This window comes from Staphylococcus sp. LKG3-1 (assembly GCF_048568385.1).
In the GTDB taxonomy this organism is placed as follows: Bacteria; Bacillota; Bacilli; order Staphylococcales; family Staphylococcaceae; genus Staphylococcus; species Staphylococcus saprophyticus.
In genome coordinates, this window is the sequence record NZ_CP183796.1 from 634,386 (window position 1) to 749,728 (window position 115,343).

A 115,343-nucleotide genomic window follows, 5' to 3' on the forward strand; every position below is an offset into this window, starting at 1 on the left:
TGGTGGTCGCTCATCGTTGCTACTTGTGGTAAATGTGAAATACATATAACTTGAATATAAGTAGCTAAGTCTTTCATTTTTTCTGCCATTTTTTGTGCAGCTTGACCAGAAACGCCAGAATCAACCTCATCAAATAATATTGCTGTTTGACCTCTTGTTTTGACAAAAATGGTTTTAAGCGCCAACATAATTCTAGATAATTCGCCTCCAGATGCGATTTTGTTTAAACTTTTAAGTGGCTCACCTTTATTAGGACTAATTAAAAATTCAACAAATTCAATACCTTCACGATTTGGAACATCTAGTGGTTTGAATGAAATTTCTAAGTTAGCATCTTTCATTTGTAAGTTTTGAATTTCTTCTACAATATGATTTCTTAATGTTTGTGCAACACTACGTCGCTCTTTAGATAATTGTTCACCTAAATTAATTACTTTATCGTATAACGTATCAATTTCTTGTCTTAATTGAGAGGTACTTTCTTCATAATTCTCAATTTTATCAATTTCATTAGCCAGTTTACTTTGATAAGTAATAAGTTCACTAATATCCTTGCCATATTTTCTTTTCAAATCGTTGAGTACATTCATTCTAGACTCTAGTTCATTTAAATATTGTTCATCAAACTCTGTATTCGTTAATTCATCATATAACTGATGTTTAGCGTCTTCTAAGGTGTAATAAAATTGATCCACCTCTTCTTTCAATGAATCATATTTTTCAGGTAATATATGACTAATTGATTGTAATTGATTACTTAATTCATATAATCGATCTGTTATTGCATGTTCATCAGTTAATGTGAGGTGTGCATTATTTAATGCTAAGTTTAGGTTTTCAGAATTTTGTATACGTTTAATATCAGTTTCGAGTTGCTTAACTTCACCTTCAACCAAATTTGCTTCTTGTAATTCTTCATGTTGAAATTTCAACAAATCTAAACGTTGTAATAAAGCCTGGTCCGCAGACTCTAAATCTTCTAGTTCTTTCTTTTTGGCTTTGTACTGGTCAAAAGTAGCCACATACGAATTTAGTAATTTCTTATATTTGTCTTCAGCATAATTATCAAGAAGTTGCAGATGATATTTTTGTTTTAATAGTGTCTGTGTTTCGTGCTGACCGTGAATATCTAGTAATTCTTGCATAATCTTACGTAAATCTTGTAGAGTTACGATTTGATTATTAACTCTGCACATACTCTTGCCAGTACTGAAAATTTCTCTTTTTACTAGAAGAAAATCTTCGTCGATATCAATATCTAGAGCTTCTAATATAGAAATTGCTTCCTTGCTCTCATCAATATCAAAAATACCTTCAATAATGGCTTTTTTTGCACCATGTCGTACATAGTTAGATGAAGCACGCATGCCAATTAATTGACCAATTGCATCAATTATAATTGATTTACCAGCACCTGTTTCACCACTTAGGACAGTTAATCCATCACCAAAATGAACTTCGAGTTCATCAATAATTGCAAATTGTTTTATAGATAGCGTTTGGAGCATCCTTTTAACACTTCCTTATACTTATAATAAATTAAAGATGCGTTTTTTAATCTTCTCGCTTGCAGCATCATCTCGACAAATAATTAAACAAGTATCGTCACCACAAATTGTACCTAATACCTCTTCCCAATCGATTTGGTCTAATATTGCACCAATAGATTGCGCATTACCTGGTAGTGTTTTTAATACTAATAAATTACCGGTTCCATCAATATTTACAAATGAGTCAATTAAATAACGACCCAATTTTTCTAAAGGATGATATTTTCTATCATTTGGTAAACTATAAACATATTGCCCCGCTGGCGTGGGAACTTTTATAAGTTGTAGTTCTTTAATGTCTCTAGAAACGGTCGCTTGGGTAACATTTAATTCATATTCATTTAATCGCTTTACTAATTCATCTTGTGTTTCAATTTTTTCATTTGAAATTATTTCTCTTATTTTTATATGTCTTACCGATTTTTTAGCCATATATAGCACCTCTATAAACGAATATTTATACATTGATTTTACCACAAGCCATAGCATTCGACTACTAAAGACGGTTTGTAATTTTACTTACTTAAATGGATATTCCGTTGTAATTATAGTCTTGACAATACTTTTTCAGTGATTCTAAATATGAAGCATTTCAATCATGACTTATATCATATTATGCGTATGCTGAATATTTATTGAATAGTACAAAACTAAATAAAACAAGGAAATAAAAAAACGGAGACCGTTATTTTTCATTGTGATCAATATAATTCGGAGTCAGCGACATTACGATAATCACATTATTGATTATTACTATAAATTAAAAAGCAGCCTCATGAGAAAACTCATAAGACTGCCATGGTAGCTTGTATGAATCGCTTGTTAAAAACAATTCATTATTTAGTTACCAATAATAAGCAATATGACTATCAAATGTCCCCACATTAAAATAATCATAATTACAAATATAGATTAACACCTTATTTAAAAATATTAAATCATAAGGTTTATTTAGTATACTTAATTTACTATATAACCAGTTGACTAATCGTAGGAAAGAGTCCGAAACATCCATTTTTGTCCCAGACTCTTAAATAAACACATTTGATTTTATGATTCACGATTATTAAAAAGTTCTATAATATAAACTAAATTGTCAGTATTATATTGTTTTGGTAATTGATTTAAACATTTGTAAGCTTTGTCAGTATGATGTTTCAATTTGTCTTCAGCTCCTTGTTGGCCTAAAAGTGAAACATAGGTACTTTTATCATTTTCAATATCACTACCGACAGCTTTACCAAGTTTTGCTTCATCACCATAAATATCTAATAAATCATCTTTGATTTGGAACATTAATCCCAAATGTTCACTATATGATTCTAAAGCATTGGAAACTTCATTTTCTGGTTCAGCAATATCGACTGCTGCCATGACTGCAAATTTTAATAGTGCACCTGTTTTTGCATTATGAATTTTCTCTAAAGTGTCTAGATCAATATTTGTTTCTGCACCTTCGCTTTGCATATCAAGCGTTTGGCCACCTACCATACCCAGATGGCCGCTAGCAAAGGATAAACGTTTGATTAATTTAACTTTAGCAACATCATTAAGTGAATCATCGTTTACAATCATATCAAATGCTTTAGTTAGTAACGCATCACCTGCTAGTATCGCTTTCCACTCTCCAAATACTTTATGATTTGTTAATTTACCTCTACGATAATCATCATTATCCATTGGTGGTAAATCATCATGTATTAATGAATATGTGTGTATCATTTCTAGTGCAAGTGCTGATGAAAATCCTTTTTTATACTGATGTGTTAACATTTCTAAAGTTAACAGTAATAATACAGGTCTTATGCGTTTACCACCTGCTTCTAGTGAATAACGCATACTTTCTTCTAGATTAGTATTTAGTTTTGAATTTGGAATTGTTTCAGATAACAATTGATTAACTTCTTCAGTTAAATGTTCCATTTTTTTATTCATCATCACTATCTACCTTCTCAGTATCGTCATTATTGTCAGTATTTTCATCAGACATCAATTCATTTACTTTTTTCTCAGCATCTTTTAATGTTTCATCACAAGTAGCCGATAATTTCATACCACGTTGATATAGGTTTAAAGATTCTTCTAAAGAAACATTTTCATTGTCTAATTTTTGAACGATTGTTTCTAGTTCTTTCATCATTTCTTCAAAACTTTGTGTATTACTATTACTCATCATTACACCTTACTTTCTTTACTTGTGCATCAACAACGCCATCTTTCATTGTTAACACAATATTATCATTTTCAGCCAAGTCTTTCGTACTGGTAATAACTTTATCATCCTTATTTACGATTGTATAACCACGCAACATAGTATTAGTAGGACTTAAATTATTAAGATTTTCTAGTTTTCTAGCAAGATTGTTTTTTTGATTATCAAGTAAATTATGCATGACTTTACTTAATTCAACACGTTTTTGATTATTTGTTAATTGGTCTCTTTTAATACGTTGTTTAAACGTTTTTAAATTGAAATTGTTAAAGAGTAACTGTAATTGTTGTTGCTGATTTTTAATTTTCAAATTCAAAGACAACTTAAGTTGTTTCTCAAGATCATCACGTTTTTGTATTTGTTGATCATAAAGTAGTGAAGGCGTTTGGAATTTATAATAAGATGCAACATGTTCCAAATGTTTTCGTTGTTGCTGCATATATTGTTTGATAAATCGAGTCAATGATAAATTAGCTTGCTGTAAATATTGACGTAATTCATATTGGTCCGGCGTAGCCATTACTGCTGCTTGAGTTGGTGTTGCTGCTCTTACATCTGCCACAAAATCACTTAATGTAAAATCAGTTTCATGTCCTACTGCGGAAATAATCGGTGTTTGACAATTATAGATGGCTTTAACGACATCTTCTTCATTGAAATTCCATAAATCCTCGATAGAGCCTCCGCCACGACCGATAATAATTGTATCAACATTCAAAGCATCAGCTTGATTAATTTTTTCAATAATGTCGCTTTTAGCTTGTTCTCCTTGAACAAGTGTATTGATCTGAACTTGTTCTGCTAATGGATACCTACTATTAATAGTCGTATGAATATCTCGTATTGCAGCGCCAGTTCCGGCTGTTAGCACAGCTATTTTTTGGGGGAATTTAGGTATCACTTTCTTATGACTTTGATCAAAAAAGCCTTCTTTAGTTAATTTCTTTTTTAACTGCTCTAATTTTTGATAAAGATTACCTATTCCATCCATATGCATTTTATTAACGTATATTTGATAATTACCACGACGTTCATAGACAGAAACACGTGCTTCTAATAGCACTTCGTCCCCTTCTTTAGGTTCAAAATCAATTTTTGATGCATTTCCTTTAAACATCATTGCACTGATGACACTGTTTTTATCTTTTACATTAAAATACAGATGTCCACTACTATGCTTTTTAAAATTAGATAATTCGCCTTTAATCAATACGGATTGTAAATGAGGATCTTGATCAAATTTATATTTAATATATTTAGTTAACGAAGTTACACTTAAATATTCTGACATGTTATATCACTCTTCTATTCAATATTGCTCAATACACCGTTTATAAATTTGTAATGATCATCATCACTGAATTGTTTTGCTAATTCAACAGCTTCATTGATAATTACTTTTTGTGGTGTTGAACTATGTAACATTTCAAATGTAGACATTCTTAAGATAATTCGATCAGATTTTAACAATCGTGCTAAAGTCCAGTCCTTTAAATGAGGTTGGATTTTTTCATCTAGCACAACTTCGTGATCTTTAACGCCAGTTACTAACCAACTGATGAATTCGAATTCTAAATCTGGATTATCATCTTTAATAAAACTGATTGCTTCTTCAATTGTTAAATCGCTATTTTTCATTTCAAGTTGAAATAGAGTTTGAAAGGCTTGCGTTCTGGATTCTTTTCGACTCATTATAAACTCCTTCAAGCATAGTATTATAGTAAACCATTAACGAAAAGAGATGCTTAAAATAGAAGCAATCGCTTTTCGCAAAATGAATTTAAAGTAAATTTGCTTTTATAATTTTAATTTATTGGTTCTATATGTGTAATATGAATATTGATTTGACTAGGTTCAATTGTTGTCATCGTCGTTAACGAATTATAAATAGCTTGTTGAATTTTTTTAGCAGTTTCCGATATATTGATACCATACGCTAATGAACAATATACATCGATATAGATGCCTTCATCATTTGTATCTACTTTAACACCGCGACTAAGCTGTTTTTTGCTAATGTTTTCAATGCTGCCTTTTTTTAATTCTTTAAAATGCCCTTGTATACCTTTTACTTCTGAAGTGGCAATACTAGCTATGACTGTTAATACCTCGGGTGCTATTTCTATTTTACCTAATTGGGAATGTGAGGTTTCTGAAACTTTGACCATGTCAATTACCTCCTATTTAGATTGATCATCCATAATATTATGTGTTTCTAAAAACTTCGTATTAAATACGCCGCTTCTAAAAATATCATTATTTAGTAAACGAATATGGAATGGGATTGTTGTATCAATGCCAAGAACAAGATACTCACCTAGTGCGCGTAAACCTGTCATAATTGCTTCTTCTCGTGTTGGTTCATGAACAATGAGTTTCGCTACCATAGAATCATAATAAGGTGGAATCGTATAATTAGTATAACAAGCTGATTCAATTCTCACACCAAAACCGCCTGGAGCTAAATATTGAGTGATTTGACCTGGAGAAGGCATGAAATTTTTATATGGATTTTCAGCATTGATTCTGAATTCCATTGCATGTCCCTCGATTTTAATATCTTTTTGTTTGAAAGGAAGTTTTTCACCCATTGCAACCTTCAATTGTAGTTTAACTAAGTCTACACCCGTAACCATCTCTGTAACTGGATGTTCAACTTGAATTCGCGTGTTCATTTCCATAAAATAAAAGTCATTCGTATCTAAGTCATAAATGAATTCTATCGTCCCAGCATTTTCATAATTTACGGCTTTTGCTGCTCTGACTGCTGCATTTCCCATTTCTTGGCGTTTTTCTTCGGTAAGTATCGGTGAAGGAGCTTCCTCAACTAATTTTTGCATTCTTCGTTGAATTGTACAGTCACGCTCACCTAAATGTACAACATTACCAAAGCTATCACCCATAATTTGTATTTCAATATGACGGAAATTTTCAATGAATTTTTCTAGATATAAGCCATTATTGCCAAATGCAGTTTCTGCTTCTTGTTGTGTCATTTTAAAACCAGTTTCAAGTTCTTTTTCGTCACGTGCCACTCTAATCCCTTTACCACCGCCACCAGCAGTTGCTTTAATGATTACTGGATAGCCAATTTCAGTAGCGATTTTTTTAGCTTCATTGATATCTTGAACTAACCCCTCGCTACCAGGAACTACAGGTACTTCTGCACGTTTCATTTCTTCTTTAGCTACATCTTTAATCCCCATTTTTTGAATTGAGTCATAGCTAGGTCCAATAAATTTTAACTGGCATGCTTCACATAATTCTGCGAAATCTCCATTTTCTGCTAAAAACCCGTACCCTGGATGAACACCGTCGCATCCAGTAGAAGTTGCTATTGATAAAATGTTTGGGATGTTTAAGTAAGAATCTTTAGATTGAGTTGGGCCAACGCAATATGCTTCATCAGCAATTTGAGTATGTAGTGCGTCTTTATCTCCTTCAGAGTATATTGCCACTGTTTGCAATCCAAGTTCATGACATGCACGAATGATTCTTACTGCAATTTCTCCTCTATTTGCTATTAAAATTTTATTCATTATTTCACCTTAAATAACGGTTGGCCATACTCTACCATTTGACCGTCTTCTACTAAAATTTCTGCAATTTCCCCAGTTACTTCGGCTTGAATTTCATTAAACAATTTCATCGCTTCTAATATACAGACAGTTGATTCGTTTGTAACAGAATCACCAACTTGTACGTAAGCACTTTCTTCTGGTGATGGCGATTTATAAAATGTACCTACCATTGGCGCATTAATAGTTTGTAGGTTATCGTCAGTTGTACTTGCATCGCTAGTAGTTTCTTCTGTACTACCTGTAGCTACTGGATTTGATGCTACACCTTGTTGCGGCGCTAATTGTTGCATCGGTTGTTGTGAAATTTGTGGTGTAATGATTTCAGTTTCTTTTTCTTTTTTTAAATTAACAACATTGCCCTTGTCTTCTATATTAATTTCAGTCAAACTTGATTGATCAAGAATTTCAATTAATTCTTTAATTTCTTTAAAATTCATAAATACTGACTCCTTCAGATTGTTTTCATTTACCTAGTTTATTTTACTTTAGAGATATGCTCAATTCAAGCATATACATACTCTCTATATTAAACTGATTCACTTTTGTAGTGTTCCATATAACTATACCTTATTTCAAAAGTAAACTATTAGTGCAATTTTAAATAATATTATTTGATTCTATCTATTTTAACACAATAAAAACCTTTCCAAAGTATAGCGCATTGGAAAGGTTTTTTTAAATGTAATTTCGATAAGTAAATACAAAATTAAACTATTATGCTCTTGAGATGTAACTACCGTCACCAGTATTAATCACAAGTACATCGCCTTCATTTACAAATAAAGGTACATTTAACGTATACCCTGTTTCTACTGTTGCTGATTTAGTTGCACCATTTGCAGTATCACCTTTGATACCAGGTTCTGTTTCAGTTACAGTAAGTTCAACTGTTTTAGGTAATTCAACACCTAATGTTTCATTTTCATAAGACTGAATTTGAACTTCCATGTTAGCTTTTAAGAAGTTAAGTTCATATTCTAAATAGTCAGCTGGTAATTCTGTTTGTTCAAACGTTTGATTATCCATGAAAACATGTGTATCACCATCTGCATATAAATACTGCATACGACGGTTTTCAATTAAAGCAGTTTCTACTTTCTCTCCGCCTCTAAATGTTTTCTCCTGGATTGCACCCGTTCTTAGATTACGTAACTTAGAACGTACAAAAGCAGAACCTTTGCCTGGTTTTACGTGTTGGAAATCTAATACTTTCCAAATACCATTATCTACTGATATTGTTAAGCCTGTTTTAAAATCATTAACCGAAATCATTCAGTTTCCTCCTCGATTATAAGGTCTTCTATAAAATAATAAGGTTTTTAGTGCATTTAGTAAAGCGTTCACAGCCATTTTCTTTAATTAAAATGTCATCTTCTATACGAACGCCACCTAGACCATCTATATAAATGCCAGGTTCAATTGTAACACAATTATTGACGTCTAATTCAGTTTCAGATTTTCTAGAAAGATTGGGACCTTCGTGAACATCTAACCCTATACCGTGACCTAACGAATGTCCAAAGGCATCTCCATACCCTTTTTCCGTAATGTAATCTCTTGCTACTGAATCTAGAGCTTTACCTGTAATGCCTTTTTTAGCTGCTTCTATTCCTTTTAAGTTCGCTTCTAAAACAATATTGTAGATTTCTTTAAGTTGTGGGTCTGGCTCACCGATTGCAAATGTTCGTGTAATGTCCGAACTATAGCCCTTGTAATAAGCACCAAAATCTAAGGTGATCATTTCACCATGATTAATTACTTTATCGCTAGCTACACCATGTGGTAAAGCTCCTCTTACGCCTGAAGCAACTATGGTATCAAACGATGTCCCTTCTGCGCCTAATTCTAACATTTTACTTTCTAACTTTGCTTTTAGTTGCTGTTCCGTCATACCAGCTTTTGCAACAGTTAATATATACTCAAATGTTTCATCAACAATGTCTGAAGCTTTTTGTATTAGCTGAATTTCTGCTTCATCTTTTACTTCACGAATTTTTTCAATTACACCACTAATACTAATTAAACTAATGTAGGCTTTACTCAATTGTAAGTAAGTATCATAACTAACTAGATTACCTTCAAATCCGACATTTTGCACACTTAAGTTTTCAAGTTGTTGCTTTATTTCATCAATTAAGGAACCTTGTTGTTTGATGATTTTAAAATCTGGTGCTTGCGCAGTGGCTTGCTCTATGTATCTAAAGTCAGTAATTAATAAATTTTGTTCTTTCGTTATTATTAATGCACCACTTGTACCTGTGAAACCGGATAAATATCTTCTGTTAAAATCTGATAATATAACTGCTGCTTCTAAATGTTTTGTTTCTAAGGCAGAATTTAATTTTTCAATTCTAGTCATCTTTCTTCCTCCTATTCAATAAATTTGTACATTTTCCATTTATACATTAAAATGATAGCATAATTATTATATAAATTTATAGTTTTTGAATTAGGAGCGTATTATGAAGAAAAAAATTGTAGCTATTTTAGGTGCTTCATGTTTGTTAGTTGGTTGTGGTAGTCAAAATTTAGGGCCACTAGAAGAAAAGACCACGCAACTTCGCGATGAAAATCATAAGTTGAAAAGTAACATTCAGGATTTAAAACAACAAATTAGTAAAGAAAAAAGTAACATCACAGCTTTGGAAAAAGATAAAAAAAACATAGCTACAGCTAAAAATAACAATAAGAAAGTTACAAACTTAAAAGCATCTTCTACATATTATCAAGACATTGCTAAATCTATTAAACAGTACGATGAAATTGAAAGTGATGTCACGAAAAATAAAGGTGATAAAAAAATTCAAGAAAAACTTACCGATATCACTAATAAAATTGATACAGCCTTTACTACGTACAAAAACGATATAAATAAAGAAAAAATGAGTAGTGATGACAAGGAAAAAAATAAAGACATTACTAAACTTAATAAAAAATTAAGTGATGCAATGAGTGATATTAGAGAAGGTTACAATGGCAAAGATAAGAAAAAAATTCAAAAGGGACAAAATGCTTTATCAACTATAAGTATCAATAATAGTCAAAGTTAGAATCACATAGGAGTGTTTTAAGTGAAACAAGCGATATTTTATATTGTCATCGCTGTGGCAGTAGTTGGATTAATTCTTAATTTAGATGCATTTATTTTTAGTTTTGTAAGAATGGCAATTAGCTTAGCGATATTTGCTGGAATTATTTACGCAATTTATTATTTCTTCTTTTTGACAGAAGACCAACGTAAATATAAGCGTGCGCAACGTAAATATAAAAGACAAAATAGAAAGAAAAAATAAGTGCTATTTTAAAAGCGCAACGACATTGAATGTCGTTGCGCTTTTTAATACTTTTTCATTTATTTTCTATAATTCCATTCATCCGATTTATACTTTTCAATTAAGGTATTTATTTCTTCTTTTTGGTTTTGATTAAGCTCTAGTGGTTTGAAATTGATGTCTAAGCCTTTTTTAAATCCAATTTCAAAAGCTTCTTCCATCTCTTCTAGTGTAATATATCGATCTGAAATATCATTAATGGCGACTGCTTTGTCTACAAAGGCTTGTTTCATTTTATCTTTTAAACGCTCATTTTTGAATATAAACATATCAAATAGATCGTCAATGTCCACATCTTGCAATAACGAACCGTGTTGTAAAATAACGCCTTTTTGTCTAACTTGGGCGCTACCTGCTATTTTTCTACCTTCTACTACTAATTCATACCAGCTCGGAGCATCGAAACATACAGCACTTCTTGGTTGTTTGAGTTTAGCTCTTTCTTCTTTCGAGCGAGGAATGGCAAATGAAGCATCAAAACCTAAATGCTTAAACCCTTCTAACAATCCCTCAGAAATTACTCTATAAGCCTCTGTAACCGTCGAGGGCATGTCTGGATGTGATTCTGGAACAATGACACTATAAGTTAATTCTTTGTCATGTAGCACACCTCTACCGCCTGTTTGACGTCTGACAAGTCCATATCCTTTTTCTTCAACTTTATCGATATCAATTTCTTTTGTAAGCCTTTGAAAGTAACCAATAGATAATGTTGCAGGATCCCAAGTATAAAATCTAATGACAGGATCTATTTCCCCTCTGGAAACAAAATTCAGTAAGGCTTCATCCATTGCCATATTAAAATAAGGATCTTTACTCCCAGTATTGATAAAATTCCATGTTTCTGTCACATTCAAAACTCCAATCGCTAAATTAAATTGTGATAACATATATTTTGTGTTATCGTTTTCAATAATTGTATAAGTTTGTCAGTCTTTCTTATTAATCAAAAGCAAAAATATTTTGATAAATTGGGCTAACAGTCTTATAATATATAATATCGGTTAATTAGGGAGGATGCAAGATGAGTAATTTTTGGTTTATAGCGTTAGCAGTTTTAATAATTATTATCGCTTACATGCTAATCAATTATCTTCTTAATAAAAGAGCAGTCACAGAATTAAACCAAAATGAATTCCATAATGGTTTGCGTAAAGCTCAAGTTATTGATGTAAGAGAAAAAGTAGATTATGATTACGGCCACATCAATGGTGCGCGTAACATACCAATTACTATGTTTAAACAAAGATATCAAGGTTTGAGAACAGATCAACCTATTTATCTGTGCGATGCTAATGGCATTGCCAGTTATCGTGCCGCTAGAACTTTAAAGAAAAATGGGTATAAAGATGTTTATATGCTTAAAGGCGGATACAAAAAATGGACTGGTAAAATCAAATCTAAAAAGTAGTTTAAATATTTCATTTAATAATAAGCGAGTAACTATATTTCATGTATAGTTACTCGTTTTTTATTAAAATAGACAAAAATAAATCCGGATAATTAATTATCCGGATTTATTTAATATAATACTTATTCTTTTTCAAAACGAAGATTTTCAAATTTTAAAACAGGTTGTCTAGCTGCTTTAGTTTCATCTAATCTATCTATGATTGTTGTATGTGGTGCTTCTAAGACTTTATCTGGATCTTCTTTTGCTTCATTTGCAATTTCAATCATTTTATCACAGAAATAATCAAGGGTTTCTTTAGATTCTGTTTCAGTTGGTTCAATCATCATACCTTCCTCAACATTAAGTGGGAAGTAAATTGTTGGTGGATGAACACCGAAATCAAGTAATCGTTTAGCCATATCTAACGTTCTGACACCGTGTTCTTTTTGTTTTGAACCACTTAATACAAATTCATGTTTACAATATTGTGGATAAGGTATTTCGAAATGATCCTTCAATCGAGCTTTAATATAATTTGCATTTAATACAGCTGCCTCAGAAACTTCTTCAAGTCCTTTATTCCCCATCGTACGAATATAAGTATAAGCTCTTAGATAGATACCAAAATTACCGTAAAAAGGTTTTACGCGTCCTATAGAATTTTCGATATCATTATCATATTTATATACATCGTCTTCTTTGACTACCATTGGTTTTGGTAAGAAACTAGCTAATTCTTTTTTCACACCGACTGGTCCAGAACCTGGTCCACCGCCACCATGAGGCCCAGTAAATGTTTTGTGCAAGTTAAGATGTACCGCATCAAACCCCATGTCTCCTGGTCTTACTTTGTCCATAATGGCATTTAAATTCGCACCATCATAATATAATAATCCGCCAGCTTCATGAACAATATTTCTTATATCCATAATATTTTTTTCAAATATACCTAATGTATTAGGATTTGTAAGCATAATTGCTGCAGTGTTTTCATTTACAACTCTTTTTAAGTCGTCAATATCAACTTCACCGCGTTCGTTCGATTTAACTGTAACCGCTTTGAAACCAGCAAATGCTGCAGAAGCTGGGTTAGTACCATGTGCGGAGTCAGGTACAATAACTTCATCACGATGTCCTTCACCATTTTTTTGATGGAATGCCTTGAATATCATCAATGCAGTCCATTCACCATGCGCACCGGCAGCTGGTTGCAACGTTACTTCATTCATACCGGTTATTTCTTTAAGTTCTTCCTGTAAACTATGAATTATTTCTAAAGAACCTTGAACTTGTGATTCATCTTGCAGTGGATGTGACTCGGCGAATCCTGGTATTCTTGCTATTTTTTCATTGATTTTTGGATTGTATTTCATTGTACATGAACCTAAAGGATAAAATCCTGAATCAACACCGAAGTTTTTATTTGAAAGCTCAGTATAATGACGTACTAAATCTAATTCAGCGACTTCAGGTAGTTCTGCTTTATTTTTTCTTATAAATTTGTCGTCTAATAATTTTTCTACTGCACCGTTATCTATTTCTTTTTTGGGTAACGAATATGCATAACGACCTTTTTTAGAACGTTCAAATATTAATGGACTAGATTTACTTACTACCATTTAATTCACCTGCTTTCTTAACAAATGTATCTATCTCATCTTTAGTTCTTAATTCTGTCACTGCTACTAACATTTGATTTTCATAATCCTTTGAGACTTCACTTAAATCAAAACCGCCAATAATATCTTGTTGTAGTAATGCATCATTAATATCTTTTACAGGTTTATTAAACTTCACGACAAATTCATTAAATGATGTGCCATTTGAAACTTCTAAACCAGCTTCTTTAAATTGTGCTTTTGCATAATTAGCATTTTCAAAGTTTTGTACTGAAATGTCATAAATACCTTGTTTACCTAATGCGGACATGCAAATTGAAGAAGCTAATGCATTTAATGCTTGGTTTGAACAAATGTTTGAAGTGGCTTTATCTCGACGAATATGTTGTTCACGTGCCTGTAGCGTTAAAACGAAACCACGATTTCCATCTCCATCTTCAGTCTGTCCAACCAAACGTCCCGGTATTTTTCTCATTAATTTTTTCGTTGTTGCAAAGAAACCACAATGCGGACCACCAAATTGCGCTGGTATACCAAATGGTTGTGTGTCTCCTACAACAATATCCGCTCCAAAACTACCTGGCGGTGTCAATAAACCTAAAGCAAGTGGATTGGCATAAACAATAAACAGTGCCTTTTTGTCTTCAATAAATGAATGTATTTTTTCTAAATCCTCAATAGATCCATAAAAGTTTGGATACTGCACAGCAACTGCCGCTGTATCATCGTCAATTGCATTTTCTAATTTTTCTAAATCTGTAATTGTACCATCAAGGTCTACTTCTACAACTTCAAATTCTTCTCGAGTTTTAACGTAAGTTTTTAATACTTGCAAAGCTTGATAATGTAGTCCTTTTGAAACAACTATTTTATTTTTACGCGTTTGATTAAATGCTAAAATACATGCTTCTGCGAAACTTGTAATACCATCATACATAGATGAGTTTGCAATATACATATCTGTTAATTCGCAAATTAATGTTTGGAATTCAAAGATAGCTTGTAATTCACCTTGCGAAATTTCTGGTTGGTATGGAGTATAAGCAGTATAAAATTCAGAACGAGAAATCATTGCATCTACAACTGCTGGTGCGTAATGATCATAAACACCTGCGCCTAAAAATGAACTATGTGTTTCTTTAGTTACATTTTTGCTTGCAATTCTGCTTAAGCGTTTTGTCAATGTCGTTTCAGCTTCACCATCTGGTATGGCCAACTCTCTATTTAATAAAATATCCTTTGGAACATCTCCAAATAATTCACTTATAGAGCTTGCTCCGATTGTATCCAACATTTCTTTTTTATCTTGTTCAGTTAATGGAATATAACGATGACTCACAGTAACACCCCTTTGATTTATTTACTAATCTGATTTTTTTTAACAATTTTAGCTTTAACTTGTCTTTTTCTAACCTGTACAACAACCTCTTTTCCCATTTCAAAAGCATCTCGATTGATTAGGGCTAGTCCAATTGATTTACCAGTTAAAGGTGATTGCGTACCTGAAGTAATTTCTCCAATTTGATTACCGTCTAAATCATATACTTCATACCCTGTTCTTGGAATACCTTTGTCGATCATTTCTAATCCTACTGTTCTTCGTTTAGAACCATTCTCTTTTTGATCTTTTAGTACTGATTTACCAATAAAATCGGCTTCTATTAATGGTTTTGCAGCAAATGCTATACCCGCTTCATATGGTGTGATTGTTTCGCTTAAATCTTGACCGTGTAATGGCAGTCCAGCTTCTAATCTTAATGTGTCTCTAGCACCTAAACCGCATGGTGTCACATCATTTTTTAGAATTTCATCCCACAAATATGGTGCATCGTCTGCATTACAGTATATTTCAAATCCATCTTCACCTGTATATCCAGACTGTGACAGTATTACATTTTTACCAAAGAATTCAACGTTTTGTTCAAATTCAAATGGTTTCATTTCAGATACATCAATATTTACATGTTGTTGGACTAAATCACGTGCTTTTGGTCCTTGTATAGCTAGTTGGCCATATTCAGTTGATACATTAATAACTTCAGCATCAAATGCTTTAGCTTTTTCGCACATCCACTCAAAATCTTTTTCAGTATTTCCAGCGTTAACAACTAAAAGATAAACATTTTCTTCTAATTTATAAGTAATTAAATCATCAATGATGCCACCTTGTTCATTACATAAAGCTGTATACTGCGCTTTATGCGTTGTTACATTGTCTGTATCATTTGAAAGCAAATATTGTACTAAATTAGAAGCATCTGAACCTTTTATGATAATTTCTCCCATATGACTTACGTCAAATAAACCTATTTCAGTTCTAACTGCATTATGTTCTTCTTTAATACTAGAAAATTGGACTGGCATTGCCCATCCACCAAATTCTACTATTTTAGCCCCACTATCTACAAAAGTTTGATATAGTGGTGTTTTTTTAAGTTCATTGGACATGAAGAAACCTCCTAAAAATTATATAATAAAAAAACAGGGTAGCCTAAACTACCCTGTTGTAATATTCCAGGAATGCGTTACAGTATTATCCTTTTGCCTGAGAGTTTCGTAAAAACTTGCACCTTCGGCGATGGACTAAAGTTAAGTTATATTAAGTATAACTACCATTCTCTCTAATACTGATCATTCGCAAACAATCGCTTCCATGATATCATTTTGTAAATCTGAAAGAGATTGACTACTATTTACTTTTATGAATGCGATTTCATTATATCTTGAAACCCTAGATGAATACAAGCTTTTTAATTCAAATAACGATTTATTATTTGCATTTGGTCTATTGCTGTCATTTTTAATTCTTTTGTAAAGAATTTCTATATCACAATCTAACCAGATTACTTTTGGCTGTTCTTTTAATATTCGGAATGATTCATCGCCTTCTATTATACCACCACCGGTTGAAATGATATCATAACGTTGAACACATTCTTGTAGATATTCATTTTCTAATTTTCTAAATCCTTGCTCACCAATGGCTTCGAAAATTTCAGGGATAGATTTATTTTCCTGTATTGCTATATGTTCATCTAAGTCAATATAGGAGAGTTGATTATTACTTGCTAGAAATTGACCCAAAGTTGTCTTACCTGTTCCCATAAATCCAATAAGTATGAGTGGTTCTATTTTATTATTCAAAACTAACTTCCTTTTTTATGTATGTGTTTATTTGATCTTTATAATACGATTCAATATTATCTAATGTTTTTAATTGTAATCCAATTTGAAATGTATAAATCGTAATTAAAGATAAATATAGCATAAATATGACTAGCATAAAAGGATACATATAAGCAGGATTGATTAGAAAACAATTTTCTTTTCATAATAAATACCTTTCTCAAAAATTTTAAAATTAATTACTACAGATTTATCATTAATAATTTTGAACTTTGCACTAACAACATTATGCAATGTAGTAATGTTTCCTTTTCCATCTAACGTTTTAATTAATTTGTTATTTTTAAATTCATAAATGATGTTTCTCTGTTTATTTCTAATTACAATATGGTTTTCATCGGATTGATTTTTAAGAACATAAGCATTTTCTTTAATTAAATCTTGTGTCAAATCTCTTGAGAAAAATGCCAAGTCTACTTCTTGAGCATTCATAATTTGCTCATTGATGGTGCCTGTCGTTCTAATTAATGTGGGTAATATTGAAAAAATGAGTATAGTTATAAAAAGTGCAAACAAGACTTCTATATATGTAAAAGCTCTAAATTTATTTGAAGAAACATTTTTCATATGTTTCTCCCTTTTTGAAAATACAAATTTTGTCGTTACTCATTTTAACTCTATAATCTTCAATCATAATTCCACTTTTCAATTCCTGTCTTTTATAGTGGTAAAGTGAATTAAGTAATATTCTAGTTAGATCTATTTCATGGCTTTTGTGTTGAATATCCAACTTTAATTGCAATATCATAGGTATAAATAAGATACAAATCAGTGTGATAATTGAAAAAGATAAAAGACTATCTATCAATAACGAGGCATTAACATTAAATTTTCTCATATCTAATACGTCCTTTTTCAATATGAAATATGATTTTATAAAGATTTTTATTCGTTTTTAGGTAGACACTTCCAAATTTGTTTGTTTCTCCTTTTTTGTTAAACGTTATAAATTTCAAATTTGTTCTTGGATGTATAAAGCTATTTAAAGGGAGTATTATTGCTTTGGCGCTTTTATTAGAGGGGAATTGTTCATTAATAATAATTTTATTAGAGTAATCATTAAAGACCAGTGTAATTGATTGGTTATCTTTAATCGCTTTAGATTTAATATAGTTGAATTGCATAATTAAATTATTAATTTTACGCTGTTCTATTTTGTTATTATTAGTATCGAAAGCACTGATATTAGATAGTTGGAAATATAAGAGTAAACTAATAATACAGACCACAAAAAGCATTTCTATATAAGTAAATGCGCTTTTAATTTGCAACAGCTTCACCATTGTTAATAGTGATGGCTGCACCAGATTTACATGACTTTTGATTTTCTTTAATGTATCCTTCTGTAACTAAGTCTTCTATAGACGATGGCTTTTTATTAAACTTTAAAGCATACGCTTCAATTTGGCTATCAATCATTTTAAGTTGTGCCTCACATCCAGTATTTTGCAAGTGAGACGACTGTTTAGCTATATTGGGTATAATTAATATTAATAATAAGCTAATTATCAATAATACAAGTAACATTTCTATTAATGTAAAAGCTTTTCTATTAATTTTTAGTTTTTTCATAATTGATTTAACTTCCTCTATTCGTAATTATTTAATCGTTTGCATTAAATCAAACATAGGCAACATAATAACTAGATATAATGACACTATTAATATAGCAATTAAAAAGAAAACAATAGGTTGTATGAACTTTATGATTAAATGAATCAACTGTTCTATTTGAGACAGTATCATTTCACTATATAGTTTCATTTCTATCTCTAGCCTTCCTTTTTTCTCACCTTCTTCAACAAAAATAATCAAATTTTTTTCAAAACACTGTAAATGCTTTAATACTTCACTTAAATTTAATCCTTGTTGTATCCCTTTTGAAATTTCATTTGCTAAAAATATTAAATATTCATCTTGCTGTTTAGCGTATATTTCAACAATCTTTTGTAAAGTTATACCATTTTTATAGAATAAAGATAATTCAGAAGCTAAGCAAAATGTTTTATAATACTTGAAAAATTTCGAAATAATGGGTATTGATAAGAGGATTTTATGCTTTATTTCTATAGATGACTTTCTATATATGATGAAAATACCTAAAATGATTAGTATAAAAATTATTGAACTATATAGGAGATACGATGGGAGGTTTGTGATGAATAAAGATAGATAGAGTTGTAATGGGGAAATACTTACATCCATACTACTATATAAATTTTGAAACTCGGGGATGATTGTACGGTTTAAAATAATTAACATTATCAAAAAAACGATAAGTAACAACGCGGGGTATTGTATTGTTTTTAAAAAGCGTTGCTTCGATTTATAGTTTTTTACTAAATATTCATAAGCGTGTGGCAAAGTAATAGTTAAATCTCCAAATATTTCTGCAAAATTTATTAACGTTAAGATGGATTTAGGATAATTTAGTAACCTTAATATTTTTGCGCAGCCAGCACCATTATTTAATTCTGCTTCAATTTGCAACTTTAATTGGCGATTTTTAATGTTTGTATATTGAATTAAAAAAAGAAATGCTTCACTTAGCGTATAACCGCGGTCTAACAAATCTTTTAATTTTATCAATAACGTTATTTTGTCTTTTTCTGATAAATTGAAAATATTTTTAAATTTAAATATAGCGCTCCATAGTTTCCTCACAAATAACACCTGCTTTGGCTAATTGAGTTAATTGAGTAGACAAATTAGAAAATGAACTAGGCAATGTATAGTCATTGTCTATTAAATGATTTATTTGTGCTTTAGTAAGTTGTTCATATACAAGTTTTCTTTGATTATTATAAGTCGTAATTAGTCTTTGGTTTAAAACGGTTAATAAAGCTTGTTTCATTTCTTGCATCGTTAGTCCCATTTCTTTAAGCCTTAATAATGCGCCTTTACAGTTATTAGCGTGAATTGTTGTTAATACTAAATGACCACTTAGACTCGCATGCATTACTTGTTTAGCTATTATGGCATCTCTAATTTCACCAATCAAAATAATGTCAGGATCACATCTTAAAATCGCTTTAAAAGTATTTGCATAATTGATACCTGCTTTTTCATTAATCGATACTTGTGTAATTCCAGATACTAGCTGCTCCACTGGATCTTCAACTGTTATGATATTTAAATCTAACCGCTCTTTTGCATGCATGACCATTTGATACATTAAAGTGCTTTTTCCGGAACCAGTGGGTCCACTTAATAATATAAGCCCCTGTTTTTTATTCATTAATTTATATAATGTACCTAAATTACTTGTATCACTTCCTTTTTGAAAATACTGTGGAACAATTCTGATAACACAACTTTCTATTCCCAGAGATAAAGGTAGCGTGGATATTCTTAAAAAGTAAATTTGCTTGAATTTGTAAGTATATCTACCACTTTGAGCAACATTATGTTTAGACACATCTAAACCAGCTTGATATTTCATATAGGTTAATAATTTCAAATAAATATGTTGCTGTATGGATTCAATTGGTGCAAGCGTATCTTGAACTCTGAATTTAATATATATTTTGTCATTTGAAGGAATAAAGTGCACATCAGTGGCCTTTGTACTAATCGCTTTTTTAAGTATATTATTAAATAAAAGTTTCAAAAAATCCACCTCCTACTTATATACACGTAAGAGATGGATAAATTACTTCTAATCTACTTATAAAGTTTGCGTTAAATTGAAAGCTATTCACCCATGCAAATATGGGTTAAGTTGTTCATCTTCAACAGTTGTATATGGTCCATGTCCAGGGAATAATGGTAGGTCCTCTTCAAGCGTAAATAATTTATCAAGTATCGAATCTACTAAAGTTTCATGATCTCCTTTATATAAATCCGTTCTACCGATACCTTGTTTAAACAAGGTGTCTCCTACAACTGCAAAATCTTTAAATACAAAAGTTAAACTACCTGGTGAATGACCTGGCGTATGCAGGACATTGAACTCAAAGTTAGCAATATTTGTCTGGCCTTCAGTTAATGATTGTGGTGTGACTGAACTAATAACTTGTGGAAGGCCATATTGTTTGAATTTTTCTGAACCGTTTTTTTGAGTATCTGTTAAAAAATCAAATTCTGCTTTATGCATGTACACGGGTACTTGATACTTTTCTACAATAGCATCTAATGCACCTATATGGTCAAAATGTGCATGCGTTAATAAAATTGCAGATAATGGCTTATTAATTTGATTTAATTTTTTAATAATCAAGTCGCTATCACTTGCAGGATCAACTAAAAGTACATTTGTCTCATTTTCTATAAAATAAGCATTTGTATCGACCAATCCTAAAGTTAAACTTGATATTTTCATTATGCTTGCCCTCCATTATTCAAATGGTTTTCCACAGATTTTAGTTTATCATTCATTTTACGTGATTTATCTCTTCTATCATCAATTCTAATATTTGTACAAACACGATCTAATCCTTTGTCAAAAGGTAACTCATGAATTGCTTGCACAACTTCGAATAAATCTTTCAAGTCACCTTCAATTAAAGTATTCATAGGTGTCAGTTGATAATCTATTTTCCCTTGATTTTTATACTCTTTTAATTTCGTTTGTATTTCAGCAATATATTTACTTACACTTGGCCCTTCTGTACCAACTGGTATAACGACTACATCTACAATTGCCATTATTTTGCACCTTCCTTTTCAATTACATAAGTATATATTAAACCTGCAGCACCTGTAATGCCTGCATCATTGCCAAGTTGCGCTTGTACGATTTCAGTATCTTTCTGTGCTGGAGTGAAAGTTAAATTATGATATTCCGTTTTAATGTTTTCAATCAAAATAAGTCCCGCAGTTGACATACCACCACCTAAAACAATGTATTTAGGGTTACTCGTTACACTTAAAATACTACATAAATAAGCAATATAATTAGCAACGCGTTCTGTGATAAATATGCAGAATTGATCTCCTGCTTTCGCCGCATCAAAAACAGCTTTTGCAGTTACATTATTTTCTTTTATTAATTGAAGTATAGATGACTTAAAAGTTAATTTTGGATAATAAAAGTTAACAAGATTAACTACGCCTGTAGCAGATGCAACTGTTTCAATACAACCCGATTTACCACAATTACATTTAAAACGTTGGTCATGGTCTACTCGGAAATGACCAATTTCAGCTCCTGAACCATTGTGTCCATGTATGATTTCACCATTCGAAATAATACCTCCGCCAAGTCCTGTGCCAAGTGTAATTGCAACTACATCATCAGCACCATTACCTGCACCTTTATGTTTCTCTCCTAGTGCAGCTACGTTAGCGTCATTATCAACATAAACTGGACAATCAACAAATTGTTTGAAAATATTCCTAACATTTACTGGTTCCGTCCAATATAAATTGACTGCACCGTTAACTTCACCCGTTTCAAAATTAACAGGACCAGGAACTCCTATACCAACACCGATAACATCAGAAAAAGTATAATCAGATTGATCAATATATGCGACAAAAGTATCATAAATATTTTTCAACAATTGATAACCCGTTGTATCTGATGTATCCGTGTTAATTGACCATTTTGAAATACGATTTAAATTTTCATCAAAACAACCTAATTTACAAGTTGTACCACCTATATCTGCTGCTAGTATGATTTTATTCATATATTACTTACTCCTTCTCTGACTAATGATTAATCTACATTTTAAATATTCATCTTTTGATATAAGATTATAATCATATAAAGATTTTATCTCTTGTTCCATCATTTCATACATATCCGCTTTATCTTTAAAGTATATAATAAAGCCGAATTTTTTTAAAAGTTGCTGAACATCGTAAAATGAATTAATTTTCTGAATCACTATTATCGCTCAATTCTTTATTTAAATTAATATAGTCTCTATTATTTGGATCAGCTTTTAATGCATTTTTGATATACTTTTTAGCTTTATCATTATTATCCAATGATCTATTTGCAATTGCGAGTTGGTAATTTAAGATACCTGAATTAGGGAAATATCGTAAGCCACGTTCCCAAGATGCGATGCCCTCAGCTTTAGAATTTTGTGTTGTTTTAATCAATCCACTTAAATAATATGTTTCATCATCTGCATAGCTTTTATTGATTGTACGTTGAACCATATTTTTCGCTTCATCATAATTACCTTGTTTCATTTCTTTAGTAATAATGCTGTTATAGATATTATCTTCCTTAATGGTGAAAATTCTAACCTGAGCAGCTAAAAATAAAACAAGAATAGTAATTAAAATAATCCAAAAACGTGTTTTATTCGTTTTGAAATAATATCCCATTAATGTAATCAATAATCCGCCAATAAATCCACCAATATGGGCCACGATATTTATATTTTGCATAAATAAAGATAAACCAATCATAATGACAAGTACAATTAATAATTGACCGATAAGCTTACGATTAAATTGTTTGCCTATATACATAAATGTGAAAATTGCACCAATAAGGCCAAAAATCGCACCGCTAGCACCTACCGAAACGGTATCAGTATTAAAAGATAAAGAAGCAAAGTTACCAAATAAACCAGCTACCAAATAGATAACGAACATACGCCAATGACCTACAATTGATTCAACTATTTTACCAAATATGAATAAACTCAACATATTCATTAATATATGTTCAAAATTATAATGTAAAAATATAGATGTTATTAAACGATACCATTCACCATGAACAACATTAAAATGCACTAATCCACCAACATCTAAAAGCTTTAAATCTGAGGAACGATTTAAAAACAATACCATAAATAACCAAATCACAACATTTAATATGATTAAAGCATAGGTCACTGGTGAAAACTTCAACATGTGTTTTTCAATTGGATTCGTATTTAAAGCACGCTGTTTATAATACCCTTTTGTTTGCTTTGTATTTCTTTTATATAATTGTTTGATAAAGACATTAGGGAGCAAGCGTTCCATATGATCTACTTCTCTAATTATCTTGACCTTAAATTTTACTGGATGATTTTCATTTAAATTTTCATCTGTAAAATGCTTATCAGTAAAAATAAACAATTCATAATTATTAGATTCAAAACCTAGAAAAGTACTGATATCTTGCTGATTTTCTTGGATTCTGCTTTTATCAAATCTCACTTCTTGGGTTGAATTTGCTCCATATTTGAAAATAACGATACTACGCTTACGTTGATTCGCTAACCAAACTTCGTTAGTTTCTTGATTTTTATGTACAACATGATAATTTAGATATTTAATCCAAGTGTAAATACACTTCCAATAATGCTTTTCTGTAATCATTTTCCCCTCCATTATGTTGTTGTCGCTATGATTAGTTTTTCTACAGGTTGATCATGTGTTTCAACTTTAAAGTCACTTAATTGAAAATCATAAATTAAACTCATCGTTAGTTGATTATATGTACTGATAAATTTATCAAAGTAACCGCCACCATAACCAATTCTATAGCCACTATCATTAAAAGCTACCCCAGGAACAACTAATAAATCTAATTCATTGGATATTTCAGTCTTTGTATTTACATGATTTATCCCTTTAGCATCTTTACCAATATGCTTTAAATCGTCAATATGTTTAAAAGACATTTCACGCAATTGGTAATTTGTTTCAGGTACAAATACTTGTTTACCATCGTCTAGCATCTGTTGAATCAAAGTATATGTATTAACTTCGTGTGGCATGGATAATACAATACCTATACGAGAAGCAGTGCGGTATTCATCGGTATTAAAAAATTGATTAGCTAAAAACTGATCTGCTCGTTGTTTTTCCTGTTTGTTTAACATAAAAGATTTCATTAATTCAATATGTTTTTTTCTCAATAATTTTTTATCCATTTTGTACACCTTCCCGTAATTCATACTTTTATTATTATAACGTTAATGAATTATAATGTCATTAAACTGCAATTTGAATCACAATTTTTTTATAAGATTTAAGTTATGAAAATTTAAAATGTTAATTATAAATTGATTTATTCACTCATTTTAATAAACCACATAAAAATAACCAGATTCTATTAGAATCTGGTTTAAATAATATTAATTATTTTGTTTCACGGTGCATAGTGTGCTTATTATCACGTGCACAGTGTTTTTTCATTTCTATACGTTCAGGATTAGTACGTTTATTTTTTGTAGTGATGTAGTTTCTTTCTCCACATTCTGTACAAGCTAGAGTTACGTTTACGCGCATGCTAATTCCTCCTTACCTTTTCAAAATACGACTAATTAATCATACCATTTAGTTATAAAATTGAAAAGTATTATTTTTCAATAAAGGCGACTATACCAGTATTTTCAATAAAATTGATGCTAAAATATTAATCTTTTGACTTTTCTTTGAAATAGTAATTAATAACATCTCGTCCTAAATCGCCACCATTTAACCATGGCTCAGGTACTGGTTGGTTTGTATATACAATAGAAAATGCAAGCTGTGGATTTTTGATTGGCGCATAACCAATGTAAGTTGAATTAACTCTTGGTTCGCCATCTTGAAATACTTCCGCAGTTCCAGTTTTACCAGCTGATGGCACTTCTGTATCTTTGAAACTTTGATAACCAGTTCCATCTTTTTCGTTAAATGCCATTTTGAATCCTTCTTGTACTTCATTCACTTCATTTTGTGTATTATTAACTTTATTCAACACTTGACCTTTCACTTTTTCTTTAACTGGCCCAAGCGTTTCTTTGTTAGTCGCTTTTCTAATTTCTAAACCAACATGTGGTTGAACTCTATAACCATTATTACCGATTGTTGAAACGTATTGAGATAATTGCATAGGAGTGTAGGTATCATATTGTCCTATGGCTAAATCAAGGTAATTACCAGGATTGTCTGTTAATGGCTCAATTTGTCCGTTTGTTTCATTTGGTAAATCAATACCTGTTTTCACTCCTAAACCAACCTGATTTAAACCTTTACGCAATTTTTGTCCAGCGCTCGTAATATCGGTTGGTAATGACATATTCGGAGTATAAGGTGATCCGGCTAATTTTAATGCTGTTTTGAACATATAAACGTTTGATGAATGCATGAGTGCTTCTTTATCGTCAATTCTTACTTTACCATCTTGGTTGAAATAAGAATGTTTTGTTAAACCACCAGCGAATTTAAGCGGCTCATCAATCATTTCTTCTCCAACTTTAATTGCATTATTTTGATAGCCAGCAAGTAGCGTGCCGCCTTTTACTGAGGAACCAACTGCATATTGAGAAGTAAATGTTCCAATATCATAATCTGTTAAATCACCATTTTTATCTATTTGCTTACCTGCCATTGCTAAGATATCACCATTATTTGGGTTTTGCACAACAATTAATGCATTGTCCATATCTTTAGCGCCTTCACTACGCAATTTTGAGATTTGCTTTTCTAAATATTCTTCAGTTTTCTTCTGTAAATCTACATCAATACTTAATACAAGATCATCGCCACGTGAACCTGGATTAATTACTTTAGAGTCTATAACTTCACCTGATTTATCAGTGGTATATTTCATTTCTTTTTTCTTACCTTTTAAAATATCATCATATTGATATTCTAAATATGATTTACCTACACGATCGTTTCGAGAATACCCTTTGGCTAAATACTGCTCAGTCAATTCTTTTGGAATACCTTCTTCAGTCGTAGAAACGTCACCGAAAATGCCTCTTAACGTATCACCATATGGATATTTTCTATCCCAATCCATAGTCGTATTTACACCCGGCATATCAGATAATTTTTGTGAAACGGCTGCATACTCTTCATCACTTACATCTTCATTTTTAATTGTTTGTGGATCAAGTGCAGAACCAGACATCATTTCTCTATAAATAGCAAGGATTTGTAAATCTTTATCATTTAGTGAGTTGATTTGATTTTTACCTACTTTTTTATATAAAGCATCATCATATTCATCTTGGGTAATATTACCGTCATCTAACAATACTTGCTCGTTTTTCATTAAATTTTTAGCTTTATTTGGATGAAGTTGTATCCAATAATCTTGTTTATCACGATCAGTAATTTTATCTGTATCCATTTTAATAAGTTTTGATAATTTTTCAGCAGTTTTCAATACTTCTGATTGTGAAGTTTTTCTTCCTCTTGCATATGTAATCGCTTTTTTAGAAGCATTGTCGACAAGGACTTTGCCATTCCTATCTAGAATACGACCTCTAGGAACAGCTTCGTTGACTGTCAGGTTTTCACTATTTTTAATAAGTTGCTTATAATGAGAACCTTGTGCAATTTGTAAATATCCTAATCTTAAAACAATTATCGCAAAAATGAATACAATGATTCCAAATATAAAGCTAATTCTTTTATTCATCGTATTTCTAATTTTTTCATCATTTGATTTTTCTTTTAATCTTTTTAGCAAAACAGCATACCTCTATTCAATAGTTCTCACTACAAATGATATATGAAATCAGTCAATATTTCTATTATTTTAGTTAAAAAAAATGACGACCTTTGAAAAGGCCGTCATAATAGTCCGCGCAATTATTTTGCAGCGTTATATAAATCGTCAACTTTTTCCCAATTAACAACATTCCAGAAAGCACTAATATAGTCTGGACGTTTATTTTGGTATTTAAGGTAATATGCGTGTTCCCAAACATCTAATCCTAAGATTGGTGTTTTACCTTCAGTTAATGGGTTATCTTGGTTAGGTGTTGTAACGATTTCTAAGTTACCGTTATTCACAACTAGCCATGCCCAACCTGAACCGAAACGAGCTGCTGCTTTGTCAGCAAATTCTTCTTTAAATGCATCTAAAGAGCCCCATTGTTCTTTAATTTTATCAACAACAGTACCTTTTTCTTCTGAGTTTGGAGTTAATAATTCCCAGAATAGTGAGTGGTTTAAGTGTCCACCACCATTATTTCGAACAGCTGTTTGAATATTTTCTGGAACACTGTCTAAGTTTGCAACAATTTCTTCGATTGATTTAGATTCTAAATCAGTTCCTTCTACTGCTGCATTTAATTTAGTTACATAAGTGTTATGGTGTTTGTCATGGTGAATTTCCATTGTTTGTTTATCAATGTGTGGTTCCAATGCATCAAAACCATAAGGTAAATTTGGTAATTCAAAAGCCATAAATAATCATCCTCCTAATTAATCTTTAAATAAAGCATAACAATTATTAATGATGACAACAATTAATATGCTTAAACATTAATTGTAATGTCATAATATAGTATTTGTTATCTTTAGTTACTTTATTAGTATATCTCAAAAACAGCTTATTTAAACATGTTTAGCAAACAATTTTAAAAATTCACTTTAATTCATACTAATGACCTATGTTTAAAAAGAGATAAGCTTGTAGAAAGAATGAATTTTTCACGTTTTACAATAAATCAATTACTCATATATTATGCTTTTTGGCACGATTCGCATATGCCATAAACTTCTAATTTATGTGTGTGAATATCTACTTTTGGTAAAAATGCTTTAATTTGATCAATTGGACAAAAATCTATTACTTTTGTATCGCCACAGGATTCACAAATAAAGTGATGGTGATGATGATCAGTACATGCAATTCTGAATTTCATTTCTCCATCTAGTTCAGTACCTTCTACAATACCTAAATCTTTAAATAAATGTAAGTTTCTATAAATTGTATCGAATGAAATGCCAGGGTAATTTTTGTCCATTTTTTGTTGTATTATTTTTGCATTGATGTATTTATCTTCTTCTACAAAAATATCAATCATTTCACGTCTTTTATTTGTATATTTGTGTCCATGATTTTTAATAATGCCAATAGCTTCTTCAGTCTTCATCTTTAGCAACTCCTTTAATCGATTTTACTTTTAATCTTTGATACATCATCGTTATTGCTAAAATAAGTACAAGTAGTACTACTATTACTCCGCCAGGAGATATATTCATATAAAATGCTAGAACAAGTCCAGCGATAACAGAAAACTCTCCAATAATCACGCTCAATATAATTAATTGTTTAAATCCTTTAGTTATTCGCATTGAAACTGCTACTGGTAACGTAATTAAAGCACTTACCAATAATATGCCTACAACACGCATAGAAGCAGAAATTACCATTGCAACGATAATTATAAATAAAAATTGTATCCATTTTGGAATTCCAATTACTTTACTATATTCCTCATCGAACGATAATATAAATAGTTCTTTATAAAATGAGAAAATAAATATGAGTACGATAACTACAATCACGATAATAGTTGATAAATCACTTAATGTAACAGCACTGATTGAACCAAATAATAGCCCAACTATTTCTTGGTTAAATCCATCAGCGAGTGATATAAAGATAGCACTTAATGCAATACCTGCGCTCATGATGATAGGAATCGCAATTTCCTGATAATTACTATAAGATGTTCTTAAATTCTCTATAAGTAAAGCGCCTATAATAGCAAATAAAATACCAAACCACATTGGGTTAATAAATACAAATGCAGGTATCACCGTTATAATGAACATGCCAAAAGAAATACCTCCCAGTGTAACATGACTGAGTGCATCGGCAATGAGTGACAATCTTCTAACAACGATAAAAGCACCAATAAGTGGTGCAATGAAACCAATTAATATACCACTGATAAGTGAATATCTCATAAAATCAAAATTCAGTAGGGCTTCTATCATGATGAACAACACTCCCTACTATGTTGATGATCAACAAATTGTATTGGATGACCATAAATTTTTGAAATTTCTACATCGTCTAGAGATTTAAATGCTTCTGTTGTTCCATGGAAATGTAAATGTTTATTGAGACATGCAACCTCTGTAGCTGTATCGGCAACCACACCAATATCATGCGTTACTAGTATAATTGTTACGCCTTCATTTTTGAGTCTTTCCAACGTTTCATAAAATTCACTAACATGTTTTGCATCAATACCACTTGTCGGTTCATCTAAAATTAATACCGAAGGCTCACTTATAAGTGCTCTAGCTATTAACACGCGTTGTTGTTGTCCTCCGGATAATTCAGCAATGTTTTTATCTATTAAATGCTCTATATTCAGTCTTTTTAATACAATTTCTACTTTTCTCTCATCTTTTTTATTGAACCATTGAAACAGTCTTTTACGTTTAGTTAGACCACTTATCACAACTTCTTTAACACTTGCAGGGAACCCCGCTTTAAAGGCTTGTGCTTTTTGTGAGACGTAACTTATTTTTAACAATGATTGTTTGCCATTATAATCTTTTCCATCCACATATATTTGACCTTTTTGGATGGGTAATAACCCTAGGATAATTTTCAATAGTGTTGATTTTCCAGCACCATTGGGTCCTACAATTGCAACAAACTCTCCTCGATTAATTTTTATATTTATATTTTCAAGTACTTGTTTGTTATCAAAATAATAATCAATATTTTTTAATTCGAATACTGGTGTAGTCATGTTTTCACCTCATTCCATACTATACAACGTCCAATCCAATATGTAAATAGTAATGTTTCCGAATTAACAAAAAAAGAGTAAGCACAAGTACCCTATTTTATATCTAGGATACTTACGCTTACTCAATTCAATATATTAATTTAATTTTAAACAAACATTATTGTTGTAATATTTTATTTTTTAAATCTTCATCAAATTTTTGCTGTTTTAACATTTCAATTTCTAATTTATATGGTGGTTTTTTATTTTTTTTATCTTCACCTACATAAGGTGTTTCTAATATCTTAGGTATATCTTTAAATGTATCATGATGTACGACATAATTTAATGCATCAAAGCCAATATATCCAAAACCGATATTTTCGTGTCTATCTTTATGTGCACCAATATCATTTTTACTATCATTGACGTGTACTACTTTAATTCTATCTACACCGATAATTTTATCAAATTCATTTAGTACACCATCAAAATCTTCTTTAACATTATAGCCAGCATCATGTGTATGACATGTGTCGAAACAAACCGATAAACGATCATTATGGTTTACACCATCTATAATTCTTGCTAGCTCTTCAAAGTTTCTACCTACTTCAGAACCTTTTCCAGCCATCGTTTCTAATGCAATTCTTACATTATTATCGTTCGTTAAAACTTCGTTTAAACCTTCTATAATTTTTTTAATACCAGCATCTGTACCTTCTCCTACATGAGAGCCTGGGTGTAAAACAATATCTTGTGCACCAAGTGCTTGTGTTCTTTCGATTTCACTTTGAAGAAACTCTACCCCCAATTCAAAGACATGGGGTTTAACAGTATTTGCGATATTTATAATATAAGGTGCGTGAACAACAATATTGGAAAGACCATGTGCTTTCATTATCTCATGACCTTTTTCAATATTTAATTCTTCGATAGGTTTTCTTCTAGTATTTTGAGGTGCACCCGTGTAAATCATAAAAGTAGATTCGCCAAATTTATGTGCTTCTTCAGCTGAACCTTCTAACATTTTTTTACCATTCATAGATACATGTGATCCTACTAACATAAAATTCACCTATCCTTTTCTATTTTTTCTATCTTGACGACTTTTCTGTTTACTAAATTGTTTACGTTCCTTACGTTTTAAATCATCTAAATCTCTTTTGAATTTTTTCTTATAGCCTGGCTTTACTTTTTTCTTATTCGTTTTAACTTTATATTTCAATTGATTTGTTAAGTGATCGTCTTTATTTTTACGCGTTTGTCGCATATTATGCGCTTTTATTGGTTTTAATTCATCGTCTTTGATATCTACATTTTCGAATTTATAACCTCTTTGCTCAATTAATGCAATATTATGCTCTTCATCAGGACTGTACAATGTAATTGCTACACCTTTGTATTGACCACGTCCTGTACGTCCAACTCTATGTGTAAAGAAATCAATATCATTAGGCACATCGAAGTTAATTACATGGCTTACACCGTCAATATCTATACCACGTGAAGCTAAATCACTTGCAATCACAAATTGGAATTCTAAATTTCTAATTCTTTTCATTTGTTGTTTACGTTCTCTAGGTGTAAGACCACCGTGAATCATCCCTAATTTTAAACCAGCAGCATTTAATTGTTTTGCTAATTCATCTGCACTATCTCTACTGTTACAGAATATAATACATAAATATGGATTTAATATATCGATCAGTTTTAGTGTTTTTTCTATTTTTGCTTCACCTTTTGTAGGTATTAAATAAAATTCGATATTTTTCTTATTTTTTTCTGTGTTTTCAATTTCTACAAATTCTGGATTTTCTAGATATTTATTTAAAAATGGGTGCAATGACTTAGGAATAGTTGCACTAAATACTGCAATATGTGCATTTTCATCTAGTCTTGTTGCTACGTAATCCACTTCATCTATTAGTCCTAAATCAATCATTAAATCTGCTTCATCAATCACCAAATAAGAAGCTAAGTGTACATGTAAATCCCCATGTTTAGCTAAATCGTTAATTCGAGTTGGTGTGCCTATGATAAGTTGCGGTTGGTTCTTAACTCGGCTACGATCTTTTTCGATATCTGTGCCGCCAATGAAGAGTTTTACAGATACGTCTTCTTTGAATCTTGTTAAATGACTTGCTACATCAAATAGTTGTTGTGCTAGTTCACGTGTTGGTGCAACAACTATTGCTTGTGGTTCTTTATAGTCTGTATCGATTGAATTTAATAATGGTAATAAAAACGCATGTGATTTTCCTGTGCCTGTTTGTGATTGACCAATTAAATTCACTTGTTTAATTATCTTTGGTATGACACGTGTCTGTATTTCAGTTGGTTGATTAAAATTCAAATCTTTCACAGCATCTATAAGACCTGCTTCTAAATTAAATTTTTCAAATGGGTGATTTGCCATGTCTTGGCCTCCTTAAATCTTCATCTTGTCTATTATAAAGCAAAACACTATAATTTTGAACTAAATTATTGATTTGGAATCTGACTTTGAACCTTTAAGTAGTCTTTGTAGAGAAATACGCACCTTATCAAAATAATTTCGCAGAACAATCTTACTTTTTACTCTACAGCATTTAAAATGGTTGAGATACTTATTTATATCTCAACCACTTATTAACTTATTTAGTGTATCTACCATAAAAAAGTATCCCTAATAATTCATATAGTATTTTACTATTTGTTGTTTCTATTGATTCAGGCATATTTTGGTTTAAGATAACCTATAAATTTTTAAAATTTTAATTATAGATAGTTGAAGGGATCTGTATTAAGTTTTGACGCTATAATTTTAAAATCTTCTGTTTCATTATTTAACCAATCTACTAATAACTCACATAAACCTTCTTTCATTACATATTCGCTGTAATGATTAATATCTAATAGATTCATACCTGCGATTTTTGCATCTAAAGCATCATGGTGTTTTATGTCTCCTGTTACAAATATATCTGCACCTTTATTTATAGCGTCAAATTCAAATCCAATACCTGAACCACCAATAATTGCTACTGTTTTAATGTCTGCATCTAAATTACCTGTAAATCTAACACTAGGCATTTTCAAATTCGTTTTCACATGGTTTACAAATGCCATTGTATTCATCGTTTCTTCCAATTCACCAAGCATTCCCAAGCCATAATTTGCTTCTTTTTGTAATTCTATAAAATCAAATACAGGTGTTTCATATGGATGGTGTTGCATTATAAGTTGTTGAGCTAGTTGTTTCTGATTATAATCAATCATAAATTCTAATTTATATTCTTCAACAGATGAAATTTGGTCTAATTCACCAATGTGCGGATTGGCACCCTCAATCGGTTTGAATTGTCCATTTCCTGGGGTTTCAAAGAAACAATATTGATAATCCCCTTCTTCTGCTAATCCTGCTTCACTTAATTTATTTTTAAAGTCTATTAAATTTTCTTTAGGAATAAAGACTTGAACTTTATAATAGGAGCGTAACTCAGGATTTAAAATACGTTGATGATTTAACTTAAGTTTATTGGCAAGCATTGCATTAACGCCTTTAGGGTAAACATCTAAATTTGTATGTAGTGCAATGACATTTATATCATGTTTAATTAATTTTCTTAAAATTGCACCATAACCATCATCTTGTGTTATTTGTTTGATTCCTTTGAAAATAAGTGGATGGTGGCAAATAATGGTATTACAGTGATTTTTTAATGCGTCATCTACTACTTCTTCCGTACAATCAAGTGCAGTCATAATGCCTGAAATCGTTGCGTTTTTATTGCCAATTAACAATCCTACATTATCCCAAGATTCAGCAGAAGCAAATGGAACATGCTTATTAATGATATTCAGTAAATTTTCTATGTTCATTTAAATCACCTCATTAATTAAATTAATATCCTTATCAATTTCTCTTAAACGTTCTGTATGTACATTTGGATTCAAATTACTTTTTATTTTTAACAATGCGTCATGTTCGCGTTTCCATTTTTTATAAAATAATGGGGTTTTATTTTGGAGTAATTTTGGGCCAAATTTTATTTCTTGTTCAGTCATAGGTTCACAATGATTATTATAATCAGCAACAAGTATTTCATAGATGTGACCTTTTTCTTCCAAAATTTCTTCTGCGATTATAGTGTAGTTTAACTTTAATAGTTGCTCACGTATTGCGCTAGATTGAATATTACTTTGTAATATCAGTCTAGGTTTGTTTTCTAATTTTTCAGTGCCTTCATTTAATATTTTAGCGATTAATGGACCACCCATGCCACAAATTGATACAGAAGTGACATGGTCTTCGGGTCTTATAACAGTTAAGCCATCTCCGAGCCTAACATCAATTTCATGACTCAGTTTATAATCTCGTACATTGCGAATAGACGCATCAAATGGTCCTTTAATCACTTCCCCAGCAATTGCAAAATCAATTAAATGATTTTCAATGGCATAAATTGGTAGGTATGCGTGATCTGATCCAATGTCAGCTAAACAATTACCTTGAATAAAAGTACTTACTTTTTTTAATCTCTGATTTAATGGAATCATATTGTTACTCCTCTGATATATGTAAAAAAGGAGCGGGATTGAAATCTAAAAATGTAATTAGATTTCGTATGCCCGCCCCCTACAAAGATAAATTGATTTCAAAATACTTAGCGTGAGTGAATTTAGAAATCAGTCAGTCATTGCTTTAACAATTTATACACAATAACGTGTGGTTTCCAATTTATGTTTATATTACTTGTTAGTCCATAAAGTCTTTTAGACGTTTACTTCTGCTTGGGTGTCTTAGTTTTCTAAGCGCTTTTGCTTCTATTTGACGAATACGTTCTCTAGTAACGCCAAATACTTTACCTACTTCTTCTAATGTGCGCGTACGTCCATCATCCAAACCAAAACGTAAGCGTAGTACATTTTCTTCACGGTCCGTCAATGTGTCTAAGACATCTTCTAATTGTTCTTTTAACAATTCATAGGCCGCATGATCAGAAGGACTTTGAGCCTCTTGGTCCTCAATAAAATCACCTAAATGACTATCATCTTCTTCACCAATTGGTGTTTCAAGTGATACAGGTTCTTGAGCAATTTTTAAGATTTCTCTTACTTTTTCTGGTGGTAAATCCATTTCTTCCCCTATTTCTTCAGGTGCAGGATCTCTACCTAAATCTTGTAATAATTGTCTTTGAACACGAATTAATTTGTTAATTGTTTCTACCATGTGTACTGGTATACGAATTGTACGTGCTTGGTCAGCAATCGCACGAGTGATTGCTTGACGAATCCACCAAGTTGCATAAGTTGAAAATTTAAATCCTTTATTAAAATCGAACTTTTCTACTGCTTTGATTAAACCCATATTACCTTCTTGAATAAGGTCAAGGAAAAGCATGCCACGACCTACATATCTTTTAGCAATACTTACTACAAGTCGTAAATTGGCTTCAGCTAATCGAGATTTCGCAACTTCATCGCCCTGCTCAATTTTTTTCGCCAATTCAATTTCTTCTTGAGCGTTTAATAAATTTACTCGTCCGATTTCTTTTAAATACATACGCACTGGATCATTTATTTTTACGCCTGGAGGTGCACTTAAATCATTTGGATTTAATTTAAAATCTTTATCTGAACTATCTTTTTCATTAACTAAACTTATGTCATTATCAGTTAATTGATCAAATAATTCGTCCATTTGATCAGAATCCATTTCGAAATTTTGCAGTTTTTCTGCAATTTCTTCATGACTAAGGTGCCCTTCTTTTTTACCTTTTTCAATTAATTGTTTTTTTACATCTTCTAAAGTTAGAGATGGATCAATCGTTTGTTTTTTAACTTTAACGTTATTTCCAGACATGAAATGGCCTCCCGAATATAATATCAAATTGATATCAAAATATTTTATAGATAAAATTAGTGAAATCTACTCAAAATATTTACTTAGTATACATTTTAGCAACCCCATATAAATAAATATACAGACAAATACATAAAAAATTAATTCATTCTATTTTTATTGTGATTTACAATTTTTTCTAAATAATATTTTTGCAGTTCTAAATCACCTAACCTGGAAGCTTCCCGCAACTTTTGATTAAGCGATTCAATCGTTTCTTCATTTCTATTAGATGTCAGTGTATTTATATAATCGTCAATCTCATATTCATAAGGTTCTTCATTTATCATATAATTATCTAATGATATAAATGCTTCTTTGATTTCATTGATATCGATATACTGTAACACATCACTAATATTAAACGTATCATTTTCAGAGTAAAACTCATGTAAAACATTAAATATACGCTTAAAATATTGATTTGTAAAGTCTTCTGTTTGAAGTAATTTATGATAATTCAAGAAAGTGTCTTTATCGTTCATAAAATGTTTTAATAAAGCACGTTCTGCTTTTTCATGTTTGCTCAAATTATTAAATTCAGGAACAGTGGGTATTTGATAATTGTGTGGCTGATAATAATCTTGTTGCTGTCCTACTTCATTATTTAGACTATCCAAGCTAACTTTAAACAATTCAGATACTTCTTGCAATATTTTTTTGCGTAAAATCGTTGATTGCATAAATGAAATATCATTAGTTATCTCTTTTAAATATCTTTCATATGCTAGATCATTGTTTTCTATTTCGTCTTGATGCGTGTGAATTTTGTAAATGATGAATGACTTCTTCTCATGTTCAACAAAATAATTAAAAGCGTCTGCGCCATGTTTACCAATATATTCATCAGGGTCCATATTTTTAGGAAGTTGTACTACAAAGACGTTAAAGCCTTGTTGTAATAGAGCCTGTCCTGATTTCAAAGTAGCTTCAGTACCCGCAAAATCACCGTCGAACATCAAAGTGACATTTGTTGTTAATTTCTTTATAAAGGCAATATGTTCATTTGAAATCTGTGTACCCATACTAGCAACAACTTGTTTCAATCCTGCTTGATCTGATTTGATTACATCCATAAAGCCTTCTAATAAAATAATTTCATCATTTTTACGTATTGATTTTCTTGCTTTATCTACATTGTAAAGTAATCTTCGCTTTTGAAATATGGGTGTTTCTGGACTATTTAAATATTTTGGTTCTTGATTTGTATATGTTCTACCAGAATAACCAACAGTTCTTCCTTGTGCATTATTTAATGGAAACATGACACGATCACGAAATCGATCATAATAACTAAAATTCTCTTCATTTCGTGACAACAAACCAGATTCATAAGCTAGTTCAATGTCATATTCTTTTTTCTTTAAAAAATCATGACAGAAATGCGCATTATTAGGTGCATAACCAATTTTTCTTGCATCTATTAATTCATCTGTAAAACCACGTTCTTTTAAATAATTTAATGCCGCTTCACCTTCAACAGTTTTCTTCAGTGCGTAATGGTAATAATCTTGCATTAATTCATGCATTTCAATCATTTTTAAATCATCTGAAGCGACTTGATGCCCATTGTCTTGATTAGCATAACTTTGATCGGTTTCAACTTTAATATTTACACGTTCACCTAATTCTTTTACTGCTTCTGTAAATGGGATATCTTTAATTTCTTGTGTGAATTGAAAAACATTACCACCTTTTTTACAACCGAAGCAGTGACAAATTTGTTTATCTTCAGAAACAGTAAATGAGGGTGTTTTTTCATCATGAAAAGGACACAAACCTATATAATTGCGTCCTCTCTTCTCTAACTTCACATACTCACTAACTAAATCAAGTATATCCGTTTTATCTTTTATTTCATTTATCGTGGATTGATCGATTCTCAATATTATCACCTATTAAACATTAGTCATACTATTATAATTGTTTTCGTTAATTTTTGAAATTATTTTGCTCAATAAGACTGATAATATCATTTGCTGTTTCTTCAATAGCCTTATCTGAAACATCAATTACAGGACAACCAATTTTATCAACTAATTCATGGAAATAATTCAGCTCTTCTTCTATGCGTTGTTCAGTAGCATATCTTGCACTTTCACCTAAGCCAAGTTGTCTGAGTCTTTCTTTACGAATTCTATTTAATTTTTCTTCACTAATTTTTAAAGCGATACATTTAGAAGAATCTATATTAAATAAATCATCTGGAGGTGTTACTTCAGGTACGATTGGAATATTCATAACTTTGTAACTTTTATGTGCTAGATATTGTGATAACGGCGTCTTAGACGTTCTTGAAATCCCTAACAATACAATGTCAGCCTTGAATAAACCTTTTGGATCTTTACCATCGTCATATTTAACTGCAAATTCAATTGCATCAATTTTTTTGAAATAAGCTTCATCTAGTTGATGGACTAAACCTGGTTCAAAATACGGCTTTTCATCTATTTGATCTAATAAAATATTCATTAGTGGCCCCATAATATCCACTGCTTTAATTTTAAATTCTGCTAATTTCGCTTCCATGTATTTTCTAATTTCTGGTTTAACTAGTGTATATACCACTATCGCTTCGGTATCTTTCGCTACTGAAATCACTTCATCCACATTTTCTAGTGCTTCTATATAGGGATACCTACTTATTTCACTTTCACATTGTTTAGGATTAAATTGTGAAATACAAGCTCTTGCTACAAGTTCGGCTGTTTCACCTACTGAGTCGGACGCCACGATTATTTTAATATTTTTCATTTACTTAAAACCACCTATTCATTTAGTAAGGATACAAAGATTTTAGTGATCGTAGTTTTAGAAATACGACCTTTAACTTCATATTTATCATTATCTTTCTTTACTACAATTGGTAATGAATCAATTTCTTTTTCGATCATAAGATTTGCTGCATGTATGACTTTCTCACCTTCAAGTACAAAACTCAAATTCGGCATTCGTGTCATAATAATATTAACTGGCATTGTATGTATATCATCACCAATCATAGAAGCTCTCAGTAAATCTTTACGAGAACAAACACCCATAAAGTCACCATCACTATTAATAACAAACAATGTGCTGACATCTTCTAAAAATATGGTGCAAATTGCATCATAAACTGACGTCTCACTTTTAACGACGACAGGGTGAGACGCATAATCTTTCACAACATATTGCTTCAATTCATCCGCAATTAATTTATTCTGAGGTTTGCCAGAATAATAATAACCTACACGTGGTCGAGCTTCTAATATGCCAGACATTGTTAATATGGCTAAATCCGGTCGCAATGTAGCTCTAGTCAAGCTCAGACGATCAGCAATATGTTCTCCTGTAATAGGCCCATTACTCTTTACTATTTCAATTATTTGTTGTTGCCTTTTACTTAGTTCTATAACACTCACCCCTTTATTCATTCTTCTTAATTATACATTGAATTTTTAATTGCTACAAATACATATATTTACTTGCTTATAAACTATCAATACATTAAAATTAGACTTAAAGCGAGTTAAGGATGGTGAAAGCTTAACAAGTAACAATGGCTACAATTAAATGATAGTTAAAAGCGAGTGTACACACTAATTTGGGTGGAACCGCGGGTTAACATGAATCTAGTAAATAAACACATATATTACATATGTGATTAAAAAGATTAACTCGTCCCAAGATATAGATTAAACTTTTTGGCTTATTCTGTGTCTTGGGGCGTTTTCATGTAAAAAAGGAGAGTTATATTTAATGACAAAAGATATGGAAACAATCGTCTCATTAGCAAAACATAGAGGTTTTGTATTCCCTGGTAGTGACATTTATGGTGGTCTATCAAATACATGGGACTACGGCCCACTTGGTGTCGAATTAAAAAATAATGTTAAAAAAGCATGGTGGCAAAAATTCATTACACAATCACCATATAATGTTGGTATTGATGCTGCAATTTTAATGAACCCTAAAACTTGGGAAGCATCAGGTCATTTAGGTAATTTTAATGATCCGATGATCGATAACAAAGATAGTAAAATTCGTTATCGTGCAGATAAAATCATTGAAGACTACATGTTAAATGAAAAAGGTGACGAAAACTTTGTCGCTGACGGTTTAAGCTTTGATGAAATGAAACGCATTATTGATGAAGAAGGTATCGTTTGTCCTGTAAGTGGCACAGCGAATTGGACTGATATTCGTCAATTCAACCTTATGTTTAAGACTTTCCAAGGGGTTACTGAAGATTCTACTAACGAAATTTTCCTACGCCCTGAAACTGCACAAGGTATTTTTGTTAACTATAAAAATGTACAACGTACTATGCGTAAAAAATTACCTTTTGGTATAGGACAAATCGGTAAATCATTCCGTAATGAAATTACGCCTGGTAACTTTATCTTTAGAACACGTGAATTCGAACAAATGGAATTGGAGTTCTTCTGTAAACCTGGTGAAGAAATTGAATGGCAAAATTATTGGAAAACATTCGCGAGTCAATGGCTTAAAGATTTAAATTTAAGCGAAGAAGCAACGCGTTTACGTGATCACGATGCAGATGAATTGTCTCACTATTCAAATGCGACTACTGATATCGAATATCGTTTCCCATTTGGTTGGGGTGAACTTTGGGGTATCGCGAGTCGTACAGATTTTGACTTGAAAAAGCATAGTGAACATTCTGGTGAAGATTTCCAATATCACGATCAAGAAACAGGAGAAAAATATATCCCTTACTGTATAGAGCCTTCATTAGGTGCTGACCGTGTAACTTTAGCATTTTTATGTGATGCTTATGATGAAGAAGGAGTTGAAGGAAGCAAAGATTCAAGAACAGTACTTCACTTCCACCCTGCACTTGCACCATATAAAGCAGCTGTATTACCATTAAGTAAAAAATTATCAGGCGATGCAATTAAAGTGTTCGAAGAATTAAGCGCTGATTTTGCAATTGATTTTGATGAATCACAATCAATTGGTAAACGTTACCGTCGTCAAGATGAAATTGGAACACCATACTGTATCACTTTTGATTTTGATTCTTTAGAAGATGAAAAAGTTACAGTTCGTGACCGTGATACAATGGAGCAAGTTCGTATGCCAATCACTGAATTAAAATCATTCTTAGCTGAAAAAGTTAAATTTTAATTTTAAGAATGATATATTCAAAATCAAATAAAACTTAAATAGCAATTTAAATATTTATGGGACAAGAAACTAAGATTATTTCATTGTAATGGATTAATTTTTCTTGTCCCATTTTTTTATAAAAAAAAACAAACCTATGGTCTGGGCCAATAGGTTTGAATATAAATAATTATTATAAGTTATCTAATCGATATAATTGATTAATTAGTTTTTGACTTTTGAAATACATACCCGCATATTCTTTATACAATAAGATAACAAGTTCTGACATTTCATCGACAATTGTTTCGTGTATGCTCAATGAACTCATTTGATTAATTGGTAACTTCTGAAGGATATCTAATAAATACAACGTTTTGTTTGATAACTGAAATGCGTGTGTATCTTTATATGCAACATTTTCAGAAATTGCACCATCATATTTAAAACTATAACCGACTAATTTTGATTGATCTTCACTTTGAGTTATCACACATCTGTCAAATACTGCATTAAATCCAAATTTTGTCATACATTTTAACAATACAACAACTGACATGAGTTGTGCTGAAATCCCCTGCCTAATCTTATCTAATACAAAATGCAATAATTCGTAACTATTTTTAGAGATTTCATCTGTTTCCATGGAACGGTCGATCGTTTCAGTACACAAACTTGCATAGCTACTTTCATATATATCTAGTCGCAGATGGTAATTTTGGTCAATGACATCAACTGAACTTAAGGTGCCCATACCTTTCCACTTTGAATAAATAAACAAGCCATACACAAATAATTGCGTATTAGCCTGCAAGCCGCTCTTACTTTTCTTGGCTCTTCTTACCATAAGTGGGACTTTAGCACCATATTCATTTAAGATAGTTATAATTTTATCGGATTCGCCATAATCAATGGTTTTTATAATAATCCCTTTTTGTTTGATTAACACACGAATTCACCGACTTTCAACTTTAACTTAATCTCTATCTTCTAAATAACCCATTTGGCGAATGAAATTAACTTTATTTCGCCAGTCTTTTTGTACTTTAACCCATAGTTCCAAGTAAACTTTCGAGCCTAATAAACGCTCTATATCTTGACGCGCACGTTTACCAACCTCTTTTAATTTTTTACCGCCTTTACCAATGACAATCCCTTTTTGAGAATCTCTTTCTACGTAAATAGTAGCTTCAATTCTCACTCTATCTTCATCTTCTTTAATCATACGGTCTACATTAACACCAATCGCATGAGGAATTTCTTCACTTGTTAAATGTAAAATTTTCTCTCTTATCAGTTCTCCAACAACAAATTGTTCTGGATGATCTGATATTTGATCATCAGGATAATATTTAGGGCCTTCTGGTAAATATGATTTTATAACATTAATAAAATGATCTACATTTAAGCCTTCAAGTGCAGAAATAGGTACGATTTCTGTAAAATCCATATATTTTTTATATTTTTCAATTCTAGGCATTAATTCATCGGGATGAACCAAGTCAATCTTATTTAACACTAAAAATACTGGCGTTTTGATTGTTTTTAGCATATCCATAATATATTCGTCGCCTCTACCAATATCCTCATTGACGTTTACCATAAACATAATGGCATCTATTTCAGATAGTGTATTCGTCGCAACGCGCATCATATAATCTCCTAATTTGTGCTTAGGTTTATGAATACCTGGTGTATCTAGGAAAATAATTTGCGCATCTTCTTGTGTCATGACACCTTGAATTTTGTTTCTAGTTGTTTGTGCTTTATCGGACATTATCGCAATCTTATGTCCTATTACACGATTTACAAAGGTTGATTTACCAACATTGGGTCTACCAATGATAGATATAAAGCCTGATTTGTGTTCTGTCATTAATTTAAATCCTTTCCTGAAAATCCTAAAGGCAATAACTCGCCTACTGATAATTCTGTCATATCACCTTTATGATTGGTCATATAAACTGGCATTTCGTCATCACAAAGCTCTTTCATTACTTGTCGACATGCGCCACATGGTGAGGACGGTTCATCTGCATCTACAGTTACAGTAATTGATTCAAAATCTCCTGGGCGGTATCCATCAGCAATTGCCGCAACTAAACTTGATCTTTCAGCACAAATCGCCATTGGATAAGCTGCATTTTCAACATTACCACCGTAATAAGCTTTGCCATCTTTCGTTCTTAAATACGCACCAACTTTAAAATTACTGTAGGGTGCGTACGCATTTGCCTGTGCTTTTCTTACTTCTGAAAAATAATGTGGTTGGTATGCCATTGCTTCATCTCTCCTGTTCAATATTCAACACCATGGAAATGGGTGTATAACTATATTTTATTAAAAGCTTTATTCATTAAGTATAAACAACTTTTGTGAATTTGCACTATTATTTAAAAATATACGGTAAAAAAACAATCAGCCCAATTAAGACAGCTATAATAGACGCAATAATCACGCTAAAAGCAGCAACGTCTTTCGCTTTCTTAGCTAAAATATGATAATCCGTTGTTACCAAATCGACTACATATTCAATAGCTGTATTTATCGTTTCAAATGCTAGCACAAGTCCAATCGCTAACAATATAAAAAGCCATTCCACTTTTGTAATATGAAATATAAATCCACAAACAATGACTATCAAACCAAAAATAAGATGAAGTAAGAAATTCTTATCTTTTTTTAATAAAACTATCATGCCTTGAAATGCATATTTAAATCTATCCATACGCGCCTCTAATCTCTAGTTAAGCCGTATGCATTAAGAATTTGATCTTGGCGTCCGAACATTTGTTTCTCATCTTGCTCATTCATATGATCATAACCTAATAAATGTAAAAAGCCGTGTAATGCAAGGAAGCCCAATTCTCTTTCAAATGAATGTCCGTACGAGTCTGCTTGTTCTTGAGCAACATCAGTACAAATAATAATATCGCCTAAAACTCTCGGCATTTCTATACCAGTTATTTCAGGTTCATCTTCCTCTAATGCAAAAGATATAACATCTGTGACTTTGTCTTTATCTCGATACATTTTATTAATTTCTTGAATCTCATCTTTATCTACAAAAGTAACTGACAATTCAGCCTCTTCTTCGATATTTTCTTGTTCCTTTGCAAACGTTAGCAGCTTGTCAATTTGTGTAAACCAATCCTCTTTCACTAAATTAGTATGGTCACTAAAATCTATCGTAAACATTTATTCATCTCCCTCATAACGATCAATAATTTTACTTACTAATGGATGACGTACCACATCTGTTTGGTCTAAATGATGAATACTTAAACCTTTAACGTTTTCTAATTTTTTAATCGCTTCTTTCAAACCACTCTTTACACCTTTTGGTAAATCTACTTGTGTTTTGTCACCAGTGACTACCATTTTTGATCCAAATCCTAATCTAGTTAAGAACATTTTCATTTGTGCATGTGTAGTATTTTGAGCTTCATCTAAAATGACAAACGCATCATCTAATGTTCTACCTCTCATATAAGCTAATGGGGCAACTTCAATGATACCTCTTTCTATAAATCTAGCAGTTTGTTCTCTACCTAAAACAGTATTTAACCCGTCATAAAGCGGTCTTAGATAAGGATCTACTTTTTCTTTTAAATCTCCTGGTAGAAATCCTAAAGATTCGCCAGCTTCAACTGCAGGTCTTGTCAAAACAATGCGTTTTACTGACCCTTTACGTAACTGTTTAGCAGCATAGACTACAGCTAAAAATGTTTTACCTGTACCAGCTGGTCCCACACCAAAAACTAAATCATTATGGTGCATCGCATTTACGTATAAACGTTGTCCCATTGTTTTAGCACGAATCGTCTTGCCAAATGCATCTTTAGTAATTTCATCTTCATATAAATCTAATAAGTATTGAATCGTACCATTTTGTGCCATTTTCACTGCTGCTTCAACATCTTTAATCGATATTGTTACACCTTGTTGTATGACTTTTAATAAATTAATTAGTACGGATTCCGCTTTTTCAACATGCTCAACTTGCTCTCCTTTTACAGCAATTTCTTGACCACGAGCATGTATAATGACATCAAATCCTTCCTCAATTGATTTAAGGTGTTCATCATTATTACCAATGAGTGCTTGCGCTTCATTGATGTCATTTATTTGAATAATTCCAGGCATATAGGTGCTCCTTTACAAATATATTCGTTTCTTTTATTTTATCCTATTAGATTTTAAGTTACAAAATGATTGTTAACAAATAAATAATCAGCTTGTATAAAAATATACAATTACTGTTTAAAACTATTGATTATACATCTCTATTATATCACGAATACTCAATATATTATTTTAAAGTGAATTGAATAGGACAGAATTTCATTAATTTTAACAGAAGATTTACATTCTATCTAATTTTATAATAAAACGAAAGCTTTATAATGTATAAATATGATTGTGATAATCAGATAAATAAAAGTTCTTACTACGATTATAATATTAAAAACGCCTTATAACATCAAATTACATTGATTTATAAGGCGTTAACTTAAAAAATTATATTATAATTGTTTCGGTCTTTCTAATACTTCTGACCAAATAATACCATTAACAACTTCGTCCTCAGCAAACCTGAATTGTTCATTTGTGGCTGTTCCTTGTATCGCATGAGCATTCATAAGTTGTTTTAAACGAAAACGCTTTGTTCTTTCTGATAAATATTTATCAGCTATAATTGCACGTGCTTTTCGTTCAGTTCGTTGCAACTTCTTCTCAGTTTCGCGATCAATTTCACTACGTACATCTTGCATTTGTCCTATTAAATCGGATTCTAATTCTTGTTGTAATTTATCATCTTGCTGTTGTTGTGAACGTTTTGCTTTTTCAGCTTCAGTTTCATTATCCGTTCTCATCGTTCTTGATGAGCGCTCAGGACTCGGTGTTTCCATTTTTTCTGCACGTGTTTCAACCGGTTCTGCTTGTGTCTTAGTAGGTTGAGGAGCGCGTGGTTTTTCACGTTCTTGCGACATAGGGTCTTCATTTAATTGTTTCTCTATTTCTTTAAATGTTTTTCCTATTTCATCAAAAAAGCCACGTTTCTGTGGTTCTCCTCCATGGTCATTTGACCGTTTGTTGACTGGTGGTTTTTGGTTTTGTCTTTCTTTATGGCTATTATCACTAATAGCACCAATTATTGTCACAATCACAGATATTACAAAGATAATAATACCTATACTCATTTAATCACCCCTAATTATTTATCCGGTGATTCATCATCTTTTTGATTCGTACGTTGATTAATAGAATTTCTCATGCCTGTGTCAGCTTCAACATTTTTTAAATTGTAATAATCTTTTACGCCTAAGTTGCCAGAACGTAAAGCTTCAGCCATAGCCAATGGTACTTCTGCTTCTGCTTCAACCACTTTAGAACGCATTTCTTGTACTTTTGCTTTCATTTCTTGTTCTTGAGCTACAGCCATCGCACGACGTTCTTCTGCTTTAGCTTGTGCAATATTCTTGTCTGCAAGCGCTTGTTCAGTTTGTAAATCTGCACCAATATTTTTGCTAATATCAACATCAGCAATATCAATTGATAAAATTTCAAATGCTGTACCAGAATCTAATCCTTTACTTAAAACAGTTTTAGAAATATTATCTGGATTTTCAAGAACTTGTGTATGGTGTTCACTTGAACCTATTGTTGAAACAATACCTTCACCAACACGTGCGATAATTGTTTCTTCACCTGCACCACCAACTAAACGAGCAATGTTGGCACGAACTGTAATACGTGCTTTTGCTTTAACTTCGATACCGTTCATTGCTACACCAGCAATAAATGGTGTTTCAATGACTTTAGGATTAACTGACATTTGTACAGCTTCTAATACGTCACGACCCGCTAAATCTATAGCAGCCCCACGTTCGAATGGTAAGTTGATATCAGCTCTTTGCGCTGCAATATTAGCATCAACAACGCGATCAACATTACCTCCAGCTAAATAATGCGATTCAAGTTGATTTGTAGTTAAATGCAATCCAGCTTTGTGCGCTTTAATTAGCGGTGAAATCACTTTACGTGGAGATACTCTACGTAATCTCATACCTACTAAAGTACCGATGCCTACTTTAACACCAGCAGCAATTGCTGAAATCCATAATCCTACTGGAACAAATGAAAATAGCAACAACAATGCTACTAATACAATAACGACGATTATAATTAATCCGATCATACTTTCTCTCCTTTATGATTCGATTTCTCTTACAACAACTCGTGTACCTTCAACTTCTAAGATGGTAACCTGTTTATTCCTTAAAATAAATGAACCATCTGAAACAGCATCGATTCTTTCATTATCAAATGTAATAATCCCTGCTGGTCTTAAGTCCGTTGATGTTGTTGCAGTTTTTCCAACTAAATGAGAGCGATCTTCATGTGAAGTGTAACCTGCCTCTGCATTTGTAGAATCTTTCAGTACAACTTTGTCTAAAAATGGAATTTTGCGTTTAAATCCTTTCACAAGTATCACCCACTCAATAATAGATAAGATTAATGCAAAGACAACATTAGCAATCATGAAGATAAAATTGTCTCCTAAAGTAATAATACTGAAAATAATAAACCCCATACCAATGATACCAATAACCGCACCGACAACAAATAATTCAATGATAACTAATATGACTCCTACTCCAAAAAGTATCACAGAATAGAAATTAACGTCGCCTTTCACAAAAAATCCTAAGAAAAATATCAATAACGCTATCGTTGATATGATACCAACAACATTAATCTTATTAGAATATAATTGATATAGAAAACCAAGAAAGATAATACAAGTTAAAATCAAAGCGCCAATTGGATGTACTATAAAGTTAGCTATATTATCAATCCAATTTCCATCCTCGACTAAATTGGAAGGAAAAATTGTATGTAAACTACTTGAAAGAATCACTCTATCACCTCGCTCTCAATTTGATTATACATGAAACTAATATGCGATTATACCGTTTACACTATAAAAATCTATTATCTTCAAAGAAATTTTCATTATTACTTTTTACTTTAATAATGATTAAGTACTACATGGTTTGTATAATAAAAAATATATTGATTTAAAAAGTACAATGGTTTTTTATAAAAAAATAATAGCCTTAGCTGTATATAACAACTAAGGCTATTATGGTTTATAATTAATGTTGGTGTTGAGGGAGTCAACGAAACTATTAATTATTTGAATTTACGTTTACGTGCAGCTTCTGATTTCTTTTTACGTTTAACGCTAGGTTTTTCGTAAAATTCACGTTTACGTACTTCTTGAATAGTACCGCTTTTAGAAACTGTACGTTTGAAACGACGTAACGCATCTTCAAGTGATTCGTTCTTTTTGACTACTGTTTTAGACATGTGTATTTCCCTCCCTCCAAATATCAACGAAACTTTATTATCAATACACGGTATCAACCATGTATAATCTAGTATAATATATCTGATTAATGTGGTCAATTACTAAAATTCAGATTTTGTTATTTTGAATAAATTCTATTAATACATGAATAAATTTATCCGGGTATGGATTTTTATCGTTGTATCACCTTATTCTTTATAATTCATATAACACGCTATTAGCACACATCAATACATTAAACTAATTGTGTAAATCCTTTTCGAAACTCAAAGCACTCAAAACATATAAAGGTGCTGTTTCAGCCCTTAAAATTCTAGGACCTAAGCCAATTTGGTAACCAACATCTTGTAACAGTGAGACTTCATCCTCATCAAGGCCACCTTCAGGTCCAAATATAATTAATACTTTATCATTTGGTTTGAATTGTTGAACTAACGATTTAAATTGACTTACTTCACCACTTTTAGCGGCATCCTCATAGGCAATTAGAATGTAATCATACGCTTTGGCACTTTTAAGTACATCGTTTAATGTTGCTTGATATTGAATCGTTGGAATAGCTAATCTATAACTTTGTTCTGCAGCTTCCTTGATAATCTTCTGCCAACGTTCTAATTTCTTTGCAATTTTATTTTCTGTAAGCTTGACAACAGAACGTTTCATACCTACAGCAATAAATTCACTTGCACCTAATTCCGTTGACTTTTGTAGCATCCATTCATATTTATCAGACTTGATTAGTCCGCTACATATCGTTACATTTTGTGGTAATTCTGTATCCACATCAATACGTTCTTCTAACGAAACCATGATACCATCTGCACCAATATTATCCAGTTTACATTTATAAACATAATGATCAGCAAATGTAATAATGATATAATCATCAACTTGATGTCTCATGACATTTGAAATATGATGTATATCACCTTGATCAGTTATACAAAAACGCTGATTTACATCAGCGTTTTGATCTATAAAATATCTTTGCATGTCAATCGCTCACTTTCTGTCCGACGATACAAACCCAACTATTGTCATGATTAATAGAAACTATTTCAAATCCACTGCGTTTCATATGTTCAACAATAGCCTCGTGTTTTTCTTCTATAATACCAGAAGTTATAAAATAACCGTCTTTATTAAGTGTATTATAAGCATCATCTATCATTTCTTCAATAATATGAGCTAAAATATTAGCGATAACAACATCAAATTTTTCAGTTTCTTCTTTTAATAAATTACCTGGGACTGCTTCAATAGCATATTCACAGTTGTTTTTTTGAAAGTTTTCTTTAGCTACTCTAACAGCCATTTCATCTACATCAAGTGCTTTTATACGTTTAACGCCTAACAAATGTGCCGCAATGCTCAGTATACCTGAGCCTGTGCCGACATCTATAACTGAATCACTAGACTTAACATATGCTTCAATTGCTTTTAGACACATACTCGTTGTCGGATGATCACCTGTTCCAAATGCCATACCTGGATCTAACTCAATGCATAATTCACTATCATCTTCCTGTTGGTATGTTTCCCAACTCGGAACAATTGTGAATTTTTCAGATGCGCGAAATGGATGAAAGTAATGCTTCCACTCATTCTCCCAATCTTGCTCTCTAATTGTTTGCTCATCAAAGCTAAACAAATCTAAATCAAGACCTTCAATATCTTTTAATGATTGAATTAATTTTTCTTGAAAATCTTTTGTATACTTAATTTCGTTAAAATATGCTTTAACTCTCACACCTTGTGTAGGATAATCTTCTGCATTTAATGCATATATTTCACCATACTTATCTTCGAAATCATGTGTTAAATCTTCTGAATCTTCTATAACAACACCATTAGAGCCATAATCTTCGAGTAAATTGGTTATGATTGGTGATACCTCATGGTTAGCAACGATTGCAACTTCAGTCCAGTTCATAAGTTATTCTCCTTTGAAGAACCTTTTTGCTTTATCTCTAAAATTTGATGGCTGCTCAGAAAGCTCCTCGCCATCTATTTCAGCAAATTCTCTAAGTAATTCTTTTTGGCGATCACTAATTTTTGTAGGCGTAACTACATTGATGTTAATAAATAAATCGCCATAACCGTAACCATGAACATTTTTAATGCCTTTTTCTTTCAGACGGAATTGTTTTTCAGTTTGTGTACCGGCAGGAATTGTTAGCATGACACTACCTTTAAGCGTTGGTACTTTAACTTCATCACCTAAAGTAGCTTGAGCAATACTGATATCTAATGAATAGTATATATCGTCGCCGTCCCTTTCAAATTTTTCAGATGGTTTGACTCTAAACACAATATATAAATCACCTTGTGGTCCACCGTTTTCTCCTGGAGCACCTTCACCAGCTAATCTAATTTGTTGTTCATTGTCTACACCTTCAGGAATCGTCACACTAATTTTAACATTTTTATTTTCAGTACCTTTACCATGACAAGTTGGACAAGGTTCTTCAAATTCTTGGCCTGAACCACTACATACTGGACATACTTTTTCAGTTCTTACTCTACCAAGAATAGTATTTTGTTCAACTGAAACATGACCAGAACCATTACAGTAATGACAAGTTTTTTTCTTAGTTCCAGGTTTAGCACCTTCACCATCACATGTGTGGCAAGCAACATCTTTGCGAATAGAAATTTCTTTTTCGCTACCAAAAACAGCTTCATCAAATGTGACAGTCATCGTATATTGTAAATCGTCACCTTTTCTTGGGGCATTTGGATCTCGTTGCTGTCTGCCACCACCAAAGAATGAACTAAAGATATCTTCGAATCCGCCACCGCCGAATCCACTAAAGTCTTGGCCACCGAATCCTTGGCCGCCAAAGCCACCTTGTGGTCCATCGTGTCCGAATTGGTCATAATTTGCACGTTTATTTTCGTCACTTAATACTTCATATGCTTCTGAGATTTCTTTAAACTTCTCATCAGCGCCCTCTTCTTTATTTATATCTGGATGGTATTGTTTTGATAATTTACGATAAGCCTTTTTAATTTCATCTTTAGAAGCGCTTTTGCTAACACCTAAAACTTCATAATAATCTCTTTTGGCCACTCATACCTCTCCTTTCACGGTTTTATTAAATCTATTATAAAAAGGAAAAAGTCAAAGCCAATGTTCAATTGACTTTGACTTAATTTGGCTAAGCAATTGTGTCATATATTTCTGTTAATAACAATTATTTAGTCAATGACTCGACTTATTTTTGGTTATCTTGGTTGTCATCATCTTTAACTTCTTTGAAATCAGCGTCTTCAACATTACTATCTTGAGAAGCATTTGCATCTTCACCTTGAGCTTGTTGTTGAGCTTGAGCTGCTTGTTCATAAACTTTTGTAGACAAGTCTTGAACTACTTTTTCTAAGTCTTCTTTTTTAGCTTTGATATCATCAATATCTTCGCCTTCTAGTGCTGATTTAAGTGCTTCTTTTTTGTCTTCAGCATTTTGTTTATCTTCTTCACTGATGTTTTCGCCTAAATCAGTGATTGTTTTTTCAACTTGGAATACTAAGCTATCTGCTTCGTTTCTCAAGTCACTTTCTTCGCGACGTTTTTTATCTGCTTCAGCATTTTCTTCAGCGTCTTTAACCATACGATCAATTTCGTCATCTGAAAGTGCAGAGCTAGATTGTATTGTAATATTTTGTTCTTTGTTTGTACCTAAATCTTTTGCAGTAACGTTTACAATACCGTTTTTGTCGATATCAAATGTCACTTCGATTTGAGGTACGCCACGTGGAGCTGCTGGAATATCAGTTAATTGGAATCTACCAAGTGTTTTGTTATCTGCAGCCATTGGGCGTTCACCTTGTAATACATGGATATCAACTGCAGGTTGGTTGTCTGCTGCTGTTGAATAAACTTGAGATTTAGATGTTGGGATTGTAGTATTTCTTTCGATAAGCGTATTCATACGTCCACCCATAATTTCAATACCTAATGATAATGGTGTTACGTCTAATAATACGACATCTTTAACATCACCAGTGATAACGCCACCTTGAATTGCTGCGCCCATTGCAACTACTTCATCTGGGTTCACACCTTTATGAGGATCTTTTCCAACTTCTTTTTTAACAGCTTCTTGAACTGCTGGGATTCTAGTAGAACCACCAACTAAGATAACTTCGTCAATGTCAGAACTTGATAAACCAGCATCTTTCATTGCTTGACGCGTAGGTTCCATAGTTCTTCTGATTAATGAATCTGCTAACTCTTCAAATTTAGAACGAGTTAAAGTTAATTCTAAGTGTAATGGACCGTTCTCTCCTGCAGAGATAAATGGTAATGAAATTTGTGTTTGAGATACACCAGATAAATCTTTTTTAGCTTTTTCTGCAGCGTCTTTAAGACGTTGTAACGCCATTTTGTCTTTAGATAAATCTACACTGTTTTCTTTTTTGAATTCTGCAACTAAGTGATCAATAATTACTTGGTCAAAGTCATCCCCACCAAGTTTGTTGTCACCTGCTGTAGAAAGCACTTCAAATACACCGTCACCTAATTCAAGGATTGATACGTCAAAAGTACCGCCACCTAAGTCGAATACAAGTACTTTTTGATCTTGTTCAGTTTTGTCTAAACCATATGCTAAAGCAGCTGCTGTTGGCTCATTAATAATACGTTCAACTTCTAAGCCAGCAATTTTACCAGCATCTTTAGTAGCTTGACGTTCACTATCATTGAAATAAGCTGGAACAGTAATGACTGCTTTATCTACACTTTCACCTAAATAATCTTCAGCTGTACTTTTAAGATTTTGTAAAACCATTGCTGAAATTTCTTGTGGTGTATATGATTTTCCATCAACATCAACTTTATAATCAGTACCCATGTGACGTTTGATAGATTGTATTGTATTTGGGTTAGTAATTGCTTGGCGTTTTGCAACTTCACCTACTTGAGTTTCATCATTTTTGAATGCTACTACAGATGGTGTAGTTCTAGCGCCTTCAGGGTTTTGAATTACTTTTGGCTCATCGCCTTCTAAAATTGCAATACATGAATTTGTTGTACCTAAGTCAATACCTATTACTTTACTCATAAATAAATTCCTCCTGATATATTTAAAAATTTGGTGTTTTCAACAATAAAACGAATTATTGATTTACTTTAACCATTGAAGGTCTTAAAACTCTTTCTTTCAATTTGTATCCACTTTGTAGTTCTTGAGTGATTTGACCTGATTCGAAATCAGGATTGTCATCTTGAACTACTGCTTGATGTACATTCGGATCAAATTGTTGACCTTCTGTCTCAATTTTTTCTAAACCATTATTTTTTAATGCATTTAATAGACTTTCATGAACCATTTCTACACCTTTTTTAAGTGATTTAAATTGTTCATCTTCGCCATCTATTTGTAAAGCACGTTCAATGTTATCTATTGTTGGTAAGATATCATTTAGTACATCTTGTGCTTTATATGCTTTCATTGTTTGATTTTCTTTTTGGATTCTACGTTTATAGTTTTCAAACTCAGCGTATAATCTTAAATATTTTTCTTCATTTTCTTGAACATCTTTTTTTAATTGTTGAATTTCTTCATCTTTAGGATCTACGTCTTCTGCAATTTCTTGTGAATCGTCCTCCTGCAGATTATCTTGTGATGTTTCTGTAGTTTCATCATTGTTTTCAACTGAATCGGTTTGTGAAGTTTCTTCATTAACTTCTTCATTTTCGTTGAAAGCTGATTCGTTTTGCTCTGTCATAGTCTGCCCTCCAATACAATTCTTAATTACCAAATCGTATTTAGTAATCGAATTACGTTCTGATAATTCATTGCTGTTGGTCCGATAACCGCAATTTGACCTTTCAGCCTATCATCAATATGATACTCACTTGTTACGATAGAAATATCACTTAAACTTGATTCAATTTCATGTCCAATTTTCACATTGATGGAAGTATTGGACATTTCATCAAGTAGTTGTGTGATTTTGTTCGATTCTATATACTGTAGAATCGGTTGAATAGATGATACGTTTGATTCATTCAACGCATCTATGAGTTTAACCTTTCCGCCCATAAAAATGCCATTACTTTGATTATCAAAATGAATATCAATCATATTTAGCATGTCTTTTATAAAATCTTTTTCAGTATCAGATTTTACAAAAGCATTTAATTCATTTTCAAAACGGTGGTTATTCCATTCATTATATTTAGCAGTAACAAAATTTGATATTTTGGTTAATTCGTCATTAGATAAAGGTACTTCAGATGCTAAATGTAAATGTTCAACATGACCTGATGTAAACACAACCACCATAATAACCAAATAAGCATTTGCTCTAATCAAATGAATATTATTGATTATATCTTGTTTATGATTTGGACGCATTACCAGCGTTGTGTATTGTGATGCAATTGAAAGTTCATTAGCAAAATCACTCAATGTAGAGGAAATATCATAATGATTTTCAATTACCAAATCTTTTAAACGCTGCATTTTAGTTTGTTGTTGATGAGATGTTTCTTGTAATAATTGATTCACATAATATCTGATACCTGATTCTGATGGATATCTTCCTGATGAAGTATGTGTTTTTTCTATTAGTTCGAGATCTTCTAATTGTTTCATCTCATTTCTAATAGTAGCAGGGCTAACATTTAATTTATGTCGTTCAATCAGTGTTTTAGAACCAATTGGCTGACCTAAATCAACATAATCTTCAACAATTGCATTTAATATGCTTAATTGTCTATCACTAATCATGTTTTCACCTCATTAGCACTCTTTTGTTTCAAGTGCTAATTATAATTTATCAAATTGGTCAAAGTAAGTCAATGTTAAAGCCTCGGTTTTTAATAAAAACTTATACATTTAGTAAAAAAGACTCAAATACAAGGTTTCCGATGACTTTCCCTCTCTCAGTCATTGAAATAAAGCCTTGGTTATCTACAATAAGTTCTCTTTTAAGTAAATCCTCAATTGTTGTGCCATATACTTCATCTATAGATAAATCAAACTTTTCTTTAAATCTAGCTTTATTGACACCTTGGTTCATTCTTAAACCTAAAAACATTTCTTCTTCCATTTGTTCATTTTTTGTTGGTCTCGTGGACTCTAACAAAGGTCTTTCATTGTTCTTTATTTTCTTTATATAGTGATTTACAGGATTAACGTTACTGTACCTTTCACCGTCAACATAGCCGCTTGCACCTGCGCCAAAGCCATAGTAACCTTCATTTTTCCAATAAACTTTATTATGCTCTGATTCGTGACCCATTTTTCCAAAATTAGAAATCTCATATTGATGTAACTCAGACCTTTGCATGCGTTCTAAAAGATATTCATACATTTCTTCCCCGATATCTTCATTAGGTATTTTCAATTTGCCTTTTTTATACATATTATAAAATTGAGTTTTAGGTTCTAAAATAAGACCATAACTAGAAATATGATCAATATCCATCGCCAATGCTTTTTCTAAACTATCTTTAAAATCATCGATGGTCTGTTTTGGTAAGTGATACATTAAATCTAAACTAATAGAAGGAATACCTACGGCTCTCGCATTTGTAACTGCTTGGTATATATCAGATGTATTATGTGTTCTTCCTAATATTTCAAGCAACTCTGGTTTAAAAGTTTGAACGCCCATAGATAATCTATTCACACCAAAATCCTTTAATAATTGAACTTTTTCCAAAGTCAATTCATCTGGATTTGCTTCAAAACTAAATTCTCCTTTGATTTCGAAAATATCAGTAATAGCTTTAAGTAAACGTTTAAGTTGTTCATAACTAAGTGCCGTTGGCGTTCCTCCACCAACAAAAACAGTTTCTAACACTTTCGTTTTACTATATTGCATTTCTTTAATTAAACAATCTAAGTATTCATCAACTGGTTGGTTATGAATAAAATATTTATTGAAATCACAATACGTACATATTCTTACACAGAAGGGGATATGTATATATGCACTTTTCACTTCCATATTGTGTTCACCTACTTCCCTATTTAAAAACATGATGTTTCATAAAAAACTGGGGCATAAATCGTTCGGATTTAAGGCCCCAAGTTTAAAGTATTATTAATCTTCATCCATTTTGAGTACTGCAAGGAAAGCATCTTGTGGAATTTCTACATTTCCCACTGCTTTCATTTTAGCTTTACCCGCTTTTTGTTTTTCTAATAATTTTCTCTTACGTGTAATGTCCCCACCATAACATTTAGACAATACATTTTTCCCCATAGATTTAATGTTTGTTCTTGCGACAATTTTTTGTCCTACAGCAGCTTGTACTGGTACTTCAAATTGTTGTCTTGGTATTAATGTTTTCAACTTATCGACAAGAGTTTTACCACGTTCGTATGCAAATTCTTTATGCACGATAAAGCTAAGAGCATCGACTTTTTCACCATTTAATAAAATATCCATCTTAACCAGGTCACTTTCTTTATTATCAATAAATTCATAATCAAAAGAAGCATAGCCTTTAGTATTAGATTTTAATTGATCGAAGAAATCGAATACTACTTCTGATAACGGAATTTCATAAATAATATTCACTCGAATATCATCCATGTATTCCATATTAATAAATTGACCACGTTTACGTTGACATAATTCCATTACAGCACCGACATAATCATTTGGTACCATCATAGTCGCACGTACAAACGGCTCATAAATGGTTTCTATTTTATCGCGATCTGGCATATTCGCTGGATTATCTACAGATACTTCCTCACCAGATTTTAATATACATTGGTAAATTACCGATGGCGCAGTTGCGATTAATTCAATACCGAATTCACGTTCAATTCTTTCTTGAATAATTTCCATGTGTAACATACCTAAAAAACCAGTACGGTAGCCAAAACCTAATGCTTGAGAAGATTCTGGTTCAAATTCTAATGAGGCATCGTTTAATTGCAGCTTCTCTAAAGCTTCTCTTAAATCGTTATAGTCTTTGTTATCAATAGGGAATAATCCACAGAATACCATTGGATTCATTTTTTTATAACCTTGTAGTGGCGCTTCAGCAGGTCTCTCTGCATGCGTGATTGTATCACCTACACGGGAATCATCAACATTTTTAATACTAGCAATGATATAACCTACATCACCCACTGTTAATTCATCTACTGATAATTGTTTTGGGGTGTTAATACCTACTTCAGTTACTTCAAATTCTTTTCCAGTAGCCATCATTTTGATACGATCTCCAGCTTTAACAACGCCTTCCATAACACGTATGGATGAAATGACACCTCTATATGGATCATACTCAGAATCAAATATTAAAGCTTTTAAAGGTGCTTCTGGATCACCTTCAGGTGGTGGTACTACCTCAACTATTTTTTCCAATATATCTTCAATACCTAAGTTTGATTTTGCACTTGCAAGTACGACATCCTCTTTATCAATACCAATAACGTCTTCAAGTTCTTGTTTAACGCGTTCTGGCTCAGCTGCAGGCAAATCAATTTTATTGATAACAGGTAGAAGCTCTAAATCATTATCCAGTGCTAAATAGACATTCGCTAGTGTTTGTGCCTCAATACCTTGTGCTGCGTCCACTACTAAAATAGCACCCTCACACGCTGCAAGTGATCTAGATACTTCATATGTAAAATCTACGTGTCCCGGTGTATCAATCAAATGGAAGGTGTATGTTTCTCCATCCTTCGCTTCGTATTTCAATCGTACTGCGTTTAGTTTTATAGTAATACCGCGTTCTCTCTCTAAATCCATAGAATCTAGCAACTGTGATTGCATGTCTCTTGTTTCAACTGATTTAGTATTTTCTAAAATTCTATCAGCTAAAGTAGATTTACCATGGTCTATATGTGCGATAATAGAAAAGTTTCTTATATTTTTGCGTCGATTATAACGATCTTGTTTATCCATGTATTATCCTTCTCACTTTCATAATTCTAGCCCGTTTGTATGTATGACATTCTTTGATATAATAACGTTTTTACAAGTCAATTGCAAACTTGCAAAGCCATTCGTTTATAATAATTCAAAATATTAATTCACTTGTTAACACTTTATCAGAATATTTTATAGAATAAGTGTTTCATAACTTTATACATTATTGTATCATTTATATTGAATTTACGGGCGGCTCATAAATAAATGATTGCAGAAAGTCGCTTGTTTTGATAAAATATTTCTTGTTGTAATCAAATTCATTTTGATAGCGAAGATCACTTTTAGGAGGTGACACACATGCCAAACATCAAATCTGCAATTAAACGTGTTAATACAACACATACTGCTGAAGAACGTAATATTTCTCAAAAAAATGAAATGCGTACAGCAGTTAAAAGAGCTCATTCAGCTTTAGAATCAAATGCTGATAACAAAGCTGACTTATTGAGTTTTGCTTTGAAAAAAGTAGATAAAGCTGCACAACGCAACTTAATCCACGACAACAAAGCTGCTCGTATTAAGTCATCATTAATGACAGCTGCTAAATAATATTAAAGTTCAAGCAATTGCTTGAACTTTTTTTATATCTTTTTTAAATAAGTATCCTTTTAAAATACGCCCAATTTAATGTATGCACAACGGGATAATATTGCTTTGTTTAAAACTACAGCGATAAAATAAATAACTCTAATATGAGATGTTTATCCATATAAGATGATTTTAATTTATAATCCGTTTCAGCACAGGAATCTATAATATTTAGCAAACTTTCAAGTTGGTAGTTTCTTGCTTGATTAAGCGCTAATTTTACTCTGTATTGGTGTACATTTATTGTCTTGGCAATTTGTTGACCACTATAACCCTTTTGACTTAATATTTTAGACTGATAAAAAAGTCGATAATTACTGGTAATTAATGCTAATAACTTAATTGGTTCTTCTTTCATTGCAATCAGATCATTAACCAATTGAATTGCATTTGATTTTTTATTTTTTTGAATATAATCTGTTAGTAAAAACACATTTTGTTCTAAACTTCTATTAACAATTTGGTACACATCTTGTTTATTAATTGTTGATCTGTCACCTAAGAAAAGGATTAATTTTTCGAGTTCTTGTTTAACAATATTAAAATTAACGCCTGTTAATTCTATAAATAGGTCAAGTGCATCTTGTTTGATATCTTTAAAATTTTCATGAAGCTCTTTTTTCATCCACTGCATAATTTCTTCTTCTGACATTTGCTCTATTTTTTTTAATTGGGCATTCTTTTTTAATGTTTTCACCAATTTCTTACGCTCATCTAATTTACTATGATATACCTCAAAAATAATCAACGTATCTCCATCATATTTTTCAATAAATTCAATGAGTTGATCTATGTTGTGATTCAAATCTTTAGGAGGTTTTTCACCAGTGAATAGGTATGCATTTTGAACAAGTACTACTTTTTTATCAGAGAAAAAAGGCATGGTCAATGATTCTTCTATTACGGGTGCCAAATCATGTTCGTATAAATTATATTTCACGAAATTAAAATCATCTTTAGGTGCATTTAAATAGTTATTTATTTCTTCTGCTGACTTTTTTTCTATAAGTTCCGGTACTTCTCCGTAAATTGTTATTATATTGTTGCTCATATATAGCACCCTTTCATCTCTATTACACATTAAATTATTATATCACGCAGTATTTGTTCTCTCTACCCAAATCATTTACCAAATTGTGATTTAATTTGTATCGAATTTGATAAAGTAATTGTAACTTCCCCAGAGAGACTCGTCATATATATTTTAGATCCTATTGCTTTCAATCTAGTAATAACTTCGGTACTAGGTAATTTATATCTATTATTTTGTCCAACTGAAATTAAGCTGATTTTAGGATGCATTATATTGACAAAGTTAGAACTAGAACTTGTTTTACTTCCATGATGACCTACTTTTAATACATCCAAATTATTAAGTTTGTACTTATTAAGTAAAAGAGATTCATTATGTTTTGAAGCATCGCCCATAAATAACATTTTATATTTATTATATTGTATGTAGGTAATAATAGAATGTTCATTTAGATCGTCTGAATTTTGTATTGTAGCATCTAACAAACGAATATCTGCTTTGCTAAGTACGATATGATTAAAAGTTTTAAAATCTAATAATTTAACCTTATGTTTTTTACATTGTAACGTTAGCGCTTTTAATTGTTCTAAGCTAAAGCTATTTGCATTTATTATTATATGATCTATTTGATATTTTCCTATTAGATAGCTTAATTCTCCCATATGATCAACATGTGGGTGTGTAATAATCAAATAATTAATTTTAGGTAAACCATGCTTTTTTAAAGTGGGCAGAATCTTTCGTTTTGATAGCATGTGGTTGTCTTTCATACCTTTTTTAATCAATACACCCCCAGTATCTATAAGCATAGATTCCTGTTTATCCGTTTCAAATAATATAGCATCTCCTTGGTTCACGTTTAACATAGTTAATCTGTAATCATGTGATTTCGGTAAAATGGTTAAAATGAAAAATATGCTTATTAGAATCAATAAAAAAAGAAAATAATGCTTATGAACGAATAAAATAAGTGCAACAATGATAAGAAACACAGCAATCGCAATAAAAAATGAAGATAATTCGGGGGTGAACCATTTTAAAGTAGAGAATTTCATAAAAATAGAAACAAAGTAATCATGAATCAAGAGCAATATATTTAGGCATTTTGTAAAAATTGTAACTTTAATAGGAAAATGAAGCGAAGCAAAATAAATTAACGAGGCAGGAAATAAAATAAATGTGTAAAACGGAACAAAGAATAAATTAGCTAAGATACCTATCCATTGGATTTGATTAAAATGGGCTGCACTAATAATGGAAGATGAAAGTTGTGCTATAACACTGACAAAAATCATGCTTTTGGCGATATTAGCGTCTTTTAAAATCGGGAGTGCAAAAAGAATACAAAAAGTTATAAAAAATGAAAACTGAAATCCAATATTATATATTAATTGTGGAGAAATTAGTGTGATTAAAATAAAAACACCAAAAAGAACATTCATAGAATGTTTGTACAACTTTTTCGGAAGTAATAGAAGAATAAGCGCAACTAACACTGCACGAATAGCACTTGGAGCCATACCAGTGTAAATAGTATAAATGGGTAACAAAATAAAAATAATAGCTTTTATCAAAAATAAGGGACATCTGACTTTAGTCAAAGTATAAAAAATAATACTAACTAAAGCTGTGATATGTGTCCCACTTATTGCTAGTAAATGATAAATACCAATTTCTCTAATTTGATCTAATTGGTGGTCTTTTATCCTGGAAGTATCTCCCGTAATCAATGCAATTATTTTACCTGGATCATCGTTGTGTTCTGTAACAAGACGCTTATAAATATATTGCTTATGTAAATCGACCAGAGACATCCAACCCATTGATATTGACTTACAACTTGATAAATCGACGCTTTTTATATTGATATATAATTTTCTACTTATTCCTTCCCCATTATATTTAAAAGCACCATGGATTTTACAATCGCGTCGGTATAATTCAGACGAATCCGAAGATTTAACTTTTCTGTTCGGCTTAAAATAATATTGATAATAATCGCTATCAATTTGGAGTTTACCACTTAGAGTATTGTCGCTAATGACAGGTTTAGTGATAAATTTTGCATTAGCAATTAAAGATTTACTTAACATATCATTTTGAAATTCTAACGTTTGATGATAATACCTATAAAATAATCCAAAAGCTATAAAAGGAACAATTATAATCATAATAACTTGCTGCCATTTGAACTGCTTTATTTTAAGTAAAAATATAAGGAATATAAAAAGAAGTATTGAAAGAAATTTGAGATGTAGCCAAAGAATGCCAACTAAATATGCTATGCCATAATAAACCGTGGCTATTTATTTAATAAGTATTGTGCTACATGCTCTTGATCAAATGAAATTTTTTTATACTCAATACCTGCTTGTTTCAATAACTCCAATGCATATGTATGGTTATGATAATCTTCGGCATAATATATTGTATCAATACCAGATTGTATGATTGATTTTGTACAGTTCAAACAAGGGAAATGAGTAACATAGATTGTAGCGCCATCTGTAGAAACACCTTGTTTAGCACATTGAAGTAAAGCGTTCATCTCAGCGTGTATTGTTCTGATACAATGGCCATCCTCTAATAAACACCCTTCATCAATACAATGAACTTCACCTGAAACAGAACCGTTATAGCCCCCTGCAATGATTCTATTATCTTTCACTATAGTAGCACCAACTGACAAACGTTCACACGTAGAACGCAAAGCCAAAAGATGACTTTGAGCCATAAAGTATTCTTCCCATTTGATACGATCCATGATGATTTACCTCCATATATGTATTATATTTTTTGATTAATTATAGATTAATTTGAATTGAACCATAATGCAACTAAAAGTTATATAGTCAGCTTTGAACCGATTTTTTCTAAAGTCTTAGCTCCAATACCTTTTACGTCTTTTAATTGCTCTACAGACTCAAAAGGGCCATGTTGTTGTCTATATTCTATAATAGCCTTAGCTTTAGTCGGTCCAATCCCATTTATCGTTAATAACTGAGATTCTGTTGCATCATTAATATTTATTTGTTCTGAGTTTATTGTACTATTACCTTTTTTACTATCTTCTGTGTGGTTATTCTTTAAAGCAAAATGATTCATATTAATGTCTTTTTGATCTTTGTCACCAATTTTCGGAATATAAATGACTTTCTGGTCTTGTAATTTTTCAGCTAAATTCACACTTGAAAGATCAGCATCTTTTAATAAAATTGCTTTGTCCACTAATTGCTTAACCCTATCCGTATCTTTCATCTTATAAATATCAGGATGCTGTACAGCACCTTTAATATCAACAAAAATAAAGCTACCCTTTTTATCATTTTTTACTGATTTTGCATTATCATTATTAGTAGCAATTGTTTTACTATTGGTATTTTGTTCATTAATTAATGTGGAATCATCATTTGTACTTAAGTTTGCATTGCTGTTGTCATCTGTATTGCTGACATTTAAAAATTTATAACAACAAATAGCAAGCAATAGTACTAACGCGCATCCAACTATGATCACTAATTTATTTTTCTCAAAAATTACTTTCCATTTTGACCAGTCTAATTGCAAAAAATCACTCCTTTATACTTAACACGTATAAGGGAGTGATTTTACTTTTATTTTTTAGCTATGAAAAATAATCTATAACCATTTTCAGTGTGATTGTTTATGTCAAAGTCAACAAAAGTCTGTATATGGTTAAAACCTACTTCTTTTAACATCGCTGTATATTCATTTTCAGTATAAGTTTGCTGATAATGTGATTCATCAAACCTAGTATAATGCGTACTATCTTGTTTAATAAAAAACGACATATCGTGCCAAACACTCAGAGGTTCTTCGCCTTGGACAGCTTCCCACCCTAAGAAAACATCTTCGGATTCGTCAATATAACTTTGATTATTAAACAATGTATTCATTTTATAAGCTGTGTGAACATCAAACATAAAGACACCATCTTGAGATAAATGTCGATAAACATTTTTAAATGTATCTGAAACATTTTCTCTTTCAGGTAAATAATTCAAAGAATCACAAAATATTGTAATGACATCAAAATGTTGTTCAAGCTCAAAATCAGTCATATCTGCTTCAATCCAATTAACAACATTAGATTTTTGAGCAGCTATGGCTAACATATCAACACTAAGATCCATTCCTGTCACTTGCTCAAATTCAGTGAACAGCGATGTTAAACTACCGGTTCCACAACCAATATCTAAAATAGAATGCTTTTTACCTGCAAAATGATTAACAATGCTTAGCCAATCTTCATACGGTTGATCTAAGGTTAGCTGATCATAAAACAAGCTCATTTCTTCATATTGTGCCATTTTTAATAAACAGCCTGTCTGTATGATTCAAGAGGTGCATCTCTATACAGTTTTTCAATATTATAATAATCTCTTTCATCTTTATGGAATACGTGTACGACTACATTTGCCAAATCAATAAGAATCCATCTCGCATCATTAAAGCCTTCCATTCGTTTAACTCTAATTTCCGCTTCATTAGCTGCATCTTTGACTGCACGTGCGATAGACTGAACTTGTTTTTCATTATTTCCGTGGCAAACCACAAAATAGTCTGTCATATCACTAATACCTTGCATATTTAAAGAAATAATATCTTCTGCTTTTTTATTCTCAGTTGCTTCCACAGCTAATTTTAATAATTGATCTGATTTCATTTAATCATCCTTTACTCTTTCGTCACTGTAATTGTAATAATTCAAGCATGCAATCGTCGCGTCATAGACATTAATATCTTTATTAATTAAATATAAAACGGTACGCTTAGATATTTCATATATTGTTCTATCTAAGCTACCTTTATTGTATGCTAAATCTCTAATTTCTTCAACGCCTGGGGTTTGACGCCCAGGTTCTATATAGTCTGCAATAAAGACAAGTTTCTCTGTTTTTGTCATTTGAGCACGACCTGTCGTATGGTTTTTTATCGCTAATAATACTTCTTCATCATCAATACCATACTTCTCTTTCATAATAACCGCACAAACAGGTCCGTGTAAAATTTCCGAACCATAACTTAATAGATTGCTATCTAAATCATGTTGCGTAACAACTTGATACATCGTTCCTAAATCATCATATTTAGAATAATCGTGTAATACACCCGCAAGTTCTGCTTTATCTTTATCACCATCATAAATATCTGCTAATTTAACCGCAGTTTCAGCCACTCTTAATGAATGGTTAAACCGCTTTTCAGGCAATTTCTCTTTGACAATTTCTATTGCTTCATTAACTTTCATATAATCCTTCCTCTCGGATATATTGTTCAACACTTGGAGAAACGAGTGCTTGAATATTCTCATTATTCTTCACTCTTTTTCTAATTAATGTTGAGCTTATATCAATACGTGGAATTGTTATCGATAGCATATCTGATTCGACTTCTTGTGTCGTTTTATCTCTATTGACGATTACAAAAGTAATGTAAGATTTTAATTCATTAATCTTATACCACTTATGCAGTTGATTATATTGGTCTGTCCCTATCACAAGATAAAGTTTTGCATCAGGATGCTTATCTAAAATATACATCACTGTATCATAGGTATAACTTTGTCCTCGTCTTTCTATTTCATTTAAACAGATACGACCAAAACCCAGATCATCTATAACAGATTGAATCATATCAACTCTATATCGACCTTCCAAATAATCTGTATGTTCTTTTAACGGAGATATAAAACTAGGTATAAAATAAAATACGTCCGGTTTTATAAATGCGTTAACTTCACTAGCTACGACCATGTGGGCGATATGAATCGGGTTAAATTGCCCACCATATAAGACAATCGATTTAGCCATTATGGTAACTGAATTTGTTTATTATCTTGTGATTCTTTGTAAAGTACAATCATCGACCCGATTACTTGTACAATATCACTACGTGTTGCATCACTTAATGATTGTGCTAAGTCATTTTTATCTTCAAAGTTGTTTTGCAATACATGTATTTTAATTAACTCTCTATTTTCTAGAATATCTTGTATTTGCGCTACCATATTGTCATTAATACCAGCTTTCCCTATTTGAAAAGTTGGATCTACGTTATGGGCTTTACTTCGTAAAAATCTTTTTTGTTTACCTGTTAACATAATTCAATCTCCTTTTATAAATATTTTAAAACAGTGTCTTTCATTATTTGAATTTGTGGTAATTCACCTGTCCAAATTCTATAACTTTCAGCACCTTGGTATACGAACATATCTAATCCATTATGAATAGGATTTCCTTTAGCTTCTGCAATTTCTAAAATAGGTGTCTTAAATGGTACATAAACGATATCACTCACTAACGTGTGACTATCCAAATTATCAAGGTTAATAATAACCTCTTTATTTTGATTCATACCTGCTGGCGTTGTATTGATAATAATATCAAATTCTGATAATGCTGCTTCAGCTTCTTGTAAACTAATTTTATTCACTTCTAATTGCCAACTTTCAAATCGATCCATAGATCTATTGGCTACTGTAAGTTTGGGTCTAACGAATTTTTTTAGTTCATTAGCGAGCCCTTTACTCGCACCACCAGCGCCTAAAATTAATATATATGCATCTTCTAAATCTGGATATACTTGTCTTAAACCTGTTACATAGCCAATACCATCCGTATTGTAACCAATCCATTTACCGTCCACAATTTTCACCGTATTAACTGCTCCAACTGTTTTTGATTGTTCATCGATTTCATCCAGATAGGGTATAATACGCTCTTTATGTGGTATTGTAACGTTAAATCCAGAAAGTGCTTTGTCATTAATTATCTCTTTGATACGATGAAAGTCTTCGTTTCTAATATTAATCGCTTCATAAGATGATAAATCATTTAAAGCTGCAAAATTTGCATTATGCATAACTGGTGATAAAGAGTGATCAATAGGATTGCCTATCACTGCGTACTTCACATTAAACCCGCCTTACATTATAGAATTTCGTAATACGACATCGACATTTTTAGGTACACGAACAATGATTTTAGCACCTTCATCAATGGTAATAAAACCTAATCCAGAAATCATAACATCACGCTTTTCTTTACCTGTTTCTAGACGTACGGCTTTAACATTTTGCAAATCAAAATGATCTGGGTTATTAGGGGGCGACAATACATCCCCTAATTGATTACGCCACAATTCATTTGCATTTTCCGTTTTAGTTCTATGGATATTAAGATCATTTGAAAAATAACATACTAATGGTCGTTTACCACCACTTATATAATCAATACGTGCTAAACCACCGAAAAATAATGTTTGTCCTTCATTTAATTGATATACACGTTGTTTAACCTCTTTTTTAGGCATGATTGTTTTTAATTCTTTTTCCGTTACGTAATGCGTCATTTGATGTTCTTGAATCACACCAGGTGTATCATACATGAACGAAGTGTCATCAAGTGGTATATCAATCATATCTAAAGTTGTACCAGGGAATCGAGAAGTGGTAACTACATTCTTTTCACCCACACTGCGCTCTATTAATTTATTAATCAGTGTAGATTTACCTACATTTGTAGTCCCTACAATATAGACATCGTCATTATTTCTCAAAGTATTAATAGCATTCAATAAATCTTCGATACCCTCATTTTTTTCAGCAGAAATTAAAATGACATCTTCTGCATCTAAGCCGTATTTTCTCGCTGTTTTCTTCAACCATTCTTTTACACGGCGTTTATTAATTTGTTTCGGTAATAAGTCTAGTTTATTACCTACTAAAATGATTTGTTTATTTCCAACAATGCGTTTGATTGCATTAATAAAAGATCCTTCAAAGTCAAAAACATCCACAACATTTACAACAATACCTTTTTTGTCTGCTAAGCCATTAAGTAAATTTAAAAAATCTTCACTATCCAAGCCTACATCTTGCACTTCGTTGTAATTTTTTAACCTAAAGCATCTTTTACAAATAACGTCTTCTTTATAAAGACTACTTTCTGGAACATATCCAGGCGCATCTGAATCTTCAGATTGTAAGGGTGCGCCACAACCGATACATTTTAATATCTCAGTTTCTGCCAATCAATTTTCCTCCCATTTAATATAACCTTTTTTTCTAAAATGCTGTAGTAATCTACGTTCAATCATGCGATTAAACTTCGTTATAAATCCATCTGTTTTTTTCACTGGGACAACCATAATTGTGAATAATCCGCGTCTATTTCCGCCAAACACATCTGTTAGCATTTGGTCTCCAATGACAACTATTTCTTCTGGATTCAAATTCATTAATTTAGATGCTTGATTAAAGGCGCGACCTCTGGGTTTTTTTGCTTTAAATATATAGTCCACATTTAATGATTTTGAAAAATTGCCTACGCGTTGTTCGTTGTTATTTGAAACAATTGTTACAGTTATGCAGAGTTCTTTTGCTCTATCGAACCATTCTTTTACTGCTTCTGTTGGATCAGCTACATCCCATCCTACAAGTGTGTTATCTAAATCTGTAATTATACCTTTTACGCCTGAATTTGCGAGTTTTTCTATATCAATTTGAAAAATAGATTGTACATATTCGTTTGGCATAAAATAGTGCTTTATCATACCCATGTTTTATTTCACCTTTTTATATAGTTTTAATTAAACGATCAACAATTTGACTTGAAGCAATTGCTGCTTTTTCTAAGAATGCTTCGAATGTTATACCTGCATCACCATCTGCTAAATCAGAAATAGCACGTGTAATTATGAATGGTAGGTTAAACTGATAACATGTCTGGGCAATCGCTGTTGCTTCCATTTCTGCTGCCATGGCTTGTGGAAAGTTTGTTTTGATATCTGCGCGTTGTTCTGCAGTGCCAATAAAACTATCTCCACTTACAATTAAACCAGATTTAGCAACCCATTTCTGATCATTTATTGCTTCTTTTGCTAATTCAATTAAATGGCTATCCGCAACAAATTGTGCAGGCATTTGAGGAATTTGACCCAATTGATAACCAAATGCTCTTGCATCTGCATCGTGATAAGCTACCATGTCACTTACTACAATATCTCCGACACCAAGTGATTTGTCTAATGCACCCGCCGAACCTGTATTAATAATTAAATCTGGGTGAAAACGATTTATTAATAAAGTAGTAGAAATTGCAACATTTACTTTTCCAATACCACTTTGAGTCAAGATAACTTCTTTATCATGTAAACGCCCTTTATAAAAAACAACATGAGCAACATTAATTATTTCTAAGTTAACAATTTTATCTTTTAAGATAGCTACTTCTTCTTCCATAGCACCTATAATACCTATCATTATATTTCACCTCATCTTAAAATCCTAGCCTTTGTTATTCTACCATATTTGAACACATAGCTCGATAATAGTTCAATGTTTTTGCATAAAATAATAATTATTGAAATTATTTAAACTTTTTAATTATATTAACTATCATAAATTCGTTTATTTTAAAAACTTAACATGAAAAATACCCTGAACTTAATGTATTGTAACCATAAGTCAGGGTATTATCTATTTTCATTTAGCTACCAAATAATTCAGTTAAACCTTGAAGTGAGAAGATACCAGTTACAATCGTTACGACTACTGCAACAATCCCGAACCAAAGCATCCATGTCGGGTGTTTGTAATCTCCTACGATTGATTTACGTTTACTAGCAATTAATATCGTACCTAATGTAATAGGTAAAATCAAACCATTTAGTGCACCTGCTACAATAAGTAACGTGACAGGTTTGCCTAAGAATAAAAATACTAACGTTGACACAGTCAAGTCCAGACTCCTGTGTAAAATGCTATACAATGTTTTTACCATTTCTACTTATCAAAATTGATGTATTTTCTTGAAGAATAAATCCATTCATCATGTAGGTCCATAAGAACGGCTCCAATTAAGCGATTGGCTGATGTTTGATTGGGGAAGATGCGAATAATCTTTTCTCTTCTGCGTACTTCTTGATTCAGTCGTTCAATTAGATTGGTACTCTTTAGTCGATTGTGGGAATTTCCTTGTACGGTATATTGAAAGGCGTCTTCGAATCCATCATCCAATGATGCGCAAGCTTTTGAATATTTTGGTTGATCGATATAATCATGAATCAATCGATTTTTAGCCTCACGCGCTAAGTTAATATCTGTGAACTTAAAAATTCCTTTAACAGCTTCTCTGAAAGATTTTGAATTTTTTTTAGGAATGGTGGTAAAGATATTTCTTAGGAAGTGAACTTGGCATCTTTGCCAACTTACGTTGGTGAAGGATTTTCTAATGGCAGAGACTAATCCTTTGTGCGCATCAGAAATAACGAGTTCCGTACCTTGTAAACCGCGTTCTTTTAGGTATTCAAAAAATGTTGTCCAGGTCTCTTCGCTTTCGCCACTTTGAATCATGAAGCCGATAATTTCACGGTCGCCATCTTTGGTTATTCCAATCGCTATATGACAGCTTTTTGAGAGTACTCGATTTTCTTCTCGTACTTTTATATAGAGTACATCGGTCATTAAGTAAGGATAATTTTTTTCTGATAATAAACGATTCTGCCACTCGTTAACCATAGGTTCTAGCTGTTCTGTTAAGCTAGAAACGAAGGACTTAGAGACGGATTTACCACAAAGTTCTTCCACAATTTTTGATACTTTACGAGTTGAAACGCCTGATACATACATTTCCAACATTGAAGCCATGAGGGCTTTTTCGTTTCGTTGATAACGTTCAAACACTGTGGGTGAAAAATGGCCATCACGTGTTCTGGGTACTTTTAATTCTAGCGTGCCTACACGTGTCGTAAAGCTGCGCTCATAATAGCCATTTCGTTGACTTTGTCGGTTTTCTGTTCGTTCATATTCTTTTGCTTGAATATATTCTGTTCGTTGATTTTCCATTAGTTGATTAAATACCGTTGTTAAAATATTTTTAGAAACGTCATCCTTTACAGAATATTCAATAATGCTTTGAATCTCTTCGCTTTTCAGTGTAAAATGTACTTGGGTCATGTAAAAGTCCTCCTGGGTATGTTTTTGTCGTTAAAAACATTGTACCGTAAAAGGACTGTTATATGGCCTTTTTACTTTTACACAATTATACGGACTTTATCGTTGACACTACAATGAAACTAATTACAATAATATTCGTTTTATTATAAACAGATTTATGTAATGTTTTTAAGAATGTTGCACTTGTATATGCAGAGCCAATAACTGAAGACATTGCAGCCGCAAATAGTACAATACCGAAAATATTTCGTCCTATAGGTCCTAACACATGTTCAAATACAGAAGCAGGTGGATTATCAGCATTCAATGTAACGCCCGTTACTACTACACCTAATACAGCTAAGAATAATAATGTTCTTAGTACACCAGTTGTTAATATACCTGAAATCGCAGCCTTATTTACAAATGGTAAATAATCTTTACCTTTAATTCCAGAATCTAATATTCTATGTGCGCCAGCAAAAGTAATGTATCCGCCAACCGTACCACCAACTAATGTGATAATTGGTAAAACAAGCGCTAGTGGTTGCTCTGGCATCACTAAATGTTTTGCAGCCTCAGCATAGGGTGGATTGGCTTTAAACATAACAAAAGCGACAACGATAATCATCAATACACCTAAAAACATTGTTACGATGTCCATTATCTTTTGTCCACTTTTACTAATAAATATTGCAATTGAAAGAACGGCAGTAATTGCTGCACCTATTTTAACATCTAACCCAAATATCGCATTCAAACCTAATCCAGCACCGGCTATGTTACCAATATTAAAAGCTAGACCACCAATTGCAATGAGGATTGATATAAATGTACCCAGTCCATTAAAAATTTCATTAGCTACTTCTTGTCCACGTTTACCTGTAACAACGAGTACACGCCAAATATTAATCTGTGCACCAATATCAATTAATATAGATAGTAAAATTGCAAATGCAAAACTAGATGCAAATTGTGCTGTAAATACAGCAGTTTGTGTTAAAAATGCTGGTCCTATCGCGGATGTTGCCATTAAAAACACAGAACCTAATAATAACCTTTTGTGATTTTTAGTAAACTGGAAATCTTTCTCGTCTGACCTTAATTTTTCTCCCATTGCTTAGCCCCCTAGCCTTGTAATTGAAATGCCTTCTTTCGTTAATTGTTCTCTAATTTGTGTTACAAATTCAATTGCATGTGCCCCATCGCCGTGCACACAAATAGTATCTGCTTTAATATCTATTGTATTGTCATTTTTTGTAATTACTTTTTGAAATTTAACCATATTTATCACTTGTTTAATCGCTTCATCTGTATTGGTAATCAATGCATCAGCTTCTTTTCTGCTTACTAACTGTCCATCGTCTTCATAACGTCTGTCGGCAAAAACCTCAGAAGCTGTGGACAATCCTAAAGCCTGTGCTTCTGAAATTAATAAAGTATTAGAAAGTCCCACATAGATTAAAGTCGGATCAAAGTCATAAACTGCTTTTGCAATAGCATGCGCAATAACTTTATCTCTTGCTCCCATTTGATAAAGTGCACCATGCGGTTTAACATGATTAATCTTAACGTCATGAATTCTACAAAAACCATTCAATGCACCTAATTGATAAACAACAATATCATAAACTTCTGCAGGAGATAAATCCATATTTCTTCTGCCAAAGCCTTGTAAATCAGGAAGTCCTGGGTGTGCGCCGATACCTATACCGTTGTCTTTTGCAAGTTTAATGGTATCGTTCATCACATGTTGATCGCCAGCATGAAAGCCACATGCAATATTTGCTGATGTTATTAAAGGAATAATTTGATTGTCACCACCAAATGAATAGTTACCAAACGCTTCTCCTAAATCACAATTCAAATCTACTTTCATTTATACTTCCTCCTTTAAAATTTGATGTCTATCTAAAAATTTAATGTCTACTTGGCTTGCATCACCATCAGCATATTTAGGATAAGATAATACAGCATACAGAAAATCAGCAGTTGTCGTAAAACCATCGATGACCATTTCATCAAGTGTTACTTTTAATTTATTAATAGCAAGTTGTCTAGTGGAAGACTTCACAATCACCTTTGCAACTAATGAATCATAATATGGTGAAACTTTATATCCGTGATATAACAAACTATCAACACGTATATTAAAGCCCTGTGGCAGATGTAAAGCTTCTACAGTGCCTGGTGTAGGTTGAAATTGTTTCTCTGGATTTTCTGCATTGATTCTTGCCTCAATGACATGACCATCAAAAGTAATGTCTTCTTGTGTGAATGGTAGTTCATTATGTTGCATGAGATACAATTGTGCTTGTAATAAGTCTCTGTTTGCTCTCATCTCTGTTACTGTGTGTTCAACTTGGATGCGTGCATTCATTTCTATAAAGTAATACGCATCATCCGTAACTAAATATTCAATGGTGCCTGCACTGCGATAATGAGATGCACGCGCCACTTTAACAGCATCATTACACATTGCTTCTCGCATCGACTCAGAAATTGCAGCGCATGGTGATTCTTCAATTAACTTTTGATTTTTCCTTTGTACAGAACAATCTCTTTCACCTAAGTGAATAAAATTATTTTTGCCATCACCGATAACTTGAACTTCCACATGTTTTGCAATAGGGATGAAAGCTTCAACATAAATACGGTCATCATCAAAATACTTTTTACCCTCACTTTTAGCTTCTTTAAAAGCTTTTTCGAGTGACGCTTCTTCTTTGACAATACGTATACCTTTACCGCCACCACCACTCGCTGCTTTTAACACAAGTGGATAACCAATATCTTGAGCAATAGATTTCACTTCACTTATCGAATCAACAGCACTTGTAGAACCCGGAATAATAGGAACACCGACATTATCAACTGTTTGTCTAGCAGTGATTTTATCCCCCATCATTTCCATAGTTGTCTTAGTAGGACCAATAAAATAAATCTCGTTCTCTTCAACTTTTTGGGCAAACGATGCACTCTCCGATAAAAAGCCGTACCCTGGATGAATCGCGTTAGCTTGTGTTATTTTGGCTGCGCTAATAATTCTGTCTTGGTTTAAATAACTTTCAATTGGATTTGCCTCACCTATACAAACAGCTTGATCTGCTAAACTTACATGCAAACTTGATTCATCACCTATCGCATAGATTGCAACAGTTTCAATATTTAGTTCTCTGCACGCTCTTATAATACGTACAGCAATTTCTCCTCTATTTGCTATCAGACAACGATACAATGCAAACACCCCTTTATTTGACTTATTTTACGTTAACAATCAGTTGATTGTATTCTACGCTCGAACCGTGCTCAACTAAAATTTCTTCTACAACGCCTGAAACATCGCTTGTTACTTCATTAAGCACTTTCATCGCTTCAATATATCCGACTGTATCTCCTTTTTTAATTTCGTCACCCACTTGTATAATAGGGTTTGTTAACTGTTTTTCGTCTTGTAAGAAAAATGTGCCTACCATTTGAGATTTAATTTGTTGATATGTATGCTCATTTGTTGAATCATTCTCTTCATTTTTAGCATTATCTATTTTATTACTATCATTTTTTTCTGCTTGGTTTGATGTAATATGATTTGCATCATTCTCAGTAAAATCAAGTTCGATTTCGTTTTCATAGTCTTTATATTTAAATTTTTTAACGTCGTTCTCTTTAACTAATTTAATTAACTGTTCTATTTTTTCAAAATTCATTATAATTCCCCTTTTAATAAATTTTTGATTCGTGACGCTGTTGGTCGAAGTTGTTTTATTTTAAAAATTGGATTTTTTATTATTTCTTTTCTTTTTTCAGAAAAACATTTTTCTTTTTGCTTTAGTGTCTTGATTGCATCTTCGACTGATATCCATTGGAATCGGATGGTTTCACCTGGCTGTTTTTGTGCCAGTATCGATAAATCAGCTGCACAAACTGTTGCAATTTTAGTATAGCCTCCCACAGTTTGCTTATCATTCAGTAAGATAATGGGATTACCATCGTTAGGCACTTGAATACTACCAAGTGCTACTGGTTCTGAAATGATATCTGCAGAATTGGTTGGCGCAATATTTTCGTCTTGTAAGCGGAATCCCATACGGTCAGATTTTTCTGAAATTTTAAACGATTCAGATGTTAATTTTGCTTTTACTTCTTCTGAAAACTGCTCTATTTGTGGCCCTTCTATAATATGAATCGTGTGTTGTTCATCGTTTTCATTTTCAATACGCGCACTTATACCTATCTGAGATAAATAGTGATCGTTTTGTTGAATAGTCAATACATCACCTTTTTTTAAAGCTCGTCCTTTATAGCCGCCAATTTGACTACGGGTGTGTGTGGCATAACTATTAGCTATCAAAGGTACATTGATAGGTTGTCCAAAAGCTATGTATCCTCTGGCACCATGTAACGCTGAATTTAACTTTAATATATCGCCTTTTTGTGCTTTAATAACCGTTTGATGAGATATAGGTTCATCATTAATAGTAGCGTCAAACTGAGCACCTGTTATAACAAAGGTATTATCTGCTAAAAATTGAATGGACGGGCCGATAATTGTAACTTCTATTGCAGGTCCTTCATTATTAATTAATGTTTGTGCAAGTCTATACGCATAGATGTCTAATGCACCAGCTGTTGAAAACCCTTGATTTTGATAACCAATTCGCCCTTTGTCTTGGATTGTACTAAACAAACCGGGCGTTAATATTTTAATACTCATTACTTACTGTCACCCACTTTTCAATATCAAATTGATTACTTTTTTGTTCCTCTTCAATCTGATTTAAGGTTTGTTCATTAATAGCATAAAACTTAATATAATCTCCTGAGTTGTATAAACACATTGGATCTCGATTTATATCAAACACTTGTATAGGTGTTTGTCCGATAATTTGCCAACCACCTGGAGAAGATTTTGGATATAATCCTGTTTGGTTATTTGCAATACCAACAGAACCCGCAGGAATACTTGTCCTCGGTTCCTCTCTTCTGGGTGTATGTAATTGTTTATTTAACCCTCCTAAAAATGGAAAACCTGGCATAAAGCCCAGCATATATATTAGGTAGGTATTTTCAGTATGTAATTTAATAACTTCTTCTGAAGTTAATTGATTATGTTTCGCGACTGTTTCTATGTCTGGGCCACGGTCACCACCATAGTATACGGGTATATGTAAAATTTTAGATTGTGAGTTTGATGTCAGTCCTGCATCAACATCAACATTGCCTAAGTCCAAGCTGTTTATGATTTCTGTCGCATCGCTTTGAGTGATATCGATAGTCAACATAATTGCGCGATACGAAGGTATTATTTCTAAAATAGTTTTATTACTTTGATCCTTAATATACTGTTCTATTCGCTGTACTTCTTTAAAAGTATCAGGATCAATCTGTTCATCAAAATAAATCATGATGGTTTGTTCATTAATGATTTTATATTCCAGAAACGTTGCCCCCTTTGTTAATTATCACAACTTATTATAAAAACAAACTAAGTTGTACATTCAACATTTCTATTATATCATTTATTATAAATTTCTGTTTAATAGCAAATAATTATCATAGATTATAATAAATAATGAATTCGGCTTATATGAAAAGAATCAATATAGATAGCCTAAATAATTTTATAATTGTTATCAATTTATCAGAATATAGTCTGCAAGTATAGAAATATTTTAGCAAAGTGTAAAATCCCCCCAGACATTTAACATGTGTGGGGGGTTTTGCACTAAAACTTATTTGATATTTACGATTTTAACATTTATTTCTCCACCATTTGGTAGTGGAACACGTACTTCATCGTCTAATTTTTTGCCAATTAAACTTTTGGCCATAGGTGATTCGTTAGAAATTTTACCTTTAAATGCGTCTGACTCTGCAGAACCAACAATTTGATATTCTTCTTCTTCTTCACCAGGTAATTCAACAATCGTAACTGTTTTACCTAATTGTACTTCGTTATTATTACCTGTATCTTCGATAATAAGTGCATTACGTAACATGTTTTCTACACGTTGGATATCTTGCTCAATAAAACCTTGTTCATCTTTTGCCGCATCATACTCTGAGTTCTCTGATAAGTCACCAAAAGAACGGGCAATTTTAATTTTTTCAACGACTTCAGGTCGTTTAACAGTTTTTAATTCTTCAAGCTCATGTTCTAATTTCTCAAAACCTTCTTGCGTCATTGGATATTGCTTTTGGTTTTCCATTATGTCATCTTCCTTTACTTATAAATACTATTGTTTACTAACTAAAGTTTGAATCTTCGTCGTCATTATATCGATAGCTACTTTATTACTTCCGCCTTCTGGTATGATAATATCTGCGTATCTCTTAGTTGGTTCTATGAATTGATTATGCATAGGCCGAACTACATTCAGATATTGATTAATAACAGATTCCATTGTACGTCCTCTTTCTTCGGTATCACGAAGCAGACGTCTTAATATGCGCAGATCAGCATCTGTATCAACATAAATTTTGACATCCATTAAATCTCTTAATGTTTTGTTTTCAAGTGCAAATATACCTTCTACGATGATAACATCTTTTGGCTCAAATGCAATCGTTTCCTTACTTCTCGTATGATTTGAGTAGTCATATGTTGGCACTTCAACCTGCTTACCATTCCTCAAGTCATTCAAATTGTCAATTAATAAATCATTATCAAATGCAAATGGATGATCGTAATTGGTTTCTAAACGTTCATCAAAAGTTAAATGTGATTGGTCTTTATAATAATAGTCTTGAGCCAATAGTGCAACACTATGACCTTCTAAATTTTTCATTATTTCGTTTGTAACGGATGTTTTCCCCGATCCTGAACCACCGGCAATGCCTATTATTGTTGTACTTTTCATTATCCAATTTCCTTTCTCATCATGTTATTCGCATAAATTGGATGATCGACTTTAATTTGAACTATCTGCAACGGATGGCGTGCAGCATCAAGTTCATTTCCCTCTTCATCATAAATTGTTTCCACAACTTGTCGAAAAGTATCAATTTCTGGTCCAAAAAATTCAATTTCCTGTCCAGGTTCAAATTTATTGCGTTGTTGTACTGTAGCAATTTTAGTCGCTTTATCATAATCTAACACTAACCCACAGAAATCATAAGCAGAATTTTTCTTATTTTGTTGACCAAACATTTGCTCTTCATAACCTGGTGTACCTTCTATAAATGCAGATGCAGTATCTCTATTAGCGCATTTGTCTAGTTCAATCAACCATTCTGGCTTAATCTTAAAGTTCTCTGGATCACTTGCATATGCGTCTATAACTTTTCTATAAATTGAGACTACTGTCGCAATATAATGTATGGATTTCATGCGTCCTTCAATTTTTAAAGAATCTACACCAATATCCATCATATTGGGAATCGATTCTATTAATTTCAAATCTTTAGGGCTCATTGCAAAAGGTGCAACCTCATGATCACCATAATATAAATCTAATTCCCCATCAGATTCAATATGTAATAAATCATAATCCCATCGACAACTTTGACAACACCCACCACGATTTGAGTCACGCGCAGTCATATGATTACTTAATGTACATCTTCCTGAATAAGCAATACACATTGCACCATGTATAAAAGATTCAATTTCAATATCAACTTTTTCTTTCATCTCTTTCATTTCCATAGCACCTGTCTCACGTGCTAAAACAACCCTATCTAAACCTTCTTCTTTCCAAAACTCAACTGCTTTGTAATTAGAAAGTGATTGCTGTGTTGAAAGGTGGATTTCCAATTCTGGCGCTACTTTTTTACAAGTTTCAATTATAAGCGGATCAGCAACGATAATACCAGTTGCACCTGTTAATGCTAAATCGCGTAAATAGGTGTCTAAGCCGTCTATATTTTCATCATGAGCAATTATATTAGTGGTTACGTATATTTTAGCACCATAACGCTTTGCAAATGCAACACCCTCTTGGATTTCTGGCATTGTAAAGTTATCTGCATTAGATCTCAAACCATATTCTTGTCCACCGAGAAAAACAGCATCTGCACCATAATGTATAGCTATTTTAAGTTTCTCTAAATTACCAGCAGGTGCAAGAAGTTCAGGCTTTTTCATTTTAGGTTTATTTTGAACATTAATTTCTTCTAAAATTTTCACGAGTTAACCTCCATTAGTATACTGTTTGTTTATATAAGAAGCCTTCGTCAAACGGGCGATGTTCCGGTTGTATTGCTTCTATTGGATCGACAAGCATGAATTTTTCATCTTCATATGCATCTGGGTCCTCATTATACAGATCTATTGCTTCTCTGTATTGTTCAGTACAAACATTGATATAACTTTCTGACTGTAAGATGCCGTCTATTTTCAGTGAATCTATACCCGCTTCAAGTAATGGTTCCAATTCTTCTATTAAGCAAATATCGTTTGGTGACATAATATGTGTTCCATTATAATCTTCATAAACTGGGTATTTATTATCACGTTCTTCGTCATATAATAATAAATCATTCGTTTCATCGTTACGGGAGATCTTCATTTGACGTTCTTGGAAAGTGTAATAATTACCTAACAACATACGCTTAGATTGGAACATGCAAGTCATACCATGAACTTGAACTTCAATTTCAACATTCGCATGGGCTTTGATATTAAGGATTTCGTCCAAACTCAATTCTCTAGCAAGTTGTGCACGTGCAGCTCCTTTTGCTCCCCAATAATTACATTGAAAATAATTAGTCACCAGTGCTTCTGCATCCCAATGTAAAGGAATTGGATCTGTGTGTTGTTTAACATACATAACAACAGCTGGGTCTCCAAAGATAATTCGATCAACTTTTATTTCATGAAGAAAATCAATATAAGCTTCAACTGCACTTAAATGATAGTTATGGAATATACCATTTACTGCAGCATATGCCTTTTTACCATTACGATGAATCATATCCACTGCTTCAATCATTGCTGCTTTATCAAATTCTCCTGATAATCTCAAACCAAATTTTTGCTCGCCAATGACAAAGGCATCAGCACCTTTTTCAATTAATGTTTCGATATGTTTAACCGATTTGGGTGTCACTAATAATTCTGTCATTTAGATTCTCCTTTAATTGAAATGGCTAATCCATCATCAATATTTAAAAAGTTAGTCGTATAAGCTTCGTTATTCATAAGCCATTCGTTATATTCAATCACCTTTTTAACCATTTGGCGCACATTGCGAGTCCGCACAACTGAAATATCAGAAACAAAGCCATGATAGAGTACATTATCCGTAATAACTACGCCACCTTCTTTTAATAAAGGTGTATATAATTCAAAGAATTTCTTAGACTGTGCTTTAGCAGCATCAATAAATATCATATCGAAACTTTCTTGTTCGACATTATGAAATTGCTCTAACGCGTCACCCTCAACCAATGTCACTTGATTTGAAAAATCGTATTTCCTAATATTTTCTTTTGCTTGCTGTTGCATATCTGAATCACGTTCAATTGTCGTAATATGTACATCTTTAGATACAGATGCAAATTGCATTGCACTATAGCCAATCGCTGTACCAATTTCTAAAATATTTTGTGGTTTATGCAGCCTAATCAATTGCTTAATCATTTCTAAAGTAAGTCTGTCTACAATAGGGACGTTATTCGCTTCTGCATATGGTCTCAAAGACTCTATCGTTTCATCGGTTTGTTTATGTAAATTTAATAAATAGGATTGATTATTATCCATTTTCAAAACTTCCTTCGTTATAATATAATACATAAGTTTTAACAATAAAATAGGGAGTAGTATAGAAGCCTTTTGCACATAAGGTTCCTTGCCCCATCCCGGCAAAAATGGCCAATTAAAAACTCAAAATACTTATAGATTTGCGCTAGAATGCGTCATTTTATGTATGACCATCATATTTTCTTTAGAAATTATGCTTTAACATCTATTATCATTGTATTTTCAACTTAATCAGTTACCGCACAGACTATCAATCACACTAGTCATTGGTGCTCGTGCTAGTTTAATTTTAGTAAAGATGAAAAATATATTTACATATAACATTTATATGGTCTATTCCATTATTAATAAATGCAATTTCAAAATCGTATGTGTTTGAATTTAACTTTATATATTTTACCATAAACACCCCGATAATATAAGCATAAATTCCGTAGTTAGTTAACTCTTAAATATATAATTATCATTAATCATTCGATTTTTATTCGTTTATTTACAGAAAAAAACCATACTGCTTTTCCAGTATGGTTTACTTCATAGTGACTTATATTTAAAGAACGATTTTTTAATTATTCGTGGTCATGATCGTGGTCATGATCATCCATTTCTGTATTAACGACTTCTTCAATCATATCCCATTCTTCGTCAGTTTCCACTGGTAAGAATTTGCCACCTTCACCATTTTCATCTGGCTCATTAATCATAGGCACCAATTCAATTAAATCGTCATCATCTGATTCTGCACCTTCTTCAGCAAGAATAACGTATTCTTTTTTGAATTCTGGGTGGAAAAATTCTAATACTTTACGATATAAGACTTCATTACCTTCTTCATCATATAATGTAAGTAATTCCTCTTCATTGTTAATTTCTAATTGAGAATCATGGTTATGCTCTGTCATTATTAAAAGCTCCTTTTTATTGTAATGAGTCTAAATAGCCTTGCAATATAAATACTGCTGCCATTTTATCTATTACTTTTTTTCGTTTCTGTCTAGAAACATCCGCTTCAAGTAATGAACGCTCCGCAGCCATAGTGCTTAGACGTTCATCCCACATAATTATTTCTAATGATGGCAGTGCTTCTTGAAGTTGCTCCTTGTATTGTAACGAAGCCTCGCCTCGAAATCCAATAGAATTGTTCATGTTTTTTGGTAATCCAATAACTACAGTACCAACGTTATCTCTTTTTATAATTTTTACTAATGCTTCAATACCTAATTCATTGTTCTCTTCGTCTATACGGAGTGTGTCTAATCCTTGGGCTGTCCAACCCATCAGATCACTTATTGCAATGCCAACAGTCTTACTTCCTACATCTAATCCTATAATTTTATGCTTTAACATAAACTAATTCGATTTCTCTTGCAAATAGTTTGAAACTAATTCTTCCATGATATCATCGCGATCAATACGACGAATTTGATTTCTAGCTTCGTTATTGCGTGGAATATACGCAGGATCTCCTGATAATAAGTAACCAACAATTTGGTTCACAGGATTATATCCTCTTTCTTCTAAGGTATGATAGACATTTTGTAATACTGTTTTGACATCTTCTTTTGGAATTTCATCATAATTAAATTTCATTGTTTTATCAAAATTTTCCATTGTTCTTACACTCCTTTGTATCGAGTAAAAAAAGTTCTTACTTATATTCTACATTAGAATCGAATCAACTTATAGAGATTTAATGTAATCTTTAATGAAACGTAATGATTCTGTTATGTTCTCTGGTTCAGTACCGCCGCCTTGAGCCATATCAGGGCGTCCGCCACCTTTACCGCCTACTACAGGAGCCATGTTTTTAATGATATCTCCTGCTTTCACTTTATAAGTTAATGCTTTTGGTACGGTAGCTACTAATGACACCTTACCATCTATATTACTAATAAGTACAATAACAGTATCTTGTAATTTTGATTTAAAATCATCCATAGTTTCACGTATTGCTTTAGCATTAGGAACTTCTACTTCCGTTGCTAAGACTTTCAATCCATTAATTTCTTCTACTTGATTAGTGATGTCACCCATTTTTAATGATGTCACTTCTTTATTCTTTTGTTCAAGTTGTTTTGTAAGCTCTTTTTCTTTGTCTTGCATATGAACGATTTTCTCTAATACTTGGTCATCTGATTTTACTTTTACTTGCGATTTAACTGCGTTAAATTGAGATTGAATCGTTTCTAAGTATAAGAAAGCTGATTTACCAGTCAATGCTTCTATTCGACGCACTCCAGCACCTGTACCAGACTCACTTACTATTTTAAATAAACCGATTTCTGATGTGTTGTTCACGTGAATACCACCACATAATTCAATTGAAAATGGGGCCATATTTACAACTCTTACAATTTCACCATATTTTTCACCGAAAAGTGCCATAGCACCTAGTTGTTTTGCTTCAGAAATTGGCATTTCTTGAATATCTACTTCAATACTGTTCCAAATTTCTTCATTAACACGACGCTCAACCGTGTCAATTTCCTCTTGTGTCATTGGGCCAAAGTGTGAAAAGTCAAATCTTAGACGATCTGCTTCAACAAGTGAACCTGCTTGATTAACGTGATCTCCAAGGACTTCTTTTAATGCAGCGTGTAATAAATGTGTTGCACTATGGTTTTTCTTGATTGAACGACGTTCTTTGTGATTCACACTCGCTGAAACTTCAGCATTCTTCTTAACAGTACCAAATTGAATCTCACCTTTGTGCAAATTCTGACCATTTGGTGCTTTAGTCACTTCAGTAACTGCGATTTCAAAGTTTTCATTACTAATTGTACCTTGGTCTGCCACTTGACCACCACTAACAGCATAAAATGGTGTCTCACGTAAAATAAAGTAAATCGTCTCTCCTGCTTCTGCAGATTCTACAAGTTCACCATTTTGGATAATATCTGTGATGACAGAGGCTTTGTCCATAACATCATACCCAACAAATGTGCTATCTGTGGTAATCTTTTTCAATACTTCACTTTGAACTTGCATAGATTGTGAATTTTGTCTTGCTTGTCTTGCTCTGTCTCGTTGCTGTTGCATTTCTTCTTCGAATGTTTGCATATCTATTGATAAATTTTCTTGTGTCGCAATTTCTTCTGTTAACTCAACTGGAAAGCCGTAAGTGTCATATAATTTAAAAGCGTCTTTACCACTGATTTCATGGGTAGATGTTTTCGCTTGTGCAACTAAGTTATTTAGAATAGCTAGACCTTCTTCTAATGTTTCATGGAAGCGTTCTTCTTCTGATTTAATGACGCGCTTAATAAAGTCTGCTTTTTCTTTAACATTAGGATAATATGGTTCCATAATGTCAGCTACAATATCAACTAGACGATACATAAATGGTTCATTAATATCTAATGATTGACTGAATCTTACTGCTCTACGTAATAAACGACGTAAAACATATCCTCTTCCTTCATTAGCTGGTAGTGCACCATCTGCAATGGCAAATGCAATTGTACGAATATGGTCGGCAATCACTTTAAATGCCACATCATAGTTATCATTTTCCAAGTATGTTTTACCTGATACTTTTTCTACTTCATGAATGATAGGCATAAATAAGTCTGTTTCATAATTTGTACGCACATTTTGAGCAAGTGATGCCATTCTTTCAAGACCCATGCCGGTATCAATATTTTTATTGGGCAGTGGTGTATAAGTGTGATCTTTATTGTGATTGAACTCACTAAACACTAAATTCCATACTTCAAGGAAACGTTCATTTTCTCCCCCTGGATACATTTCTTCTGCAGGATCATCTTGTCCAAAATCTTCTCCACGATCATAGAAAATTTCCGTATTCGGACCTGATGGACCTTCACCAATATCCCAGAAGTTGCCTTCAATGCGAATAATACGACTTTCCTCAAGTCCAATGTCTTCATTCCAAATTCTATACGCTTCTTTATCCTCTGGATGTATTGTTACATATAAAAGTTTAGGGTCCATTGCCATCCACTTTTCACTTGTTAAAAATTCCCATGCAAATTCTATAGCTTCTTGCTTAAAATAATCCCCAATTGAAAAGTTACCTAACATTTCAAAAAATGTATGATGACGTGCTGTGAAGCCAACATTTTCTATATCATTTGTACGAATTGCCTTTTGAGAATTAACTATTCTTGGTTTTCTAGGTGTTTCTCTACCATCAAAATATTTTTTCAATGTAGCTACACCAGAATTAATCCATAATAGTGAATCATCGTCAATAGGGACTAATGGTGCAGAAGGTTCTACCATATGGCCTTTTTCTACGAAATAATCAATAAAATTTTGTCTAATTTCACTTGCTTTTAAGTTTTTCATACTTAAAATTCCTCCATCTCAACTCATGTTAGTTCTTTAAATAATTAAAAAAGAAAATAAAAAACGCCCATCCTCATAAAAGGGACGAACGTTTCGCGGTACCACCCTAGTTATAAGTGTTAACAAATTAATTCAATCTTAATTGTAAGTATCATACAGATCAAACGACTGACTTTAATTCCCTAAAATACACTTATCACTTAATTAGTTATTATGCTTGCTGACACAAAGTAGCATTCAACTATACCGACTGTACTTTTCACCAACCAGTACATCTCTTTTCGCTCAGTATAATTTACTCATCTTTATGTGAAGTTAATTATATTGTATTTATTTTCTTGTCACATGTCAATCTTCAACGAAGTCATATGGGGAAATATCTCCCATATTAATCATTGGGTTAATTTTAAAAATATTGTCTTCAGTTAGAATGATATCAGCATCAAATGTGTCGCTGATTTCTTCTTCAGTAGATGCATCGTTATTAAAGTAGGCTTTTAAAAATGTGCATAACTGTGTCATTCTCACTTGTCCATGCGTTTTTAAACCAATATCAAAGGCTTGCGGATCACCTAAAAAGACAAGGGATTGTTTAGCCCTTGTTAAGCCAGTATATAATATGGGCTTTTGTAGCATTCTAAAGTATTGTTTTACCATAGGCATGATGACTATTGGGAATTCAGAACCTTGTGATTTATGGATCGACGTACAATAAGCATGAGTTAATTCTATTATATCTTGACGAACAAAAGTAATTTCATTACCTTCAAAATCAACGACTAATACATCTTTGTTCAACGCATTTTCTTTTGCCCAAAAAACACCCACGATTACACCAATATCACCGTTGAAAATATTATCATTAGGCCTATTTACAAGTTGCAAGACTTTGTCACCTTTTCTAAAAAGCACATCACCAAATTCTATTTCACGTGTATCTTTATCCTTAGGATTTAAAATATCTTGTAATACCATATTAAGTTTTTTTATGCCTGCTGACCCTTTATACATTGGTGCAAGCACTTGAATATCACTCATATCATAGCCTTTATTCACAGCGCTTGAAACAACTTTTTCCACAACTGTCGGAATCTGATCTGTATTACAATTTATAAAATTTCGATCATGAAAACGTTGGGTTATATCAATCGGTTCACCTAGTTTCATCCGATGCGCTAATTCAATAATACTAGAACCATCTTGTTGTCTATAAACTTCTGTTAAATTAACACGAGGAATCACTTTTGAATCAATTAAATCTTTAAATACTTGACCAGGACCTACAGAAGGCAATTGATCTTCATCACCTACTAAAATGATTTGTGCATCTATTGGAACTGCACTTAAAAATTGGTGGAACAGCCATGTATCAACCATAGACATCTCATCAATGATAATTAATTTTGCTGATATTTCATTATCTAAAATATCTTCCGGTTGTGTATCCTGATTCCATCCGATTAAGCGATGAATTGTCATGGCTTCTAAACCTGTCGACTCTGCCAAACGCTTTGAAGCTCTTCCTGTAGGCGCACCTAATACGACTGGATAATCATCATTTTGATAATCATCATAATTTAATGAGAGACCATGAATTTCTGCATATAATTCTACAATACCTTTTATCACAGTTGTTTTACCTGTACCAGGACCACCTGTGAGTAACATAATTTTAGAATTAATAGCAGTCTGTAACGCATCTTTTTGTGAATTTGCATAATTAACTTGATTGCGCTCTTCAATTTCTCCAATCTTCATTAAAAGATCAGACTGTTCTATTTGTTTGAGTTTATTCGTATACGCATAATTGCGATAAAGATTCTGCACACTTTTTAATTCTGAATAATATAAACTCGGAATTGCAACTTCATTTTCTTGTTGAATGAGTTTGGTATCATTTACCAATTCTTGTAATACATGATTCAATTGTTGCATTTCTATTATTTCACTAGGTGCTTGAGAAAGCATATCTTGAGTCATTTCTAATACATTTTGAGTAGGTAAATATGTATGTCCTTGCTTAATACATTCCTCTTCAAGTACATATAACAAACCCGCTTTTAGTCTTTCTGTATCATTGAACTGGATTCCAACATTTCGTGCTAAGGTATCAGCTTTATTAAATCCAATTCCTTTTACATCATATACGAGTTGGTAGGGTTTATTTTCAACAACATTAAGTGTTTCTCCTAAATACGCTTGGTAAATCGCCATAGCTAGTTTTGGTCCAAACCCTAAATCATGTAAGCGTATGATAATTTGCTCCGTCTCTTGATTACTAGCAATTTGTTCAGCAATTTGTTTTTGCTTTTTCTTAGGTAAACCAGGTACTTGCTCTAATACCGACGGGTCATTCAAGATATCGTTTATAGCATTTTCACCTAGTTTATTAACAATACTTTGCGCAGTTTTTTTACCAATACCTTTAAATAAATCACTTGATAAATAACTAATAATTGCCTCTTTAGTTTGTGGTAATTCTTTTTCAAACGTTTCAGCTTTAAGTTGTTTACCATACTTCGGATGTGTAACAACTTGGCCTTTGAATGTATAAACATCACCTTCAGCAATTTCTGGGAAAAACCCTACAATCGTAGGCATTGAATCAAATGTTTCACTTGACTCAATTGTATCAACTTTTAAAACCGTATAAAAATTTTCTTTATTTTGAAATAAAATCGCATCAACGGTTCCTTTAATCATTGAATTATTAAATAGTGTAGGGTCTCCCATCAGTTATTCCTCCTCTGCGATAGATTTAAATGTTTTTATAGCATGCTGACTCATAACATGTTCTGGATTTGCGTCTACAGCAGCTTCAAAATATTCAATTGCTTGTGCTGTATCTTCAGTCTGCATATAAGTTGCCAAACCTAAATTATATAATGCATCTGATTGTTTATTATCCATTTCTAACACCGACTTAAGTTGCTTTATCGCTTGATCAAACATTTCTAAATGACAAAGTACAAGTCCATACTGAAATTGAACCTCAACATCATGACGGTCATCTTGTTCTGCTGCAGTCATTAAAAAAGGTAAAGCCTCTTTAAATGCTTCTAATTGATTAAATGACATGCCAATCATATAGTTAGTATCGACTTGATCAACGTTAAATTTCAACGCTTGTTGATACAATTTAATCGCTTCATTAAAACGGCCTTCATTGTAATATACATTCCCGAGATTATAATAGATTGCGCCATTTTGCGGATCTAAAGTAATTGCACGTTGAAAGAATTTTTCTGCTTTATCTACTTCGTTCGCTTCAGCTAATAAAATCCCTGCATTTATGTAATTTTCTACTTCTTTTGGATTTGCTTCTATGTTTTCAAATAATGCTTTTAATGCTTCTTCAAAATTGCCCTGTTTAATTAAATTATATATCTGTTCTTGATTCATTTCTAACCCTCATTTCTGACTACTTATTATAACATTTACCACGGTATTTGAAATGATAATTTCAAAAAAAGAAATCGCTAGTTACTATATTGAATAGCTTTCTAACGATTTCGAATAAAATTCAAAATTAATATTTATACAACGTAACTTAGTTGACCAGATTCTTTATAAACGTCATCTATCGTAGCGCCACCTAAACATACATCACCATCGTATAAAACGACAGATTGGCCAGGTGTAATAGCGCGAACTGGTTCATTAAATATCACGCGTATAGCATTTTCGTTTTCTTTTTTTACAAATACTTTCGTATCTTTTTGACGATATCTAAATTTAGCTGTACATTCGAAACCATTTTCTAGATTTACATCATTTACGAAAGAGATATCAGATGCTATAAGGTAATCGCTGTATAATGCGTCATGATGGAATCCTTGTTCCACATATAAAATATTGTCATCTAAATTTTTACCTACAACAAACCATGGATCACCATCGCCACCAATACCTAATCCGTGACGTTGACCAATTGTATAATACATCAAGCCAGCATGAGTGCCGATTTTTTTACCTTTTAGTGTTCTCATTTCTCCAGATTGTGCTGGTAAATATTGTGATAAGAATTCTTTGAAATTACGTTCGCCAATAAAACAGATTCCTGTTGAATCTTTCTTTTTAGCTGTAGCTAGGTCTTGTTCTTCTGCTATTCTGCGTACTTCTTTTTTCTCTATATCTCCAATCGGGAACATCACACGTGACAACTGGGATTGAGATAACTGATTCAAGAAATATGTTTGATCTTTATTATTATCAACACCTCTTAGCATTTCAACATGACCATCTTCATGACGACGCACACGTGCATAATGTCCAGTTGCAACATAATCTGCACCGAGTTTTAACGCATGTTCTAAAAATGCTTTAAATTTAATTTCTTTATTGCACATAACATCTGGATTTGGTGTACGTCCTTTTTTATATTCGTCCAAGAAATAAGTAAACACTTTATCCCAATATTCTTTTTCAAAATTAACTGCATAATATGGAATACCTATTTGATTACATACAGCGATAACATCATTATAATCCTCTGTTGCAGTACAAAATCCATTTTCATCTGTATCATCCCAATTTTTCATAAAAATGCCAATTACATCATATCCTTGTTCTTTTAAAATATGTGCTGTAACTGAACTATCAACGCCGCCTGACATGCCAACTACTACGCGTGTATCTTTATTTGACAACTACATTTCCTCCCTAAATTTATGGTATATTTTGTGAATTTCTGAAACTATATATTTAACTTCTTGTTCTGTTGTCTGTTCATTAAAGCTAAATCTAACTGAGTGCTTCGCTCGCTCATCATCACTATACATTGCTTGTAACACGTGTGATGGCGTCGTTGTTCCTGCTGTACATGCCGAGCCTGATGATACATAAATATTTGATAAATCTAATAATGTGAGCATTGTTTCAACATCTACAAACGGTAAATATAAATTAATGATATGTCCTGTTGAATCTGTCATGGATCCATTGAGTTCAAAAGGAACTGAGCGCTCTTGTAACGACACTAGAAACAAATTCTTTAAATTCATAAGGTGCACATTATTTTCATCTCTATGCTCATTAGCTAATTTGATTGCTTCAGCTAAACCTACAATTTGTGGCACATTTTCAGTACCAGCTCTACGTTTTGCTTCTTGTTCTCCACCTAATTGTTGATACTTCAATTTAGTTTCTTCTTTTAGCAAAAGTACGCCGACACCTTTTGGACCACCAAATTTATGTGCAGTAATACTCATAGCATCCATATTAAAATCATGGAAATCAATTTCTAAGTGTCCAATAGCCTGAACTGCATCAACGTGGAATAATGCATTCGATTCTGAAACAATTTCTTCAATATCATACATAGGTTCAACAGTCCCAATTTCATTATTAACAAACATAATTGAAACTAAAATGGTTTCTTCAGTAAGTGCATTTCTTAATTGATTAAGGTTAATCAATCCTTCTTTATCCACTTCTAAATAAGTAACTTCGAAACCTTCTTTTTCGAGTTGTTCAAATACATGAAGTACAGAATGATGCTCAATCTTAGTAGTAATGATGTGTTTACCTTTGTGCATGTGCTCATAAGCAATACCTTTAATTGCAGTGTTATTTGATTCAGTTGCGCCACTAGTAAAGATGATTTCACTTGGCTTAGCATTAAACGATTTAGCAATTGTAAGACGCGCATCATCTAAGTATTTTCTGGCATCCCTACCCATGCTGTGAATTGATGACGGATTACCAAAATGTACTGAATAGACTTCCATCATTTTATCAATAACTTCTTGTTTGACGGGTGTTGTTGCAGCATAATCTGCATATACTTCCATGTTTGACACTCCTTAAATTTTTATCAATGTTCCAATAATAGCACCATATAATTTATTTTTCTAGTCGTCTGTTTCAAAATGGCCATTTTCATCTATATCTCTGAAATCATTTAATAAATTCAACGTATTTTGCGTATTAATTTTTTGTTCACTATTCATTGTAACATTAAGTAATTGTTTGTTTTTTACAACCCAATGTGTCGCATCAAAATGTTTTTGTAAATATAAATCATGTGTAACAATCAAAACTTGTCCTTTGAACTGTTTGATCATATTTAAAATTAAGTCTTGCGTTGTAATATCAAAGTAATTCGTTGGTTCATCTAAAATGAGTAAATTAGCATTTGAAAAAAACAATAGTACAAATTGCAATCTACTTTTTTCACCCATAGATAAAGAACGAATCGTTTGTTGTATTTTATCTTTATCAAAACCGAACGAAGCCAAGATTGTTTGAGCATAACTACATGTCATATGATCTATTGACATGACCATATCTAATGGTGTTTGTCTGTAATTCAAATTATTATTTTGTTGATCAAAATACGCAATTTTTACTGAAGGCGTTACATAAACTGTACCTTTATCCGGTTTCACTTGTTGTCTTATAAGCGCAATTAGTAATGATTTACCACTACCATTCGGACCAGTTAATAAAATATGTTCATCTTTTTTAATTTCAAAATTTGCTTTGTTATAAATTATTTTTTGTCCAATACCTATACATATATCTTCTAATTTCACTAATTCTCGATTATGCACTGATTGTTCATCATTAAAATGAAACTTTCTATCCTGTTTATCCGGAGACTCTAACTGCTTTTCATTTAATTTATGTGTTAACTGAGCATTTTTTACTTTTGCTTTTTTAGCTAGTTTGCTAAGACGCTTTTGTTGTTTAGGATCACGCACACTTGTCGTAGCTTTGGCAGTTGAATGCCATTCATTCACGCGTGCAATTGATTCTTCCAGCGCTTTGATTTCTTTTTGTTGCTTATCATATGCATTTTTATGAGATTGAAATTCTAATTGTTTGACTGAATGGTATTGATTATAATCACCTTGAAATTTTCTCGATGTTTTTTTAGTGATTTCATAAACATGACTCGCAGTCTGATTTATAAAACCACGGTGATGTGAAACGTAGAGTATCGTTTGCTTAGACTTATTTATTTCTAAAATTAAATTATCTAGCATTGCTTGATCAAGATGATTTGTAGGTTCATCTAATATAATTAGCGGTTTTTCAGATATAAACGCTCTGATTAATGCAACGCTTGTTTGTTGTCCGCCACTTAATAATCGTATTGGCTTATCTAAATCTTGTTCACTTATATTAAACCGCTTTGCGGTAGTAATTATTTTTTGTTCTATCTCATAACCATTTAAAGCGATATAATCACTTATCTTGTCATAATGGGTTACAATTTGCGTTTTCAAAGTTGCAACCTCAGGAAATATTGAAATGATAAAGGTCATCGCGGTTAAATCAAATACTTGCGTCAAGTCTTGCTTCATTAAATATGATTGCGTTTCATATTTTAAATTTAAAGCATTTAACAATGTTGACTTGCCGACACCATTATCACCAATCATTGCAACATGCTTACCTAGTTCAATATCAATATTTACGTCTTCTATCAATATTTTACCAAACTGTTCAAATGGTTTTTCTGAAAAATAAAAAGACATATCATCTTCCTCGCTCTCAATAAGGACATGACACATCTTTAAATATTATAACTGTAAAAGATTATAAGGTGCTTTCACATAAAAATACTAACCAGACAATGCCTATCCCATAATAGTTTTATTTTCTTGTACATCGTTGTTATTTACCTTATGAGCATTATCCATAGTATTTTTCTTGAGCCACCTCTCATTTTAATTTCATTAATTATAACAGTGAGCAATTTCTTACGCAAGTTTAAAAACCACTGTTATACTTCTTTATATTAGTTATTTAAAGGAGGATTACGTTAATTATGAAAGACTTAAAGTTATCGGCACTTAACTTAGTGCCAATTCGTGAAGGTCAAAATGACCAGAATGCCATAGAAGATATGGTGACGTTAGCACAACAATTAGAATCCTTAGATTATGAGCGTTATTGGATTGCCGAACATCATAACGCGCCTAATCTAGTCAGTTCAGCGACCGCATTGTTGATCCAACACACTCTAGAACATACTTCAAAAATACGTGTTGGATCTGGAGGAATCATGTTACCTAATCATGCACCTCTGGTTGTCGCTGAACAATTCGGTACAATGGAAACAGTGTTTCCAAATCGTGTAGATTTAGGTTTAGGTCGTGCACCAGGAACAGATATGATGACGGCTAGCGCGTTAAGAAGAGACCAGCATAATGGCGTTTATGAATTCCCTGAAGAAGTTGAACAATTGGCAACTTATTTCGGACCAGCAAATAAACAGGCTTATGTTCGCGCGTATCCTGCAGTAAACAAAAACGTTCCACTTTATATACTTGGTTCTTCCACTGACTCGGCTCATTTAGCTGCGCGTAAAGGCCTTCCTTATGTATTTGCGGGTCACTTTGCTCCTCAACAGATGAAAGATGCTATACAAATATACAAAGAATTATTTGAACCATCAGAGGTATTAAGTGAACCTTACGTTATCGTTTGTTTAAATGCAATCGTCGCAGATACAGATGAACAAGCTGAATACTTATCAACGACACAAGCACAAGTAATGGTCAGTATAACTAGAGGAAGAATGCAACCAGTTCAACCGCCAACAGACGATTTAAGAGGTTTATTAACGCCTACTGAATTTGAATTAGCGAAACAGAGAATGGCTCAATCATTAATAGGATCAGAAGAAACTGTAAAAGCTAAATTAACTTCATTTATTGAAGAACATGGTGAGATAGACGAACTAATGGCAATAAGCTACATTTACGATCAAGATGCACAGGTAGAATCTTACCGTAAATTAAAACATGTGATTGAATCTCTATAACATTATGTTATATACAACACTGATAAAATTCAATGCACTAGAGCGCGTATGTGTACTATACATTGGAATATCAACTCAAGTAATGATAAAAAAGCACAACTTACTTTATAAAAGTAAGTTGTGCTTTTTATTTAATCGAATAAACTATTATTTTTCGTCTTTTTCTTTTTTACCATCTTTATTATCGTTATCACTGCCACCAGTGAATTTATCGATTTGTTCAGATGCTTGTTTAGCTTTTTCATTATCTGTATCTTTTAATTTATCTGATACTGTTTTTGCAGTTTCTTTTGCTTTTTCAAAGAAATTTTCAGCCATATGAATCGCTCCATTTAATTAATTGAATTAGTGTAAATTATTTTTTGAATTTATCGATAACTTCATTAGCTTTATCTTTTGCATTTTCTACAAACTCTTTAGCTTTACCTGAAGTTTTATCTTCTTTACCTTCGTTTTCTAATTCTTTATTATCAGTAACGTTTCCAACTGTTTCTTTCACATTACCTTTTGCTTGTTCAAATTTATTTTCATCTGCCATAATAATTACCTCCTTGCGATATATAATATACATACCACTCAGTAAACTAATTAAACATACAAATAAAAAATTTTTGTTTTTTACTAACATAGATATATAAACTAATAAAAAATGATAGCTTACACATTAAATATAAAACATATAACCGTCTAAGTTATTAGTTTCTTTATACTCAGCTAAATATTTTAAAGATGTATTATCAAGTACATCTCTTACCGCATCTCTCATTCTGATCCAAAGCTGTTTCTGTGCAGGTGGTTCAGACTCTATGCTTTCGACAAAGGTAATTGGTCCTTCAAGTAAGCGTATAATATCACCAGCAGTAATTTCATCCGCTGGTACTCTTAATTGATAGCCACCTTTTGCACCACGAACACTTCGAATTAATCCGGCATTTCTTAATGTACCTACTAATTGCTCTAGATACAGATCACTTAAGTTGTTTTCTTCTGCTATCGATTTTAATGACACACATCCTTGGCCTTCTTTTTTGGCAAGCGATATCATTAATGTTAACCCATATCTTCCTTTTGTTGAAATTTTCATTATATTACCTCACTTAATTCGAATACTATATATTAACATTCTATCATTTTTTAAGTTAATATAGAATAAGAAAGGTGTGAAAGATTTTGACAAATGAACCATTAGCTTCAAGAATGCGTCCAAATAATATCGATGAAATCATTTCTCAAGAACACTTAGTTGGACCAAAAGGAATTATTCGAAGAATGGTTGAAACTAAAAGACTTTCTTCAATGATATTTTATGGACCTCCTGGTATTGGTAAGACGAGTATCGCGAAAGCCATATCAGGAAGTACTCAATTTAAATTCAGACAGTTAAACGCTGTTACAAATACTAAAAAAGATATGCAACTCATTGTAGAAGAAGCAAAAATGTCTGGACAAGTTATTTTATTACTAGATGAAATCCACCGTTTAGATAAAGCGAAACAGGATTTTTTATTACCACATTTAGAAAATGGAAAAATTGTGTTAATCGGTGCTACGACGTCAAATCCCTATCATGCGATAAATCCTGCGATTCGATCTCGTGCTCAAATTTTCGAGTTATATCCACTTGACGAAAACGATGTCAGGGTATCATTGGATAGAGCATTAAATGATTCTGAAAGAGGTTTAGCTAGCTACAATCCAATGGTCGATGAAGACGCTATGGCTTATTTTACAACCCAAAGTCAAGGTGACGTTAGGAGTGCATTAAATGCCTTGGAACTAGCCGTATTGAGTTCGGAAAATATTGATCAACAACGACATATTACTTTGCAAGATGCAAAAGATTGCCTACAAAAAGGCGCTTTTGTAAGTGATAAAGATGGCGACATGCATTATGATGTGATGAGTGCATTCCAAAAATCAATCCGCGGTAGTGATGTTAACGCTGCGTTACACTATCTTGCCCGTTTAATTGAAGCTGGGGATTTACCCACAATAGTTAGAAGATTACTGGTAATCAGTTTTGAAGATGTTGGACTAGCTTCTCCAAGTGCAGGTCAACGTACACTAGCTGCAATTGAATCAGCTGAAAGATTAGGTTTTCCTGAAGCTAGAATCCCATTAAGTCAAGCAGTCATAGAACTTTGTTTATCTCCAAAATCAAATTCAGGTATCAGTGCGATTGATGCAGCCCTTTCCGATATTAGAAAAGGTCATGTTGGTCAAATACCAGATCATCTAAAAGACGGTCATTATGCTGGTGCAAAAGAACTTGCTCGTTCTATCGGTTATAAATATCCACATAACTATGAAAATGGTTTTGTCGCACAACAATATCTACCAGATAAATTGAAAAATAGAATATACTATGAACCAAAAACAACTTCAAAAAGTGAGCAACAATTTAAAGCTGTGTTCGATCATATTAATCAATCGCAGCAAAAAAATAAAGGCTAAAGCCACATTACCTCAAATACGATGAAATCATTTTCTATTTTAAGCCTTACAAATATAAAAAGCGCTAACCCAATGAAGATGGATTAGTGCTTTTTAATTTAGGCTTTATTATTACTTTTAATTGTTTGAATTAAATATCGCACAAAAATAGTCTTTTGTAGCACTTATTATTTTTTATCCTTAATTCTAGTTACAGGTATATCTTTTAAAATGTCATTAACAACGTAACTAGCACTAATTAAACCCACTACACTCGGTACAAAGGCATTAGATGAAGGTGGAATTTGTGCCTTTCTTGTTGAAGCATTTGCGTCTCCAACAGTTTCTTTAACATCTTCTCTAATGACGATTGGACTTTCATCAGAAAAAACCACTGGTACCCCTTTGGTTATACCTAATTTTTTTAATTTTCTACGAATGATTTTAGCCATTGGATCCATATATGTTTCTGAGATATCGGCAATTTGGAATTTTGTAGGATCTGTTTTATTTGCCGCACCCATGCTCGAAATCACAGAAATCCCTCTATCCAAACACTCTTTCATAAGATGAACTTTATACATAATTGTATCACTTGCATCGACAAAATAATCGATATCATAATTATTAAATAATTCCTCATATGTATCCTCAGTATAAAACATATGCAGAGATGTCAACTTACAATCAGGATTAATAAGTTTAATGCGTTCCTCCATCAATGTTACTTTACTTTGCCCAATGGTTGTTGTCAAAGCGTGAAGTTGTCTGTTGACGTTAGTAATATCAACATCATCTTTATCTATAAGAATAATATGTCCAATATTAGTTCTTGCAAGTGCCTCAGCTGCGAATGAACCTACGCCACCTACACCTAAGATAACAACAGTCTTTTGTTTTAAAAGCGCCAGGCCTTCCTGACCGTATGCTAATTCATTTCTAGAAAATTGGTGTTTCATGTCATACTCCTTATTCATAAAAAATTATTTATTTTAAAAAATCATATTGTCAAAATTATATTTTCGTCGTTCATGTATTTTAAAAGTATAGTTTATCGTTTAATATCAAAAAAATACGCAAGACCGAAGTCTTGCGTACCGATAGAGTCCGTTAGTGCCGTAGTTATAAAATGCTTGATCATTCGGCCTGCTTATAACAGGTGGGTGCCCTGTTTCTTGTTTTGCAAGTCCTCCTAAATGAGGCGTGTGCGCTGCAAGAAAACCCATTGGGCTCCCGGATCAAAGAGTGTTAGGCCCAAATATGAAGCAAACTTACGAACACTACAGATGACTATCTTATGGAATAATCATAACACAATATTAAAATATAGCAAGAATTAAAACTTCGTGAACCTATTAATGACGTATACGTAATGATAGTTCTTCTAATTGATTTTCAGAAACTTCACTTGGTGCATCTGTTAATAGACACGTTGCTGAAGCCGTTTTAGGGAATGCAATCGTATCACGTAAATTCGTACGACCTGTTAATAGCATAACTAAACGGTCAAGTCCTAACGCAATACCACCATGTGGTGGTGCACCATATTTGAATGCATCAAGTAAGAAACCAAATTGTTCCTGAGCTTGTTCTTCAGTAAAGCCTAAGACTTCAAACATTTTAGCTTGCAGCTCTCCGTTATGGATTCTGATTGATCCACCACCTAATTCGTAACCATTTAACACAACATCGTATGCATTAGCTTGTGCATTTTCAGGTTCGCTATCTAATTTTTCAATATCTTCTTGTTTTGGTGCTGTGAATGGATGATGTGCTGCAGTATAGCGTTTGAGATCTTCATCATATTCTAATAATGGCCAATCTGTTACCCACAAGAAATTCAATTTAGATTCGTCTATTAAGTCTAACTCTCTTGCAAGTTTAAGTCTAAGTGCACCTAAACTTTGAGCAACAACATTGGGTTTATCAGCAACAAATAATACTAAATCTCCAGATTCTGCATTTGTTAATGATTGTAATTTTTCAATATGTGTTGTTTCAAAGAATCTAGCGATTGGACCACTTAAACCGTCATCAACCACTTTGACCCAAGCCAATCCTTTAGCGCCATAAATATTTACAAATTCAGTTAATGCATCAATATCTTTTCTAGTATATTGATCAGCTGCCCCTTTTGCAACGATTGCTTTAACTTGGCCATCATTATTAACGGCATCTTTAAATACTTTGAAGTCCATCTCTTCGCCAAGTTCAGATACATTAATTAACTCCATTTCAAAACGTGTATCTGGTTTATCTGACCCATAACGTTCCATTGCTTCATTATATGTCATTCTTGGGAATGGACGTGGAATTTCAACATGTTTGACATCTTTTACGACATTTTGCAACATTTCTTCACCCATATCCATGACATCTTCTTGATCAACAAAGCTCATTTCGATATCGACTTGAGTGAATTCTGGTTGACGGTCGGCACGTAAATCTTCGTCACGGAAACATTTGACGATTTGATAGTATTTATCAAAACCACTAATCATTAATAACTGCTTAAAAATTTGAGGTGATTGTGGTAATGCATAAAACTCTCCATCATGTACACGAGAAGGTACAAGATAATCACGCGCACCTTCAGGCGTTGATTTAGTTAATACTGGCGTTTCGATATCAAAAAAGCCTTCTTTATCTAAATATTGTCTTATTGAACGTGTTGTTTGATGTCTCATTTTAAAAGTTTGTGCTAATTCTTGTCGTCTTAAATCAAGATATCTATATTTCAATCGAATGTTTTCATCAACATTTTGATTTTCTTCATTAATAGCAAAAGGTGGCGTTTCTGATTTATTAATGATATTGATTTCTGATACTTGCACCTCTACTTGACCCGTTGCAATTTTATGATTGACTGTTTGAGGGTCACGTTTTTTAACTAGACCTTTAACCTCTACAACATATTCCGATCTTACGGTTTCAGCAGTTTTCAATGCTTCTTCAGAAAAATCTGGATTAAACACGATTTGTACATAACCTTCACGGTCACGTAAATCAACAAAAATTAATCCTCCCAAATCTCTACGGTTGTGTACCCAACCCTTTAATGTAACTTCTTGATCTAATAAAGATTCCGTTACTAAACCACAATATGTTGTACGTTTACTCATTTTATCTTCTCCTTATTTTTTAAAATAATTAACTAATTTATCTAAATCAACGCTTTCACTTTCACCTGTTTGCATATTTTTAACATTAATTTTATTTTCTTGTAATTCTTGCTCACCAATAACAATTGTGTAATTAGCATTTAATCTATCCGCTTGTTTCATTTGACCCTTAACTTTACGTTGTAAGTAATCTTTATCTGCCTTAACACCATTTCGACGTAAATCATTAAGTAGTTTAACTGCATATCGATTTGCTTCTTCACCCATCGTAACAATGAATAAATCAAAGTCATGTTCAGTATCTAGTTCAATGTTTTCTTCATCAAGTGCTAACAGTAACCTTTCAATACTTAAAGCAAAACCTATACCTGTTTGGTGAGGTCCATCTAATAACTCTAATAATCCATTATAACGACCGCCACCACATAAAGTTGTTATCGCACCATCATAGTTAGGATTATCAATCATTAATTCAAATGCAGTGTGCGTATAATAGTCTAGGCCTCGTACCAAATTAGGATCTTCAACATAAGGTACACCTAAGTCATCTAAATGTTGTTTGACATCTGCATAATACTGCTTAGATGTTTCATTTAAAAATTCTGTAATTCTAGGCGCAGTTTTCACTGCTTCTTTATCTTTATCTATTTTACAATCCAATATTCTCATTGGATTCGTGTGCAATCTTGATTGACAATCACTACAAAAGTCGCCAATAACTGGTTCGAAATGTTTAACTAAAGCTTCGTTATATTCGTGACGTGAATCGATATCACCAATACTATTAATCACTAATTTTAAATGTTTTAACCCAAATGATTGATAAATGTGCATTGCCATAGCTAATACTTCAGCATCAACACCAGGGTTTTCAGCACCAATTGCTTCAACTCCAAATTGTGTAAATTGGCGATAACGTCCTTTTTGTTTGCGTTCATATCTAAACATCGGACCATTATAATAAAGCTTAATAGGTTGATTTGGTAAACCTTGCATTTTATTTTCAATGTATGAACGAACTACTGCAGCAGTCCCTTCTGGACGTAACGTAATGCTTCTATCACCTTTATCTTTAAAAGTATACATTTCTTTTTGTACAACATCTGTAGAATCTCCTACACCACGTGCAAACAATTCAGTACTCTCAAAAATAGGTGTACGAATTTCTTGATAATTATATACTTCCATTAATTCATCTAATCTTGCTTCTATAAAACGCCATTTTTTAGTTTCATTTGGTAAAATATCTTGCGTCCCTCTAGGTATATTGATCATAGAATCTCTCCTTTTATGCAATAAAAAAACCCTTGCATGACTAATAAGTCATACAAGGGACGAATTTCCGTGTTGCCACCCTAATTGGTTATAAGTTGTAATTTATAACCCACTTCTTACGATTAACGCTCGTTACGCGGCTTTTTAAAAAGCACCTGTTCTTGTGTTATATATTTCTAACTTAATTTGCATAATTTTTCAGCCATGAATTATGTCTCTACACACGTAAAATGCTACCATTTCAATTAGAAATTTCAAGAATCATATCGGTTTTAATATAGAATTCATATTCAATGATAACGACTTTGTTAAAAATATGCAACCTTTTTATTCTGAAAAATACGCCCGTAGTCCTTCAACAATTGTTTGTTCTACAATATGACGATGTAATTTTTCTGTAATCATATCTTCATCTGTTGGATTACTAATATAACCTAGTTCTAATAAGACAGCAGGTACGTTTGTTTGTCTCAATACTTGGAAGTTTTCTTGTCTTGCGCCTTTATTGGTTAATAACGCTTTCTTTTGCAAGCTGGCACTTAAGGTTTCAGCTAATGCTTTTTGATTGTCTTTAAACCAATAGACTGTACTTCCATTTGCTGTGGAAGATTTAAGTGAATCATTATGTATACTAATATAAGCATCACCTTTAATATTACGGTCATCAAGTGTTACATAAGTATCAGACTCACGCGTCATACTTACTGTTGCGCCTTCTTTCTCAAGAAGTGCTCTTAATTCTTTAGCCGTTTTTAAAGTATATACTTTCTCTTTGCTTTTTTTGTGGGTATTACTTGATGCACCCTGATCACTACCACCGTGACCAGGATCAAGTACAATTGTTTTATCTTTTAATGGTTTAGCATTGGGATTCTTATCTGCTTGAATATTCAAATTGGTATGCCAACCTGCTACCCAACCTTTTTCTTTGTTATTACTGGATACAACTTCTATCCATTTACCAGTTTTGCCTATTTTATGGAAATTTTGTCCTTTGTCAATTGAATGTATTTCAGGATAAGCAGCGCTAGGTCCTGTTCTCAATTCAGCATCTTCAGTAATATAAATCGTACTACTGTCTTCGTCATTATGATTTAAGAAAGCAATGGCCATAAAAACAAAGAGTACAAATGCAACAACGACAATAAGTGTGGGGATGTTTCTAAGATTATGTTTTTCTAACCAATCATTGAACTTCTTCATATGATTTTGCCATCCTGACTTTCATAAATAATCGTTACAGGACCATCATTGGCAATATCAACAAGCATGTCTGTACCAAATTCACCGGTTAATACATTAATACCATATGAGCGTAAAGTATCATTGAATTGTTCATATAATTCATTAGCGCGATCAGGTGACATCGATTGTGTGAATCCTGGTCTATTTCCTTTTCTAACATCTGCATACAAAGTGAATTGTGAAATAGACAATATTTCTCCTTCAACTTGTTGTAAGTTTAAATTTAATTTACCATCTGCATCCTCAAATAAACGTGCATTAACAATTTTTTTCGCTAATGTAGCAATATCTGCTTCAGTTGATGATTTTCCTACACCAACTAATAAACAGTAGCCTTTATTTATTTTATTATCTACTGAGTCATTTGTAACTGAAGCGTGTTTCACTCTTTGAACTACGATTCTCATTTGGTTGCACCTCTAATTCCATACTCTAGTGACTGTGTATACATCGCCGAGCTGTTTAATTTTATCTACAACTTGGTAAACTTCATTTACATTTTTTACCATAACACTAATATTAATCACTGCATTTTTGTCAATATCTGAACGGCCTGAAACTTTGACTAAGTTGCTTTGTGTTGAATTGACAGCTTGTAATACTTCATTTAAAAGGCCGTTTCTATCGTAAGCAGAAACTTCTAAATCCACTTGATAGCGTTGCGTTGAATCCTTTGAGCGTACCCATTCAACATGTATCAATCTTTCTTTTTCATTCTTGATATTTGGACAGTCCGTTCGGTGAACTTTTATGCCATGACCTTTAGTGATATATCCAACGATATCATCTCCGGGTATAGGATTACAACATTTTGATAATCTAATTAATACATTTTCAATACCTTCTACATATACACCACTATCGGTTGTAATATCATCTTTAATTGGTACAGATTTAGTAATTTCTTGTGCTTCATTCAAGGCTTTTTGTTTATCGATAATACGTTGTTTTTCAGTTAATTTATTGACTATTTGTAGTGCAGTTACGCCACCAAAGCCTACAGCTGCAAATAAATCATCTTCATTTGCAAAATTATATTTATCATTAACGACAGCGATATTATCATCCGTTAGCACGGTATCAACTCTAAAGCCTTGGTCTTTAATTTCCGCTTCAATCATGAATTTACCCTTTTCAATATTTGAAGAACGGTCTTGCTTTTTAAAGAAACTACGTATTTTACTTTTAGCACTAGATGATTTTACTATTTTCAACCAATCTCTACTAGGACCATAAGAATGTTTACTCGTTCTGATTTCTACTATATCACCAGTTTGTAACACATAATCTATCGGCTCAATTTTACCATTTACTTTTGAACCAATCATCTTATTACCTACTTCACTATGTACCGCATAGGCAAAATCGATAGGAACCGCACCATATGGTAATTCAATTACATCACTTTCTGGCGTAAATGCATAGACTTTATCACTTTGCAAGTCAAATTTAAGAGTTTCCATAAACTCTTCAGCATCAGAAGTTGTATTATTTGTTTCAGCTAATTCCTTAATCCAATTCAATTTATTATTAAAATTTTGTGACTTCTCAGTTACTTTCTTACCTTCTTTGTATGCCCAATGTGCTGCAACACCGTGCTCTGCAATTTCATGCATTTCAAAGGTTCTTATTTGAATTTCTAATGGATCGCCATTAGGGCCCACGACTGTAGTATGTAATGACTGGTACATATTCTGCTTCGGCATAGCAATATAGTCTTTAAATCTGCCTGGCATTGGTTTCCATAATGTATGCACTAAACCTAACACAGCATAACAATCATTAATTGAATTGACGATGATACGTATTGCTAATAGATCAAAGATTTGATCAAATTGTTTCTTCTGTTTAACCATTTTTCTATAAATGCTATAGATATGTTTAGGACGACCATTAATATCCCCTACAATATTCATACTAGTTAAATCAGACTGAATTTGATTAATCGCGTTTTGAATATACTCTTCTCTTTCACTGCGTTTCTTTTTCATGAGATTCACGATTCTAAAATATTGTACAGAATCTGTATATCTTAAAGCCGTATCTTCTAATTCCCATTTAATCGTATTAATCCCTAATCGATGTGCTAATGGTGCATAAATTTCTAATGTCTCTTTAGAAATTCTAATTTGTTTTTCCCTTGGCATTGCTTTTAATGTTCTCATATTATGTAATCGGTCTGCTAATTTAACTAAGATAACTCGAACATCTTTAGCAATAGCAATAAATAATTTTCTATGATTCTCTGCTTGTTGTTCTTCTTTAGATCGATATTTCACTTTTTTTAATTTTGTTACGCCTTCAACAATTACTGCAATTTCTTCATTGAACATGCCTTTCACATCATCAAATGTATAAGGTGTATCTTCAATTACATCGTGTAAGAAACCTGCAACAATCGTTGGACCATCTAAATGCATTTCCGTTAAGATACCTGCAACTTGAATTGGATGCATAATATAAGGTAATCCATTTTTTCTAAATTGGCCTTCATGTGCTTCGTAGGCTATATGATAACTTTTTAATACAAATTCATAGTCCTCTTTTGATAAATATGATTTTGCTTTAGATAGTACTTCATCTGCACTATATGGATATTCATTATTCACTTAAGACACCCCTATACTAAATATTAATCGCTATTAGATACCCAGTATTATATTTCGTTAGCTTCAATAGCTTCTATTCATTGTATTATTTTCGATTATAACGTTTTTTTACGTTATTAGGCCAAATTTTGTATAATAGTTATATAATACTACATGTTATTAAATAAATAAATGCGTAGGCCATACGAATAATAAAATCCAGTTTAAAATTATTCTAATTTTCATTTCAAAGTATCATTTAGAACAGTCCATATTTGAATAAATAAAAAAGTCAGATAGCACATGCCTTAAAATGTGCATATCTGACTTCTTTTACTAGATTAATTTAATCTTCATATGAAATTAAACTCATTACATCATAGTCTTTAATTTTTTCAATACCGTTTAAGTATTTTAATTCTATTATGAATGCGATGCCAACAACAATGCCACCTAATTTTTCAACAAGTTTAATAGCAGCTTCAATTGTTCCACCTGTAGCAAGTAAATCATCCGTGATTAATACACGTTGCCCTGGTTTTATAGCATCTTTGTGCATTGTTAACACATTCGTGCCATATTCTAAATCATATTCATAACGGATAACTTCGCGTGGAAGTTTGCCTTCTTTACGCACTGGTGCAAAACCAATGCCCATTGAATATGCCACTGGACATCCAATGATGAAACCACGCGCTTCAGGTCCAACAATAATATCTACGTCTCTAAGTTTCGCATATTCAACAATTTGATTAGTAGCGTAACCATACGCTTCTCCATTATCCATAATTGTCGTTATATCTTTAAAATTCACACCCGGTTTTGGCCAATCTTCAACTTCAGATACATATTGTTTTAAATCCATTCAAACTTCCTCCTATTTATCTACCAGTTCAGTTTTAATCCATTTTTTTAAATTAGCGAAATCATCATAGAGAAGCACTTTTTCAACTTCTATTCTATCTAGTCTGCCTTGATAGTATTTACTAGATTCTATTTCTCTCTTTGTTGAAACACTATTCATTTTAATTATACCATTTTCATCTTTTATAAACTCTAAATCAAGAAAAACTTTTAGAATGAATTTAAGCATACTTGGTTGTATATTTAAAAATTGGCATAATTGCATGCCTTCTTTAGCTAAATCTGTTTCTTTTTTAGTTGCCAATGCTTTAAAGCATTTTTTAAATGTTTCCATTTTGGGCATACCTTCAAAATAAATTGAGCGTTCGTGATTAAGCACCAAGTATATTTGAGAAACATCAACTGTTTTAAGTGTTGTTTTTATAGCTTGAATTGAAGGTGGTAAATCTCTAAATACATATTTATCATATGATTGGTCAATTGTATCACCATAGTAGTAATAATTATCATCTAATTTTTCACTCTTGTTATGAATGAGATATGCAACGTTACTTGAGTCTTGTTCAAATCCACTCACTTTACTTTTGCTTCTATAATCTAAAATTTGTAAATTATTACTTGCTAAATCTTGAATCATAAATTGTGGAGATTGAAATCCGTTCCATTCATTTATTTGAAGTGTACCTATTACATTTATAGGTTGCTGTTCTCCTAGTTCTTTCACAAGATGACCATTCTGCCAAAAAATAGCTTGCAATTGGCTATCACCTAATACCATTTTCAAATGTTTTTTATCTTGACCAATGGCTTTAGCTTGATTGACTATGACGCCTTCTAATTCAAAACATGGGCTTGAAAAGTCAGTACCAAATGGTCTAAGTCTTTGAATATCTTGAATATTCTTGATTGTTATATCTGTTTCTGCTACTTTAACATCCACTTTTTTACGCGGTTCTAGTGATGTTGTTGATGCTAATTGTGCCATCCAATCATTTAAGCCTTGTCTTAAACTTTCGATATTTTCAATTGGCATTGTGATTCCAGCAGCCATATGATGCCCACCAAATTTTGAAATTAAATCTGAATGTGCATTTAAAATTTCAAACATTGAGACTTGTTCTATACTGCGTGCAGAACCTTTCGCATGATCTTGTGTTTCATCAATATTTAAAATCAATGTTGGTAAGCTATATGTTTCTACTATCTTAGATGCAACAATGCCAAGTACACCTTCATGCCAATCTGCCTGTGCTAAAAGTAAAAACTTTGTCCCTTGTTTGACTTGATCCTCAGCAGCAGCTAATGCCTCTTCTGTAATTTGGGCAACGATATCTTTTCGTTCTTGATTAAAGAATTCAACTTGTTCTGCTAAAAATTCTGCTTCTTCATCATTATCAGTCATCAATAACTCAGCAGCTAATGCTGCATCTTCGAGTCTACCTACCGCATTCAATCTTGGGCCAATAATAAATCCGATCGTTTCTTCCGTAATTACATCATTATAACCCGCTTGTTTAAGTATTGCCTTAATTGATGCTGGACAATGATCGTTTAGTATTTCTAAACCTTTTTGGACTAAAGCTCTGTTTTCATCAGTTAATGATACCAAATCGGCAACCGTTCCAATAGCAACTAATCCAAGAAAATAAGCTGGCGGTTCATCTAATAGATTTTGCGCTAATTTATATGCAACACCAGCCCCACATAAATATTTAAAGGGATAGTCAAACTCCGGATGCATTGGATGGACTATAGCAAACGCACTAGGCATTGTTCTACCAATTTCATGATGATCTGTAACAATAACATCGACACCTAAATCTTGAATCATCTGTATTTCATCATGTCCTTGTATACCGTTATCTACAGTTATTATTAAAGATATACCTTCCTCATGTGCATTTTTAAAAGCCATTTCATTGGGGCCGTACCCTTCTGAAAATCGATTGGGTATATACCAGCCAACATGCGCACCTAGCGCTTTTAATGTTTTTACTAATATTGTTGTTGATGTTACACCATCTGCATCGTAATCACCATAAACTAATATTTTTTGATTTTGATCGATGGCTAAATTAATACGTTCTATGGCTTTTTCCATATCGCTCATCAACCAAGCATCATGCATAACTTGTTTATTTTTTAATAATTGATCTATCGCTGCTTTATCGGTAATTTCTTTACTCTCTAATATTTTTTTTACAATAGGAGTTAGTTTTAAATCTAATGAAACATCCTCTGTAATTTCATTTTCTGGTGATTTAACGTCCCAAGTATATTTTGATTTAATCATACTATTCTCCCTCATTTCCACCAGTCATTATACAAAAGAAATCCAAAAATAAAAAGTGGTTCCATTTAAAAATAAAAATCAAATGCCTGAACAAAGATATACTTACTACCTTGATAAAAAAAACGACCTTCTACAATTTATGCAGAAAGCCGTTTCACTATAATTTCAATGACTGATTGTTTATACTAAAATCTTTTCATCATTTGATTTTTTCTCTTTATGAACAATGATTTTGTTATTGTCTGATTTCTTAAGCTGTCGTTTCTTCATAATACCCCATAGCGGTACTGCAATAAATACAGATGAGAATACGCCTGAAATTAATCCAATTAATAAAGCTAATGAGAAGTTAAAGATACTTGGCGCACCGAAAATCAACAATGCGATTACAACAATAACTACAGTTAGTACAGTATTAATAGAACGTGTCATTGTTTGACGTATAGATCTATTAACAATATCATCAATTTGTTCATTTTTAGTAATCACTTTTACTTTGTGTAAGTTTTCCCGTACCCTATCGAATGTAACAATCGTATCATTGATAGAATAACCAATTATTGTAAGAACTGCTGCGATAAACGTAATATCGATTTCTATTCTAAATAGACTGAAGACGGCAACTATCATAAAGGCATCATGTAGCAATGCAAGTACAGATGACAGACCCATTCGCCATTCGAATCTAAATGTAATATAAATGATGATACCAATTGCTGCGTAAATGAGTGCTAACATTGCATTTTTAGCTAATTCCTGTCCTATAACTGGTGATACAGTGTTCACAGTCGGTTTATTACCAAATGATTGGTCTACCGTATCTTGAATTTTAGAAACTTCGTCTTTAGACAAGTCATGCTTAAATTGTACTGTTGCGTTTTTATCATTTTCACCAAGAGAAACTTGATCCGGTTTAAAGCCTTTACTTTCTAAAGTATTTGTAACTTTATTCTCGTCGACTTTATTATTAGATTCAAAATCAACTCGAGTACCACTTGTAAAATCAATACCTAAATTTAATCTGAAAATAAATAATATGATAGCACCCACAACAATAATAAGCACGCTTAAACCTAATAAAGGTTTTGCTAATTTCATAAAATCAATGCGCTCGTATGGTGTTTTCAAGTCATGTATTTCTTTTTCTTCATTAGCGTTATGGATATTTTTCTTACTAACACCAAATAGCCAATTGGATTTCTTAAAGAAATTAGATGATATTAATAACGATAATAACCATCTTGATAAGAATACTGCCGTTACGAAAATCATTAGGATACCTAATAATAACATCGTTGCGAAACCTTTAACAGAACTTTCACCAAAGAAGAATAACACTGCTGCTGCAATGACTGTAGTCAGCTGTGCATCGACAATAGTTAAGAAAGAGCTCTTATTAGCTTTTTTATAGGCTTGTTTAAGCGTTCGTCCAATCTTCAATTCATCTTTGATCCGCTCATACATTATAATATTAGCATCGACTGCCATACCTACACCAAGTACTAACGCAGCTAATCCTGGCAATGTTAATACACCAGAAATAAAGTTAAACGCTACTAATGTTAAATAAATGTAAGTTGTTAAAGCGATAACTGCAACTAATCCCGGTAAACGATAGAAACCTAACATAAATAGGTAAATAACAGCAATACCAATTGCAGCCGCTAATACAGTTTTATCTAAAGCGTCTTGACCAAATTGTGCACCTACAGAATTTGAGTATATTTCTTTAAGGTCTACTGGTAATGAACCAGAATTTAATAAATCAGCGATTTGTTTTGCTTTCTCTACGCCTTCTTCACCATTGAAACCACCAGAAATTTCCACACTATCTGAGTTAATCGGTTTGTCTACAGACGCTGCAGAAACGTATTTAGGATCTTTTTTATCCATTTCTTTATGGTAAGTATCACCTTTTTCATGATCTAACCATACAACCATGACATTTTCATCTTTTTTAGAAATTTCTTCAGTTACTTTTTTAAATTTATCGCTATCTTTTAATTTAAAAGTAACTGCTGGTTGGTTTGTATTTTGCTTAAATTCTTGTTTAGCCGACCCTTGTTGAATATCTTTACCTGTCAGTTTGACATTGTCATCAGCATCACGAATCGTTAAATTCGCTTGTGAAGATAAGATATCGCGGGCTTGAGATTGATTTTTCACACCTGCTAGCTGCACACGAATTCTATTATTATCTTCGACTTGTATTTTAGGCTCTGAAACCCCTAAGACATTGACACGGTTTTCAAGCGTCTTAGCTGTCGCTTTTACCGCTTTATCATCTATCTTATCGCCTTTTTGTAAAGGATCAACTTGATACAAGACTTCAAATCCACCTTGTAGATCTAATCCAAGATTGACATCTTTAACTACGTTCTTATATGTAAGTCCCATGCCTGCAAACAACAGAACTACAAGTAATATGAACCCAACTATTCTACTACTTTTCTTCACTTGAACACCTCATTGTAAGCTTATGTTTTAAGAATACTCGATTAAATTATATTAATGCAAGTTTAATAAAACTAGAAAATTTTACTCAACAACCTTATATATCTTAACATATTACAACGAGTGTAAAAACTAACTCAACTAATTTAACCTTGTATATTTCATTGTGACGATAGCAAAGCTCAGTTTTGACTAACATTCGTATAAAGTTAAATATATGGTATTACATTAAATTATAACACTCTATAGCGTTAAAGGTCTTACTTGTCATTATAACTAGCTGAAGGTAACCTAACAACCAACATCATCTTATTATATATTAGATCAATTTGATTAAAAGATATAAAAAAGAACTGATATAAACATATCAGTTCTAACATTTATTATGAAGGATCAACTTGTTTAATAGCTGGTTTTTCTAAAGTGATTTCAGTACCATTACCATTTAAAGTTAATACAACTGTTGTTTCGTCAACACTACGAACCGTACCTTTGATACCGCCGATTGTTGTAACACGTTGACCTGAGCTTACTTGACTAATCATTTCACGATGCTCTTTAGCCTTTTTTTGTTGTGGTCTAATTAAGAAGAACCACATTAATACTAATAATAATATTGGTAATATCAATGAAGTAAATTGCATTATTTTTTCTCCCTCTTAAAAGTTTTTTGGGTTTTCAACATTAAGTCCATACTGTTCAAAGAATTCTTCTTTAAAATCTAGAAGGCGATCTTCACGAATTGCTTGTCGGATATTTTCCATTAATTTCAGCAAGAAATGTAAATTATGATAAGTAGTAAGACGTATTCCAAAAGTTTCTTCTGCTTTTATTAAATGTCTTATGTATGCCCTACTATAATTTTTACAAGTATAGCAATCGCAATTATCATCAAGTGGTCCCAAATCTTCAGCGTATTTGGCATTTTTAATGATTACACGACCATGAGAAGTCATACAAGTACCATTACGCGCTATACGTGTTGGTAATACACAGTCAAACATATCCATGCCTCTAATACTACATTCAATTAATGCGTCAGGCGAGCCAACACCCATTAAATAACGTGGTTTATCTTTGGGCATGAATTGTTCCGTATGGTGTACCATATCGTACATCACTGGTTTAGGTTCTCCTACAGACAATCCGCCAATCGCATATCCAGGAAAATCTAAAGCTACTAACTCCTCAGCGCTTTGCTTTCTAAGATCTTTATATTCTCCACCTTGTATGATACCAAACAAGGCTTGATCCTCTGGTCTCGAATGTGCTTTAAGACAGCGTTCTGCCCATCTTGTTGTTCTTTCAATCGAGTCTTTAACATATTTATATTCAGCTGGCATAGGTGGACATTCATCAAATGCCATCATGATATCTGAACCTAAGTCATTTTGAATCTGCATAGATTTTTCAGGACTTAAAAATAGTTTAGATCCATTTGTGTGATGGCGAAATTCTACACCTTCCTCAGTAATCTTTCTTAAATTACTTAAACTAAATACTTGGAAACCACCAGAATCTGTCAGTATTGGACCATTCCAGTTCATGAACTGATGTAATCCCCCACTCTTTCTGATAATATCATTTCCCGGTTGTAACCACAAATGATATGTATTACCTAGTATAATCTTAGTTTCCATTTGATGTAATTCTTCTGGACTCATTGTTTTTACGGTTGCTTTCGTTCCAACAGGCATAAACATTGGTGTTTCAAACGAACCATGAGGTGTATGAACGATACCTAGTCTTGCACCTGATTGTTTACAAGTTTTAATATGCTCATATGTAACAGCTGGCGTTGGCATATAAAATCCCCTTTCATTCCCTAAATAATTAACATTGCATCTCCAAAACTAAAAAATCTATATTCTGAAGCTACAGCTTGATTGTAAGCATTAATGATATAATCTCTAGAACTAAAAGCAGACACAAGCATAACGAGTGTTGATTTTGGTAAGTGGAAATTGGTAATTAATCCGTCAATTGCTTTAAAATTGAATCCAGGGAAGATAAAAATATCTGTCCATCCACTTTTAGCGACAAATCTATCACTTGATTGCATAATTGTTTCTAAAGTTCTTGTAGAAGTCGTACCAACAGAAATAATTCGATTACCATTGTCTCTTGTACTATTTAAAAGGTTTGCTGTAGTTTCATCCATTTGATAATATTCACTATGCATTTCATGATCATCGATATTATCTACACTAACTGGTCTAAATGTTCCTAGACCTACATGTAATGTAATAAAAGCTATATTTACACCTTGAGCTTTAATACGTTCTAACAATTCATCTGTGAAATGCAATCCTGCAGTGGGTGCTGCTGCCGACCCTGATGCTTTAGCATATACAGTTTGATAACGTTCTTGATCATCTAACCGTTCTTTAATATATGGTGGCAATGGCATTTCACCTAGCTCATCCAAACGCTCTTGAAGGATACCATCATAGTGCAATCGCATGATACGACCACCTTGATCCAATTCTTCAATGCATTCGGCTATGATTTTCCCTTCACCAAAGGTCAATTTGTTACCAACCTTAATTCTTTTAGCTGGTTTTAATAATACTTCCCAATCATTGCCTTCGATTTGAGTAAGCATTAACATTTCTACCTTAGCACCTGTTTCTTCTTTCATTCCAAATAAACGTGCTGGCATAACCCTTGTATCATTTAATACAAGTGTATCCCCTTCATTAAGGTAATCTGTGACATCTTTAAAATGTTTATGTTCAATATTACCAGATTGTCTGCCAAGAATTAGCAATCTACTTTCATCTCTGTTCTTCAGAGGTGTTTGTGCAATTAATGCTTCAGGCAAGTGATAATCAAATGCTTCAATATCCAAACTTATTCCTTCTTTCCATTCTTCTTGCTAAAATGTTCAAATGCATAAGGTGTCGCTTTTCTACCTCTTGGTGTACGTTCTATAAATCCTTTTTGAATTAAAAATGGCTCGTAAACATCTTCGATAGTTACACGTTCTTCACCAATCGAAACTGCAATCGTATCTAAGCCAACAGGGCCACCTTTATATTGTTCTAAAATACAATTCATCATTTTATGATCAATATAATCTAAACCTTCATCATCAACTTGAAGTAATTGTAATGAAGCTCTTGTTGTGGCAATACTTATTAATTCATCTTCGTTGACTTGTTGGAAATCACGCACGCGTTTCAACAACCTATTTGCTACTCTTGGTGTACCACGACTACGTTTCGCTAACTCAATTGCACTTTCGTCGTCAATGGAAGTGCCTAAAACTTCTGCCGTACGTACGATGATTTCTTTTAATTCAAGCTCTTGGTAATACTCAAGTCTTAAATGTACACCAAATCTATCTCGTAATGGTGCAGTTAAGCTACCAGCTCTTGTTGTGGCACCAATTAGCGTGAAAGGCGGTAAGTCAATTCTAATACTCCGTGCTTCCTCACCTTTACCAATAACAATATCTAAAAAGAAATCCTCCATCGCCGGATACAATACTTCTTCAACAACGCTACTCAATCTATGAATTTCATCTATAAATAGCACATCTCCAGGTTGTAAACTTGAAAGAATTGCAGCCAAATCACCCGGCCGTTCTATAGAAGGGCCTGAAATGATTCTGATATTTACTTCCATTTCATTGGCTATAATATTTGATAATGTTGTTTTACCTAAACCAGGGGGACCAAATAATAAAACATGATCTAACGGTTCTTGTCGCATTTTGGCAGCTTTAATAAACACTTCTAAATTTGACTTAATCGTAGATTGTCCAATATATTGGCGTAGTTTCGTTGGTCTTAAAGATAACTCAAATGAAGATTCTTCATCATGCATAGATTGATCAACCATTCTATCATCCATTTTTTTACCCCCTTTTTAAATATAATTGTATATTTATGCTATAAGTAATTGTAAGCCTCGTTTAACCGCATCGTCTACTGAGTCAAATGTTTCTTTACTCAATGATTTTTCAACTTTTGTTAATTCTCGCTTAGAGTACCCTAAAGCTTCTAGAGCAAGCAAAGCTTCTTTAATAATCGGTGCATTAGCGTGGTCCTGAGTATCCATATTTAAAATTTGGCTACTGTCTACATCATTAATTTGGACCTTGCCTTTAAGATCCAATACAATTTGTCTCGCTGTTTTTTTGCCTATGCCAGGAAATTTTGTTAAGTAAGCATCATTTTCATTTTCAATTGCTATTTTGACATCGTTTGGTGAACTACTTGCGAGTATAGCCAATGCTGATTTAGGTCCGATGCCAGTTACCTTAATTAGGCTTAAAAACATATCTTTTTCTTCTTGATTTATAAAACCGTAAAGCAATTGTGCATCTTCTCGCACGATAAGTGATGTATGTACAACCACTTCATGGTCCATGTATTTCTGAAAACGATAAGAATTTGGCGTTTGTATTTCATAACCAACACCTGAAGCCTCAACAACTACGTGTGTAGGGTTTAATTCAGTTAATGTGCCTTTAATATATGCGTACATGAATACACTTCCTTATATAGTCATACTAATTAATTCCACTTTAGAAACATGATCAACGATTCTTAATGCTTCCATTACATCATCAATCTCTAAATCGGTACTTGTAGCATCCAATGAAAGTGTGATGGTTGCTCTACCTTCCATCGGTATACTTTGATGAATTGTCAAGACAGATAAATCTAAATTCGATAATGTATTCAGTACTTCTGCTAACATGCCTACAATATCATTTACGTATAATATCAACGTAAACTCTCTTGTTGATTCGATTTTTTCATCAATTGAAAATATCGTATCTCTGTATTTATAGAATGCACTTCTTGATAAATCAAATTGCTTAACAGCTTCAAATATGGACAGTGATGGATCATTTTTTAAGACTTCTTTTATCTTTAAAGTTTTCACAACAGATTCAGGTAATACATCCTCACGAATTAAGTAAAACTTTTTGTAATCTTTTTTGTCCATATTATGCACTCCTATTCAACAAATTCAAATTCTCCACCTAAAATTCTCACGATATCACCATTTCTACAACCACGTGCTCTTAAAGCATCATCAATACCCATTGAGCGCATTTGACGTGCGAAACGACGTACTGCTGGATCACTATTGAAATCAGTCATCTTGAACATTCTTTCAATTGCCTTACCACTAACAACGTAT

The 115,343-nt window shown here is 32.4% G+C and carries 118 protein-coding genes, 1 other RNA gene, 3 pseudogenes and 1 riboswitch (2 of these 123 cut by a window edge); of the genes and pseudogenes, 8 read left to right on the top strand and 114 right to left on the bottom strand.

Features of this window, described 5'->3' with window-relative positions; all coding sequences use genetic code 11:
- Nucleotides 1-1,508, bottom strand: partial view of a DNA repair protein RecN gene (gene recN / locus ACM595_RS03020; protein WP_041080642.1) — the 5' portion only. Its footprint begins 175 nt before the window's first position; only the first 1,508 of its 1,683 coding nucleotides appear in the window; the start codon lies at nt 1,506-1,508; its stop codon lies off the left edge, out of view.
- 21 nt (nt 1,509-1,529) lie between these two features.
- The gene (gene ahrC / locus ACM595_RS03025; protein ID WP_037538396.1) at nt 1,530-1,982 is read right to left on the bottom strand and encodes a transcriptional regulator AhrC/ArgR; all 453 of its coding nucleotides are present in this window, start codon (nt 1,980-1,982) and stop codon (nt 1,530-1,532) included.
- 225 nt (nt 1,983-2,207) lie between these two features.
- On the opposite strand from ahrC, the pseudogene ACM595_RS03030 reads away from it, so the two are divergent.
- Nucleotides 2,208-2,438 (top strand): annotated as a pseudogene (locus ACM595_RS03030) (IS110 family transposase); the annotation flags it as partial.
- Nucleotides 2,439-2,600: 162 nt separating this feature from the next.
- On the opposite strand, the gene ACM595_RS03035 reads toward ACM595_RS03030, so the two are convergent.
- The 9 genes from ACM595_RS03035 to ACM595_RS03075 form a co-directional block, all read right to left on the bottom strand.
- Complete coding sequence (locus ACM595_RS03035) at nt 2,601-3,488, bottom strand: polyprenyl synthetase family protein (protein ID WP_075339771.1); 888 nt, start codon at nt 3,486-3,488, stop codon at nt 2,601-2,603.
- A complete protein-coding gene (locus tag ACM595_RS03040; RefSeq protein ID WP_002483207.1) occupies nt 3,478-3,723 on the bottom strand; it encodes an exodeoxyribonuclease VII small subunit in 246 nt (81 codons plus the stop codon). The genes ACM595_RS03035 and ACM595_RS03040 overlap by 11 nt, the downstream gene beginning before the upstream one ends.
- A complete protein-coding gene (xseA, locus tag ACM595_RS03045; protein WP_069822006.1) occupies nt 3,716-5,053 on the bottom strand; it encodes an exodeoxyribonuclease VII large subunit in 1,338 nt (445 codons plus the stop codon). The genes ACM595_RS03040 and xseA overlap by 8 nt, the downstream gene beginning before the upstream one ends.
- A 14-nt stretch (nt 5,054-5,067) precedes the next feature.
- Nucleotides 5,068-5,454, bottom strand: coding sequence for a transcription antitermination factor NusB (nusB, locus tag ACM595_RS03050; protein ID WP_011303036.1), 387 nt, complete (start codon nt 5,452-5,454; stop codon nt 5,068-5,070).
- A 113-nt stretch (nt 5,455-5,567) separates the two neighbouring features.
- Complete coding sequence (locus tag ACM595_RS03055; RefSeq protein ID WP_002483204.1) at nt 5,568-5,930, bottom strand: Asp23/Gls24 family envelope stress response protein; 363 nt, start codon at nt 5,928-5,930, stop codon at nt 5,568-5,570.
- A 12-nt stretch (nt 5,931-5,942) separates the two neighbouring features.
- Nucleotides 5,943-7,301 (bottom strand): acetyl-CoA carboxylase biotin carboxylase subunit, encoded by a 1,359-nt coding sequence (gene accC, locus ACM595_RS03060; RefSeq protein ID WP_115338512.1) that lies wholly within the window; start codon nt 7,299-7,301, stop codon nt 5,943-5,945.
- A complete protein-coding gene (accB, locus tag ACM595_RS03065) occupies nt 7,301-7,780 on the bottom strand; it encodes an acetyl-CoA carboxylase biotin carboxyl carrier protein (RefSeq protein WP_002483202.1) in 480 nt (159 codons plus the stop codon). The genes accC and accB overlap by 1 nt, the downstream gene beginning before the upstream one ends.
- A 277-nt stretch (nt 7,781-8,057) precedes the next feature.
- The gene (gene efp / locus ACM595_RS03070; RefSeq protein WP_002483201.1) at nt 8,058-8,615 is read right to left on the bottom strand and encodes an elongation factor P; all 558 of its coding nucleotides are present in this window, start codon (nt 8,613-8,615) and stop codon (nt 8,058-8,060) included.
- A gap of 28 nt (nt 8,616-8,643) precedes the next feature.
- Entirely contained in the window at nt 8,644-9,702 is a 1,059-nt protein-coding gene (locus ACM595_RS03075) for a M24 family metallopeptidase (RefSeq protein ID WP_002483200.1), read from the bottom strand.
- A 103-nt stretch (nt 9,703-9,805) separates the two neighbouring features.
- Here ACM595_RS03075 and ACM595_RS03080 point away from each other — a divergent pair, with 103 nt between their 5' ends.
- Nucleotides 9,806-10,393 carry a hypothetical protein gene (locus ACM595_RS03080; RefSeq protein ID WP_002483199.1) on the top strand — a complete coding sequence of 196 codons (588 nt, stop codon included), beginning with the start codon at nt 9,806-9,808 and terminating at the stop codon, nt 10,391-10,393.
- A 21-nt stretch (nt 10,394-10,414) separates the two neighbouring features.
- Nucleotides 10,415-10,636, top strand: a complete 222-nt coding sequence (locus ACM595_RS03085) for an SA1362 family protein (RefSeq protein ID WP_002483198.1) — start codon at nt 10,415-10,417, stop codon at nt 10,634-10,636.
- Nucleotides 10,637-10,695: 59 nt separating this feature from the next.
- Here ACM595_RS03085 and ACM595_RS03090 read toward each other — a convergent pair whose 3' ends face one another.
- Complete coding sequence (locus tag ACM595_RS03090; protein ID WP_011303031.1) at nt 10,696-11,526, bottom strand: lipoate--protein ligase family protein; 831 nt, start codon at nt 11,524-11,526, stop codon at nt 10,696-10,698.
- A gap of 173 nt (nt 11,527-11,699) precedes the next feature.
- Between ACM595_RS03090 and ACM595_RS03095 the strand changes: the two genes are divergently transcribed.
- Complete coding sequence (locus tag ACM595_RS03095) at nt 11,700-12,086, top strand: rhodanese-like domain-containing protein (RefSeq protein ID WP_011303030.1); 387 nt, start codon at nt 11,700-11,702, stop codon at nt 12,084-12,086.
- Nucleotides 12,087-12,208: 122 nt separating this feature from the next.
- Here the strand turns inward: ACM595_RS03095 and gcvPB are convergent, their stop codons facing one another.
- From gcvPB to ACM595_RS03240, 29 genes are all read right to left on the bottom strand, one after another.
- A complete protein-coding gene (gcvPB, locus tag ACM595_RS03100; RefSeq protein ID WP_002483195.1) occupies nt 12,209-13,687 on the bottom strand; it encodes an aminomethyl-transferring glycine dehydrogenase subunit GcvPB in 1,479 nt (492 codons plus the stop codon).
- A complete protein-coding gene (gcvPA, locus tag ACM595_RS03105; protein WP_002483194.1) occupies nt 13,674-15,026 on the bottom strand; it encodes an aminomethyl-transferring glycine dehydrogenase subunit GcvPA in 1,353 nt (450 codons plus the stop codon). Before gcvPA ends, gcvPB begins: the two co-directional genes overlap by 14 nt.
- Before the next feature lie 17 nt (nt 15,027-15,043).
- Entirely contained in the window at nt 15,044-16,135 is a 1,092-nt protein-coding gene (gcvT, locus tag ACM595_RS03110; RefSeq protein ID WP_115338511.1) for a glycine cleavage system aminomethyltransferase GcvT, read from the bottom strand.
- A gap of 75 nt (nt 16,136-16,210) precedes the next feature.
- Nucleotides 16,211-16,322: riboswitch (glycine riboswitch) on the bottom strand.
- Nucleotides 16,319-16,792 carry a shikimate kinase gene (locus ACM595_RS03115; RefSeq protein ID WP_002483192.1) on the bottom strand — a complete coding sequence of 158 codons (474 nt, stop codon included), beginning with the start codon at nt 16,790-16,792 and terminating at the stop codon, nt 16,319-16,321. (Overlaps the previous riboswitch by 4 nt.)
- Before the next feature lie 204 nt (nt 16,793-16,996).
- Nucleotides 16,997-17,440: a competence type IV pilus minor pilin ComGF gene (gene comGF, locus ACM595_RS03120; RefSeq protein WP_115338510.1), complete on the bottom strand. Its 444-nt coding sequence runs from the start codon at nt 17,438-17,440 to the stop codon at nt 16,997-16,999.
- A 257-nt stretch (nt 17,441-17,697) separates the two neighbouring features.
- A complete protein-coding gene (gene comGD / locus ACM595_RS03125; protein WP_228160939.1) occupies nt 17,698-18,153 on the bottom strand; it encodes a competence type IV pilus minor pilin ComGD in 456 nt (151 codons plus the stop codon).
- Entirely contained in the window at nt 18,134-18,445 is a 312-nt protein-coding gene (comGC, locus tag ACM595_RS03130) for a competence type IV pilus major pilin ComGC (protein WP_037538386.1), read from the bottom strand. Before comGC ends, comGD begins: the two co-directional genes overlap by 20 nt.
- A 27-nt stretch (nt 18,446-18,472) precedes the next feature.
- Complete coding sequence (gene comGB, locus ACM595_RS03135; RefSeq protein WP_181876259.1) at nt 18,473-19,537, bottom strand: competence type IV pilus assembly protein ComGB; 1,065 nt, start codon at nt 19,535-19,537, stop codon at nt 18,473-18,475.
- A complete protein-coding gene (gene comGA, locus ACM595_RS03140; RefSeq protein ID WP_115338507.1) occupies nt 19,509-20,483 on the bottom strand; it encodes a competence type IV pilus ATPase ComGA in 975 nt (324 codons plus the stop codon). Before comGA ends, comGB begins: the two co-directional genes overlap by 29 nt.
- An 87-nt stretch (nt 20,484-20,570) precedes the next feature.
- Nucleotides 20,571-21,194 carry an MBL fold metallo-hydrolase gene (locus tag ACM595_RS03145; RefSeq protein ID WP_115338506.1) on the bottom strand — a complete coding sequence of 208 codons (624 nt, stop codon included), beginning with the start codon at nt 21,192-21,194 and terminating at the stop codon, nt 20,571-20,573.
- Nucleotides 21,194-21,520, bottom strand: coding sequence for an MTH1187 family thiamine-binding protein (locus tag ACM595_RS03150; protein ID WP_002483185.1), 327 nt, complete (start codon nt 21,518-21,520; stop codon nt 21,194-21,196). The genes ACM595_RS03145 and ACM595_RS03150 overlap by 1 nt, the downstream gene beginning before the upstream one ends.
- Entirely contained in the window at nt 21,520-22,506 is a 987-nt protein-coding gene (locus tag ACM595_RS03155) for a glucokinase (RefSeq protein WP_115338505.1), read from the bottom strand. Before ACM595_RS03155 ends, ACM595_RS03150 begins: the two co-directional genes overlap by 1 nt.
- 3 nt (nt 22,507-22,509) lie before the next feature.
- The gene (locus ACM595_RS03160; RefSeq protein ID WP_037538382.1) at nt 22,510-22,707 is read right to left on the bottom strand and encodes a YqgQ family protein; all 198 of its coding nucleotides are present in this window, start codon (nt 22,705-22,707) and stop codon (nt 22,510-22,512) included.
- Nucleotides 22,691-24,148: a rhomboid family intramembrane serine protease gene (locus tag ACM595_RS03165; protein WP_037538380.1), complete on the bottom strand. Its 1,458-nt coding sequence runs from the start codon at nt 24,146-24,148 to the stop codon at nt 22,691-22,693. The genes ACM595_RS03160 and ACM595_RS03165 overlap by 17 nt, the downstream gene beginning before the upstream one ends.
- Before the next feature lie 11 nt (nt 24,149-24,159).
- A complete protein-coding gene (locus ACM595_RS03170) occupies nt 24,160-24,705 on the bottom strand; it encodes a 5-formyltetrahydrofolate cyclo-ligase (protein WP_115338504.1) in 546 nt (181 codons plus the stop codon).
- 208 nt (nt 24,706-24,913) lie between these two features.
- Nucleotides 24,914-25,063: a 50S ribosomal protein L33 gene (gene rpmG, locus ACM595_RS03175; protein ID WP_002483181.1), complete on the bottom strand. Its 150-nt coding sequence runs from the start codon at nt 25,061-25,063 to the stop codon at nt 24,914-24,916.
- 127 nt (nt 25,064-25,190) lie between these two features.
- Nucleotides 25,191-27,242 carry a peptidoglycan D,D-transpeptidase FtsI family protein gene (locus tag ACM595_RS03180; protein WP_115338503.1) on the bottom strand — a complete coding sequence of 684 codons (2,052 nt, stop codon included), beginning with the start codon at nt 27,240-27,242 and terminating at the stop codon, nt 25,191-25,193.
- Nucleotides 27,243-27,364: 122 nt separating this feature from the next.
- Complete coding sequence (locus ACM595_RS03185; protein ID WP_002483179.1) at nt 27,365-27,964, bottom strand: superoxide dismutase; 600 nt, start codon at nt 27,962-27,964, stop codon at nt 27,365-27,367.
- Nucleotides 27,965-28,242: 278 nt separating this feature from the next.
- Nucleotides 28,243-28,656 carry a Fur family transcriptional regulator gene (locus ACM595_RS03190; protein ID WP_002483178.1) on the bottom strand — a complete coding sequence of 138 codons (414 nt, stop codon included), beginning with the start codon at nt 28,654-28,656 and terminating at the stop codon, nt 28,243-28,245.
- Entirely contained in the window at nt 28,646-29,506 is an 861-nt protein-coding gene (locus tag ACM595_RS03195) for a metal ABC transporter permease (protein WP_041080610.1), read from the bottom strand. The genes ACM595_RS03190 and ACM595_RS03195 overlap by 11 nt, the downstream gene beginning before the upstream one ends.
- Complete coding sequence (locus ACM595_RS03200) at nt 29,503-30,276, bottom strand: metal ABC transporter ATP-binding protein (protein WP_115338502.1); 774 nt, start codon at nt 30,274-30,276, stop codon at nt 29,503-29,505. Before ACM595_RS03200 ends, ACM595_RS03195 begins: the two co-directional genes overlap by 4 nt.
- 157 nt (nt 30,277-30,433) lie before the next feature.
- Entirely contained in the window at nt 30,434-31,324 is an 891-nt protein-coding gene (locus ACM595_RS03205) for a deoxyribonuclease IV (protein WP_041080606.1), read from the bottom strand.
- 9 nt (nt 31,325-31,333) lie between these two features.
- Nucleotides 31,334-32,674 (bottom strand): DEAD/DEAH box helicase, encoded by a 1,341-nt coding sequence (locus ACM595_RS03210; protein ID WP_011303010.1) that lies wholly within the window; start codon nt 32,672-32,674, stop codon nt 31,334-31,336.
- 341 nt (nt 32,675-33,015) lie between these two features.
- Complete coding sequence (locus tag ACM595_RS03215; protein ID WP_115338501.1) at nt 33,016-34,119, bottom strand: Nif3-like dinuclear metal center hexameric protein; 1,104 nt, start codon at nt 34,117-34,119, stop codon at nt 33,016-33,018.
- The gene (locus ACM595_RS03220) at nt 34,120-34,797 is read right to left on the bottom strand and encodes a tRNA (adenine(22)-N(1))-methyltransferase (protein ID WP_002483172.1); all 678 of its coding nucleotides are present in this window, start codon (nt 34,795-34,797) and stop codon (nt 34,120-34,122) included.
- A gap of 199 nt (nt 34,798-34,996) precedes the next feature.
- Nucleotides 34,997-36,103 (bottom strand): RNA polymerase sigma factor RpoD, encoded by a 1,107-nt coding sequence (gene rpoD / locus ACM595_RS03225; protein WP_002483171.1) that lies wholly within the window; start codon nt 36,101-36,103, stop codon nt 34,997-34,999.
- A gap of 140 nt (nt 36,104-36,243) precedes the next feature.
- On the bottom strand, nt 36,244-38,028 hold the full coding sequence (dnaG, locus tag ACM595_RS03230; protein ID WP_115338500.1) for a DNA primase: 1,785 nt from the start codon (nt 38,026-38,028) through the stop codon (nt 36,244-36,246).
- Nucleotides 38,029-38,074: 46 nt separating this feature from the next.
- Nucleotides 38,075-38,896 carry a pyruvate, water dikinase regulatory protein gene (locus tag ACM595_RS03235; RefSeq protein WP_069825891.1) on the bottom strand — a complete coding sequence of 274 codons (822 nt, stop codon included), beginning with the start codon at nt 38,894-38,896 and terminating at the stop codon, nt 38,075-38,077.
- Nucleotides 38,897-38,910: 14 nt separating this feature from the next.
- A complete protein-coding gene (locus ACM595_RS03240; RefSeq protein ID WP_075345136.1) occupies nt 38,911-39,555 on the bottom strand; it encodes a helix-turn-helix transcriptional regulator in 645 nt (214 codons plus the stop codon).
- Between the two features lie 325 nt (nt 39,556-39,880).
- On the opposite strand from ACM595_RS03240, the gene ACM595_RS03245 reads away from it, so the two are divergent.
- Nucleotides 39,881-41,272: a glycine--tRNA ligase gene (locus ACM595_RS03245; protein WP_002483167.1), complete on the top strand. Its 1,392-nt coding sequence runs from the start codon at nt 39,881-39,883 to the stop codon at nt 41,270-41,272.
- Nucleotides 41,273-41,444: 172 nt separating this feature from the next.
- On the opposite strand, the gene recO is transcribed toward ACM595_RS03245, so the two are convergent.
- The 18 genes from recO to lepA all read right to left on the bottom strand — a co-directional run bounded on the left by recO (nt 41,445) and on the right by lepA (nt 58,511).
- On the bottom strand, nt 41,445-42,200 hold the full coding sequence (recO, locus tag ACM595_RS03250) for a DNA repair protein RecO (protein ID WP_002483166.1): 756 nt from the start codon (nt 42,198-42,200) through the stop codon (nt 41,445-41,447).
- Between the two features lie 27 nt (nt 42,201-42,227).
- Nucleotides 42,228-43,127 (bottom strand): GTPase Era, encoded by a 900-nt coding sequence (gene era, locus ACM595_RS03255; RefSeq protein ID WP_041080602.1) that lies wholly within the window; start codon nt 43,125-43,127, stop codon nt 42,228-42,230.
- Nucleotides 43,127-43,531 (bottom strand): cytidine deaminase, encoded by a 405-nt coding sequence (cdd, locus tag ACM595_RS03260; RefSeq protein WP_002483164.1) that lies wholly within the window; start codon nt 43,529-43,531, stop codon nt 43,127-43,129. The genes era and cdd overlap by 1 nt, the downstream gene beginning before the upstream one ends.
- Before the next feature lie 109 nt (nt 43,532-43,640).
- Nucleotides 43,641-43,979, bottom strand: coding sequence for a diacylglycerol kinase family protein (locus tag ACM595_RS03265; RefSeq protein ID WP_011303000.1), 339 nt, complete (start codon nt 43,977-43,979; stop codon nt 43,641-43,643).
- An 8-nt stretch (nt 43,980-43,987) separates the two neighbouring features.
- The gene (ybeY, locus tag ACM595_RS03270) at nt 43,988-44,449 is read right to left on the bottom strand and encodes an rRNA maturation RNase YbeY (protein WP_011302999.1); all 462 of its coding nucleotides are present in this window, start codon (nt 44,447-44,449) and stop codon (nt 43,988-43,990) included.
- Complete coding sequence (locus ACM595_RS03275; RefSeq protein WP_002483161.1) at nt 44,450-45,397, bottom strand: PhoH family protein; 948 nt, start codon at nt 45,395-45,397, stop codon at nt 44,450-44,452.
- Between the two features lie 380 nt (nt 45,398-45,777).
- A complete protein-coding gene (locus ACM595_RS03280) occupies nt 45,778-46,455 on the bottom strand; it encodes a hypothetical protein (RefSeq protein WP_037538372.1) in 678 nt (225 codons plus the stop codon).
- A 14-nt stretch (nt 46,456-46,469) separates the two neighbouring features.
- On the bottom strand, nt 46,470-47,453 hold the full coding sequence (gene floA / locus ACM595_RS03285) for a flotillin-like protein FloA (protein WP_011302997.1): 984 nt from the start codon (nt 47,451-47,453) through the stop codon (nt 46,470-46,472).
- 12 nt (nt 47,454-47,465) lie between these two features.
- Complete coding sequence (locus tag ACM595_RS03290) at nt 47,466-48,176, bottom strand: NfeD family protein (protein ID WP_041080599.1); 711 nt, start codon at nt 48,174-48,176, stop codon at nt 47,466-47,468.
- A gap of 275 nt (nt 48,177-48,451) precedes the next feature.
- Nucleotides 48,452-48,628: a 30S ribosomal protein S21 gene (gene rpsU, locus ACM595_RS03295; protein ID WP_002483157.1), complete on the bottom strand. Its 177-nt coding sequence runs from the start codon at nt 48,626-48,628 to the stop codon at nt 48,452-48,454.
- 241 nt (nt 48,629-48,869) lie between these two features.
- Nucleotides 48,870-49,622, bottom strand: coding sequence for a 16S rRNA (uracil(1498)-N(3))-methyltransferase (locus ACM595_RS03300; protein WP_037538371.1), 753 nt, complete (start codon nt 49,620-49,622; stop codon nt 48,870-48,872).
- Nucleotide 49,623: 1 nt separating this feature from the next.
- Nucleotides 49,624-50,562, bottom strand: coding sequence for a 50S ribosomal protein L11 methyltransferase (gene prmA / locus ACM595_RS03305; RefSeq protein WP_002483155.1), 939 nt, complete (start codon nt 50,560-50,562; stop codon nt 49,624-49,626).
- 3 nt (nt 50,563-50,565) lie between these two features.
- Nucleotides 50,566-51,702, bottom strand: coding sequence for a molecular chaperone DnaJ (dnaJ, locus tag ACM595_RS03310; RefSeq protein ID WP_011302993.1), 1,137 nt, complete (start codon nt 51,700-51,702; stop codon nt 50,566-50,568).
- Nucleotides 51,703-51,847: 145 nt separating this feature from the next.
- On the bottom strand, nt 51,848-53,692 hold the full coding sequence (gene dnaK, locus ACM595_RS03315; protein ID WP_002483153.1) for a molecular chaperone DnaK: 1,845 nt from the start codon (nt 53,690-53,692) through the stop codon (nt 51,848-51,850).
- Nucleotides 53,693-53,747: 55 nt separating this feature from the next.
- Nucleotides 53,748-54,359: a nucleotide exchange factor GrpE gene (grpE, locus tag ACM595_RS03320; protein ID WP_002483152.1), complete on the bottom strand. Its 612-nt coding sequence runs from the start codon at nt 54,357-54,359 to the stop codon at nt 53,748-53,750.
- 26 nt (nt 54,360-54,385) lie between these two features.
- A complete protein-coding gene (gene hrcA, locus ACM595_RS03325; RefSeq protein ID WP_069820175.1) occupies nt 54,386-55,366 on the bottom strand; it encodes a heat-inducible transcriptional repressor HrcA in 981 nt (326 codons plus the stop codon).
- Between the two features lie 100 nt (nt 55,367-55,466).
- On the bottom strand, nt 55,467-56,591 hold the full coding sequence (gene hemW / locus ACM595_RS03330; protein ID WP_011302991.1) for a radical SAM family heme chaperone HemW: 1,125 nt from the start codon (nt 56,589-56,591) through the stop codon (nt 55,467-55,469).
- Between the two features lie 96 nt (nt 56,592-56,687).
- Nucleotides 56,688-58,511 (bottom strand): translation elongation factor 4, encoded by a 1,824-nt coding sequence (lepA, locus tag ACM595_RS03335; RefSeq protein ID WP_002483149.1) that lies wholly within the window; start codon nt 58,509-58,511, stop codon nt 56,688-56,690.
- 324 nt (nt 58,512-58,835) lie between these two features.
- On the opposite strand from lepA, the gene rpsT reads away from it, so the two are divergent.
- The gene (gene rpsT / locus ACM595_RS03340; RefSeq protein ID WP_002483148.1) at nt 58,836-59,087 is read left to right on the top strand and encodes a 30S ribosomal protein S20; all 252 of its coding nucleotides are present in this window, start codon (nt 58,836-58,838) and stop codon (nt 59,085-59,087) included.
- Nucleotides 59,088-59,202: 115 nt separating this feature from the next.
- On the opposite strand, the gene holA is transcribed toward rpsT, so the two are convergent.
- The 35 genes and pseudogenes from holA to sal all read right to left on the bottom strand — a co-directional run bounded on the left by holA (nt 59,203) and on the right by sal (nt 92,617).
- Nucleotides 59,203-60,177, bottom strand: coding sequence for a DNA polymerase III subunit delta (gene holA / locus ACM595_RS03345; RefSeq protein WP_037538369.1), 975 nt, complete (start codon nt 60,175-60,177; stop codon nt 59,203-59,205).
- 71 nt (nt 60,178-60,248) lie between these two features.
- Nucleotides 60,249-62,330, bottom strand: coding sequence for a DNA internalization-related competence protein ComEC/Rec2 (locus tag ACM595_RS03350; RefSeq protein WP_419744433.1), 2,082 nt, complete (start codon nt 62,328-62,330; stop codon nt 60,249-60,251).
- A gap of 131 nt (nt 62,331-62,461) precedes the next feature.
- Nucleotides 62,462-62,923, bottom strand: a complete 462-nt coding sequence (locus ACM595_RS03355; RefSeq protein ID WP_002483145.1) for a ComE operon protein 2 — start codon at nt 62,921-62,923, stop codon at nt 62,462-62,464.
- 80 nt (nt 62,924-63,003) lie between these two features.
- Nucleotides 63,004-63,726 carry a helix-hairpin-helix domain-containing protein gene (locus ACM595_RS03360; RefSeq protein ID WP_037538367.1) on the bottom strand — a complete coding sequence of 241 codons (723 nt, stop codon included), beginning with the start codon at nt 63,724-63,726 and terminating at the stop codon, nt 63,004-63,006.
- A 47-nt stretch (nt 63,727-63,773) separates the two neighbouring features.
- The gene (locus tag ACM595_RS03365) at nt 63,774-64,490 is read right to left on the bottom strand and encodes a class I SAM-dependent DNA methyltransferase (protein WP_002483143.1); all 717 of its coding nucleotides are present in this window, start codon (nt 64,488-64,490) and stop codon (nt 63,774-63,776) included.
- Between the two features lie 2 nt (nt 64,491-64,492).
- Nucleotides 64,493-64,846 (bottom strand): ribosome silencing factor, encoded by a 354-nt coding sequence (gene rsfS, locus ACM595_RS03370; RefSeq protein ID WP_002483142.1) that lies wholly within the window; start codon nt 64,844-64,846, stop codon nt 64,493-64,495.
- The gene (gene yqeK / locus ACM595_RS03375) at nt 64,847-65,431 is read right to left on the bottom strand and encodes a bis(5'-nucleosyl)-tetraphosphatase (symmetrical) YqeK (RefSeq protein WP_002483141.1); all 585 of its coding nucleotides are present in this window, start codon (nt 65,429-65,431) and stop codon (nt 64,847-64,849) included.
- Nucleotides 65,421-65,993: a nicotinate (nicotinamide) nucleotide adenylyltransferase gene (gene nadD / locus ACM595_RS03380; RefSeq protein WP_002483140.1), complete on the bottom strand. Its 573-nt coding sequence runs from the start codon at nt 65,991-65,993 to the stop codon at nt 65,421-65,423. The genes yqeK and nadD overlap by 11 nt, the downstream gene beginning before the upstream one ends.
- Nucleotides 65,993-66,283, bottom strand: coding sequence for a ribosome assembly RNA-binding protein YhbY (gene yhbY / locus ACM595_RS03385; RefSeq protein WP_002483139.1), 291 nt, complete (start codon nt 66,281-66,283; stop codon nt 65,993-65,995). The genes nadD and yhbY overlap by 1 nt, the downstream gene beginning before the upstream one ends.
- A gap of 14 nt (nt 66,284-66,297) precedes the next feature.
- Nucleotides 66,298-67,095, bottom strand: coding sequence for a shikimate dehydrogenase (gene aroE, locus ACM595_RS03390; RefSeq protein ID WP_011302983.1), 798 nt, complete (start codon nt 67,093-67,095; stop codon nt 66,298-66,300).
- Between the two features lie 12 nt (nt 67,096-67,107).
- The gene (yqeH, locus tag ACM595_RS03395; RefSeq protein WP_002483137.1) at nt 67,108-68,214 is read right to left on the bottom strand and encodes a ribosome biogenesis GTPase YqeH; all 1,107 of its coding nucleotides are present in this window, start codon (nt 68,212-68,214) and stop codon (nt 67,108-67,110) included.
- Complete coding sequence (locus ACM595_RS03400) at nt 68,215-68,742, bottom strand: YqeG family HAD IIIA-type phosphatase (RefSeq protein ID WP_002483136.1); 528 nt, start codon at nt 68,740-68,742, stop codon at nt 68,215-68,217.
- 16 nt (nt 68,743-68,758) lie between these two features.
- Nucleotides 68,759-69,445: a 5'-methylthioadenosine/S-adenosylhomocysteine nucleosidase gene (gene mtnN, locus ACM595_RS03405; RefSeq protein WP_002483135.1), complete on the bottom strand. Its 687-nt coding sequence runs from the start codon at nt 69,443-69,445 to the stop codon at nt 68,759-68,761.
- A gap of 226 nt (nt 69,446-69,671) precedes the next feature.
- Nucleotides 69,672-69,956 (bottom strand): annotated as a pseudogene (locus ACM595_RS03410) (divalent metal cation transporter); the annotation flags it as partial.
- An 11-nt stretch (nt 69,957-69,967) separates the two neighbouring features.
- Nucleotides 69,968-71,140, bottom strand: a complete 1,173-nt coding sequence (locus tag ACM595_RS03415) for an IS256-like element IS256 family transposase (RefSeq protein WP_000195429.1) — start codon at nt 71,138-71,140, stop codon at nt 69,968-69,970.
- 97 nt (nt 71,141-71,237) lie between these two features.
- Nucleotides 71,238-72,236, bottom strand: a pseudogene (locus ACM595_RS03420) (NRAMP family divalent metal transporter); the annotation flags it as partial.
- Nucleotides 72,237-72,239: 3 nt separating this feature from the next.
- Complete coding sequence (gene pxpA, locus ACM595_RS03425; protein WP_069837983.1) at nt 72,240-72,998, bottom strand: 5-oxoprolinase subunit PxpA; 759 nt, start codon at nt 72,996-72,998, stop codon at nt 72,240-72,242.
- Nucleotides 72,999-74,357 carry an acetyl-CoA carboxylase biotin carboxylase subunit gene (locus tag ACM595_RS03430; protein ID WP_419744434.1) on the bottom strand — a complete coding sequence of 453 codons (1,359 nt, stop codon included), beginning with the start codon at nt 74,355-74,357 and terminating at the stop codon, nt 72,999-73,001.
- Nucleotides 74,358-74,379: 22 nt separating this feature from the next.
- The gene (locus ACM595_RS03435) at nt 74,380-74,826 is read right to left on the bottom strand and encodes an acetyl-CoA carboxylase biotin carboxyl carrier protein (RefSeq protein WP_325994158.1); all 447 of its coding nucleotides are present in this window, start codon (nt 74,824-74,826) and stop codon (nt 74,380-74,382) included.
- On the bottom strand, nt 74,826-75,833 hold the full coding sequence (locus ACM595_RS03440; protein ID WP_419744435.1) for a biotin-dependent carboxyltransferase family protein: 1,008 nt from the start codon (nt 75,831-75,833) through the stop codon (nt 74,826-74,828). The genes ACM595_RS03435 and ACM595_RS03440 overlap by 1 nt, the downstream gene beginning before the upstream one ends.
- On the bottom strand, nt 75,823-76,557 hold the full coding sequence (gene pxpB / locus ACM595_RS03445; RefSeq protein WP_419744487.1) for a 5-oxoprolinase subunit PxpB: 735 nt from the start codon (nt 76,555-76,557) through the stop codon (nt 75,823-75,825). The genes ACM595_RS03440 and pxpB overlap by 11 nt, the downstream gene beginning before the upstream one ends.
- A 294-nt stretch (nt 76,558-76,851) precedes the next feature.
- Nucleotides 76,852-77,328, bottom strand: a complete 477-nt coding sequence (gene greA / locus ACM595_RS03450) for a transcription elongation factor GreA (protein WP_002483128.1) — start codon at nt 77,326-77,328, stop codon at nt 76,852-76,854.
- A 27-nt stretch (nt 77,329-77,355) separates the two neighbouring features.
- A complete protein-coding gene (udk, locus tag ACM595_RS03455) occupies nt 77,356-77,979 on the bottom strand; it encodes a uridine kinase (protein WP_011302972.1) in 624 nt (207 codons plus the stop codon).
- A complete protein-coding gene (locus ACM595_RS03460; RefSeq protein WP_011302971.1) occupies nt 77,979-79,247 on the bottom strand; it encodes a peptidase U32 family protein in 1,269 nt (422 codons plus the stop codon). Before ACM595_RS03460 ends, udk begins: the two co-directional genes overlap by 1 nt.
- A 13-nt stretch (nt 79,248-79,260) precedes the next feature.
- Nucleotides 79,261-80,184 carry a peptidase U32 family protein gene (locus tag ACM595_RS03465; RefSeq protein WP_002483125.1) on the bottom strand — a complete coding sequence of 308 codons (924 nt, stop codon included), beginning with the start codon at nt 80,182-80,184 and terminating at the stop codon, nt 79,261-79,263.
- A complete protein-coding gene (locus ACM595_RS03470; RefSeq protein WP_002483124.1) occupies nt 80,181-80,822 on the bottom strand; it encodes an O-methyltransferase in 642 nt (213 codons plus the stop codon). Before ACM595_RS03470 ends, ACM595_RS03465 begins: the two co-directional genes overlap by 4 nt.
- A 569-nt stretch (nt 80,823-81,391) precedes the next feature.
- Nucleotides 81,392-81,724, bottom strand: coding sequence for a DUF1292 domain-containing protein (locus tag ACM595_RS03475; RefSeq protein WP_002483123.1), 333 nt, complete (start codon nt 81,722-81,724; stop codon nt 81,392-81,394).
- A gap of 16 nt (nt 81,725-81,740) precedes the next feature.
- Complete coding sequence (ruvX, locus tag ACM595_RS03480) at nt 81,741-82,169, bottom strand: Holliday junction resolvase RuvX (RefSeq protein ID WP_011302969.1); 429 nt, start codon at nt 82,167-82,169, stop codon at nt 81,741-81,743.
- A gap of 3 nt (nt 82,170-82,172) precedes the next feature.
- Nucleotides 82,173-82,433 carry an IreB family regulatory phosphoprotein gene (locus tag ACM595_RS03485; protein WP_002483121.1) on the bottom strand — a complete coding sequence of 87 codons (261 nt, stop codon included), beginning with the start codon at nt 82,431-82,433 and terminating at the stop codon, nt 82,173-82,175.
- 69 nt (nt 82,434-82,502) lie between these two features.
- Nucleotides 82,503-85,133 carry an alanine--tRNA ligase gene (gene alaS, locus ACM595_RS03490; RefSeq protein ID WP_069822033.1) on the bottom strand — a complete coding sequence of 877 codons (2,631 nt, stop codon included), beginning with the start codon at nt 85,131-85,133 and terminating at the stop codon, nt 82,503-82,505.
- A 348-nt stretch (nt 85,134-85,481) separates the two neighbouring features.
- Nucleotides 85,482-87,866 (bottom strand): ATP-dependent RecD-like DNA helicase, encoded by a 2,385-nt coding sequence (locus ACM595_RS03495; protein WP_041080574.1) that lies wholly within the window; start codon nt 87,864-87,866, stop codon nt 85,482-85,484.
- A 3-nt stretch (nt 87,867-87,869) separates the two neighbouring features.
- Nucleotides 87,870-88,535 (bottom strand): tetratricopeptide repeat protein, encoded by a 666-nt coding sequence (locus ACM595_RS03500; RefSeq protein WP_115352934.1) that lies wholly within the window; start codon nt 88,533-88,535, stop codon nt 87,870-87,872.
- A gap of 134 nt (nt 88,536-88,669) precedes the next feature.
- Entirely contained in the window at nt 88,670-89,782 is a 1,113-nt protein-coding gene (gene mnmA, locus ACM595_RS03505) for a tRNA 2-thiouridine(34) synthase MnmA (protein WP_002483117.1), read from the bottom strand.
- On the bottom strand, nt 89,783-90,925 hold the full coding sequence (locus ACM595_RS03510) for a cysteine desulfurase family protein (protein ID WP_041080572.1): 1,143 nt from the start codon (nt 90,923-90,925) through the stop codon (nt 89,783-89,785). It lies immediately after the preceding gene.
- 60 nt (nt 90,926-90,985) lie between these two features.
- On the bottom strand, nt 90,986-92,617 hold the full coding sequence (gene sal, locus ACM595_RS03515; RefSeq protein WP_419744436.1) for a Sal family ABC-F type ribosomal protection protein: 1,632 nt from the start codon (nt 92,615-92,617) through the stop codon (nt 90,986-90,988).
- A gap of 293 nt (nt 92,618-92,910) precedes the next feature.
- Between sal and ACM595_RS03520 the strand changes: the two genes are divergently transcribed.
- Nucleotides 92,911-93,909, top strand: a complete 999-nt coding sequence (locus ACM595_RS03520; RefSeq protein ID WP_069822035.1) for an LLM class flavin-dependent oxidoreductase — start codon at nt 92,911-92,913, stop codon at nt 93,907-93,909.
- 147 nt (nt 93,910-94,056) lie between these two features.
- Here the strand turns inward: ACM595_RS03520 and ACM595_RS03525 are convergent, their stop codons facing one another.
- From ACM595_RS03525 to cymR, 3 genes are all read right to left on the bottom strand, one after another.
- Nucleotides 94,057-94,227: a hypothetical protein gene (locus ACM595_RS03525; protein ID WP_162835595.1), complete on the bottom strand. Its 171-nt coding sequence runs from the start codon at nt 94,225-94,227 to the stop codon at nt 94,057-94,059.
- Between the two features lie 37 nt (nt 94,228-94,264).
- Nucleotides 94,265-94,447: a CsbD family protein gene (locus ACM595_RS03530; RefSeq protein WP_002483111.1), complete on the bottom strand. Its 183-nt coding sequence runs from the start codon at nt 94,445-94,447 to the stop codon at nt 94,265-94,267.
- 126 nt (nt 94,448-94,573) lie between these two features.
- Complete coding sequence (cymR, locus tag ACM595_RS03535; RefSeq protein WP_002483110.1) at nt 94,574-94,993, bottom strand: cysteine metabolism transcriptional regulator CymR; 420 nt, start codon at nt 94,991-94,993, stop codon at nt 94,574-94,576.
- An 86-nt stretch (nt 94,994-95,079) separates the two neighbouring features.
- On the opposite strand from cymR, the gene ACM595_RS03540 reads away from it, so the two are divergent.
- Nucleotides 95,080-96,363, top strand: a complete 1,284-nt coding sequence (locus tag ACM595_RS03540; protein WP_419744437.1) for a replication-associated recombination protein A — start codon at nt 95,080-95,082, stop codon at nt 96,361-96,363.
- Nucleotides 96,364-96,530: 167 nt separating this feature from the next.
- Here ACM595_RS03540 and ACM595_RS03545 read toward each other — a convergent pair whose 3' ends face one another.
- From ACM595_RS03545 to obgE, 17 genes are all read right to left on the bottom strand, one after another.
- Complete coding sequence (locus ACM595_RS03545; protein WP_002483108.1) at nt 96,531-97,301, bottom strand: tRNA threonylcarbamoyladenosine dehydratase; 771 nt, start codon at nt 97,299-97,301, stop codon at nt 96,531-96,533.
- A gap of 141 nt (nt 97,302-97,442) precedes the next feature.
- A non-coding RNA gene (gene ssrS / locus ACM595_RS03550) (6S RNA) lies at nt 97,443-97,634 on the bottom strand.
- Nucleotides 97,635-97,697: 63 nt separating this feature from the next.
- Nucleotides 97,698-99,464, bottom strand: coding sequence for an aspartate--tRNA ligase (gene aspS, locus ACM595_RS03555; protein WP_069822037.1), 1,767 nt, complete (start codon nt 99,462-99,464; stop codon nt 97,698-97,700).
- Between the two features lie 12 nt (nt 99,465-99,476).
- A complete protein-coding gene (gene hisS / locus ACM595_RS03560) occupies nt 99,477-100,739 on the bottom strand; it encodes a histidine--tRNA ligase (RefSeq protein WP_075339789.1) in 1,263 nt (420 codons plus the stop codon).
- 327 nt (nt 100,740-101,066) lie between these two features.
- The gene (locus tag ACM595_RS03565; RefSeq protein ID WP_075339790.1) at nt 101,067-101,942 is read right to left on the bottom strand and encodes an N-acetylmuramoyl-L-alanine amidase; all 876 of its coding nucleotides are present in this window, start codon (nt 101,940-101,942) and stop codon (nt 101,067-101,069) included.
- The gene (gene dtd, locus ACM595_RS03570; protein WP_037538327.1) at nt 101,939-102,391 is read right to left on the bottom strand and encodes a D-aminoacyl-tRNA deacylase; all 453 of its coding nucleotides are present in this window, start codon (nt 102,389-102,391) and stop codon (nt 101,939-101,941) included. The genes ACM595_RS03565 and dtd overlap by 4 nt, the downstream gene beginning before the upstream one ends.
- Nucleotides 102,392-102,403: 12 nt before the next feature.
- Nucleotides 102,404-104,593, bottom strand: coding sequence for a RelA/SpoT family protein (locus tag ACM595_RS03575; RefSeq protein WP_002483103.1), 2,190 nt, complete (start codon nt 104,591-104,593; stop codon nt 102,404-102,406).
- Between the two features lie 325 nt (nt 104,594-104,918).
- Nucleotides 104,919-105,437, bottom strand: a complete 519-nt coding sequence (locus ACM595_RS03580) for an adenine phosphoribosyltransferase (RefSeq protein ID WP_419744438.1) — start codon at nt 105,435-105,437, stop codon at nt 104,919-104,921.
- Nucleotides 105,438-105,449: 12 nt separating this feature from the next.
- Nucleotides 105,450-107,729 carry a single-stranded-DNA-specific exonuclease RecJ gene (recJ, locus tag ACM595_RS03585; RefSeq protein WP_069837975.1) on the bottom strand — a complete coding sequence of 760 codons (2,280 nt, stop codon included), beginning with the start codon at nt 107,727-107,729 and terminating at the stop codon, nt 105,450-105,452.
- A 180-nt stretch (nt 107,730-107,909) separates the two neighbouring features.
- Nucleotides 107,910-110,186, bottom strand: a complete 2,277-nt coding sequence (gene secDF / locus ACM595_RS03590) for a protein translocase subunit SecDF (protein WP_075339792.1) — start codon at nt 110,184-110,186, stop codon at nt 107,910-107,912.
- A gap of 380 nt (nt 110,187-110,566) precedes the next feature.
- A complete protein-coding gene (gene yajC / locus ACM595_RS03595) occupies nt 110,567-110,827 on the bottom strand; it encodes a preprotein translocase subunit YajC (RefSeq protein ID WP_011302951.1) in 261 nt (86 codons plus the stop codon).
- 15 nt (nt 110,828-110,842) lie between these two features.
- Nucleotides 110,843-111,988, bottom strand: coding sequence for a tRNA guanosine(34) transglycosylase Tgt (gene tgt / locus ACM595_RS03600; protein ID WP_011302950.1), 1,146 nt, complete (start codon nt 111,986-111,988; stop codon nt 110,843-110,845).
- A 20-nt stretch (nt 111,989-112,008) separates the two neighbouring features.
- On the bottom strand, nt 112,009-113,034 hold the full coding sequence (gene queA / locus ACM595_RS03605; RefSeq protein ID WP_419744439.1) for a tRNA preQ1(34) S-adenosylmethionine ribosyltransferase-isomerase QueA: 1,026 nt from the start codon (nt 113,032-113,034) through the stop codon (nt 112,009-112,011).
- A gap of 2 nt (nt 113,035-113,036) precedes the next feature.
- Nucleotides 113,037-114,041 carry a Holliday junction branch migration DNA helicase RuvB gene (gene ruvB / locus ACM595_RS03610; protein ID WP_002483095.1) on the bottom strand — a complete coding sequence of 335 codons (1,005 nt, stop codon included), beginning with the start codon at nt 114,039-114,041 and terminating at the stop codon, nt 113,037-113,039.
- 33 nt (nt 114,042-114,074) lie between these two features.
- Nucleotides 114,075-114,677: a Holliday junction branch migration protein RuvA gene (gene ruvA / locus ACM595_RS03615; RefSeq protein WP_041080565.1), complete on the bottom strand. Its 603-nt coding sequence runs from the start codon at nt 114,675-114,677 to the stop codon at nt 114,075-114,077.
- 12 nt (nt 114,678-114,689) lie between these two features.
- The gene (locus tag ACM595_RS03620) at nt 114,690-115,145 is read right to left on the bottom strand and encodes an ACT domain-containing protein (protein WP_002483093.1); all 456 of its coding nucleotides are present in this window, start codon (nt 115,143-115,145) and stop codon (nt 114,690-114,692) included.
- An 11-nt stretch (nt 115,146-115,156) separates the two neighbouring features.
- Nucleotides 115,157-115,343 carry the 3' end of a GTPase ObgE gene (obgE, locus tag ACM595_RS03625; protein WP_037538322.1) on the bottom strand. It continues 1,109 nt past the right edge of the window, so 187 of the gene's 1,296 nt are visible here — the last part of the coding sequence; its start codon lies beyond the right edge, outside the window; its stop codon occupies nt 115,157-115,159.

Bases quoted from the DNA above. Each gene is read 5' to 3' on its own strand.
- ahrC (WP_037538396.1), bottom strand. From the start codon at position 1,982: ATGGCTAAAAAATCGGTAAGACATATAAAAATAAGAGAAATAATTTCA.
- ACM595_RS03035 (WP_075339771.1), bottom strand. From the start codon at position 3,488: ATGATGAATAAAAAAATGGAACATTTAACTGAAGAAGTTAATCAATTG.
- ACM595_RS03040 (WP_002483207.1), bottom strand. From the start codon at position 3,723: ATGAGTAATAGTAATACACAAAGTTTTGAAGAAATGATGAAAGAACTA.
- xseA (WP_069822006.1), bottom strand. From the start codon at position 5,053: ATGTCAGAATATTTAAGTGTAACTTCGTTAACTAAATATATTAAATAT.
- nusB (WP_011303036.1), bottom strand. From the start codon at position 5,454: ATGAGTCGAAAAGAATCCAGAACGCAAGCCTTTCAAACTCTATTTCAA.
- ACM595_RS03055 (WP_002483204.1), bottom strand. From the start codon at position 5,930: ATGGTCAAAGTTTCAGAAACCTCACATTCCCAATTAGGTAAAATAGAA.
- accC (WP_115338512.1), bottom strand. From the start codon at position 7,301: ATGAATAAAATTTTAATAGCAAATAGAGGAGAAATTGCAGTAAGAATC.
- accB (WP_002483202.1), bottom strand. From the start codon at position 7,780: ATGAATTTTAAAGAAATTAAAGAATTAATTGAAATTCTTGATCAATCA.
- efp (WP_002483201.1), bottom strand. From the start codon at position 8,615: ATGATTTCGGTTAATGATTTTAAAACAGGCTTAACAATATCAGTAGAT.
- ACM595_RS03075 (WP_002483200.1), bottom strand. From the start codon at position 9,702: ATGACTAGAATTGAAAAATTAAATTCTGCCTTAGAAACAAAACATTTA.
- ACM595_RS03080 (WP_002483199.1), top strand. From the start codon at position 9,806: ATGAAGAAAAAAATTGTAGCTATTTTAGGTGCTTCATGTTTGTTAGTT.
- ACM595_RS03095 (WP_011303030.1), top strand. From the start codon at position 11,700: ATGAGTAATTTTTGGTTTATAGCGTTAGCAGTTTTAATAATTATTATC.
- gcvPB (WP_002483195.1), bottom strand. From the start codon at position 13,687: ATGGTAGTAAGTAAATCTAGTCCATTAATATTTGAACGTTCTAAAAAA.
- gcvT (WP_115338511.1), bottom strand. From the start codon at position 16,135: ATGTCCAATGAACTTAAAAAAACACCACTATATCAAACTTTTGTAGAT.
- ACM595_RS03115 (WP_002483192.1), bottom strand. From the start codon at position 16,792: ATGGGAACAGGTAAGACAACTTTGGGTCAATTTCTAGCAAGTAATAAT.
- comGF (WP_115338510.1), bottom strand. From the start codon at position 17,440: ATGAAAAATGTTTCTTCAAATAAATTTAGAGCTTTTACATATATAGAA.
- comGC (WP_037538386.1), bottom strand. From the start codon at position 18,445: ATGAAAAAACTAAAAATTAATAGAAAAGCTTTTACATTAATAGAAATG.
- ACM595_RS03145 (WP_115338506.1), bottom strand. From the start codon at position 21,194: ATGAAAATATCAAGTTTAACTTTAGGATTGGTCGATACAAATGCTTAT.
- ACM595_RS03150 (WP_002483185.1), bottom strand. From the start codon at position 21,520: ATGGCAATTGTAGATGTAGTCGTTATACCAGTTGGTACAGAAGGGCCA.
- ACM595_RS03155 (WP_115338505.1), bottom strand. From the start codon at position 22,506: ATGAATAAAATCATACTAGCAGCAGATATAGGTGGTACAACTTGTAAA.
- ACM595_RS03165 (WP_037538380.1), bottom strand. From the start codon at position 24,148: ATGATTACAGAAAAGCATTATTGGAAGTGTATTTACACTTGGATTAAA.
- ACM595_RS03170 (WP_115338504.1), bottom strand. From the start codon at position 24,705: ATGGATAAAAAATTATTGAGAAAAAAACATATTGAATTAATGAAATCT.
- rpmG (WP_002483181.1), bottom strand. From the start codon at position 25,063: ATGCGCGTAAACGTAACTCTAGCTTGTACAGAATGTGGAGAAAGAAAC.
- ACM595_RS03185 (WP_002483179.1), bottom strand. From the start codon at position 27,964: ATGGCTTTTGAATTACCAAATTTACCTTATGGTTTTGATGCATTGGAA.
- ACM595_RS03190 (WP_002483178.1), bottom strand. From the start codon at position 28,656: ATGAAGACTGAAGAAGCTATTGGCATTATTAAAAATCATGGACACAAA.
- ACM595_RS03195 (WP_041080610.1), bottom strand. From the start codon at position 29,506: ATGATAGAAGCCCTACTGAATTTTGATTTTATGAGATATTCACTTATC.
- ACM595_RS03200 (WP_115338502.1), bottom strand. From the start codon at position 30,276: ATGACTACACCAGTATTCGAATTAAAAAATATTGATTATTATTTTGAT.
- ACM595_RS03205 (WP_041080606.1), bottom strand. From the start codon at position 31,324: ATGTTAGTAGGATCACATGTATCTATGAATGGTAAAAAAATGTTAGAA.
- ACM595_RS03210 (WP_011303010.1), bottom strand. From the start codon at position 32,674: ATGGCAAATCACCCATTTGAAAAATTTAATTTAGAAGCAGGTCTTATA.
- ACM595_RS03215 (WP_115338501.1), bottom strand. From the start codon at position 34,119: ATGAACATAGAAAATTTACTGAATATCATTAATAAGCATGTTCCATTT.
- ACM595_RS03220 (WP_002483172.1), bottom strand. From the start codon at position 34,797: ATGATTCCATTAAATCAGAGATTAAAAAAAGTAAGTACTTTTATTCAA.
- rpoD (WP_002483171.1), bottom strand. From the start codon at position 36,103: ATGTCTGGAAATAACGTTAAAGTTAAAAAACAAACGATTGATCCATCT.
- ACM595_RS03235 (WP_069825891.1), bottom strand. From the start codon at position 38,896: ATGAAAAATATTAAAATAATCGTGGCGTCCGACTCAGTAGGTGAAACA.
- ACM595_RS03240 (WP_075345136.1), bottom strand. From the start codon at position 39,555: ATGAATAAAGGGGTGAGTGTTATAGAACTAAGTAAAAGGCAACAACAA.
- ACM595_RS03245 (WP_002483167.1), top strand. From the start codon at position 39,881: ATGACAAAAGATATGGAAACAATCGTCTCATTAGCAAAACATAGAGGT.
- era (WP_041080602.1), bottom strand. From the start codon at position 43,127: ATGACAGAACACAAATCAGGCTTTATATCTATCATTGGTAGACCCAAT.
- cdd (WP_002483164.1), bottom strand. From the start codon at position 43,531: ATGGCATACCAACCACATTATTTTTCAGAAGTAAGAAAAGCACAGGCA.
- ACM595_RS03265 (WP_011303000.1), bottom strand. From the start codon at position 43,979: ATGGATAGATTTAAATATGCATTTCAAGGCATGATAGTTTTATTAAAA.
- ybeY (WP_011302999.1), bottom strand. From the start codon at position 44,449: ATGTTTACGATAGATTTTAGTGACCATACTAATTTAGTGAAAGAGGAT.
- ACM595_RS03275 (WP_002483161.1), bottom strand. From the start codon at position 45,397: ATGCCTGGAATTATTCAAATAAATGACATCAATGAAGCGCAAGCACTC.
- ACM595_RS03280 (WP_037538372.1), bottom strand. From the start codon at position 46,455: ATGAGTATAGGTATTATTATCTTTGTAATATCTGTGATTGTGACAATA.
- floA (WP_011302997.1), bottom strand. From the start codon at position 47,453: ATGATCGGATTAATTATAATCGTCGTTATTGTATTAGTAGCATTGTTG.
- rpsU (WP_002483157.1), bottom strand. From the start codon at position 48,628: ATGTCTAAAACAGTAGTCAAAAAGAACGAATCACTTGAAGATGCGTTA.
- ACM595_RS03300 (WP_037538371.1), bottom strand. From the start codon at position 49,622: ATGCAAAGATATTTTATAGATCAAAACGCTGATGTAAATCAGCGTTTT.
- prmA (WP_002483155.1), bottom strand. From the start codon at position 50,562: ATGAACTGGACTGAAGTTGCAATCGTTGCTAACCATGAGGTATCACCA.
- dnaK (WP_002483153.1), bottom strand. From the start codon at position 53,692: ATGAGTAAAGTAATAGGTATTGACTTAGGTACAACAAATTCATGTATT.
- grpE (WP_002483152.1), bottom strand. From the start codon at position 54,359: ATGACAGAGCAAAACGAATCAGCTTTCAACGAAAATGAAGAAGTTAAT.
- hrcA (WP_069820175.1), bottom strand. From the start codon at position 55,366: ATGATTAGTGATAGACAATTAAGCATATTAAATGCAATTGTTGAAGAT.
- hemW (WP_011302991.1), bottom strand. From the start codon at position 56,591: ATGGAAGTGAAAAGTGCATATATACATATCCCCTTCTGTGTAAGAATA.
- lepA (WP_002483149.1), bottom strand. From the start codon at position 58,511: ATGGATAAACAAGATCGTTATAATCGACGCAAAAATATAAGAAACTTT.
- rpsT (WP_002483148.1), top strand. From the start codon at position 58,836: ATGCCAAACATCAAATCTGCAATTAAACGTGTTAATACAACACATACT.
- holA (WP_037538369.1), bottom strand. From the start codon at position 60,177: ATGAGCAACAATATAATAACAATTTACGGAGAAGTACCGGAACTTATA.
- ACM595_RS03350 (WP_419744433.1), bottom strand. From the start codon at position 62,330: ATGATTATAATTGTTCCTTTTATAGCTTTTGGATTATTTTATAGGTAT.
- ACM595_RS03355 (WP_002483145.1), bottom strand. From the start codon at position 62,923: ATGGATCGTATCAAATGGGAAGAATACTTTATGGCTCAAAGTCATCTT.
- ACM595_RS03365 (WP_002483143.1), bottom strand. From the start codon at position 64,490: ATGGCACAATATGAAGAAATGAGCTTGTTTTATGATCAGCTAACCTTA.
- rsfS (WP_002483142.1), bottom strand. From the start codon at position 64,846: ATGAAATCAGATCAATTATTAAAATTAGCTGTGGAAGCAACTGAGAAT.
- yqeK (WP_002483141.1), bottom strand. From the start codon at position 65,431: ATGAAAGTTAATGAAGCAATAGAAATTGTCAAAGAGAAATTGCCTGAA.
- nadD (WP_002483140.1), bottom strand. From the start codon at position 65,993: ATGGCTAAATCGATTGTCTTATATGGTGGGCAATTTAACCCGATTCAT.
- yhbY (WP_002483139.1), bottom strand. From the start codon at position 66,283: ATGTTAACAGGTAAACAAAAAAGATTTTTACGAAGTAAAGCCCATAAC.
- ACM595_RS03400 (WP_002483136.1), bottom strand. From the start codon at position 68,742: ATGGGTATGATAAAGCACTATTTTATGCCAAACGAATATGTACAATCT.
- mtnN (WP_002483135.1), bottom strand. From the start codon at position 69,445: ATGATAGGTATTATAGGTGCTATGGAAGAAGAAGTAGCTATCTTAAAA.
- ACM595_RS03415 (WP_000195429.1), bottom strand. From the start codon at position 71,140: ATGACCCAAGTACATTTTACACTGAAAAGCGAAGAGATTCAAAGCATT.
- pxpA (WP_069837983.1), bottom strand. From the start codon at position 72,998: ATGAAAGTAGATTTGAATTGTGATTTAGGAGAAGCGTTTGGTAACTAT.
- ACM595_RS03435 (WP_325994158.1), bottom strand. From the start codon at position 74,826: ATGAATTTTGAAAAAATAGAACAGTTAATTAAATTAGTTAAAGAGAAC.
- ACM595_RS03440 (WP_419744435.1), bottom strand. From the start codon at position 75,833: ATGAGTATTAAAATATTAACGCCCGGTTTGTTTAGTACAATCCAAGAC.
- greA (WP_002483128.1), bottom strand. From the start codon at position 77,328: ATGGAAAACCAAAAGCAATATCCAATGACGCAAGAAGGTTTTGAGAAA.
- udk (WP_011302972.1), bottom strand. From the start codon at position 77,979: ATGAAAAGTACAACAATAATAGGCATTGCCGGTGGTTCAGGATCGGGG.
- ACM595_RS03465 (WP_002483125.1), bottom strand. From the start codon at position 80,184: ATGACAGAATTATTAGTGACACCCAAATCGGTTAAACATATCGAAACA.
- ACM595_RS03470 (WP_002483124.1), bottom strand. From the start codon at position 80,822: ATGGATAATAATCAATCCTATTTATTAAATTTACATAAACAAACCGAT.
- ACM595_RS03475 (WP_002483123.1), bottom strand. From the start codon at position 81,724: ATGACAGAGCATAACCATGATTCTCAATTAGAAATTAACAATGAAGAG.
- ruvX (WP_011302969.1), bottom strand. From the start codon at position 82,169: ATGTTAAAGCATAAAATTATAGGATTAGATGTAGGAAGTAAGACTGTT.
- ACM595_RS03485 (WP_002483121.1), bottom strand. From the start codon at position 82,433: ATGGAAAATTTTGATAAAACAATGAAATTTAATTATGATGAAATTCCA.
- alaS (WP_069822033.1), bottom strand. From the start codon at position 85,133: ATGAAAAACTTAAAAGCAAGTGAAATTAGACAAAATTTTATTGATTAT.
- ACM595_RS03495 (WP_041080574.1), bottom strand. From the start codon at position 87,866: ATGGGAGACCCTACACTATTTAATAATTCAATGATTAAAGGAACCGTT.
- ACM595_RS03500 (WP_115352934.1), bottom strand. From the start codon at position 88,535: ATGAATCAAGAACAGATATATAATTTAATTAAACAGGGCAATTTTGAA.
- ACM595_RS03510 (WP_041080572.1), bottom strand. From the start codon at position 90,925: ATGGAAGTATATGCAGATTATGCTGCAACAACACCCGTCAAACAAGAA.
- sal (WP_419744436.1), bottom strand. From the start codon at position 92,617: ATGTCTTTTTATTTTTCAGAAAAACCATTTGAACAGTTTGGTAAAATA.
- ACM595_RS03520 (WP_069822035.1), top strand. From the start codon at position 92,911: ATGAAAGACTTAAAGTTATCGGCACTTAACTTAGTGCCAATTCGTGAA.
- ACM595_RS03525 (WP_162835595.1), bottom strand. From the start codon at position 94,227: ATGGCTGAAAATTTCTTTGAAAAAGCAAAAGAAACTGCAAAAACAGTA.
- ACM595_RS03530 (WP_002483111.1), bottom strand. From the start codon at position 94,447: ATGGCAGATGAAAATAAATTTGAACAAGCAAAAGGTAATGTGAAAGAA.
- cymR (WP_002483110.1), bottom strand. From the start codon at position 94,993: ATGAAAATTTCAACAAAAGGAAGATATGGGTTAACATTAATGATATCG.
- ACM595_RS03545 (WP_002483108.1), bottom strand. From the start codon at position 97,301: ATGAAACACCAATTTTCTAGAAATGAATTAGCATACGGTCAGGAAGGC.
- aspS (WP_069822037.1), bottom strand. From the start codon at position 99,464: ATGAGTAAACGTACAACATATTGTGGTTTAGTAACGGAATCTTTATTA.
- hisS (WP_075339789.1), bottom strand. From the start codon at position 100,739: ATGATCAATATACCTAGAGGGACGCAAGATATTTTACCAAATGAAACT.
- ACM595_RS03565 (WP_075339790.1), bottom strand. From the start codon at position 101,942: ATGAAGAAGTTCAATGATTGGTTAGAAAAACATAATCTTAGAAACATC.
- dtd (WP_037538327.1), bottom strand. From the start codon at position 102,391: ATGAGAATCGTAGTTCAAAGAGTGAAACACGCTTCAGTTACAAATGAC.
- ACM595_RS03580 (WP_419744438.1), bottom strand. From the start codon at position 105,437: ATGGATTTAAAACAATATGTATCTGAAGTTGAAGATTGGCCAAAACCG.
- recJ (WP_069837975.1), bottom strand. From the start codon at position 107,729: ATGATTAAATCAAAATATACTTGGGACGTTAAATCACCAGAAAATGAA.
- yajC (WP_011302951.1), bottom strand. From the start codon at position 110,827: ATGCAATTTACTTCATTGATATTACCAATATTATTATTAGTATTAATG.
- tgt (WP_011302950.1), bottom strand. From the start codon at position 111,988: ATGCCAACGCCAGCTGTTACATATGAGCATATTAAAACTTGTAAACAA.
- ruvB (WP_002483095.1), bottom strand. From the start codon at position 114,041: ATGGATGATAGAATGGTTGATCAATCTATGCATGATGAAGAATCTTCA.
- ruvA (WP_041080565.1), bottom strand. From the start codon at position 114,677: ATGTACGCATATATTAAAGGCACATTAACTGAATTAAACCCTACACAC.
- ACM595_RS03620 (WP_002483093.1), bottom strand. From the start codon at position 115,145: ATGGACAAAAAAGATTACAAAAAGTTTTACTTAATTCGTGAGGATGTA.